This is a genomic window from Paenarthrobacter nitroguajacolicus (genome assembly GCF_029952445.1).
Lineage (GTDB): Bacteria > Actinomycetota > Actinomycetes > Actinomycetales > Micrococcaceae > Arthrobacter > Arthrobacter nitroguajacolicus_B.
In genome coordinates this window covers 1-115,343 of sequence record NZ_JAQPPK010000017.1, presented here as the reverse complement: position 1 = coordinate 115,343, position 115,343 = coordinate 1, and the positions used below count along the sequence as shown (strand labels likewise).

The window sequence follows — 115,343 nt, the reverse complement described above, 5'->3', positions numbered from 1 at the left end:
CCGGGTGGACAGAACCATCCGCCGAATCCGCCGGCACCGCTGCGTTCGCGGAACTCGGGGACGCAGCCGAATCCGCGGGTCGCGGGGCGGAATCGGGTTCTGTTGCTGCCGCCCAAGCCCCCGCCAAGGCTTCCAGTGCGGTGGGTAGTGTGTTGGATGATGGGTACCGGAATGCCGCGGAGTTCCTGCGGGCCCGGTTACGGATCGGGATCGGTGAAGCCCGCCGACGCCTCGCCCTGACCCCCGACGTCCTGCCCCAGACAGGAATCGCCGGGCAGGACATCCCCGCTCGCCGCGAACACCTCGCCGGCGCCCTGGCCGACGGCACCATCTCCTCCCGGTCCGCGACCATCATCAGCACCGCCCTGGACAAAGTCCACCACCTCGCACCGGCAGAGCTGCTCGCCCGGATGGAACACGCCCTCACCACTACCGCCACCGAAACCGACCCCGACTTCGTCACCAAAATGGCCAACCGCTGGATCGACCGGATCGACCAAGACGGCCCCGAACCAACCGAAGAAACCCTCCGCCAACTCCAAGGCGCGTTCCTGCGCCGCCGACGCCGCCACGGACTCCACCACCTCGAAATCTTCGCCACCACCGAACAATACGAAACCCTCACCACCGCAATGAACATCGCCACCAACCCCCGCCTCACCACCACCAGCAGCACCACCAGTGGGGATACTCACGGCAGCGCGGAGACCCAGGGCAGCGCGGGCACTCAAACCAGTACAGACACCAGCGCGGATACTCAGGCACGCCCCGGCCCGGAACTGGACCGCCGCACCCGCGCCCAGAAACTCCTCGACGGACTCGTCGGGGCCTGCGCCGTGGCCATGACCACCGGGAAACTACCCTCCAACGGCGGACTCCGACCCCAACTCACCGTCCACATCGACTACCGCGACCTCTGCGACACCATCCGCCACCACCCCACCACCAGCACTACCGCGGGACCGCGCATCAGTACCGGGACCGCGACGTTCACCGGCCCCATCCACCCCAACACCATCCGCAAAATAGCCTGCGACGCCGACATCATCCCCGTCGTGCTCGGCACCGACTCCCAAATCCTCAACATCGGCCGCACCAGCCGGATCTTCCCACCCCACATCCGCAAAGCCATCACCGCCCGCGACGGCGGCTGCGCCTTCCCCGACTGCACCATCCCCGCACCCTGGTGCGAAGCCCACCACATCACCTACTGGTCACACCAAGGCACCACAGGAACCAACAACGGCACCCTCCTCTGCTCCCACCACCACCACCTCATCCACAAAGAACAATGGCGCATCACCATGGAAACCGGCACCCCCTGGTTCATCCCCCCACCACACATCGACCCCCACCAAACACCCAGACGCAACCACCACCACACACCCCCCAGAACATAAGCACGGGTGGGATCCACGCCAGCAGCGAAGGGGACGATCTACGCCGGAGTTGCCGAGCGACAGCAGGCCAACGTCGTGACCCCGGATTACCAGGCACCATGTTCAATTGAGCTCTTATTCGACTCAGTCCAGTGCAAAACCCTGCCTGGAGCTACTCACTGCGCTTCGCGGAGTTGCCCTTCGCCGAGCTGCGCGATCTTCCGTTCCAGCGCAATCCTTTCGGCTGCGTTCGAGCAGAGGTCGAGCGCAGCCGTCAGGGCCGCGGCAGCTTCTTCGTGGCGGCCAAGCCTGGCGAGCAATTCGCCCCTCACTGTCGGCAGGAGGTGCGATCCTTCCAAGTCACCCTTGCGATCGAGAGTGTCCACAATGTCCAACCCGGCAGCCGGCCCTGCGGCCATGGCCACCGCAACCGCGCCGTTCAGGTCAACTATTGGGGACCCGGTCAAGCGCCCCAACGCCTCATACAGAATGACGATTCGCTGCCAATCCGTTTCGGCTGCCGACCTGGCGACCGCGTGGCATTCTGCGATGGAAGCCTGCAACCCATAGGCGCCCAGCCCCCGGCCTGCGGCAACCGCAGAGGCAAGTGCCGCCCGGCCGCGCCGTATGGCGGACTGATCCCACCGCCGTCGGTCCTGGTCTTCCAGGAGGATGGGATGACCGGCAGGGTCGAGCCTGGCCGGGAACCGGGCGGCCGTCAGCTCCATAAGGGCAAGCATGCCAAACACTTCAGGCTCGGGAGCCAGCCTGAGAAGCACCCGGGCAAGTCGTCGGGCCTCGGCGGCCAGTTCCGTCCGAATCCACGAGTCACCCGCGGAAGCAAAGGAACCCTCCGTGAAGATGAGGTACAGCACTTGAAGTACGGATCCGAGGCGCTCGGGAATTTCCTGGCGTTCCGGCACGGCAAAGGGAATGTGGGCAGCCGCGAGCGTCTTCTTGGCGCGGGTGATGCGCGCCTGGATGGTAGGGACGGGAACCAGGAATGCCTTGGCGATTTCATCGCTGCCCATCCCACCCACAACCCTCAAGGTCAGCGCGATGCGCGCTTCCTTGGACAGTACCGGGTGGCAGGAAATGAACATGAGGGCCAGTACGTCGTCGTCTATCGCGTCGGGGTTGAACAACGTATCCACGCCGGGCTCCTCGTCGGAGAGATCGCGGGCCAACAAGGCGTACTTTTCATCCCGGGCGGAGCGACGCCGAAACGTGTCGATGGCCCTGCGCCGACCTGCAGTCAGCAGCCATCCCGCCGGCTCCGAGGGAATGCCGTTGACGGACCACGACACGATGGCTTCTGCCAGCGCCTCCTGGGCGAGATCCTCCGCGAGGGGAAACTCACCCGTATAACGGGCAAGGGCGCCGACAATGCGGGCGGATTCGCTGCGCCACACTGCTTCGACGGCGGCCCTTGCCTCGTTGCTGCTCACGTTTGCTGCCGCGGTTTAGAGTAGTTCAGACGGGATGTCAGAGCTGTCCGGTTTGTTCGCGCCATGCGCGTTCCTTTTGGATCCATTCGTTGTCCTGGGGGAACTCATCGATGCTGGTGACACGGCGGATTTCGGTCTTGGTACCTGCCGTCATGGGTGCCCTTCTGGCCCATTCGACGGCTTCCTGTTTGGAAGCGACATCAAGAATGTAAAAGCCGCCAAAAAGTTCCTTGGTTTCCCCGTAAGGGCCATCGGTGACTACTGGGGTTTCGCCGGTGAAGTCCACCACCACCGTTTCCTTGGCGTCGTCGAGACCTTCGGCAGCAAGCAATACCCCAGCCCGGATCAGTTCGTCGTTGAATTTGCCCATTGCTTCGAGGATGTCGTTGAAGTCGATGTTCTCGAACTTCGCGTAGGAATCGTCGTCTGCCCGCATGATCAACATGTACTTTGCCATCTGGATCAATCTCCTGTGTCGTGGAAGGTCGCCCTTCGACCTTCTCATCCATAGGTCGAACAGTGCGAGGACAAATCGACAACGTGTGGGAAAAATTTCGAGCAGTAATGAAAGGATCCCCTGGAATGTTTCCAGGGGATCCTTGGAGCCCAAAGGGCAGCTGGCCGGATTGGCTTACCGGCCGCCTCCTCCAATGACTCCTGCTTCGACAGCCTTGGTCACAGCGTCGGCTTCTGCCTGGGTGAGCTTTCCGTCTGTAACTGCTTTGTCGAGCCGGGTCTTCAGAGCTGCCGCCCGCTCTGCCTGAGCTGCGGAACGGATCTCTTCCAAAGCGGTGGTGACTTTGCTTTCGTCAACACCGAGTGCCGAAGCGAGGGACTTGGCCAGGGCGGCATCGCGCGCGGCCGGATCGGGCTTGCTGCCCTGTGTTCCCTCAGCCGGTGGTGTGGTCGGTTTGTTGGCTTCGCGGAAAGCCTTCAGGGCATCGGAGACTTTGGTCTCGTCTACTCCCAGCTTTGTGGCCAGCTCCTGCGCGATCTTGGCCCCGTCGCCGTCGTGTCCGCGCCCACCGGGCTTTCCGCCGTGGTCCGATGGCGTGGTGGTTGCATCGGCGGAGGACGTCGCACTCGGCGTTGGAGTGGTGGCTGCGGTAGCCATGCTGGTCACACCCAATCCGGCGCCCAAGGCCAGCGCTCCGGCCGCCACCCCCAGGGTAATTCTCTTGGTCTTCGACATATACCTCTCCTCGATCCGCTAAACGGTTTTGGCTGAGGGACGGTTCACAGCACCGTCCTCTTAACACGATGATGCGCCAACCACAGACAATCCTGTCGGAAAGCTATGACCAAGCTGTGAATCCTGCGCCGGTAACGTGCGACCGAGGTCAGCTGGCCCGGTCCAGGGCTTCGAGAAGCCTTTTGACGGCACCGCCCAGGTTCCATTCGGTGGCAAGCTTCTCCAGCTCGGAACGGGCGGCGCCGGTAACGGGAGCCAGCTCGGCGCCCGCCTCCTCGAGGGTCGGGACTTTCAGGTCCCTCACGACATTAACGACGGCGGGAGCGACCTTGAGATAGTCCGCCGCCCCTGAGAGTTTGGCGCGGATTCCAGCCGACAATCCGCCGTCGGGATTCTCTGCCGCAGCCAACAACCCCTCCAATGAGCCGTACTCGCCCAGCAGCCCGGCAGCGGTCTTTTCGCCGATCCCGGCCACCCCGGGAAGGCCGTCGGACGCGTCGCCCCGGAGGGTGGCGAAGTCGGCGTACTGCTGGGGCAGGACTTTGTACTTGCCAACAACCACGACGTCGGTGACCAGTTCCAGGTTCTTCATCCCGCGGGCGGTGTAGATCACCCGGATACCGCGCTCGTCGTCGACGAGTTGGAAGAGGTCGCGGTCACCGGTCACAACATCGGTGGGGAAAGGGGCGAGGCTGGCGTAGGTTCCCGCCACATCATCCGCTTCATGCTCGTCGACGCCCACCATTGCTATCCCGGCCAGCTCCAGGACTTTGCGGATCATGGGTATCTGCGCCTCAAGGGGGTCAGGGACAACCTCGACGTCGGGACCATCCGGGACGATTTCAGCGACCCGGTGCGACTTGTAGCTGGGGATCAGATCCACGCGCCACTGTGGACGCCAATCGTTGTCCCAACAGGCGATCAGGTGTGTGGCCTCGTAGTCGGTGACGAGGCGGGCGATCATGTCCATGAGGCCCCGCACGGCGTTGACAGGGGTTCCGTCCGGACGCCGGATCGAATCGGGGACACCGTAGAAGGCGCGGAAGTAAAGGGAGGCTGTATCCAGGAGCATCAGTCGAGGCATACCTGATCCTGACATGCCGCCGCTCAATTCGACAGGAACCCGGAGCGATTCGGGCGGAGACGGGCAAGTGACTTGAACCGGAGTGTGAGCCGCATTACGATGTACTGAGCGATAATAGAACAGGCTGTTCTATTATCGAACACCTTTAGTTTTCAACCAGCCCACAAAGAAGTGAGGAAAGCCCGTGCAGTTCCACCACCACGGTTATGTATCAGGTGACCCGCGGGTCGAGCCGGCCGCCGGCGTCGGAATCGACCGGCCGGCAGAGCTTCCGGACGAGGTCGATGTCCTTATTGTGGGCACGGGTCCTGCGGGGATGTTGACCGCGGCCCAGTTGGCGCAGTTCCCCGATATCACCACCCGTATTATCGAACGCCGCCCTGGCAGGCTCGCGATTGGGCAAGCCGACGGAATCCAGGCCCGCAGCGTCGAGACGTTCCAGGCGTTCGGGTTCGCGGAGCGGATCACTGCCGAGGCGTACCGGATTACCGAGATGGCGTTTTGGAAGCCGGACCCGGCGGACCACTCGAAAATCGTCCGGGCTGCCCGTGCGGTGGATGATCCTGCGGGGATCAGTGAATTCCCGCACCTGATTGTCAATCAGGCACGGGTGCTGGACTATTTTGCCGAGTTCATGGCTAACTCTCCTGCCCGGATGCGGCCGGACTACGGCTACGAATTCGTGGGCCTGCAGGTCACCGGAGAGGGCGGGTACCCGGTGGAAGTAACGCTGCTTCACACGGCCGGGCCGGAGGAGGGCCGGGAGCGCGTCATCCGGGCCAAGTACGTTGTGGGTGCCGATGGTGCCCGGAGCAAGGTCCGCGAATCGATCGGCTGCCACCTGGCCGGTGACCAGGCCAACCACGCCTGGGGCGTCATGGACGTCCTGGCGGTCACCGATTTTCCGGACATCCGTACCAAGTGCGCCATCCAGTCCGGTTCTGGTGGGAGCATCCTGCTGATTCCGCGCGAGGGCGGGCACCTGTTCCGGATGTATGTGGACCTGGGCGAAGTTGCCGCCGATGACCACGGCGCGGTCCGCAAGACCACCATCGAGCAGATCATCGCCAAGGCCAACGACATCCTGCACCCGTACACCCTGGATGTCCGTAACGTGGCCTGGCACAGTGTCTACGAGGTCGGTCACCGGCTCACGGACAGGTTCGACGACGTTCTGCCGGCCGAGCGCGGGACGCGCACGCCACGGGTGTTCATCACTGGCGACGCGTGCCACACCCACTCGGCGAAGGCCGGTCAGGGCATGAACGTCTCCATGCAGGACGGCTTCAACATCGGCTGGAAACTCGGGCACGTCCTCGAAGGCCGGAGCCCCGAGTCCCTGCTGGACACCTACTCCGCAGAGCGGCAGGTAGTGGCCAAGAACCTCATCGACTTCGACAAGCAATGGTCCACCCTCATGGCCAAGAAACCAGAAGAATTCGAGGACCCGGCAGAGCTGGAGACCTTCTACACCAGCACCGCGGAGTTCCCGGCCGGGTTCATGACCCAATACGCGCCGTCCATGCTCGTCGCCGAGCCTCGGCACCAGGACCTGGCTACCGGCTTCCCGGTGGGCAAACGCTTCAAGTCCGCCCCCGTCCAACGGGTTTGTGATACGAACCCGATGCACTTGGGCCACCATGCCAAGGCCGACGGCCGGTGGCGGATCTACGTCTTCGCCGACGCCGCCCCGGCAGGGGCTGCGGGCCCGGTCGCGGACTTCGCCGAGTGGCTCGAGACCGCAAGCGACTCGCCGCTGGCCGCGACGCCGTCGAACCTTGACCGCGACGCCTGGTTCGACGTGAAGGTGATCTATCAGCAGGACCACACCGGGGTAGACATCAACGCCGTCCCGGCAGTCTTCAAACCCACCGTCGGACCGTTCCAGCTCACCTACCTCGAGAAGGTCTTCGGCACCGACCCGGCCAACGACATCTTCGAACTACGCGGCCTCAACCGCGACGGCTTCATCGTCGTGGTCCGCCCGGACCAATACGTCGCCAACATCCTCCCCCTGACCGCAACAGCAGAACTCGCGGCCTTCTTTGCCCCTCTCGTTTCGACGCAAGCGAGCACGAACGGGTCAACAGCCGGCCTGGTGACCCACCAGGCCTAGTGCCGTAAATGAACTGCCGGGGAGTCTTTCGCGGGCTCCCCGGCAGCGGTGTTTTGTGCAGTTTCAAGGCCAGTCGGCGCCTCTGGTATTTCCCTGCGCTGGAGCGTAGAACAAGCGTATGGGCAAGGGGCGCTTGGGGTTCCTGCTGGTCCTGATGCTCAGCGCTTGGTTCCTCAACGGATGCACGGCCGGCCATCCCGAGCCGTCGCCCTCCCCTGCCGAAGGTCCTGGCCCCATGGAGTCAATGGTCCGCACCATCGACCACTTCATGGCTGATGGCGTCGTGTCCGTGGTGGTGCAGGTGCGGTGGCCCGGTGGCGAATGGACCAATGCCTACGGCGGGAGAAGCCTCGACAACGACGATCCAGCCCGCACGCAGGATAGGTTCTCCGCGGGAAGCGTAACCAAATCGATGGTGGCGGCGGAGGTCCTGAAACTCGTGGATGAAGGACGCCTGTCCCTTGATGATCCAGTGGAGGGCACACTGCGGGAGCTGGCTCCCATGCTGCACCCTCCAGGGCACGTCAGCGTCCGGCAGCTTCTTAACCACACTTCGGGTATGCCCGATTTCGTGGCCCCGTTGTACACCGGCAGGTCGCTGCTGAGTGTGGAGGGCACCCGGCTCAGCATGCTGGAAGGTCTAAAACTGGCCGCAACACAGGCATGGGAATCCAGGAACGTAGGCTATTTCAACTACTCCAATGCCAACTATCTTGCCCTTGGACTGCTGATCGAGAATCTGCGGCACAAGCCACTGGCCCAAGCGTTGGGTGCTGACATCTTCCGCCCACTCAGCCTGGACAGGACTTCACTTGGCGAGCCGGACAGAACTGCCGGGGACAACCTTCACGGCTACATAGCGGACGACGCGGTGGAAGTCGATGTGACCCAAGCCGAGGGGCTGGTTGGCTCGCCTGCTTCCGGAATCGTTTCCACAACGGAGGACATCAACGATTTCTACCGGGCGCTGCTGGGTGGAAGGCTGGTCTCCGCGAAGTCGTTGTCGGACATGAAGATGACCGGCTTGGGTAATTACGGGTTGGGGCTGATCCGTTCCGGCGACGGGTGTTCAGCCGGCTACCGCTACGGCCACAGTGGCGACGTCTTCGGCTACCTCACCGCATCGATCACCAGTGACGACGGCGGTAGCCAGGTCACCATGGCCGTGGCCCTGCCGCCGTTACCGGCTGAAGGAAACACAGCAGTGGAGCGCCGCGTGAAGTTGTATGCCGCGCAAATGCAATCGGCCGCCCAAGAGACGCTGGACCGCTTATGCCAGTAGGCCGGTCCAAAACTGAACCGCCCCGTCCTAAACTGAACGACGCTGTCCTAAAGTGTCGTAGCCATCAGGCAGAATGGTTTTCATGGGGCGTTGGAGCGAAGAAAGAGTCATCAACGCCGCACCCGACGCATCTTCCCTCGCCGCAGCGCGAAAACTTGCGCGCCCCGGCCCATGGTCGGACTCGGGCAGCAACGACACCCTCGTTTGGGGCAAGTGCCAAGGCAGTGGAAAGACTCCCTATCAGGTGAGTGTGGATGTTGTTGCCCCTGCGTACCGGTGCTCCTGTCCAAGCCGCAAATTTCCCTGTAAGCACGCCCTGGCCTTGCTGCTTCTCTGGGCCCGCGGCGAGGCCGCCGAAGCCGGAACGGAGACCGCCGATTTTGCTCAGGAATGGGCGGCCCAAAGGGCTGATCGGGCCACTGCCAAGGAGCGGCGGGATTCGGGTAAACCGGCAGATCCCGAGGCCCAAGCAAAGCGGCTTGCGGCCCGGCTGGACCTCATGGATGCCGGAATTGCCGATTTCGCCCTGTGGCTGACCGATGTGATCCGGACCGGACTTGCGGCGGCACGGAAGCAGCCATATCCATGGTGGGACGCCGTGGCGGCCCGATTGGTGGATGCCCAGCTTCCCGGATTGGCCGAGCAGGTGCGGCAAATGGCTTCCGATATCCATGGCAGAACGGACTGGGCCGACCATTTGCTGATGAATATCGGCCGATGGTGGGCCCTGACCAAGGCCTGGTCGCAGAAGGACGGCCTTGCCCCCGGGGAATTCGCCGACCTCAAAGCGGCCGTTGGCTGGGCCACGCCCTCTGCCGAGGTCCAGGACACTGAGTCGATGCCGGGGCCGTGGCTCGTATTGGGCGCCCACCGAAGCGACGACGGCCGCATCCAGCAACAGCGGACCTGGCTCCGTTCACCTGAGGGAACTGTCGTCGTCGTTCTTGACTTCGCAGCGCAGGGCCAAGGCCTCGCCACACCGCAACTCTCCGGTGCCCTGCTGGATGCAACGGTAGCGCGGTATCCGGGTTCGGCTCCGCAGCGGGCCATGTTCACCAGTGCGATTGCCTCGCGGGGTGTGGTGACAACGCTCGGCAGTGGAGACAGCATCACCGAGGCCCTCCTGCATGAGTCCGCTGCGGTGGCAGCCTCACCGTGGCGGGTCCGCCACCCGGTACTCCTGGGCAACGTGACGGTCAGCCCCGATGGCAGCGGCTGGATTCTCGATTCCGATGGCCGGGCCCTTCCGTTGGTCGATGCCCCGCTGGATTCGCTTCTTGCGCTCACTGGCGGACATGCAGTGGACATTTTTGGCGAACTTGAAGATGGCCATGTGCGTCCGCTGGCCGTCGTCGTGAATGAAATGGTGGTGACGCCGTGAAGTGGACGGACGAGCTCCGAACCGCCGCCCTGGTGGGCACCGGACGGCACGATGCTCCCGCCCCGCCCGTTGAACTCGGTGCTCGCCCCGCGGCCGCTTCCTCGCGCGAGGAGTCCCTCCTGGATCAGGCCGCACTGGTGGATGTCGTGCGCCGGGCGTCCCGGACAGCCGCTTCAGTGGGAGCTGGACTTCGGGTGCCACCGGCACCAACCGATACCGAGCCGCAAGCTACGGGTGAGGCGGCGCGGCTCCTTGAGTTGCTGCTCAGGCAGCCACCGGTGGGACTCGACCTGAGGAACCAGCTGCTGGTTGACTGGCTGCGGTCCGCCGCACAAGCACGACGCCGGGTCCCTCACCGGCTGCTTCCGGCCCTGTTCGCGGTGGCCGAGAACACGTCGTCGGTATTCCGCGTGCTTGACCCTGCCATCGGAACACGGGGCCGTTGGCTCCAGGATGTCAGCACAGCCGGCCTGGCCCACTCAGAACCGCGACGGTCTGTCCACGAGGCTGATGAGGCCGCACCGGCATCACCGGCTTTGGACACTTTTACGATCGCGCGCCAGCAACTGTCCACCGAATGGAACTCACTGAGCGCAAGGGCACGCGCCAGCCACCTGAAGCGCTTGGGCTACGAACTTCACGACGAGGACGAAGGGTTGCTGGAGAAAGGCCTGGACGACAAAGCCAAGAGCGTCAGGGAAGTGGCCATAGCGCTCTTGGACCGGCTCCCACGAAGTGCGCGCGCCGGGCGGATGGCGGCCCGGCTCCTGCCCTTGCTTCAAGTCAAAGGCTTGCTGAACAAGCGCTTCGACATTGATCTTCCAGAGGACCCGGACGCTGCGGCGTTGCGGGACGGAATACCATCTGCCCCTCGCAGCGGCGAACCCGACAGGTTGGCACGCTTGGACACCATCATTCTTGGAGCCCCGCTGGACGTGTGGACCTCCGTCTCCGGCCGCAGCCCGGAAGCGACGGCCGCCCTCCTCAAAGAGGAGCCGCGGGTCCTGGCCCTCCTGACCACCGCCGCCACAAGCAGGAACCACCTTGAATGGGTTCGAGCACTGCTCACAGTCCGGACCGACGCCAGGCTCCTTCACTGCCTGCCCGCGGATGAGCGAGAGCTCTGGTTGGAGCGGCACATCAGGGCAGGGACCGAAGAACCCGACGACCTTGCCTCCTTGCTTCGCGATCTGCCGCAGCCCTGGGGCCCTGCGTTGGCCGGGGCGGTCCTCGGGGTGATCTCCGGCAAGGAGGGGACTCGTTTGGCCTCCATGCTTTTCGATGTCCTTCCCACTGCCCTCCCACCGGAAGCCGCCGAAGAATGCAGGCGCTTGCTGGAGCGGACCGACGACCCCGCCCGGCGCCGTGTGCTTCGCGACGCTGTCCAATACCAATCATTCAGACAATCCCTGACGGAGGCCTTCCGATGACCGATGCACAGAACGGAACCGATGTTCTTCGAGCCCACGCTGAAAACGCGTACGCCGATGAACTCAGCGCATTGGCCGCTGTGGACGATCGTCCCCGCCCACCCAGCTGGCAGCTCTCACCATGGGCTGTCACTACCTATATCCTTGGCGGAACGCTCTCCAACGGAGCACACATCACCCCGAAATATCTCGGTTCCGAGCGGCTGGTGGAAATTGCCGTAGCTTCACTGGCCACCGACAGGGCCCTGCTTTTGCTCGGAGTGCCCGGAACGGCCAAGACGTGGCTCGGGGAACACTTGGCGGCAGCCATCTCGGGTTCGTCAACGCTGGTAATACAGGGCACCGCCGGGACTCCGGAAGAGGCACTGCGCTACGGATGGAACTACGCCCGGTTGCTTGCCGAAGGCCCATCGAGGGCGGCCATGGTCGCAGGACCTGTGATGCGGGCCATGGAAACAGGAAGCCTGGTGCGGGTGGAAGAACTGACGCGGATTCCTTCCGACGTGCAGGACTCCCTCATCACCATCCTCAGTGAGAAGACACTGCCCATCCCCGAACTCAACGAAGAGGTCCAGGCACGCAAGGGATTCAACGTGATCGCCACCGCCAACAACCGGGACAAAGGCGTCAACGATCTCTCTTCTGCACTTCGGCGGCGCTTCAATACCGTGATCCTCCCTCTTCCGGACAGCATCGACCAGGAAGTAGAGATCGTCACCACCCGCGTCCGCAGCCTGGGTGAAGCGCTGGAGCTCCCTGCCGACCTGGCTGCCCAGTCCGAGATCCGCCGGGTGGTCACCGTAATGCGGGAACTCCGCTCCGGCGTCACCCAGGACCAGCGGACCACCATCAAGTCGCCTTCGGCCACGCTGTCCACAGCCGAAGCAATTTCCGTGATGACCAACGGGCTTTCGCTCGCAGCCCATTTCGGCGACGGAACCGTGAGGGCTGATGACGTCGCCGCCAGCCTCGTGGGCGCCGTCATCAAGGACCCCGTGCAGGACCGGGTGATTTGGCAGGAATACCTGGAAACCGTCGTCCGGAACAGGCCCGAATGGAAGGATCTGTACCGGGCCTGCCGCGATCTCGAATCCACCAACCAGACATGACAGACGTCCATGTCCTGGGGATCCGGCACCACGGCCCCGGTTCAGCCCACTCAGTAGCTGAAGCACTGGCCACGCTTCGACCCAATCTGGTGCTGGTGGAGGGTCCGCCCGAACTTGACCACGTGATTCCCTTGGTCAACGACCCCGACATGCTGCCGCCGGTTGCGGGCTTGATCTACGCAGTGGACGAGCCCCGGCTGGCATCCTTTTACCCCATGGCTGCCTTCTCGCCGGAGTGGGTGGCGCTTCGCTGGGCGTTGTCCACCGGGACCCCGGTGCGCGCCATGGATCTTCCAGCGACCCATTCCCTGGCTCTTCGGGCCGCTTCGGAAGCCGCCGCTTCCCAAGAACCGGACATGGAAACCCACGACGACGAGCCGTCCCAGGACGGCGCTGCGGCGGCCTCTGCGCGCCCTGCATATCGCCCCGACGCTATCGGGATACTGGCCGAAGCGGCCGGTTACAGCGATGCGGAACGTTGGTGGGAAGATGCCGTGGAGCACCGCGCTTCAGATCCTGCTGGGCGATTCGAGGCACTCCTTGAGGCGATTACGGAGATCCGTTCGTTGGATGAGCGCCCAGGTGACCATCCCGACGTCGTCGAGAACAACCGCCGTGAAGCGGCCATGAGGCGCATCCTGCGGGCTGCCATGCGCGAGGGTCATGAACGGATTGCCGTAGTTTGCGGCGCCTACCACGCACCGGCCCTGGTGCCGGCGGATTTCCCGCCCGCCTCGGCGGACAACAAGGTGTTGTCATCACTTCCCAAGGTCAAGGTCTCCGTGACTTGGGTTCCTTGGACCTCCGACCGGCTAAGCCTGGACAGCGGTTACGGTGCAGGGGTTGCGGCGCCTGGCTGGTATCAACACCTCTTTTCCCATTGGGCATCCCAGGATCCTGCCGGCGACGTCGCCACCACATGGTTGGTCCGGGTGGCCCACGCCCTGCGCAGGCAGAACCTGGACGCATCCACTGCCTCAGTAGTGGAGGCCAGCCGCATGGCCACAACGCTTGCGGCCGTCCGTGGCAGGCCAAGTCCAGGACTCCCCGAACTGGATGACGCCGCGCAGGCCGTCCTCTGTGACGGTTCGGACCTTCCTTTGGCGCTGGTGCATCGCGAGCTCACTGTTGGCCGCGAACTCGGAAACGTTCCGGACTCAGTGCCCACGCTCCCACTGTTCGCCGACCTCGCCACCAGCCAACGGAAGCTCCGCATGAAGCCAGGCGCGATGGAAGAACTCATGGTCCTGGACCTGCGCAAACCGAACCAGTTGGCGCGCTCGGTGCTGCTCCATCGTCTGGCCCTGTTAGGGGTGCACTGGGGCGTTCCAGCGGAAACCGGCCGTACCACCGGGACGTTCAAGGAGGCGTGGAAGCTCCAGTGGAGGCCCGAACTGGCCATCGCCGTGGTGGAAGCCAGCAGATACGGCACCACAGTAGCCTCCGCAGCAGCAACCTTCGTTTCCGAGCAAGCCCACGCTGCGGAAGGACTCCCCACCTTGGGTGCACTGCTGGAAGGTTGCCTTCTGGCCGATCTTCCCGACGGCATTGCCGGCGTCGTCACTGCTCTGGCCGCCCGCACAGCGCTGCAGCAGGACGTTCCACCCCTCCTGGAGACCATCGCTCCGTTGGCCCGAACGTGCAGGTATGGGAATGTTCGTGGAGTGGACATCAGGGAGGTCCGCAAAATCCTTCAGGCCACCGTGATCCGGGCCTGCGTGGGCCTGCCCACGGCCTGTGCCGGCCTTGACGATGAGGCCGCAGCCGCTATGCGGACGGCCATCGACTCGGCCCAGGACGGCATGACACTGGTCCCTGAATTGCCGATGGACGATTGGCATGCCGCCTTGGGTGGCATCGCCCATTCGGACAAGGTCCACGGTTCCGTCGCCGGTCGTGCCACCCGCCTCCTGTTGGACGCGGGACTGGTGAACGCAGACGACGTCGCGGCCCGCCTTAGCCAGCGGCTGTCCGTTGCCACCCCCGCCCCCGAAGCCGCCGCATGGCTGGACGGCCTTCTTTCAGGGGACGCTGCCTTGCTGATCCATGATCAGCGGCTTTTGAAGCTCGTGGATGAATGGGTGGACGGCGTCCGCGATGACGTGTTTGAGGACGTGCTGCCCCTGCTTCGCCGGACGTTCTCAGCATTCAGCCGCCCTGAACGTCGGGAGATCGGTGAGCAACTGAGCCAGGGTGATTCTGCCCACCACGCGGTGGAGGCCATGGACGTGGATATGGCTGCGGCCGGACCGGCGATACGCACCATGGCAAGAATTCTAGGCTGGGAGGCCGTGGCGTGACCGACGTTCCCGAGGAATTGAGCGTCCGCGACCGGCTGAGCCGGTGGCGTTTGGTGTTGGGCGGAGATGATGCGGACGGCATCTCAACGGCCGATGGCGCAACGGTCCAGTTATCCGATGACGACATCCGTCGCGACCGAGCCCTCGAAGCCCTGTACGGGGATGGTTCCACGCGCCGTGGCGGCCTTGGTTCATCCAGCCCGCGGGTGGCTCGCTGGCTCGGAGATATCCGGGGCTACTTCCCGTCCTCCGTAGTCCAGGTGATGCAGGCCGACGCCATGGACCGGCTTGGGCTGCGGCAACTGCTGCTGGAACCCGAGATGCTCCGTACGGTACAGCCGGACATCAGCCTGGTCAGTACGCTGGTGGGTCTTGGCAGGGTCATTCCCGAAGCCTCACGGGAGACTGCCCGCTCAGTGGTGCGCCAAGTAACCAAGGAACTTGAGGATCGGCTCCGGGCCAAGACCATACAAGCCGTATCCGGTGCCCTGAACCGCTCGGCCCGGACCCGTCGCCCCCGGCACCGGGATATCGACTGGAACAGGACCATCGCGGCCAACCTCCGGCATTATCAACCGGAATACCGGACGGTTGTACCCGAGCGCCTCCTCGGCCATGCCAGGCGCAGCAGCGAGATCCAGCGTGAGATCATCCTTTGCATCGACCAGTCAGGGTCCATGGCCGAATCGGTGGTGTATTCGAGCGTTTTTGGCGCGGTGCTCAGCTCCCTTCCCTCAGTCAACACACGCTTGGTGGTCTTTGACACCGAAGTCGTGGACCTGACGGAGGACCTCGATGATCCCGTGGATGTCCTGTTCGGGGTGCAGTTGGGCGGTGGCACGGATATCAACAGGGCCCTCGCCTACTGCCAGGGGCAGATCACCAAGCCGGCCGAAACCATCCTCGTCTTGATCAGCGATCTTTATGAGGGCGGGATTGCCGAGGAAATGTTGCGGCGGGCAGCCTCGATCGTCGACGGAGGAACCACCATGATCGCCCTGCTGGCATTGAGTGACAGCGGCCATCCATCGTTCGACTCAGGGCACGCCGCGGCTTTGGCGGGTATCGGCGTACCGGCCTTCGCCTGCACCCCGGACCTCTTCCCGGACATGATGGCGGCAGCCATCGAACGCAGGGATGTCGGCGAATGGGCAGCTTCCCAGGACATCCCGACAACCCACGAATCGTAGAACACCTGTGGCATCTGGTGAAGGAGGGCGAACGGGACGAGAATGGGCACGTGGTCACTCCACGTACCCACGGGACCGGTGACACCATGAATCCGGCAGCCCGCAAGATACAACGCGTCTACCTCACGCTGACGCTGGGCAATACGGTTGCGGCCTCTTTCATTTGGGGCATCAACACCCTGTTCCTTCTGGACGCAGGCCTCAGCAACCTCGAGGCCTTTGCTGCCAACGCCTTCTTCACCGCAGGCATGGTCCTTTTCGAAATCCCCACTGGCGTGGTCGCTGATGGCTGGGGACGGCGCACCTCCTTCCTCCTGGGCACAGTGACCCTGGCGGCGTCGACCTACCTGTACTACCTGCTGTGGCAGATCTCGGCGCCGTTCTGGATGTGGGCCGTAGTCTCGGTCCTCCTCGGTCTGGGATTCACGTTCTTCTCCGGAGCCGTGGAGGCGTGGCTCGTTGATGCACTTCGCTTCTCGGGCTACGAGGGCGGGCTTGAATCCGTGCTCGGCCGCGGCCAGATGGTCCAAGGCGTAGCCATGCTCCTGGGTTCAGTGGCAGGTGGCGTCATCGCCCAGGCCACCAACCTTGGCGTACCTTTCCTCCTGCGTGTCCTGGTGCTGCTTGCCATGTTTGCCGTCGCTTTTGGGCTCATGCACGACGTCGGATTCTCCCCTGAGCGCTCGACGCACCCATTGCGGGCGACCCGGGCGGTTCTCACAGCTTCAATCGACAGCGGCTTAAAAAACCCGCCCGTACGGTTCGTGATGCTGGCCGCTCCCTTCAGTGCCGGCGTCGGAATCTATGTCTTCTACGCCCTGCAGCCCTACCTTCTGGACCTCTTTGGCGATCCCCAGGCGTACTCGATCGCCGGGCTGGCGGCGGCCATTGTTGCCGGCTCACAAGTCCTCGGCGGTTGGCTGGCACCCCACGCCCGGAAGCTTTTCCACAGACGCACCTCCGTCTTGATCATGGGCGGACTTGCCGGCTTCGTCATCCTCGTGGTCCTTGGATTCACCCAAAGTTTTTGGATCGCCTTGCTACTGTTGGCGGTATGGGGCGTGGTGGGATCGGCTGTCACGCCGGTTCGGCAGGCCTACGTCAATGACATGATCCCTTCCAAGCAGCGGGCCACCGTCCTCAGCTTCGATTCCTTGATGGGTTCAAGCGGAGGGGTGGTGATCCAACCGCTCCTGGGCCGTGGCGCCGATCTGTACGGCTACCCGGCGTCGCTGGCCATGGCGGGAGTCATCGAGCTCCTTTCGTTGCCGTTCCTGCTGGCGAGCCGAAAGCACGGTGCGGCAGCCGACCGTTCCAGCACGGCCGAAACCAACCAGAACTACTGAAAGCGTCGCCCACACGTGATTTCACTGCAGCAGGACCCTCAAGGCTTCATTCGGATGAACCGGCATTTTCCGGCCAGCATCTCCATTGCAATCGAATTTACGGATGGAACGCGGGAGGTCTTCGATGGAAGCCGGCTCAACGGAATCTACGACGAAGCGCTTGCTGCCTACCGTGCGGGGAACCACCTGGATGCCAAGGGATTTAACCGCGGCCCCAGGAAGAAGGTCCAACAGGGTATCGGTTTTGTCCAGGTCTCCAAGGGAATGGGCCAGCCGCTACCTTCGCCCTGAGGCGTGGTTGACGCAGAACGGCGTCCACGGCCTGGCTTCAAGCCGGCCTTCCGGTATTTCGACACCGCAGACTTCACAACGGCCATAATTGCCGGCCGCAATCCTGGCCAGGGCCGCGTCGATCTGTTCGAGCCCCTCCCTGCTTTGCGCGAGGAGTGCGGACGCCTGGGACAGTTCGAAGGCTATGGTGCTTCCCTCAGGATCATGTTCGTCGTCAACGTTGGAATCCTGCCGGGCCAGGCTGACTGAGGTGATGTCATTTCGGAGCGCGGTGAGCAGCAGAAGCCTCCGGTCGCGCTCCTGTTCGAGGAGGACCCGGAACCGTCCTGCGTCAACCATGCCAGCTCACAGGTCCACGGTACCGCTTTCGCCAACACTGAAGCGTGAGTTGGTGACTTTGGACTTGACCCATTGCAGTACCGTGGCCGCTGTACCGCCCGGGCTGGTCCAGTATTCGGCGGAATCCGAATCTACGTGCAGCAGGCAAACTTCAGGGGTGTCAGGGCCCTCGGGGAACCAGGCCTCAACTACCTGATTCCACATTTCACGAATTTTTTCGCGATCCGTGACGACTTCGGCGGTGCCTGCAACGGACACCCACTCGGTGTTCTTGCCAAAGGAGACGTTGACGCGGGGGTCCTGCCTCACGTGGGCGACCTGGGAGGTGCCCAGTCCCGTAAAGAACCACATGTCGCCGTCGTCCTTCACTTCCTGGACTGCCAGCGGCCGGCTGACCAGCGCCCCTTCTGCGTTGATGGTGGTCAACATCCCGATTTTGGAATCGTTGATGATGTCGGTGACCTTGCTGATGCCCTGCTCTTCAGTCATGTTCGGCTTCACTTCCTTTTCCGCCGGGGAATTTCCCCACCGGAACAGCCTATTAGTAAGTCTACTTATTTACTAGGCAGCCGTATAAAGGTGAGCAACGGGGAGGAAAACGTTCTTTTGGGAATCATGTCTGCGTCCCATCCGTTCTCTTGGTGAGTGGTCTGCCAATGGCAGCCCTGCCCGATTCCGGGCAAACATCGTACGAGGAAGTTTGGGGACTGCCATGATGTTGAATGAAACCATTGCCCACCTCCGGGCCGCACACCTGATGGTCCGGGACGCCAATGAGTGGGATGCCTTATCCGCAGCCCTCGCTGACGCTTACACCGCCAACGATGAGGACCTCGTGGAGCAGTTGCTGCCGCAGTTCCTCCAGTCGTGGCGAACCGTCACGCGCTACGTCCTTCGTGACACCTTCGACAACGCCGGTATCTCCGTAGCCGATCCCAGTGACCCGTGGGGAATTGCCGTCCTGACCTCCAATGGAATCACCGCGGAACCACTCCTCTGCCTTCCGGCTGCCAACGGTTTCGACGTCCCGGGGATATCCTCCCTCGAAGGCCGGCGACTGCTGACCTTTCCGGAAACCATGGACCACTATGCCGAATCATTGGCGCCGCTCTTCAGCAAGCAGGACGGGCTCAGCAAGCAGGACGCTTGGCATCAGGACCCAGTGGCTATCCCCTCCCCAACGGAGCATCGATAATCCGCGGAACGTATTCAAGCAACTGAAGGCGGCCATCGAAGGTACGGCTTTCCACCATGTCCAGGGCGACGTCGGGGTACCCGTCATAGATCCGCTCCCTGCCGGTCTTTCCGGTGATTACCGGGAAGACCACCAGCCGGTACCGGTCCACGAGGCCGGCCGAGAGGAGGGAACGGCAAAGGCTCAAGCTGCCCAAGGTACTCAGCGTCCCTGTCCGCGTCTGCTTCATTTCCCTGACGGCTTCCACCGCGTCTCCGGAGACCAACTCGGAGTTGGGCCACGCCAGGGGCTCCTTCAGCGTCGAGGAGAAGATGACCTTGGGAACCGCAGCCAGGCCTTCCAAGGTGTCGCCCTCTTCCTTGGAAAACTCCGAGCCCGCCTCGGCTGCTTGCCCCGACATGCCGGACATGACCCTGTAGGTGTTCGCTCCCATGAGCGTGGTGACATCCTTCTTGGATTCTTCGCCCAGCCACGCCAGGTACTCCGGACCTTCCAGTCCCCACCAACCTGGCCAGCCGTCGGCCGAAGCATAGCCATCCAGTGAAATAATCAGGTCCACCATCAGGGTTGCGGTGGTCTCACTCATAGCAGTCCTCCCGTCTGGCCGTGCCCGTTGGCCGGCGCGCAAATGGTAGCCCCGAAGTGATAGGGCGTTCAAGAGGGTGCTATAAGGCGGTGAGCACCAGTCCCCCGATGGTGCTGAGAATCCCCACGCCGGTGAGGATCCACCCCAGGATCAACACCGTGTGATCGTAGCGGGGAGGCTCAAGGGAGCACCGCGATGGATGGCAGGTATCGTAGTGGACCACCACCGCTGTGGATCCGATGCTGCCTTCCTTCGCCCCGATGTCCAGCAGGACTTTACGCTCCTCCTGATCCTGGTCCACCCAGCGAAGCCCAAGGAAGCCGCCGGCCGCGAACTGCTCACCAACAGCTGTGACCCATACGCACCTGCGCCTGGCAATGAACCAGGCCCAGACCAATAACGGCACGCCCGGGACGAACCCCACCCAGGTCATCATTTCCAGGATGGGGCCAAGAATTTCCAGGGGTCCGGCCATGACTTGATCCTAATTGTGTCGGGCGGATGTTGGGCACCCGGCGTCGCGTACAGACATGCATCCGTGGAAGCCCCGGCGGACCAGTCCGTGCGAGGCTTGTTCCATGGACTTGGAAATCCCGCCCTCGCTGAAAATTCCGGCGGCGGAACTCAGCTGGAGATTCTCCCGTTCGTCGGGACCGGGGGGACAGCATGTGAACACCACCGACAGCAGGGCCGAACTGACGTGGAACGTCGCGGCCTCCACCTCGTTGACCGAGGAGCAGCGGAAACTCTTGCTCGAGCGCCTGGGAAGGCGGCTTGTTGGGGGTGCGCTGAGCGTCACGGCCTCGGAGGAGCGGTCGCAGCTGCGGAACCGGGAGCTTGCCCTTGCCAAACTCGCCAGCCTCATCGCGGCGGCTCTGGTGCCCGAAACCATACGCCGCGCCTCCAAGCCCACCCGCGGTTCGGCGCGTCGCCACCGCGTCGCCAAGGAACAGCGCTCAGCAACCAAGCAACAACGACGTCGACCTGCCGCCGAGTAACGCCTGCCCCCACTGTTGGCGAACTGCTTGCGGTGGGACCATACCTTCATGTCACCTATACAACGCATCCGTCCTGAAGGTCTCGTCAGAAGCCCGGCGTTCAGTCATGTCGCCGTAGTTCCACCGGGCGCAACAACCATTTACGTCGGTGGCCAGAACGCCGTGGACGCAAGCGGGAAGCTGGTCGGAATGGGCGACGCCGCCGTCCAGTCCGCGCGTGCGTTGGACAACGCGGAAACAGCCTTAAAGGCCGCAGGTGCAGGCCTGGGAGACGTGATCCAGTGGAACGTCCTGTTTGTCGACGGCGCAGACCTCGCGGCCGGCTACGGGGCAATCGCGTCCAAGCTCGCCGCGGATGAGCCGCCTTTGGTTACGGCAGCTTTCGTTGCGGGGCTGGGCGTACCTGGCGCCTTGGTCGAGATCAGCGCGATAGCCGCTGTCGAACGCGGCTAGGCGCAGACGCCATGGCCTGCCCGCAGTTGCCTCGGAGTGGGCACGTGCAGAAGGCCGATGGAGAGGCACGTGCCGAAGGCCGATAGAGTCGTAGTAATGGACAGTAAGCTGACGATTCCCGAACCGACCATCCCCAACCCACCCGAATTCAACCAGCCTGCCGACCTCGATGACGGCCTTGTCAAAGTCCGTGGGGCCCGGGAGAACAACCTCCGCAATGTCGACGTCGACGTCCCACGCGATGCCATCGTCGCCTTCACGGGAGTCTCCGGCTCCGGAAAATCCTCCCTCGCATTCGGCACCATCTTCGCGGAGGCGCAACGCCGCTACTTCGAATCCGTCGCACCATATGCCCGGCGCCTCATCCAACAGGGCCACAACCCGAAGGTGGAGTCCATCACCGGGTTGCCTCCCGCCGTCGCCCTTCAACAACGCCGGGGAACCGCCACTGCCCGCTCCAGCGTGGGAACCCTCACCACATTGTCCAACTCCCTGCGGATGCTCTTTTCGCGGGCAGGTAAGTACCCGGAAGGAGCCAGCCAACTCGACTCCGACGCCTTCTCGCCGAACACCGCCGCCGGCGCGTGCCCGGTGTGCCACGGTCTGGGAGTGGCTCATACGGTGACCGAAAGCTCCCTGGTCCCCGACCCGTCCTTGACCATTCGGGAGGGTGCTGTTGCGGCGTGGCCCGGAGCGTGGCAAGGCAAGAATCTCCGCGATATCCTCACCCACCTGGGATACGACGTAGATACACCGTGGAAGAAGCTTCCCAAAAAGGAACGCGACTGGATCCTTTTCACCGACGAACAACCAGTGGTGGAAGTGACGCCCCAACGGGACCGCGTGGCCAAACCGTACAAAGGCCGGTTCTGGAGCGCCAGAAGCTACGTCCTCCACACCCTGGCGGATTCCAAGAGCAGCACCATGCGCGATCGTGTGCTTCGCTTCATGGAAACCGGGCCGTGCATTGTGTGTGGGGGCAGCGGCCTTCGACCTGAGGCCCTGGCGGTGACCTTCGCGGGGAAGACAATAGCCGAATTCAATGAATTGCCCATGACGGAACTCGCCGCTCTTATCCGCCCCACGGCGGAGCTGGCGGCGGCAAGCACGGCCTCACGCACACAGACCTCGGGCGAAGCCAATGAGGTGGCAATCGCCATCACGAGGGATCTGCTGGGCCGCATCACCGTACTGCTGGACCTTGGGCTGGGCTACCTGGCCCTCGGCCGACCAACGCCCACCCTTTCGCCCGGTGAAATGCAGCGCCTCCGCATCGCTACCCAGCTGCGCTCCGGCCTGTTTGGCGTCATCTACGTACTGGATGAGCCTTCTGCGGGCCTTCATCCTGCCGACGCAGAGCCTCTCCTGGACGTATTGGACACCCTGAAGCGCTCCGGCAACTCAGTGTTCGTGGTGGAGCACAACATGGATTTCGTTCGCGCCGCCGACTGGCTGGTGGACGTAGGTCCCCATGCCGGCGAGGGTGGCGGTGGGATTCTCTACAGTGGCCCCGTTCAGGGACTGGCGTCTGTGGAGGATTCCGTCACGCGGCCTTTCCTTTTCCCGGGCGGCCATGGCAACACCGGCGGTACTGATGAAACGCCCGACGCCGATTCACGCGCCACCGGGACTGGAGCAACCCCTGCCGGCCCGAGGAAAGCCAAGAGCTGGTTGAAGCTTCGGAACATCAACCGCCACAATCTGCGCGATCTTGACGTGGATTTCCCTTTGGGAGTGTTGACGGCGGTGACGGGGGTGTCAGGTTCGGGCAAGTCCACCTTGGTCAGCCGGGTCCTCGCAGATGTGGCGGGAGCCGGGCGCCACGAGCTCGACCGGCTGGTGCAGGTTGATCAAAAACCCATCGGCCGGACACCGCGGTCGAACCTTGCCACCTACACCGGGCTCTTTGACGGAGTCCGCAAGGAATTCGCGGCCACGGACGGCGCCCGGTCCCGGGGCTTCGGAGCAGGGCGGTTTTCCTTCAACGTTGCTGGAGGACGTTGCGAAACCTGCCAGGGAGAAGGGTTCGTGGCGGTGGAACTGCTGTTCCTGCCCGGAAGTTACGGACCGTGCCCGGAGTGCAACGGCTCCCGCTTCAACCCCGAAACACTGGAGGTCACCTACCGTGGGCAGAACATCGCCGATGTCCTGGGCATGACCGTGAATGCCGCGTCCGATTTCCTGGCGGATCTGCCCTCTGTTTCCCGGAGCCTCCAAACCCTGCGGGAGGTCGGCTTGGGTTACCTCCGGCTGGGCCAGCCCGCAACCGAGCTGTCCGGCGGCGAAGCACAACGCATCAAGCTCGCCACCGAACTGCAACGCCTCCAGCGTGGCCACACCCTGTACCTCTTGGACGAACCCACCACCGGCTTGCACCCCGCCGATGTCCAGCTCCTGATGGCTCAGCTGCAAAGGCTGGTCGATGCCGGAAACACCGTGGTGGTGGTTGAACATGACATGGGAGTGGTAGCGGGAGCGGACTGGGTGATCGACCTCGGCCCCGGAGGCGGCGACGCCGGCGGTGCGGTCATGGCCGAGGGGCCGCCGGCCGTCGTCGCGCGTTCCACGGAAAGCCGAACGTCCCCGTACCTCGCGGAGGCCCTGGAGCGGTAACCTACCGACGCGGGATGTTCCGCAGGTTGCTGCGTGCCATGCTGACAGCTTCTCCGGCACCACGGTTCAGGACCACCTTGGACATGGCAGTGGCGAAACCGATGACCTGCGATCCCGAAATCTTCGGCGGGATGGACAGCGCGTTGGGGTCCGTGATGAGCTCCACCAGCGCCGGGCCGGGATGGGCGAAGGCCGTCCGGTAGGCTGCCTCGATATCAGCTGGGTCCGTAACCCGCACGGCATGGAAGCCCAAGGCCTGGGCAACGGCCGCGTAATTGGCGTCGGGCACGTCCACGCCGAAGTCAGGCAGTCCGTCCACCAGCATTTCAAGCTTCACCATGCCCAAGGTGGAGTTGTTGAACACCACTACCTTCACAGGCAACTGGTGCGCGGCCACGGTAATGAGTTCGCCGAGCAGCATGGAGAGTCCGCCGTCTCCCGAGACCGACACCACCTGCCGTCCCGGATAGGCCACTTGGGCGCCTATCGCGTGCGGGAGTGCATTGGCCATGGACCCGTGGAGGTACGAACCGATCAGGCGCCGGGTGCCCAAAGGGTTGATGTAACGGGCAGTCCACACGTTGCACATGCCGGTATCTGCGGTGAAGATGGCGTCTTCGGCCGCCACCTGGTCCAGCAGTGATGCGGCATATTCCGGGTGGATGGGCTGCTTCTTCTCCACTTTGCGGGTATAGGCACCCACAGCCTTGTTCATCAGGCGATCATGCTTCTTCAGCATCTGGTCCAGGAAGCGGCGGCTCTTCTTTGGCTGCACCAGCGGCAACAGGGCGGTCAAGGTGGGCAGCACGTCCCCATGGACGGCAATGTCGACGTCGGTGCGGCGCCCCAGCCGCTGCGCGGCCCGGTCTACTTGGGCGGTTCGGGTATCGGGGAGGAACTGGTCATAAGGGAAATCGGTGCCGAGGAGGATCAGCAAATCCGCGTCCTCGATGCCCTCCGCCGCGGCCCCGTAACCGAGCAGGCCCGTCATGCCGATATCGAAGGGATTCTCATATTGGACAAAGTCCTTGCCCCGCAGCGAGTGGCCAATGGGGGCATTGACCAGCTCGGCCAGCGAGATCAGTTCATCGTGGGCACCCGCAACGCCAGCGCCGGCAAAAATGGCGACCTTGCCGGCGTCGTTAATGGCATCCGCCAGTTCGCGGACGCTCGCGTGGTCCGGCACCAAACTGGCGGGCCGGAACGTTGCCGGAAGCGGTGTGGGTGCCGCTGCCTCAAGATCGGCAATGTCGCCGGGAAGCGTGACGACGGCGACTCCCCCAAGGCCCACGGCATTCTGGATGGCGCTGTGCATGACCCGGGGTGCCTGCTCAGCGGTACTGATGAGTTCGGAGTAGACCGAGCATTCGTTGAAAAGCCGGTCGGGGTGGGTCTCCTGGAAAAAGCCACTGCCGATCTGCCTGCTGGGGATATGCGAAGCGATGGCCAATACCGGAGCGCCGGTCCGGTTGGCATCGTACAAGCCATTGATGAGGTGCAGGTTGCCCGGGCCGCACGACCCTGCGCAAACGGCCAGCTTTCCCGTCAACTGTGCTTCAGCGGCTGCGGCAAACGCAGCGGCCTCCTCGTGGCGGACATGTATCCAGTCGATGCCGCCGTTTTTCGACCCTCCGGTCTGACGGACAGCGTCAACGATGGGGTTGAGGCTGTCGCCCACGATTCCATAGATCCGCTGCACGCCGGCAGCCTGGAGTTGTTCGATCAGTTGGGTGGCAAGTTCCTTGGCCATTCTGTGCAGGCTCCCTCAAGTGTGGTGGTGGGCTGACATGGCCAATATAGTCGTCCCGCCTCCTCAACGCCTGGGAGCACGAAGCGCTTGCGCCGTATTTGTGCCTGGCTTGGTCGTTGAGAAGGACATGCCGTCCTGGCCGAAGACCGCTTCTACATTTCCTTCCACCAATAATGACGAATCGACGGCGATTGCCCACATTCCTCCATTCGGAAGATTTCACTGAGCCAAAGGCGAGCACAATTAAGGAGGTAATTGTTTTCGGCATCGACTGATTCCCATTTCTGCAACCGTGAATTCCGCACCGGGCACTCGTGGGTCCGCTAACAGGACGCAGCGGGGCATCTCCCCTTCCGGCGAGCGGCCCTGGCCCCCACAACGCCGTGGGGGCCACCACGGGTTATCTTTGGTTTTTCCTGGGCTTTGAAAAGAGGTTGTCGCTTGTTTCAGCCTTTGCCCGCTTTTCGGCGCGTTTTTCCAGGATGGTCTTGCCCGATTTTTTTGATTTCGCACCATTGGGTGATTTACCCGACATTGTCATCTCCCTATTTATGCCTATGCCAACACCATACCTACTTATGTTTTTTAAGCCAGTCGGGAATTTGTTCGAACACGGCAGGCACCCGGGGTTTCAATTTTCCTTCGCGTGCTCTGGTTGGATCCGGTGTTCATTGCTAGCGTGACCGCATGAGCCCCTCCAAGACACCGGCGGAGATCCTGGACATAGGCGGCACCGAAGTCCGCATCTCCAATCCGGACAAGGTGATCTTTCCAGAGCCCGGGATATCCAAGCTCGATTTGGTCAAGTACTATCTGGCCGTCTCCGAGGGCGCACTTCGCGGCGCCGGCGGCAGGCCCATGGTGCTCAAGCGCTTCCCGAAGGGCATCGACGCTGAGCCGTTCTTCCAGAAGCGTGTGCCGGAGAACCATCCGGACTTCATCCACACAGCTACGCTGCATTATTCGTCAGGGACCTCCGCAGAAGAGACCGTGATCCGCGATGCCGCAGGTTTGGCTTGGGTGGTCAATCTTGGCTGCCTGGACCTCAACCCGCACCCGGTAAGGGCCGAGGACCTGGACCACCCGGACGAACTGCGCGTGGACCTTGACCCCATGCCGGGCGTCGATTGGTCACAGATTGTGGACACTGCCTATGTGGCTCGCGAGGTGCTGGGCGACGTCGGCCTTGTGGGCTGGCCGAAGACCAGCGGCTCCCGGGGTCTGCACATCCTGGTGCGGATCGATCCTCGATGGTCCTTCCGCGATGTGCGCTTGGCAGCCGAGACTCTTGCCCGGGAAGTGGAGAACAGGGCGCCAGGCCTCGCAACTGCCAGGTGGTGGAAGGAAGAACGCGGCGAGAGCGTTTTCGTCGACTTCAACCAAAATGCCAAGGACCGGACCGTAGCTTCCGCCTACTCCGTTCGTTCGCGGCCCGACGCCCGCGTCTCAATGCCTCTTGGCTGGGATGACGTCCGCTCCGTCCGACCGGAGCAGTTCACTGTTCTTACTGTGCCCGAGCGGTTCGCGGCCTACGGTGACCCGCATGCCGGTATCGATAACGAGGTTGGTTCGCTCGACCAACTGCTCGCTTTGGCCGCGGAACTCGGTCCGGCTGAAAAGGCGCCACGTTCCGGTGACGGCTCTGGTCGGCGGACCTCAACGATGCCCCTTATCGAGATAGCGCGGACCAAGACCAAGCCCGAGGCAATGGCTGCGTTGGAGGAATGGAAAGGCAACCACCCGGACGTCGTTTCGAACCTGCATCCGGCTGACATCCTGGTGGATGGGATGCGGGGATCCAGCTCCCTCTGGTACCGGGTCAGGGTCAACCTGCAGCATGTTCCGGAGCGTGGACGGCCAGTACAGGAGGAGCTCATCGCGGACTATGATCCCTGGGCGGGCAGGGAATGGCCCGGGCGACCCTGACGGGCCAGCCGGCCCTGAATGGCCAGCCGTCGCTGGCAGGGCATCCTCCCTGGAAGCGACCCGAAGACAGAAGGAACCCGTGATGCAAAGCTTGTCCGTGTCGCTGGTCCTCATCGCGGCCATGGCCGTTGCCGCACCCCTTGCCGCCCGCTTTGTGGAGCGGAGAGTCAAGATCCCCATCGTCGTGTTCGAGATCCTCCTGGGAATGCTTCTGGGACCAAGCGTCCTGGGATGGGTCCAGTCCACACAGTTCACCGATACCTTGGCGGATTTTGGGCTCGCCATGCTGTTTTTTGTGGCGGGCAACGAGATCGATTTCACGTCCATCCGTGGCCGGCCCATCATGCGGGCATCTGCCGGCTGGATCGTGTCGCTGGCCGCCGGCATAGCTGCGGGGTTCGCGCTGGTGTCCGCGGCCGAAGCAGCGGTGATCATCGGCGTCGCGCTTTCCTCCACCGCCCTGGGGACCCTGCTGCCTATCCTCCGCGATGCAGGAGAAGCGAAGACCCCTATCGGAATAGGAGTCACTGCGCTGGGGGCGGTGGGCGAGTTCGGCCCGCTCGTTGCCATCTCGCTGTTTTTCAGTGGGCGGCAGCTTGGAACGGCATCAGGTGTGCTACTTGGCTTCGTCCTCCTGACCGTTGTGGCGATCTTGCTCGCCTCGCGCTCACGGCATACGCTCTTCCACTCCCAAGTCACCCGGACCCTTCACACCAGTGGACAATTCGCCGTCCGGTCCATCATGTTGATCCTCAGCTCGCTCGTGGTGCTGAGCATGCTGCTGGGACTGGATATGCTGTTGGGCGCCTTCGCGGCCGGCGTTCTCTGGAAGGTAGCCATCGCCAGGGCCCCTGAAGCAGACCGGACAGTCATCGAGCGGAAGATCGATGCCGTGGCCTTCGGCTTCCTGGTACCGGTCTTCTTTATCGACACTGGCATCGACTTCAAGCTCGATGCGTTGACCTCCAGCCCTTTGGCCTTGGCGATGGTTCCCTTGTTCCTGGTCCTGCTCCTGGTGGTGCGCGGCCTACCGTCCCTCCTGGCAGCGCCGAGGGGCTCCTCACGCGCCGGCAAGCGGGCCATCATCCTTTTTGGTGCCACAGGCCTGCCCGTGGTTGTGGCCGTGACGGCTATTGGCACGGATCATGGTTTGATCTCCAGCGGAATCGCGTCGGCCCTCGTCGGGGCGGGCATGCTCTCTGTCCTGCTGTTCCCGCTGTTGGCCCTTCGCCAACTCCACGCACGCCTCGATCAGCCCTTAGGGTAGGGGGTCCTTGCGTAGTGGTCCGACAACCTGGCCAGTCCCTCATCAAGGGAGACGACCGGTGCCCAATCGAGGAGCCGGCGCGTCTCGCGTTGGTCAAACCAATGTGCCGTTGAAAGCTGCTCGGCCAGGAACCTCGTCATAGGGGGTTCCTCGCTGCGCTTTGCCCAGGTCCATAGTTTTTCAACCACGACCCCTGCTGTTCTCGCCACAGCTCCAGGCACCTTCCACGACGGCGCCTGGACTCCCCCTGCAGTACAGATATCGGCCAGAAGCTCTCCAATGGGGCGCGGCTCCCCGTTGGTTACTACCAACGACCTAGCGTGGACGTGATCCATCCGGTGCAGGGCGGCAACAATCGCGGACGCGGCATTGTCCACATACGTGGTGTCGATGAGGGCCGCCCCGGCATCAAGGAGAGGCAGACGGTTGTGGCCGGCCCGCGCCAATACGCGCTCCACCAGTTGGGTATCGCCGGGACCCCACACAATGTGCGGGCGGATCGCAGCGACGCGGAACCCGGGCGCATCGAACCCCAGGGCCAGGAGTTCCGCTTCGGCCTTCGTGCGCGAGTAGTTGCCATGCGCGCGTTGCGGATCGGCCGGTTCGGCACCTAGCCCGGCGATGGCGCTCCCCGAGTTCGCCACTGATGGAGAAGAGACAAACACTGTGTCCTGCACGCCCGCAGCCCTGGCCCGTTCAAGCAGCCGGCGGGTTCCTTCAACGTTGACGTTCTGGAAGTCAACGGCTTTGCCGGCAAAGGAAACCTTCGCAGCCAAATGGATGATTCCCTCCGCCCCATCGACCGCGCGCCGGACGTCGTCGTCATCCGTCACCGATCCGAGGATGTCCAAGGCGCCGTCGACGCCTGAGGGCCGCCGCTGGAAAGTGGTGACCTCGTGTCCTTGGCGCACGAGGGTCCGGGCCACTTCGCTCCCGAGCAGCCCGCTGGCGCCCGTGACAAGGACCCTCATGGCTTTCCCGGACGGCCACCGGCCAGGACCCGTGTTGCCCAGCGGGCAAGGCGGGTCCTGTCGATCTTCGCGTTATGCCGGATGTCAGTTGGCTGCGCGGGTACCGCCAGCACTGCCGACACATCGACGCTCACCGCTCGCGCAGCGCGCCGGACACTCCCGGCGAGTTGCTGTGTCGCAGGACCCGCTTTGCGTACGGGCGGTACTGTCTCGACGACGGCGGCAACGGCTTGGGTGCCAACCGGACCCACTCCGACAACGGCAGCCAGGCGAACGCTATCGAGGCGTTCAATAGCCTGTTCGACGCCGACCGGCGTCACCACGGTCGCCGGCGCGGTCACCACGTGGGGCAGGCGGCCTTCCACCCAAAGCCGGCCCGCGGCGTCGAAATGCCCAACGTCCCCGGTTCGGTGCCAGCCTGCCGGATTGACGCTCTGCTGCTGTGTCAGCCAAAGCCTGTCGTAGGACTCCTTGACGTGCGGCGCGCTGACCAGGATTTCACCTGTGACGCCAGGCGTGGTCACCGGACTGGAACCGGGAGCCCTGCCCTCTGCGTCCAAGGGTATGACGGCCAGGCGGGCACCGTGGACGGGAGTCCCCACGCACACACCATTGCCGGCACCGGGGACGCTGCCGGCGGCCGCTTCAGCTGCGGCTTCCTGGATTTGCTCGAAGCTGATATCGGTGACGGGAAGCGCTTCGGTCATCCCGTAGGGGGTGTGCAACGATGCTTGGGGCAGCACTTCCTGGACGCGCGCCAGCAGTGGCTCCGGTACCGGTGCACCGGCGGACAACAGCATGCTGACGTTGTTCAAGGCCTCCCGCCCCGATCCGTCCAGGGCGTCCGCTGTGGCCACGACATTGCGCAACGCAGCCGGAGCGGCAAACACCACAGTCGCCGCGATGGCCGCAACCGCGTCAGCCAGCGCCCGGGCCGTCAGCGTGCCCGGCGCGGTAACGTCCATGTCCGGCGTCACTGATACCGCTCCAAGGGCCGGACCCAGCAAAGCGAACGGTGCGAATCCCGCAACAAGCCTTGAGCCTGCTCGGATGCCGAAGGTTCCGGCGACTGTGTCCCGCATCGCCGTCAGCTGGCGGTGTGTGTACAGGACCCCTTTTGCAGGTCCGGTGGAACCTGAGGTGAACAGCACTGCAGCTGGCGCGTCGGGGTCGGAATGGTCCGCGGGTTTTCCCGTCGAGTCTCCGCCCTTCCTCGCCAAAGCGTCCAGCGAAGTCTCAACCCGGAGCATTCGACGGCGTCCGGCCGGGAGGTCACGGACGCTGATCCGCCGTCCTGGCCAAGCAAACAGCGATGCGGCGGCAAGTGCCTTGTCGATCCCAATGATGAAATCGGGGGTGGCACCTTTCACTGCCCGGCTCAGGCCCTTTGTTCCCAGCCCGGCGTCAGCCACCACCACAACGGCTCCCAACCGCAGGCAGGCGTAGAGCGTCACGGTCAGATCCACGCCGGGCGGGACCATCAGGCTCACCCGCGTGCCGCGTGCCACCCCGGCTTCCCTAAGCCCGTTTTCAAGGTCAAGGATGTTCCGGTGCAGTTGCTGCCAGCTCATTGACCGGCTGACTTTTCCGTCGGGCCCCATTTCGGCAACGGCGGTCTCCCCGCTGCCCGTCCCACCAGCCAATACCTCGACGGAATCCCAGAAGGGCCGGAAGTCCGGATCGTCCTCTCCTGCCGAGCCCGTGCCGGCGACTCCGCCACGGCTGCTGAGCCAATGGAAGAGGGGCGATGCTATGTCGCGGTCTTCGGCCACCAGGTGTCCTGCACCTTCGAAGCGGTGCACGTCGGCGTGCGGCATGCGTTCCACAAGGTCCTTGAGGTACCTGTCTGAAAAAATCGGGTCCCTGGGGCCCCAGAGCATCAAGGCCGGGACGCTAAGGCTGCGGAGGCCCTGGGCAATCTCCTGCAGCGCCGAAAAACTTGGGTGGGCTTCATCCACGGGTATGTCCGCCACGAAATTTCCCACGCCGGAGCGACGAAGTGCGCCACGATACGGAGCCATATAAGCCCTCCGGACATCGGTGGGCAACGGCGGATGGGCCAGGGAGTGGGTCACCCTGAGAAACGCGTCAGAGGTAGTGGTCCCCCATTGGTGTACAGCCGGGTGCAAGGCGAGCTGCAGGGCCGGCGGAAGGCTGGAGCCCGAGGGTTGGTTGACTGCGGTGTTTGTCAGGACCACCCCGGCCAGCTGTTTCGGGTGTGCCAAGGCCCAGCCCAGGCTGATGACGCCACCCCAATCGTGGCCAACAGTGGTTACCGGTCCGTCCAGGCCCAGGGCATCGCTCAGGTCACCCAGGTCATTCACCCGGTCCTGCAAGCGGCGGAAGGTGCCGGTTCGCTCCGAATAACCCATGTCCAATTGGTCGACGGCGATAACGCGCCACGGGTGGACCGGATCCGATCCGGCGGCCACCAAGGTCCGCCAAAGATAGGACCAGGTTGGGTTTCCATGGACGCACAGCAAAGTGCCGGCCGGTGTCAGGCCGCGGCGGGCAAGTTGGGCCCCGTTATCCAGGATGTGCCAGCGGTGCGTCGTGCCAGGTGAATCTACCGCCGACGTCGACTTGACTCGAATTGTCCGTGACCATTCAGGGTCGACGCCGGGCCAGCTGGAGGCTACCAAACGATCTCCACCATCCCTGCGTTCAAGCCCGAACCGACGCCCATACACAGGACGCGGTCTCCGGAGTTCAGTGACTGGGACTCGGCCGCGAGCGTCATGGGCAGCGACGCAGGACCCACGTTTCCCCAATGCGGGAACGTAATGGGAACCCTGTCAGGGTCCAGGTCGATGGCGTTGATGATCGCCTGGGTGTAGGCATTGCTGACCTGATGCGTGACGTACCGGTCCATGGCAGACCAGTCCCACTCCGGCTGGGCCTCGTGCCAGGCATCAACCACCAGCTGAAGGCCCCCATCCAGCAGGCCCTTGGTGTCGGTGGTCATTCCGTCGATACCGCCTACGCACAATTCGTGGTGTTCGGTGCCTGCGCGCATGACGCCACCGATGAGCCGATGCCCTCCCGGGTGTTCGTTCGCCGGACCAAGAACGGCCGCGGCAGCGCCTGACCCCAGCGTGAGGGTGGCGAATTCGCGATTGAAATCTTCACGCGTAGTCTCTGGCCGCTGCAGGCGTTCCAGGGTGGCTTCCTGGGTGCTCTGGGCGTCCTCGCCATTGACAATCACGGCATACTTGATCTGGCCGGAGTCGATCATGTTGGCGGCCAAAATCAGGCCGTTGACGAAACCGAGGCACGCGTTGGCCAAATCGAAATTCATGGCGGAGGACGGCAAACCAAGTTCGTGGTGGATTTTGACGGCCACTGACGGTTCAAGGTTTCGCCTGGTGACCGAGGTATTGATCAGGAGCCCGATTTCCGAAGCTTCGACGCCGGCCTCCGCCAGGGCCTTGGCACCGGCGTCCACAGCAGCGTCGTCGAACGAGGTCCCGGCCGCCCACCACCGGCGATGGGTGATGCCGGCTACGCGCTCCAGCAAGCGCGGCGGAAACTTGAGCCGTTTCAGGGTGGCAGCCAGCCTGTGGTCAAAGTCCGTCGAGCTCACAATTCTCGGAGCTTCGACGCTGCTCACTGAGAGCAATGCGGTGTTGCTGTGCCGGAAGGTTGCATTCCCTGCCAAAGTCGAGCCCCTGTTCATTTCCGTGCTGCATTCTTGCGGTGACTGTACCCATCAATGCGAGCCCAAGACATTAACTATGCAGGTGAAAACCCTCACATGCATATTTGGGCCCCATGACGGCCTGGGTGGACAACGTGATTTCACTTCCAGGGAGGCAGCCAATTGCCATATTCTGGGCAGATGCCTGGGAGGGGACAAGAATGCTGATCTGTGCGGCTTGCGGCGTCGAGCGCGATGAACCGGTTCCGGTACTCTGCCCGATCTGTGCCGATGAACGGCAGTACGTACCCGAGGACGGACAGCGGTGGCTCACGCTGGAGGAGCTGTCACAGGCGGGTCAGCAGGGCACATTCATCGCGAACGAGCCGGGTCTCATCGGAATCGGAACCAAGCCCAAGGTTGGTATTGGCCAGACCGCACAGCTCGTGGTGACCGAGGAAGGCTCGCTGCTCTGGGATCCGATTGGCTACGTGGATGACAACCTGGTGGAAGCCGTGCTGCAGCATGGCCCGGTTCTGGCCATCGCGTCGAGTCATCCACATATGTTTGGCGTTCAGGTGGAATGGTCACAGCGGCTCGGAGGAGTACCCATCCTGGTGGCGGATGCTGACCGCGGCTGGTTGGGACGCGAGGATCCCAGGATCACGTGTTGGTCCGGTAGCACGAGGGTTGCTGAAGGGCTGGTTTTGCACCAAACCGGCGGCCATTTCCCCGGCAGTGCCGTGGCGCACTGGGCAGCTGGTGCGGATGGTCGGGGCGTCCTGCTCACCGGCGACAGCGTATTTCCGAATCCGGATCGTCGCTCCATTGCTTTCATGCGGAGCTATCCGAACCACCTGCCCCTTTCCGGCGCGGTAGCGTTGCGGATCGCGGACCAGCTGGCGGAACTCACTTTTGACCGGATTTATGGGAACTTCAACAACATCATCAATTCTGGCGCTCGCACTGTGCTGCGCCAATCAGCAGAACGCCACGCCGCCTGGGCCCGCGGCGACTTCGACCATTTGAGCTGACAGTCGCGGCAATAACGGTCCGGCGCGGGGAACGTCCCATCGGCCGCGATTCGTCAGATGTACTCGCCAGCCCGCTCCCGGGCGATTTCCAGGAGGGTGGTGTGGAAGGCCACTTCCGCCGGGGCGTAAACCTTGTCCTGGCGTTGGGCAAGCAGCACGCGCCGGAGCGGGGCGCTCGAGCCAAGACTGAGCACCCTGACGTCGGGGTGCTGCAAGGCCACAGCCGTTTTTGGCACCATGGCCACCCCCATGCCGACACTCACCATTGCCTGCGCCTCCTGGTAATCATTGGCCAGGAATCCGATGGTTGGTTCAAAGCCGGCGTCGTGTGCCGAGCGCTGGAGGACCTCCACCACAGGGTGGGCCTCGGCGCGGACGATCCATGATTCCTTCCTGAGCTCGCCCATGGATACTTCGTCGCGGTCCGCCAATGGATGTCCTTTTGCCACGAGGATGACGGTGCTCTCCTGGAAGACTTCCGTAGTCCTGATCGATTCGTCGTGGAAGGGATTCCATGGATAGTCCCAGAGCAGGCACAGGCCAGTGACCCCGGACTCAAGGTCGGAGACCAACTCATCGAACCGCGCACTGCGAACCGACAGGCCGATGGCCGGGTAACGCTTCTTGAAGGCTCGGATCACCACAGGGAGGAACGAGCCCGCCAGTGTGGGGAAGGTGCCGATGGTCAGTGACCCCCGACGCAGGCCTGCGATCTGGTCCAGATCGGACTGGGCTGCCCTTATCTGTCCAACGATTTTGCGTGCATGGCCTGCCAGTACTTGCCCCGCTTCCGTGGGCACCACTCCGCGGGAGCGCCGGTTGAGGAGGGGTTGGCCCACCTCTTGTTCAAGTTTGCGCAATTGCTGCGATACCGCGGACGGGGTGTACATCATGATGTCTGCCGCTGCAGTGATGGACCCCTGTTCCACCACCTCCACCAGCAGGGCCAGCCTGCGGATGTCGTATAAATTTTGGGCTTCATCGTTAAGCAATTTCACACCCTTCTGCGTATTCGGTTAATTCTATACAGGTAGGCCCAGTTTGACCGCCTCAACCCGTCCCAAAACACTTCCACGCTGAGAAGAGGTGTTCGAATTTTGCTACTGACCACAGTGAATTAAGTAGTGCTACATCCCTCCTCAGATATTGCACATTGTCTTCATGTGTGATGCGGCTCATGCTGATTGAAGAGCCCGCCGGGCAACGGCAGAAGGAGTGCAGGACACATGAAGATAGAAGCTGAATGGATGCGCGGAGGCACCAGCAAGTGCTGGGTCTTCGAAACGGAAAACCTGAACGAAACCCGCATGGACCTGGACCAGTTGCTGCCCCGCCTCTTCGGGAGTCCCGACTCCCGGCAAATCGACGGTGTAGGCGGGGCAACCTCCACCACCAGCAAGGCGATGATCGTTCGGCGCCCCTCGGACCCATCTGTTGACGTGGAATTCACCTTCGCCCAGGTAGGCATAGAGGAAGCCACGGTTGACTGGGGCAGCAACTGCGGGAACTGTTCAGCCGTGGTGGGTCTTTACGCCATTGAGAAGGGCTGGGTCACCCCACAAGGCGACGTCACACGGATTGTCACCCGCAATACCAACACCGGCCAGGTCATCATCCAACAGGTCGCCACTCCCACTGGAGCCTTGCCCATCGTCCCCGACGCGCAGATGCCAGGCGTTGCTTTTCCTGGCTTCAAGGTGGGACTCGGCTTCCAGGACCCGGCCGGCAAGACCACCGGAGAGCTGCTGCCCACCGGAGCGGCAAGCGACACCGTAGTTGCCGACGGAAAGCCCTGGACCGTATCGATGGTGGATGCAGGAGCACCCGTGGTCATTGTCCGGGCCGAAGATCTGGGCCTGAACGCGGTCCGCTACGACGCATGGAAAGACGTCGTCGAGCAGCACCTGGACACTTTGGACTCCATTCGGCGGCAGGCAGCCGTGCGGATGGGGATGGCAACAACGCCCGGGCAAGCTGCCCGCGCCGTTCCAAAGCTGGCCATTGCCGGGCCACCAAGCGAGTCCGACCCACATACCGATGTCAACGTCATGATGCTCTCAATGGGCAAGCCGCATCCGGCCCTGGCAATCACCGGCAGCATCGCCCTGACGCTTGCCGCCCGCACTCCGGGCACGGTGCTCAGCGTCATCACAGGCTATACAGCCCGTCCGACGCTGAAACTCCGGACACCCGCCGGGGTCATCGAAACATGGAGCGAAGAGCAGCAGGGGTCCGTCCTGGTGGGCGTTGATCGGACAGCCCGCACCATCGCCACCAGCATCATTCACCTCCCCGAGACCCTCGGCAACGTCGTCGAAGCCTCTCTGGAAACAGCCACTCGATGAGGAGTTAACACCATGGCCAAAACTATCTACCAACCGGCTCCCGAAGCAGGGAGCGACATCCGGGAACAGCCTTCCAATCGTCCCGGCATCCACCGCCGTATCCTGCTGATAACGGTTGCCGCTTCCGTCATCCTTGGCCTGGTCGCCATCCTGTTCGGGGGTGCCATCTTCAACCCTGCGGCCACCCCTGAATCGGAGCCGACCATGACCGCCACGCAGATTATCCCGCTGGTCATACTTGTGGTGATGTTCGTCGTCGCGACCAAGTGGCCGCTGAACATCGGCGTGATGGGGCTGGTGGCCTCCTTCGGCGTCGGCTACTTCGTGCTGGGAATGACGGACAAGCAGATTCTCGAGGAGTTCCCTGCCAGCATCGTCCTGACCATCATTGGCGTCACCTACTTCTTCAGCATGGCGCAGCGGAACGGCTCGATCGACATCATCGTCCAAAGTTGCGTCAGGATGGTCAGGGGCAAGACCCTGCTCCTGCCGTGGGTCTTTTTCCTCATGGCCGCGGCCCTCACGGCGCTCGGGACCTTCAGCCCGGCGGCTGTTGCGCTGCTGGCACCGGCCGCACTGGGCTTGGCCTACGAATCCCGCATCCACCCGGTCCTCATGGGCGCTTTCGTCATCAACGGAGCACATGCCGGAGGCTTCTCGCCCTTGTCCGTTGCCGGCGTCCTCGTCCACGACATTGCACACAAGAATGACTTCCCCATCGACCAAGGTGCCCTGTTCCTTGCCAGCTTCGCCTTGAACCTCATTCTGTCGGCGCTGACAATCGTGATCTTCGCCCTGATGGGCAAGCTTCGCGACAAGCACTCCAACGAATATGCAGGCCTGGACACCGCCCGCGTTGGACGTCCCGGTGGACAGCAGCTACTCACGCTGGCGCTCATCCTCGCGATCCTCGTCTGCACCCTCGGCTTCCACATGCCGATTGGCTTCGTAGCCTTGTCGGCCGGTTTGCTGTTGGCGTTCGTCAACATCAAGGAGCACAAGACCTTTATCAGCGGCGTCTCCTGGTCCACCGTCCTGCTGGTGGCGGGCATGATCACGTACGTTTCCTTGCTCCAGCACGTCGGCGTGATCGACACCCTCGCCGAGATGGCCCTGGCTTTGGGCGCACCGCTGCTCATCGCTCTGGTCCTCTGCTACGTCATTGGCGTTGGATCTGCCTTCGCTTCCTCCACCGCACTCCTTACTGCCTTCATTCCCCTGGCCGGGCCCCTGCTGGCAACGAGCTCCCTCAGTGCCTCAGGAACTGTGGCAGCCTTGGCCATCGCCGCAACCGTGGTGGATGTATCGCCCTTCTCCACCGATGGAGCCTTGGTTGTCGCCAACGCCCGCGACGAAGACCGCCAGCGCGTGTACAAGCAGCTCATGGCCTACGCGGGCGGCGTGGTTCTCGTAGCCCCGGCCCTGGCATGGGCACTGCTGGTTCCCACCGGAATCATGTAGGGCAGAATTCGCGGCAGAACGCCGTCGAGAGTCGCCGGGCGCAGTCTTCCCGGTGAGCGCCGGGGACCACATCCTGCACACCGCCGCAACAGGTAGCCCGATGGACGGGCGCAGGAAGGGATACCGGCGCATCTTGGGCAGGGCCACCACATCGGTGGCCCTGCCCAAGGCATTTTCGGCTTCAGCCCTCGCGCGCCTTCCGGGTGGCCGCGTCATTGGCCTTTTGCAGCGCTTGCACCAGCTCATCTTTGGTCATCTTCGAACGGCCTTTGATACCAAGCTGTTGCGCCCTCTGGTAAAGGTGCGCCTTCGATGCATTGGCATCCACTCCCCCAGCTGTTGGCTTGGTCGAGTCGATGCCTTCTTCGGCGTGCGCATCGGAAGGACCGCGCTCTTCCTTGGGCTCCCAGTGGTCTCCGACCTTCTCGTAGCTGTGTTTCAGGGAAGCGAAAGCGGTGCGGGCAGCCCGGCTCGAGTCGTCGTCGTAGGACTCCATCGCAGAGTCGTAGGTCTTGGCGAAGGTGTCCTGGGCCTTCTGCTCCGAACGCTGCAAGGTCGAAGGCAATTCATCCTTGCGGGCGTGATGGTTCTTCCCGGTCTTTGGCATGCCGCCTCCACTGCCGGGCCCGCCTTACCGGGCCATTTCAATAAGCCAAGCATGCTTATTACTTTGCGACAAGTAGTCCCCGATGGCACCCGGCGTCAATTGATGATTTCACCACGTTCGTCCTCAAGGATCGCGGCCAAACGATCCTTCCACGCCTTCAGGGCCTCCGGCGCCAGTCGTGTCCAGTCGGTGACTTCCCCCACCACTTTCAGCGGTGCCGAACTGCGATAAGACCTTGTGGGGTTGCCGGGAAACTTCTTGTCGGTGACATTCGGATCGTCCTCGAAAGTACCGGTCGGCTCCACCTCATACACGCGCGGTTCACCCCCCGCCGGCAGCGAGCTCGGCGGCGAGGCCCGCACCGTCGCGCAGGGCCGTGAAATAGATATGGTTCATCACCACTTCCGGACGGTAGTTCGACCTGAAGCCCGCACGGAGGAGATCTCCTGCCCGAAGATCGGCTTTCGTACCGTGGAAAAAGGGGCCAACATCTGGTTGCTCGTTCACAGCTACAGCGTAGTGGCCGATCGAAAGGGCCGAAAAGTGATTGCATTTGGGCGTTTCGTCATCCCTGGCGGCCGTTTCGCCCATAGGGAACTGACACTCCCGGGACAGAAGCTTGAAGGACAACAACCAGCCCCACCAAGGAGCCCACATGACGACATACAACCTGGCCCTGATCGGCTTCGGCGGAGTGAACCGCGCCCTCGCCGAACTTATCCGCGACGAACCCCGGCGCTTCGCTGACCTCGGCTTCGAACTCCGTGTCGTGGCCATCACGGACCTCGCCTTTGGCTCACTCGTCCAGGGAGAGGGAATCGACCTTGCAGCTGTGCTTGCCATGCCCCGTGGCTCCTCTTTCGAGGGATTGCCGGGCGGAAGCACCGAGGCCCGCAACGAAGATGTCATCAAGAACAGCCCGGCTGACATCGTCGTCGAAGCCACCTTCACCAGCCCCATCGACGGAGAACCTGCAGTCTCGCACGTTCGGTGGGCCCTGGAGTCAGGAAAGCATGTGGTGACCACCAACAAGGGCCCGGTGGCTTTGAAGGGCCAGGAGTTGAGTACCATCGCCGCAAGCAACGGCGTTCGATTCGAGTACGAGGGCGCCGTTATGAGCGGTACACCCGTGATCCGCCTGGCCCACAAGGTGCTCGGCGGCCTGGAGCTGAGAGCAGTGCAAGGAATCCTCAACGGAACCAGCAACTACGTTCTTGGCAGGATGGAAGCGGGCCTCGGTCTTGAGCAGGCCATCGCAGAAGCCCAGGAGCTCGGGTATGCGGAGGCCGATCCGACCGCGGACATCGGTGGCTCGGACGTGCGCTTGAAGGTCGCGATCCTGGCCAACGAACTGCTGGGCGCAGGCATCCATCCCAACGATGTCGAAACCACCGGGATCCAGGACATCACCAGCCAGGACGTCGCCGACGCCCTGGCCCGTGGTTGCCGGTGGAAGCTGATCGGCGAGGCCCGCCGCGACGCCGACGGAACCGTCACCGCCGTCGTACAGCCCGTTGCCCTGCCGGCCGGGCACCCGCTCGCCGGAATCTCCGGCGCCACCAACGCCGTCTCTTTCACCACCGACCTCCTCGGCGCCGTCACCGTGTCCGGCCCCGGTGCTGGCCGCGTGGAGACCGCCTACGCCCTCATCTCGGACATTATCGCCGTCGACGAATTCGCCAAGGGAGCCGTTCGTGCCTGAAACAGCAATCGCAGCGCCCCCTGTGGCGACAGCCACCGGCTCCCTGGTGGTCCACAACAAGTACGACGGCGGCATCCTGGCAACGTTGTCGCAGTGCACTGAGGCGGAGGTTGGGCTTGAAATCATCCGTGCCGCCGCTGCGGCACCGGCTGCCGCGGCCATGCCCCGCCACGAACGTGGCCGGATCCTGGACGCAGCCGCCGACCTGCTTCAGCAGCGTACCCAACAAGTTGCCGAACTGATAGTTTTAGAGGCCGGCAAGACCATCAGGCAGGCGCGCAAGGAAGTCTCGCGCGCCGTCAACACCCTCAAACTCTCGGCCGCGGAGACACGCCGGAACGTCGGCGAAGTGGTCCCGTTCGACTCTTTCGCCGGTTCGGAAAACCGCCAGGGCTGGTTCACCCGAGAACCCCTTGGCCTGATCGCAGCCATCACCCCCTACAACGATGCTTTGAACCTGGTGGCGCACAAACTCGGGCCCGCGATAGCCGGCGGCAACACCGTCATCCTCAAGCCCTCCCAACTGACACCGTTGACGGCCATCCTCCTGGTGGATCTGCTGCGCGAAGCAGGACTGCCCGCGGACTTCGCCACAGTGGTCCTCGGAGACCGGTCCGTTGCGCAGGCGATCATCTCCTCCAAGCTGGTCCGGATGGTCTCGTTCACGGGTGGGTTCGCCACTGGACGGGCCATTGCCGCGAACGCCGGTCTCAAGCGGTTGTCGATGGAACTTGGCGGCAATGCCCCGGTCATCGTGTTCGAGGACGCCGACATCCCGGCCGCCGTCGAGGCCTGTGTGTCCGGTTCCTTCTGGGCGGCAGGGCAGAACTGCATCGGCGCCCAGCGGATCCTGGTCCACCGGGCAGTCTTCGATACCTTCGTCGGAGACTTCGTCACCCAAACGGCCGCTCTGAAAACAGGCGACCCGCGCCTGGAACAGACCGACGTCGGGCCGATGATCAGTGCTGCCTCGGCCGCTGAGGCGAAGCGCAAGATTGATGACGCCGTTGCCGCGGGGGCGCGGCTGCTCACCGGCGGCACCGTCCACGGGTCGGTCCTGGCCCCGGCCGTGCTGACCAACGTGCCCCGTAACTGCGAGGCGTGGAGCGAAGAGCTGTTCGCCCCGGTTGTCCTGATCGAGCCTTTCGACTCCGACGTCGAAGCCATCGGGCTGGCCAACGACAGCGAGTACGCACTTCAGGCCGGAGTCTTCACCAAGGACCTAAACCGCGCCTTGAAAACGGCGAAGGCGATCGACGCCGGTGGGGTGATGATCAACGATTCCTCCGATTATCGCCATGATGCCATGCCGTTCGGCGGCTCCAAATACGGCAGCATGGGGCGCGAGGGAGTCCACTTCGCCTATGAGGAAATGACCCAGCCCAAAGTCATCGCGATCACCTCATGAGCAATGGGGTGAGAATCGAAAAGGACAGCCTCGGGACATTGGCGGTTCCCAACTCCGCCCTGTGGGGTATCCACACTGAACGGGCCCTCCTGAACTTCCCGATCAGTGGTATCCAATTGGGAACCCACCGGCACTTGGTCCGTGCTCTCGCCTGCGTCAAGAAGGCTGCGGCGCTGACCAACTCCCGACTCGGACTGATCCCGGCAGATATCGGCCAGGCCATAGCCTCAGCCTGCGACACAGTGGCTTCCGGAGGCGTAGACCATGCCTTCCCCATCGACGTCGTGCAGGGAGGGGCCGGGACCTCTACGAACATGAACGCCAATGAAGTGATCGCCAACCTGGCGCTGGAATTGCTCGGCCATGCCCGGGGAAGCTACGAAGTGGTCGACCCGATCGGACACGTCAACAAATGCCAGTCCACCAACGATGTCTACCCGACGGCAGTGCGATTGGCCTTGGTGTTCGCCGTCGAGGAACTCCTGGACCGTCTGGGACTCTTGTCGGCTTCCTTCGCCGAACGCGGACAGGCTTTCGCGGACATCCCGAAGGTCGGGCGGACCCAATTGCAGGATGCCGTGCCCATGACTCTGGGGCAGGAGTTCACCGCCTTCTCCGTCACTTTGGACGAGGACCACCGCCGCCTTGGCGAAGCAGCCGGCCTCCTGAAGGAATGCAGCCTGGGCGCCACAGCCATCGGAACCGGCATTACCGCGGATCCTCTGTATGTAAAGCGTGTCATCGACACACTCTCGGATGTCACCGGGGTCCGGTTGGTTCGTGCCCGGGACTTCATCGAAGCGACGTGGGATACCGGGGCGTTCATGACGTTTTCCGGCACGCTCAAGAGGACCGCCATAAAACTGTCCAAGATCTGCAGCGACCTGCGCCTGCTCTCCAGCGGACCCCAGACGGGACTCGCGGAGATCCGCCTGCCCCCGCGTCAGGCAGGTTCTTCCATCATGCCCGGCAAGGTCAACCCGGTGATCCCCGAAGTCATTAACCAGATCGCGTTCTTCGTCGCCGGCGCCGATCTGACGGTCACCATGGCCGCCGACAACGGACAGCTTCAGCTGAACGCGTTCGAGCCGGCCATCGCCCATGCCTTGCTCCAGTCAGTCTCCTGGTTGACCAACGGTTGCGATGTCCTCAGGGAGCTGTGCGTCACGGGTGTCGAGGCCAACGAGGCATTGCTGCGTTCGCGCGCACGGGCCTCCACCGGTCAAGCGACGGCGCTGCTGCCCTTCGTTGGATACACGGTGGCGGCCGGGCTGGCGCATCGGGCCCTGGTCTCCGGACGGAGCGTCCTGGAGATCGCTGTCAACGAAGGACTGCTCCTTCCTGCGGAGGCCGAGGCACTGATGGGGCCAACTTCCCGCATGTTCAGCGGGGAGCCTGCCTGTCAATGACGGTCGAGAGGGACAAGGCAGTGGTGATGTCGCGGACACCCGGAAACTCGGAAACCTCACGCCAAATCTCCTGGATCCTGGCGGCGTCCGGAGCTTCGACCCTCACCACCAAGTCGAGCTCGCCACTGACGACATCGCACGTGGTGATTTCCGGGATGGAACGCAGCCCTGCAATGACATCGCTGCCCCGCATTCTGTCCTGCCGCTGGACCAGGAGAACCGCGTTGACTGTCGGAGCGCCCTCTCCAGCGGACTCCTTGATGGTGTAGCCGTTGATGTAGCCATCACGTTCCATCCGCTCGATCCGCTGCCGCACCGCATTACGGGACAGGAGCACCTTCTCGCCCAACTGCGCCAGGCTGATGCGGGCGTTGCGCCGGAGTTCGGCAAGAATCTGCGCATCGATCCCATCACGTGGACTTTTGGGCACGGGTGCTCCTGACTCAAGGTTCTGCATGTAGCTGGGGGTACTGCGACGGGCATCAGCACCGACGGCGGATAACAACATATCCCATCCGGACAGTCACGGCCTCGAACGCCGGATTCGGGATGCCGCGCCCCAGCATCCCGCGGTCAGTGATGCAGTTGCATGCGTTGGAGCACGGTAGCGGATATCTCTTCCACGGACATGGAGGCGGAGTTCACGTAGGGGATGTTGTTGGCCCGGTACATGTCCTCGGCGTTCCGCAGTTCAAAGCTGCATTGGTTCAGTGAGGCGTAGTTGCTGCCGGGCCGGCGTTCCTGGCGGATCTGGCTCAGCCGGACGGGCTGCGAGGTAAGCCCGAAGCACTTGCTGGCGAAGGGCAGCAGTGGTTTCGGCAGTGCCATGTTGTCGAAGTCTTCTTCGACCAGGGGGAAGTTGGCAGCGAGGATGCCGTGCTGCAGGGCCAGGTACATGGTGGTGGGAGTCTTACCGCAACGTGACGGCGCGATCAGGATCAGTTCCGCCCGTTCGAGCGCACGGAGGGATTGGCCGTCGTCGTGTTCAATGGCATATTCGACGGCGGCCATCCGGGATTGGTAGCGGACAGCGTCGCCCACACCGTGGGCCTGGCCCGGTTTGCCGTTGGCCGGCGCGCCGAGCGTCTGTTCGAGTTGCCCGATGTGGGTGCCGAACAGATCGAAGAACTGCCCCCGGCTTTCGGACAGGATGGCACGGATGTCCTGTCCCACAGCAGTCGAGAAGATGAGTGGAACGGGCCCTGTGGCCGCCACAGCATCGATGAGGGCAACCACTTCGCGTGCTTGTTCGATGGTGGTGATGAAGGGGATGGTCCGCCGTTCCAGCCGCTGGCCCGGAAACTGGGTCAGCAGGGTATTGCCGAGGGTTTCGGCGGTGATCCCGGTGCTGTCGGAAAGAAAGAACACCGTGGGGGCAGGCGCGGAACCCGCCCCCACGGCTTGGTTATCTGCCATTTAGACCGGGGTGCTGGTGGTGCGCGCCAACCGCAACCAGGTCTCGGTCACTGCGTCCGGGTTCAGCGAGATCGAGCTGATACCTTGGCCCAGCAGCCACTCGGCAAAGTCAGGGTGGTCGCTGGGGCCTTGGCCGCAGATTCCCACGTAGCGTCCCTTGGCCCGGCACGCAGAGATCGCCATCTCCAACAGCTTGGTGACGGCGGGGTTCCGTTCGTCGAAGCCCTCGGCCACCAAGGCGGAGTCGCGGTCAAGGCCCAGGGTGAGCTGGGTGAGGTCGTTGGATCCGATGGAGAACCCATCGAAGTACTCCAGGAACTCATCTGCCAGAAGCGCGTTGGCCGGCAGTTCGCACATCATCACGATCTCCAGCCCGTTCTCTCCCCGTCGCAGGCCATTCTCGGCGAGCAGGTCGATCACGCCGCTGGCCTCGTCCAGGGTCCGCACGAACGGAACCATGAGCTTGATGTTGGTCAGGCCCATGTCGTTACGCACGTACTTCAAGGCTTCGCATTCGAGTTCAAACGCCTGTCGGAAGGATGCAGAGAGATAACGGGACGCGCCCCGGTACCCGATCATCGGGTTCTCTTCCTCCGGTTCGAACGCCGGACCACCGAGCAGGTTGGCGTACTCGTTGGACTTGAAGTCCGAGAGCCGGATGATCACCGGCTCGGGAGCAAATGCCGCGGCGATGGTCGAGATGCCCTCGGCCAAGCGCCTGACGTAGTAGTCGCGTGGACCATCGTAGGCAGCGGTTTTCTCCTGGATTTGCCGGACGGTGTAGTCATCCAGGGTTGCAGGCCGCTCGATCTCACCGGCCACTGCCAACAAGGCGTTGGGGTGGACACCGATCTGCCGGTTGATGATGAACTCGAGGCGGGCCAGGCCCACGCCGTGATGAGGGAGCTTGGCAAAGCTGAACGCTTGCTCGGGGGTCCCGACGTTCATCATGATCTTGACCGGAGCTTCGGGCATGGTCTCCAGGCTGGTCTCCTGCAGCGTGTACTCCAGCAGCCCTTCGTAGACGAGCCCGGCTTCGCCCTCGGCGCAGGATACCGTCACGGGGACGCCGTCCTTGAGGATCTGGGAGGCGTATCCGGTTCCGACGACGGCGGGAATGCCCAGTTCGCGGGCGATGATCGCGGCGTGGCAGGTGCGTCCACCACGGTCGGTGACAATCGCGGCGGCCTTCTTCATGATCGGTTCCCAGTCAGGGTCCGTCATGTTGGCCACCAGCACATCGCCCTCCTGGAAGGAGGCCATCTGGTCAATCGAGGACAGCACCCGGACTTGACCGGCGCCGATACGCTGGCCGATGGCCCGCCCCTCTACCAGCACTGCGGAACGCTCGGTGAGGGTGTAGCGGGAGGTGACTCCGGCTGCCTTACGGGACTCCACGGTTTCGGGCCGGGCCTGCAGGATGTAAAGCCCGCCATCCACGCCGTCCTTGCCCCACTCGATGTCCATCGGCCGTCCGTAGTGTGCCTCGATCGCCACCGCGTGGCGGGCAAGCTGCTCCACCTCTGCATCAGTAATGCTGAAGCGGCTCCGCGAATCCTGCGGCACCGGCACGAAGTCAACAGTCCGGCCAACCTCCTCCGAATCCGTGTACACCATCTGCACGGCTTTCTCCCCCAAGCCACGCTTGAGGACCGCCGGACGGCCCGCCGCCAAAGCGGGCTTGTAGACGTAGAACTCGTCAGGGTTCACAGCCCCCTGAACCACAGCTTCGCCGAGCCCATACGATGACGTGATGAACACGGCATCGGTGAAGCCGGTCTCGGTGTCCATGGTGAACATCACCCCGGATGCGCCGACGTCGGAACGCACCATCCGCTGCACACCTGCCGAAAGCGCGACTTCCGAATGAGTGAATCCGTGGTGCACGCGGTAGGCGATCGCGCGGTCGTTATACAGCGACGCGAAGACATCCTTGATCGCGTGCAGTATGTTCTCAATGCCGCTGATGTTCAGGAACGTCTCCTGCTGTCCGGCAAAGGAGGCATCCGGCAGGTCCTCAGCCGTGGCGCTGGAACGAACCGCCCACGAGACATCCCCGCCATGCTCCTGGGTCAGGCGCTCATACGCCACCCGGATGTCCTCTTCGAAACCGGCAGGAAACGGTGTGGCACGGATCAGGTCCCGGATCTGGCCGCCGACGCTGGCCAACGCGGCCACGTCGCCGCTGTCCAGGCCTTCCAGGATGCTTTCAATCCGGGCATCAAGGCCCGACTCCGCCAAGAAGCGCCGGTAAGCGTCCGCCGTCGTCGCAAATCCGCCCGGAACCTTAACCCCGGCTGAGGCGAGATTCCGAACCATTTCCCCGAGCGATGCGTTTTTGCCGCCAACCTGGTCAAGGTCCGACAATCCAAGCTCAGAAAACCAAAGAACGTTAGTCATAAAATGTGTCCTCCATTGGGCACGCTCTGACAAGCGCTGAAAATACTAGGTCTTGCAAGGATCAGGGGCACAAGTGCTGGATGCAAACAAATGTGACCCGTTCAACAAAATGCCGGGGTAACTGGAGGTCACCTTGAATTGACTTGACGGGACCCTGCTCCGGGTGTCACCGGACCTTTTCAACGAGGCTGCGGATCCTGGCCTCCGTTGCGGCGTCCAGGGCTGTAATTGTCCAGGCAACCGGATGCATGGTGGCGCCGTCCTCGTACGCGGGGTTGACTACCTCGCCAAAGCCGAAAGCGATGAAGTCCTTGTCCGGCTTGATGTAGCAAACGTCTTTGCCGTCCTTGACATAGAACGGGAGTCCCCAGCGGACGATCGGCTCCAGGGAGGGTGCGCTCTCCCTGATAATCCGATGCAGTCCCTCAGCGATATCGCGGTATTTCGCCGGGGCTTCGGCGAGTTTTGCCAGAACAGCTGCGTCACCTTTCTTAGTGAACATCTCTCTCAGGACTCCTTCACTTGGTGGTTGGGCGGCGGCCGCTGAACCGGAGACACCGCAGGTGCAGACTTGTACTGAAAGGATAACCTTGGGGCGGAATACACCGTTCGATACTGTTGGCAGATGCTCATCGAAATTCCTGCCGCCGAAGGCACAGCCGAGGCCCTGGTTGCCCGCCCATCCACCGGGAAGGGTGACTTTCCCGGAGTTATCTTCTACATGGACGCCTTTGGGGTGCGTCCCCGCATCGAAGACATGGCCCAACGCATCGCCGACTGGGGCTACGTGGTGCTGGTCCCGAACGTCTTCTACCGCGAGGGGTCGGTGGCCGAACTCGCCCCGACCGGGGACATGACCACCCCCGAAGGCAGGGAAGCTGCGGGCAAGGTTGCTTTTCCGCGGGTTGGTCGCCTGACGTCAGCCAAGGCGTCGCCTGACATCCAAGCGTGGGTCTCCGCGATCGCCGGGTTGGATGGTGTGGCACCTGGCCCCATCGGGACCACGGGCTACTGCATGGGCGCCCGGTTGGCGGTCCGTACCGCCACTGCGCATCAGGAAGTGGTAGTCGCGTGCGGTGGCTTCCACGGCGGCGGCCTGGCAACTGATGCCCCGGACAGTCCGCACCTTGGCCTGGGCCACGCACGTGCACGGTTCGTCTTTGGACACGCAGACCATGATCCCAGCATGGCCCCGGAGGCCGTCGCGCGGCTCGGGCTCGCCCTGGATGAAGCCGGGCTTGAAGCATCCAACACCATTTACGCCGGCGCACCGCATGGCTACTCCATGGCAGACACGTCCGCTTACCATCACGAGGCCACCGAGCGGCACTTCCAGGAACTGCGGGCATTGTTCGACCAAACGCTCAAGAGCTGAATGCCTTGCAGCCTGTCTATTCTGACGACATAGCTGAACTGGCGGTGCGCCTGCACAGTTCCGCCTCCGGCGAGCGCCGGATAATCGGACTTGTTGGCCCTCCAGGGGCCGGAAAGTCCACACTCGCCCAACGACTTGGCCGGCAGCTTGGCCAAGGGAGCGCCGTTGTTCCCATGGACGGTTTCCACCTCGCCAACTCCATCATCGACGGAACCCCGCTCAGGGATCGGAAAGGCGCCATCGATACCTTCGATATCGGCGGGTACCTTGCCCTCCTCAAGCGACTCCGCGACAACAACGAAGACGTCGTGTATGCACCCGCTTATCGACGGGGCCTGGAGGAGCCGATCGCGGCGTCCATAGCCATCCCAAGGTCGGCCGGATTCATCATCACCGAAGGCAACTACTTGCTGGCAGACGTGGGGCCATGGGGCCGGGTCCGCCGTTACTTGGACGAGGTCTGGTTTGTTGAGCTGCCACCGAAGACCCGGATGTCGCGCCTGATCCAGCGGCACATCGACGCCGGTATGGAGCCAGGTGCAGCGGAGGCGTGGGCAAAGGGACCCGACGAAGTTAATGCCCGCTATATCGAATCAACCAGGAATTCCGCAGACGCCATTATCAGGTGCCGGTAGGCTTGGTCAGGCCAACCAACGCCACCAGCGCGGTGGCGCCTGCGTCGGCGCAGGATTCGGCTCCGGTTCCGGCTCCTCACCCAACGCCAGCGCGGCCTCAACGATGTCTTCGCCGGTGAGCGTCATGACGGCCTCACGATCAAGCGCGTCAAGGCTTTGTTCCCCATCCAGGGAGAGCCGAAGCGCCTGACGGTTGAGTGACTGCTCGAACAATGTACGCGCGAATCGTGCATTGCCGGAGTCTTCCCCTGCATGAAGCCCAGTGAAAATCCGCCGCAGCATCTGGTCCGCGCCCGGCTCGAGCATGTACTCATGCTGGGCCAACATCTGGTGGAAGATCGTATCGAGCTCCTCCACGGAGTAGTCCGGAAACGTAATCTCACGTGCAAAACGGGATCGCAATCCAGGGTTCGAGAGCAGGAAGGCTTCCATCAGCCTTGGGTAGCCGGCCACGATCACCACCAAACGGTGCCGGTGGTCCTCCATCCGTTTGAGCAGAACCTCGATAGCCTCGGGACCAAAGTCCACCCGGCCCTCTTCAGGAGCCAGTGCGTAGGCCTCATCAATGAAAAGGACACCGTCCAAGGCCCGCCGGATGACCCGGTCCGTCTTGATGGCTGTCGCCCCCACATACTGGCCTACCAGGCCCGAACGATCCACTTCCACCAGATGGCCCTTCTGCAGGAGGCCAACCGCCCTGTACATCTCGGCCAGCAGCCGCGCCACCGTGGTTTTGCCCGTGCCCGGGTTTCCGAGGAACACCAGATGTTGGGATGTGGCTACTTCCGGAAGGCCGTGCGCCTTCCGGCGGGCCTGGACCTGCAGGAGCGCGACGAGTGCACGGACCTGCTCCTTCACGGTCTCCAGTCCCACCAGCGCGTCGAGTTCGGCCTGGACCTCGGACAAGGGCCGCGCCGGACCGGGCCTGGCACCGATGAGATCGCCTACGAGGTCGTCCACCCGCTCCGAACCGGGCAACTTGAGCTGATTGGCCAGATGACCGATGGTTTCACGCAGGTCATCAAGCGGATTGCGGCTGGCAGCCATGCATTAACTGTAAACCTCGGCCCCTCCGTGGGGGATGGCTGTCTGAAGTCAGCTTGGGAGTTCCAACTGAAAACCGCACTGGCACCGCAGAACCTTGGTTCCGACGTTGACCGCCATCGCATCATCGCCAGGCTCTTCAGTGGACAGGGGCGCGTAGATGCTCTTGACGTTGGAGCCCGAGAGGGACATCGGCTCCCCGCAATGGAAGTACTCCCCAGCGAAACGAAGCAATCCCTCCAACGAACGCACGCTGTTCAGCACAGCCGCTACATCGCGGAATCGGGCAGCGTGGAGATAGTTCCCCTGGCACTTTCTGCAGACGTATCCAACCTGCACCTGAAGTTCGCCGGGATGCGGTGGAAGCGATTCGATGGATTCGATGGCAATGTTTTCGCTGGATCCGCAATGCAGGCAGCCAAGTGGCCGCATGTCCTGCGTCAGTCGTGGAAGGCGTGGGCCACCAATTCCTTGCATGTCGTCTCCTTTTCGTCCCTACTTACAAGGACACCACTACTAAGGCTACTTAGCAATACCGCTGACATTCCCGTCATCGATGAACGGGACCCTCCGGCTAAGCCGGCGCACACCCAGTTAAACCGCGGGGTCACCTGGAAGCTTTTGCCCACGAAGGCCAGGTAGCCCAGCAGCGAGGGCCATGAGCATCCGGGTTAGGGTGGGCTGCAGCGCCGGGCGGGTGGCGGCAAGTTCCGGCTCCTGGGAGTAAACCTGAGCGAGGACAGCTGGCGGGTTGGCAGCCCGATAGAGCAGGCCCGCCATGCCGGCTGCGACTCCCACGAGCTCCGCGCCTTCGCTCGGAGTGAGTTCGGTGGCGTCCGCTATCGCGGCACCGATCGTCGCAAAGTGGTGGTGCATAGCATGCTTGAATGTGCTGGCGGCCGCAGCGGAAATGTTGAGTTCGAGGCTGGTGGGCAGGTGGCTCAGGAGGTCGCAGAACAACGGACGCTCTGTGATTGTGGAGGCAAAGGCACTTAAAGCCGCTTCGGCGCCTGAGGCCTTCTGCAGTCGCGCTGTCAGTGTCCGGCCGCACTGCTCCCACTCTTCGGCCAGTAACTCAAGATAGATCTCTTCGCGGGTGGCGTAGTAGCGGGAGATGTTCGATTTCGCCAGGCCTACGGCTTCCGCGACGGCGCCCAGGCTGACGTTCCGTACGCCGGAGGCACGCGCGAGATCACTTGCGGCTTTGAGGATCGCCTCGCGTCGCTGCTGTTTTTGCTCCGGGCGTCTGGCGCGGAGGAAGGCCGGCGATGTCATATCCACATCAGGGTACGACAAGGGCGATAAAAGAACACCATTCCCTTGTTAGGAGAATGGCGTCCTGTTAGCTTGTCTTGTGGGAGGCATCACATGACAGAAATCCAGATCAAGCTCAACGGCTCTGTCGAGCGGATCGATGTGGACCCGTGGGTCAGCCTGTTGGACCTGTTGCGGGAAACACTGAAAATTACTGGCCCAAAGAAGGGCTGCGACCAAGGGGCGTGCGGTGCCTGCACGGTGCTCGCTGACGGGCGCCGGATCAATGCCTGCCTGGCCTTGGCCGTCGCATACGACGGTAGTGAGATCACCACCATCGAAGGCGTCAGCCATCCAATCCAGGAGGCCTTCATCCACCGCGACGGTTTTCAATGCGGCTACTGCACGCCCGGGCAGATCTGCTCCGCCCTTGGAATGCTTGGCGAATACCAGGCCGGGATGCCCAGTGCGGTGACAGAGGCAGGGGAAGTCCCAGCCGGCAAACCGAGCCCGGAAGAGATCAGGGAGCGGATGAGCGGGAACCTCTGCCGGTGTGGGGCGTACAACGGAATCATTATGGCGATTCAGGATGTCGCAGGGACGGAGAACCGGTGAAACCGTTCACCTATCTCAAGCCGCACGATATCGAGGCTGCGATCCCCGCGGGCACTCCGCCTGGAACCAAGTACCTCGGGGGCGGAACGAACTTGGTCGACCTCATGCGCGAGGGTATCGAGCAGCCCGACCACCTGGTTGACATTACCGGCCTCCACTTGGACGGCATCGAAGAGCTGCCGGATGGCTCGCTGCGGATCGGGGCAGCGGTGCGGAACAGCACACTCGCGGCCCACCCCAAGGTTCGCAAGGGCTACCGTGTGTTGTCGGAGGCATTGTTGTCCGGAGCCTCCGGGCAGCTGCGCAACATGGCAACCGTGGGCGGCAACCTGCTCCAGAGGACCCGGTGTCCCTACTTCTATAGCGACGCCGCCGCATGCAACAAACGACAACCCGGAAGTGGCTGTGACGCCCTCGACGGGTTCAACCGCAGTTGCGCGGTCCTCGGCGTCAGTGATAGCTGCATCGCCGCGCACCCTTCGGATATGTGCGTCGCCCTGTCCGCCCTTGACGCTGTAGTCCATGTGCAAGGTCCTGGCGGGACCCGTGAGATCCCCCTTACCGAATTGCATCGGCTTCCGGGAGATACCCCCAACATCGAAAACACGCTGGAAGCGGGCGAACTTGTCACTGCCGTCGTGCTCCCCCCACCGCTGTCTGCCCGTTCGACTTATCGCAAGGTCCGCGACCGTGCATCTTATGCCTTCGCACTGGCCTCAGTTGCCGCGGCGTTGGAGATTGAAGATGACAAGGTGACCCGGATCAGGCTTGCACTGGGCGGCGTGGGCACCAAGCCATGGCGGGCCTACGAGGCTGAACGGCTACTGCTTGGCGGACCGGCTGACGAACAGGCCTACCGTCGCGCTGCGGAGGCGGAACTCGCGGCAGCAACGGTGCGAGCCGGAAACGCCTTCAAAGTCACGCTCGCAGAAGCCACCATCGTTGCCGTGCTGCGGGATTTGAGTAAGGCAGGAGCGGGCTCATGACACAGGACTCCCCTGCCGGCGGAACCAATGGAAAGTATGTTGGACGCCCGATTGCCCGCATCGATGGTCCGGCGAAGACCTCCGGACAAGCCCGGTTTGCTGCCGAGTACTCCTACCCGGATCTGGCCTACGCGGCCTTGGTCTACTCCACGATCGCGCGCGGCAGGATCCTGTCCATGGAGACAGCTGCCGCAAAGGCGGTGGATGGCGTGGTGGCTGTGCTGACGCACGAAAACGCGCCACCCATGAAGCCGGCCGGCAAGCTGAGCCCCTTCGATGTCAGCTCCATCGCGATCAGCACCTCCGTGAACTACCTCGCCACCGACGAGGTGCACTGGAACGGGCAGCCAATCGCCGTCGTGGTCGCCGAGACGCACGAAGCGGCACAGTACGCTGCGTCGCTCGTCACAGCCACGTACCAACATTGGCACGCGAAGGTGGATTTCGCCTCCGAGGTGCCCAACGCCATCCCGGATAAAGGGATCCCGTTCATGACGGGTAAGGCCGACAAAGGCGACGCAATGGCCGCACTTGCCACGTCACCGTTCACAGTGGACCTCGAATTCAGCACCCCGCAGTACAACCACAACGCCCTGGAGCCGCACGCGACCACGGCGGTCTGGGACGGCGACAAGTTGACAGTGCACGAGGGTACCCAGAGCCTCACCGGAGTGCAGGGGCAATTGGCGAAACGGTTCGGGATTCCCAAGGACAACGTTCGGGTTTTGTCCCCGTTCGTTGGAGGGGGGTTCGGCGGCAAGGCGAGGCCATGGGCAGGGACCCTGTTGGCGGTGTTGGCTGCACGCGCTACAGGACGTCCCGTCCGGCTTACGCTCACGCGGGAAGGTGTTTACCACACCGTTGGTGGACGGACGGCCAGCACCCAGCGGGTTGCGCTGGGGGCTGGAACAGACGGACAGTTGGCGTCGATCGTGCACACAAGCGTGTCAAGAACCGGGTACGTCGGAGGTATGCCCGAACGGATCACCGAAGTTTCGCACGAGACGTATGCGGCGCCCAACATCTACTTGCAGCAGAGCAGCATGAAGCTGGACCTGGTGAGCAATACGTTCATGCGGGCTCCAGGGGAAGCAATCGGCAGCTTTGGTCTTGAGTCGGCGATCGATGAGCTCGCGTGGGACATGGGAATGGACCCAATACAGCTGCGGATGGCCAACGAACCCGACCGCGGGCCTGTCAGCGGGAAAGTGTTCGCCCACCGTCACCTCCGTGAGGCGTACGCCGTGGGTGCCGAGCGCTTCGGCTGGGATCAGCGGGAACTCCGCGCCGGCGCGATGCGCGACGGCCGTTGGCTCGTGGGTATGGGGGTGGCCACGGCACACCACACGGCCATGCAACTGACCTCGAGCGTCACCGTTCGCCTCAATGCGGACGGGACGGTAGTGGTTCGGTGCGCCATGCAGGAGATGGGCATGGGCGCGCCAACTGTCCAAACCCAGATCGTGGCCGACGAACTCGGCGTTCCCCTGGAAGCGGTCCGGGTGGAGTATGGCGACACCGACCTGCCCTGGGGAGCTCCGGCATTTGGCTCCGTTCAAACCGCCAGTGTCACTGCTGCTGTGCTGGCCGCCTGCACCAAGCTCAAGCAGTCCGTGCTCACCCTGGCGCGCAAACAGCCAGCCTCACCCTTCAAAGGAAGGAAGCTTCCCGAGCTGGATACTCGTGACGCCGGACTGTTCTTCGGCACCCGCGGTCAAAGCTACGTCGAGATTCTGAACGCCGCCGGCCGTAATCATGTCGAAGTCGCCTACAAGCCAAACATGCCGGCCTTCCTCGCCCGGACCGTGCGCGACGTAGGCTGGCGGCCGAAAGCGGCCACCGGCGCCCAGTTCTGCGAGGTCCGGGTCGATGCCGACACCGGCGAGGTACGGGTGTCGCGCTGGTTGGGCGTGTTCGACGTCGGCACTGTCATCAATGCCCGCACGGCCGAAAGTCAGCTCCGCGGCGGAATCATCATGGGCATCGGCATGGCCCTGACGGAGCGCACCCTCATCGACCACCGTTCGGGCAGGATCATCAACCCCAGCCTGTCCGAGTACCACATACCCGTCCACGCCGACGTGCCACACATCGACGTGCAGTACCTGAACAAACCAGAACCAAACTCACCACTCGGGCTTCTTGGACTAGGTGAAATCGGAATCACCGGAGTACCCGCGGCCATTGCCAATGCGGTTCGCCACGCAACAGGAAAACGGGTCCTCGATCTACCGATCACCCTGGACAAAGTTCTATGAACGCCGAGCACCGTAGGTAGGTACACATGCTGGAGCTGGCCGAACGACTCCTACCCATCCTTCGCAGCGGAGCGAAGGTCGCGGCGGTTTCGGTTTCCCGCGTCCTTCACAGCGCTCCGCACGGGGTAGGTGCCACTATGGCAGTCACGGAGAACGGGGTCATCGTCGGATCGATCTCGGGTGGCTGCGTTGAGGGCGACTCTGTGATACTGGGCATGTCCGTGCTCGGGGACGGAGTAGCCCAGGGTGCCCGGTTCGGCTTCGACGACGCCGCCGCCCATTCGGCCGGACTTGCCTGCGGCGGATCCATCGAGGTCATCGCGTACCGGGTGGGCGCTGAACACGTGGCACTGCTGGAGCGTGCCGCACGTGGGGAGCCGATCACTATCGGCGTAGTTGCCTCCGGTCCTGAACGCGGGACGATCATTGCGGAGCCAGCGGTATACGCACCCGCTGCGGCGGCCCGCCGGGCAAACTTGCTGGCGCTCGCGGCCTATACGGCGTCAACAGAACCCCGTGATCTCCTTCTCTTGTCACGGGCTCCGCGGCCGAGACTCATCATCCTCGGCGCAGGCGAACATGGCGCGGCGCTGTGCAGGCTCGCAACCGCGGCTGGTTACGCCGTCACGGTCTGCGACCCGTGGGCGCCTTTGGCGACTGCCTCAAGATTTCCCGACGCCGATCGGCTCGTCACTGCCTTCCCGGATCAGTACCTGTCCTCGCTGGGAGAGGAAGACATCGATGCGAGGACCGCGATCTGCGTCCTGACCCACGACGAGCGACTGGACATACCCGCGCTACGGGTCGCGCTGGGAATGCCAGTTGGCTTCGTCGGCGCGATGGGAGCACGCTCCACGGTCGCCCGCCGGGCAAGTCTCTTGATGGCCGAGGCAGTCTCCGAGGCTGATCTGGGCCGGCTCCACTCCCCTCTCGGGCTCGATCTGGGAGGATCCACACCTGAGGAGACAGCGATTTCCATCCTCGCGGAAATCACGGCCGCCCGGCACGGCGGTACCGGACTGCCACTGACTGGAAGTTCAAAACCAATGCACCGGTCTTTGGATGGCGGCACTGCCGCCGGCCCATCCATCCAGTCATGCTCAGTGCCGCGGGAAGGTGACGATCCCCGGCTGGGGATCGCCACTTCCCCGGGCTCTCCCCGTTAGTTTGACGGGAAGTTGTACGAGGCTCCCGAGGCGTGGTTGGTTTCGGGCCAGCGGGACGTCACCACCTTGCCGCGGGTGTAGAAGGAGACACCTTCCGGGCCATAGATGTGCTTGTCGCCGAACAGCGAAGCCTTCCAGCCGCCAAAGGAGTAGTAGGCCACCGGCACAGGCAAGGGAACGTTGATGCCGATCATTCCCACGTCCACGGATCGCTGGAACTTCCGCGCCGCTGCGCCCGAGGAAGTGAAGATGGCGGTTCCGTTGCCGTAGGGGTTGGCGTTGATGAGCTTGATGCCCGCGTCCAGGTCTTCCACTCGGACCACCACCAGAACGGGTCCGAAGATCTCCTCCTGGTAGGCGCTCATTTCGGTCTTGACGTGGTCAATGACGGTGGGCCCCACCCAGAAACCTTTCTCATGGCCAGGGACCACGAGGTCACGGCCGTCCACGACCATGGCTGCGCCGGCTTGTTCGGCTTCGGTGACTGTCCTGACAATGAAATCGCGGGATTCCGGGCTGATCACCGGACCCATGTCAGCGTCAGCTTCTGTTCCGTTCTTGACCTTGACGTCCAAGGCACGTTCTTCGACCTTCTTGACCAACAGGTCAGCGGCTTCGCCGACGGCAACGGCAACGGAGATTGCCATGCAACGCTGTCCCGCGGAACCGAACGCGGCGGCGGCCAAGTGGTCAGCCGCGTTGTCGAGATCGGCGTCGGGCATGATGATGGCGTGGTTCTTGGCGCCGCCCAAAGCCTGGACGCGCTTGCCATGGGCGGTAGCAACTTCAGTGATGTGCTTGGCCACCGGGGTGGAGCCAACGAAGGAGATTGCGTCGACGTCCGGGTGGGTCAGCAGCCCGGACACTACTTCGCGGTCACCGTGCACAACCTGGAAAACGCCGTCGGGAAGGCCTGCGTCCTTCCACAGTTTGGCCAGCAGCATGGCCGCCGAGGGCACGCGGTGCGAGGGCTTGAGGATGAACGCGTTGCCGGTGGCGATCGCCATGGGGGCCATCCACAGCGGGACCATCACCGGGAAGTTGAACGGGGTGATGCCGGCGACAACGCCCACGGGCTCCCGGAAGGAGAAGACATCGATGCCGGTGGAGACCTGGTCCGAGTACTCTCCCTTGAGCAGCTGTGGGATGCCGCAAGCGAACTCGATCACTTCAAGGCCGCGGCCGATCTCGCCCTTGGCGTCGTTGAGGACCTTGCCGTGTTCAGAGGTGATCAGCTGGGCGAGTTCTTCGACGTGGGTGGCCACGAGCTCACGGAACTTGAAGAGCACGGCAGTGCGCTTGGCCAGCGAAATGTCGCCCCAGGACTCTGCTGCCTTCTTGGCTGCAGCCACCGTGGCGTTGAGATCGGCGGCGTTGGCCAGTCGCAGCTCGGCGGTGACCGCTCCGGTGGCGGGATTGTAGATGGGCTTGGTGTCGGTTCCGCTGCCGGCTGCCTCGGTGCCGCTGATGAAGTGGTTGATGATGGTCATTACTGCTCCTGAAGTAGGTGGTGCTCCGCGGTGTGAACGGGGTTGACTGCGCGGGGCAGGCCGGTGGCAAGTGATTCCTGGAGGGCCAGGCGGACGGCAAGGTTCTGTTCGGTCAGATCCCGGTGAATAAGCTCAGGGCCTGAGTTACGAACCCATGCACTGAACCGTTCAATTTCGGTCTTGAACTGGTCTTCGCCGATGTCGAATGACTCGGTTCGCCCGTCACGCAATGAAACCGTGACGCGTGCTATCTCCCCCGGGTCGGGGTCGAAGGCCTTGTCCAGGGTGATTTGGCCTTCGGTTCCGATCACCTGGAAGGTGTGGGTGCGCTGGCCCTCGAAGCCGCAGTCCAATGTCCCCACCACGTCGCCGTAGTCCAGGATGGCTGCGACTGTGGTTTCCACCGGGTCGGTTCGGCTTGTGCCTTTCCCGTAGACGGACTCCGGGGCGCGGCCCATGACCATGTTCATGATGTCGACGGCGTAACAGCCGACGTCGTTCAGGGCACCGCCGTCCATACCCGGCTGAAGTCGTACCTCACCGTTGGATCGGTCCATGGGGAAGTGGAAACGGGCGTGCAGGGAGACAAGTTCGCCGATCCTGCCGGAATCGATGAACTCCCTGACCTTCTGGTGCTGCGGATGGAAGCGGTACATGAACGCCTCCATCAGGTTCACCCCGTTGCGTTCGCACGCTTCGACCACCCTTCGGTAGTCGTGCGTGGTGGCGACCAAGGGCTTCTCGCAGAGGATGTCTTTCCCGGCTTCTGCGGCGGCAACAATCCAGTCGGCATGCAGTGAGTTCGGGAACGGAAGGTACACCGCTTCGATGTTTGGATCTGCCAGGAGTTCCTCGTGGGAACCGTAGGCAGCAGGGATGCCGAAGTGCTCGGCAACTTCAGCGGCCTTGCCGTTGGGGCTGCTGATGGCTGACGCCACAGCGTTCCGGGCCCTCTCCATTGATGGCAGAAAGCGTCCCTGGGCGATCCTTGCTGTGGTCAGCACGCCCCAGCGGACCGCGCTCATCTACCGATCTCCGCATCGAGTTGGCGCAGGAAGGCAACAGACTGCCGGACGTCCCGGACCGGGCCTTCGTCGCTCGGTTCCGTTTCGAGGATGGTGTCCTGTTCCATGGTGAACCAGCCTGGGTAGCCCGCGTCCAGCAGCTCCCGCACGATCCCGGCAATGCCCACATCTCCTTGACCGAGAGGAACGTACATTCCAGCTTTGACGGCGTCGGTGTAGGAGATGTCGCCGGCCTGGACGCGCAGGGCGACTGCTTTTCGCACGTCCTTGAGATGGGTGTGTCCGATGCGGGCGGCGTAGTCGCGGACCAGCACCGCAGGGTCGGTGCCACCGATCAGCAAGTGACCGGTGTCCAGGCAAAGGTTGGCGGCGGTGTCGTTCAGGACGCGGTCAACATCGGAGGTGGTCTCGATCATGGTGCCCACGTGGGGGTGGACAACTGCCTGGATGCCTTTGTCCGCTGCTGCCTTGACCACAGCGTCGAGGTTCCGACCGAACAGGTCCCAGCCTTCGGCGTCGAGCTCGTGACGCTGGTCATAACCGGCAACGCCGGTTTCAGCGGCAAGGACCATGATGCTGGCTCCGGCCGCTTCGTAGGCGTCCAGCTCGGGGGCCACAGCATCGAAGGGGTTCTTGGACGGGTCGTGGAGGACGACGGGGAAGAACCCGCCGATGGCCTGCAGATGGTGTTGCTTCAGGACTTCAGCGCGCTGGGCTGCTTGTTCGGGCAGGAATCCGGCCGGGCCGAATTCGGTGGCGCTGATGCCAAGGGCGGTCATTTCGGACAAGACTTTGCCTGCGTCCAGTTGGTGGCCCCATCCGGGGACTTCACAGACTCCCCAGGAAATGGGTGCTGCGGCGAGGCGGCTGGTAATGATGCTCAATCTGATCCTCCAAGTACGTTTTGGTCCCAGTCGATGACCGAGCCGGTGACGACTCCGCTCCTGTCGGAGAGGAGAAAGACAATGAATTCTGCGATCTCGTCCACTTGGCCGAGCTTTCCCATAGGGACGGAGGCGTTGGCCTTCTCGAGCCAGTCATCCCCTGCGCCGTGGAACTTCTTTTGCGTCTCGGCTTCGCCGTCGGTGGCGGTCCAGCCGATGTCCAGGCCGTTGATGCGGATCCTGTCCCAACGGTGGGCGTGGGCCGCGTTCCGGGTCACGCCCGCCAGTCCCGCCTTCGCTGCCACATAAGGCGCCAGGTATGGTTGGCCGCCGAGCTCAGCAATGGAAATGACGTTGAGGATGCTGCCGGGCACTCCCCTACTGCGCAGATGCTTGATGGTCTCGGACATGATGAAGAACGGCGACTTCAGGTTCACCGCAATGTGGGCGTCAAACAGCTCCGGGGTGGTGTCCAGCATGGTGCCGCGGGTGGTCAGGCCGGCCGCGTTGACCGCGCAGTCCAGTTGGCCAAACTCCGCGATGGTTTCCAGGACAGAGTTGCGGGCCTGTTCCACGTCGGCGAGGTCCGTTTTGATGAAGCGGGTTTCCACTCCGGCAGCTGAGATCGCGGCGGCAAGCTCTTCACCGGCACCGGCGTTCCGTCCGGTGATGGCGATGCCGGCGGCTCCTTCAGCAGCTGCGCGCCTGGCTACACCGGCGCCCAGCCCCTGGGTGCCTCCACTGATGAGGACCACTTTGTCTTTGAGGAGAGCCACCACTATGCCTGCCCGATCTTGACAACACGACCCGACCGCGCTGATTCTTCGGCGGCGTTCGCCAGCAGGAGAGCCTGGAGGCCGTCGTCGAATCCCGGGCTGCAGGCAGTGCCGGCCCGGACGGCCTTGGCGAAGCTGTCCAGCTCGCTGCGGTAGGCGTCGGCGTAGCGCTCCAGGAAGAAGTTCAGGTACGGGTCGGCTTCCTCGGCACCGGCAGCGGTGAACTTCCGCACGCTGGTGGGAGTCAGGTTTCCTGCTGTGAGCATGCCTTCGCTGCCGAACGCTTCAAGGCGCTGGTCATGGCCGAAAGCGCTGTGCCGGGAGTTGATGATGGTGATCTGCTCTCCGTTGCGGCCCCGCAACGTGATCACAACGGAGTCGAAGTCACCGGCTTCCTCGATGTAGTCGCAGAACAGGTTGGAACCGGTCGCAGACACTTCGATGATTTCGGGGACGAAGAACCGGGCCATGTCCAGGTCATGGATGCTTTGATCGCGGAAGATGCCACCCGAGCTTGCAATGTAGGCCGCCGGCGCGGGAGCAGGGTCGCGGCTGATGATGGTCAGCTGTTCCAGTTTGCCGATCTCCCCTGCCGCCACCCGCGCCTGAACGGCAGAGAAGTTCGGGTCGAAACGGCGGTTGAAGCCGAGCATGAGCGGCGTTTCGTTGCCGCGCAGGCTGTCCCGGCAAGCCAGGACACGCTCGACGTCAAGATCGATGGGTTTCTCGCAGAGCGCAGCCACGCCCTGCGCGGCTGCACGGGAGATCAGCTCCACGTGGGTGCTGGTGGGTGAACCGATGATCACGGCATCCAGGCCCTCGATGCCGAATACTTCGTCTGCGGTGGAGACAGCCACCGCGCCCGTTCCCGCGGCGAGGGCACGTGCACCGTCGATGAACGGATCCGCGATGGCGACCAGTTCCAGCTCTGGATTGGCCAGGATGTTGCGTGCATGGACATGGCCAATGCGGCCGGAACCGAACAGCGCTACTTTAAGGGGCTTACCGGGACGGTCAGCGGACATGGGAGGGGGTCCTTTCCAGAATGTTGCCCGGTGAAGCCGGGGCGAGGGTTGTTGTTTCGATGTGCTGCTGGTTAGCGTCGAACGTCATGGTGCTGCCACGGCCGCTGGTTGCCGGCCGGCGAGGACGTCCACCGCGCCCTTCGCGGCGTCCCTGACGGTGTGGGCCATCCCTTGCCTGGTAAAGCCCATCAGGTGCGGGGTCAGGACCACGTTCTCGTGGTCGAAGAGCCGGTGGTGGGCAGGCGGTTCGGGATCGTACACGTCCAGGCCGAGCCCGGACAGCTGCCCGGATTCCAAGGCCGCGTGGGCCGCATCGAGGTCGATCAGTCCGCCCCGGCTGCAGTTGATAAGGACCGCGCCGGGCTTCATGGCCTCGATCCGCACAGCGTCCATCAGGTGGTGGTTTTCAGCTGTCAGGGGTACGTGCAGGGTGGTGAAGTCGCTGCCCGCAAGGAGTTCCTCCACCGTGTTGCAACGGATTGGGTCCGGGATCTCGGCGTAGGGATCGTAGGCCAGGACCTTCAGGTCAAACGCTTCGGCGATGCGGGCAACGCGGCGGCCGATACGGCCATACCCGATGATGCCCAGCGTGAATCCTTCCAGGTCGCCAACCACGACGCCGGCACGCTGGTCCCAGCGTCCCTCCCGAACCAGCGAAGTCAGTGGGGACAGCTTCTTGACCAGGGCCAGCAGGTGTGCGAAAACGCCTTCAGCGACCGAAGCCGTATTGCTCCCGGGTGTGATGACGACAGGGATGCCGCGCCGGTTCGCTTCGGCCACGTCGACGAGGTCCGTCCCTACGCCGGTTCGGGCGATCACTTTCAGGGCCGGCATGCGGTCCAGCAATTCCCGGTCCACCCGGTAAGCGGCCCTGACGATCGCAGCGTCAGCGGCGGCCAGCTCGTCAGCATTGGGGTCCTGGATGAGCCGCTGGTGCTCAGCGAGCAATGGTTCGACCAGGTCCGGTTCGACGCTGCCAAGAGCGACAAAGATTTGGGGTGTGATTAAAGAAGCCATCGTCATCCTTGAAGATGTTGGGTCTGGGGCTCCGCCGGGGACGGAGCAAGCAGAGGTGTAGTTAGAGGCCGAGCAGGCTGGAGGTGCGCACCACAAGGTGGGGCGTCACCGGGTGGTGCACGAAGCCGTTGCCCTCGCCATGGATACGTTCCAGGAGGGTCTTGGCCCCGGTCACCCCAATGGTGGAACTATCCGGGTCCACCGTGGTCAGTCCGAGGCGGGGCATGGCACCGAGGGCGATGTTGTCGTAGCCGGTGATGGCTACCTCAAACCCACGTTCGTCCGCAGCTGTCATGGCGCCGAAGGCAGCGAGATCGTTGATGCAGGCCAGGGCGGTGGGGCGCTGCGTCTTTGACCGTGGTGAGCCGAGGGCCCTTTGGGCTGCGACGTAACCGGATTCCTGGAAGAAGTCGGCGTCCACAACGGAGATGTGGCGGGACAGTCCGTGCTCTTCCATGGCTGCCGAATACCCATCCACGCGTGCCCTGCCCACCGAGCCGCCAAGCCCGCCCAAGTGCACGATGTTTTCGTGGCCTTGGGCGATCAGGTGCTCAACAACCATCGCCATGCCTTGGGTGTCATCACTGCGCACCACGTCAGCTGTATCGATGTAATCGGGTCCCCCACCGGCGAATACCACGGCTCCGCCGGACACTGCCCGGTTGAACGGGGCCTTGTCCGGCACGGTACCGACCACGAGCAATCCAGCAACCCGAAGGTCCCTGAATGCCTGGAGGATGGACTGGTCCACTCCCCTGTCCGCCGCCGTCACAGCACTGAAGAGGACGGTATGACCTGCCTCTTCGAGCACGGTCCGGGCAGCATCGGCAACATCGAAGGCCCAGGGGTTGTGCATGTCACTGACCAGCACGCCGATGGTTCCACTGTCCCGGGTTGCCAGGGAGCGGGCTGCGAGGTTCAGTTCGTAGCCCAGCTCCTCGACGACCCTAAGCACCCGCTGGCGGCGCTCATCGCTGACGCGCGGTGAGTCGCGCAGGACGAGCGAGACCAACGACTTGGACACGCCGGCACGTTCTGCCACGTCCATGATCGTCGGCCGCCGGGCGGGTGTAAGTGCCATGGTTATGCCCGTGCTGCCGTGGTGCCGTGGATTTCCTCGATCTTCTGCCACTGACCGGACAGCGAGGACGTTTCGGCGGCACTGACAATGGCGGCCGCCGATGCGGCGTCGTTGATGTTCGAGTTTTCCTGCGCCCCACCGGCCACCGCAACCAGGAACTTCTTTGCTTCGATGACCTTGAGGTCGTCAAAGCCCATGCTGTTGCCGGGGCCTGGCTGGAAGTAGGAGTAGTCCCCGTGGCGCGGGCTCGCGTTGACTGTGGTGTAGCCCTGTTCGTCGTTGTTGCGGCCCAGGCAGACTTTGAGTTCGTTCATGCGTTCGAAGTCCCACTTGAGTGAACCTTCGGTTCCATAGACTTCGATCTGGTAGCCGCACTCCGGTCCGACGGCCACGCGGGAGGACTCGATGGTGCCCACGGCTCCTGCGCCCACTGCAGAGGGGCCGAAGCGGACCAGCGCGGCGGCGTAGTCCTCATTTTCGACCTCTCCCATTTCACCGTTCTCGATTACTGCGAAGTGCGTTCCGGACCCCATTGCCAGCTTGGGGCGCTGGGTGTAGACGGTGCTGGTCAGCGCGGTCACCTCGGCGATGGGTCCCACTACATATTGGCACAAGTCCGTTGCGTGGCTGAACAGATCCGCCAGGACACCGGTTCCGGCGAGTTTCCGGTCGAAACGCCAGGACAACGCACCGTTGGGTTCGGACGCGTAGCCCGAGAAGAACACCGCACGGACATTGGTGATCCGGCCCAGGCGGCCTTCGGCCACCAGCTTCCGTGCGTGCTCCACTGCCGGGGCGTGGCGGTAGTTGTAACCGATGGAGGTCACGACGCCGGCCTCCAGGGCGGCTTCCTGCACAGCTGCGGTTTCGTCATAGCCGCGTCCAACCGGCTTTTCGATCCAGAAGTGCTTTCCCGCTTTTGCGGCTGCGATGCCGATTTCAGCGTGCAGGAAGTTCGGAGCGCAGATGGAGACGACGTCCACGTCCGGGTGGTTCAGGACGTCGTGGTAGTCCGTGGTTCCTTCGGCGAAGCCAAGGACGTCGCGGGCGTAGTCCACCCGGCCAGGAGCGGTGTCCGCGGCGATCACCAGCTTGGTGGTGATCCCGAGCTCGGGGTAGGCGTACGGTACGGTCTGGTAGGCGCGCGAGTGGAGCTTTCCCATCCATCCGACGCTGATGAGGCCGACACCGATAGTGCGGGATTCTTGGCTCACGTTCGTGCCTTTCTTGTTGAAAATTCGTGGGTTAGTTGCGGGCGGTGTCAAAGGCGTCACGGAACGCCGCCGCCATGATGGTGGAGTCCGAACCTATGGCCACGAAACGGAAGCCCTGCCGGACGTACTTGGCTGCACCGTGCCCGTCCACTGCGAGGATGCCGGCGGCTTTGCCGTGTGCTTCGGCAGCCGCCACCACTTTTTGTAGCGCCTCCTGGAAGGTATTGCTGTCCAGCTGCAGGGGAACCCCCAAGGCGTAGGACAAGTCCAAGGGTCCGACGAAAAGAACATCGACACCGTCCTCGGCTGCGATCTGCTCCACGCTGTTCAAAGCATCGAGGGTCTCGATCTGGATGATCCCGACCGTACTCTGCTGCTCAGCGCTCAGTGGTGCGCGGTCCATGCCCCAGCGGCAGGAACGGTTGTAGGTTGCCACGCCGCGATCGCCGTACGGCGGGTAGAGCATGTGCTGCACGGAAGCGGAGGCTTCGCCGACACTATTCAGCCGCGGCACCATGATGCCTGCCGCTCCTTGGTCCAGAACCCGGCCGATCCGGATCCGTTCGCCGCTCTCCACCCGGACAATGGTGGGAACTCCGTAGCTTCCTGCTGCCAGGACCCCATCTCGGACGGCGTCCTCTCCGCCGGAGCCGTGTTCAAGGTCGATCAGGACCCAGTCCGCACCGGATGCCGCACAGACTTCGGCGGCAACAGCGGAAGACATTCCAACGAACGTCCCCACGGTAACCTCACCGGAGGCCAAGCGGCGCCGGAGCCTGCCGCCGTCGAGAGGGCCGGCGTCGAACGTTGCCGCACTCATCCGAACCACCGCTGGCGTCCGCGTGCGTTCTCGTAGTCAGACCGGAGGTCTTGGACCCATTCCTGCTCCGAAACCTCGGCGGGCGCCACATCCCACCAGACGTCGCCGCCGGGCAGGTCCACGTGGGGAACCGTGGGGACCACGATCACCACCGGTCCGGCGGTGTCGCGGGTGGAGGACAGGGCTTCGCGGACCTCGGCTGCTGTGGTGGCGCGGATGGCCAGTGCGCCAAGGCCTTCGGCGATCTGGCGAAGGTCCACCTTGAGGTAGTCGCCTTCCAGCCGCGCCTTGGGGGCGTCCTCGACGGCGACGCTCCCGCCGGTGGTCCGGTAGCGGAATTCGTTGCCGAACTCGCGCCCCATGCGGTTCATCTGCAGGCGGTGGATGACCTGGTAGCCGTGGTTCTCGGACACCACGATGGTGACGTTGAGTCCTTCCTGGGCTGCGGTGACGATCTCCGTGGGTGCCATGAGGAAGGTGCCATCGCCGATGAAGGTGACCACGCGGTTGTCGTTGTTGCCTTCGGCCAGGCGTACGCCCATGCCGGCCGCGATTTCGTAGCCCATGCAGGAGAACCCGAATTCCAGGTGGCAGTTGCGGTTGCCAGTGGCGTCCCAGACTTTCTGCAGGTCCCCGGGAGGGCCACCGGCGGCGGCAATGATGGTGTCGCCTGAGCGGGCGTGTTCCTGCATCAGGCCGATGAGCTGCGGCTGGGTCAATGCGGCGCCGGTGACCGGGGCGTTCGGGTGGTCATCTGGACGGTAGGCGGTGTCGGCGTCAAGCCACTGAGACCGGATGGGCGCCCACTTGGCTTTCTCGGCGTGGACCCTTTCCTGCCAGACTTCGCTGGTGGAATGGCCTTCCAGTGCGGAGGCGAGGGCTTCCAGTCCGAGACGGGCATCGGCCAGGATGCCGGTAGCGCCTTGTTTGCGGGTGTCCGCGTCCACGATGTTCAACGAAGCGAACCGGACGTCCGGGTTCTCGAAGATTGACTGTGAACCGGTAGCGAAGTCCGTCAGGCGCGTGCCAACCGACAGCACAAGGTCGGCCTGCTTGACCAGCGTGTTGGAAGCGAAGTTGCCTTCCAGCCCGACGCCACCCACCTGCCACCATTCGTCCTTGGTGACGGCTCCCTTGCCACCGAAGGTCTCCACCACGGGGATGCCGGTCTGACCGGCCAGGGCCTCGAGGGCCGCGTGGGCATCGGAGTAGTGGATGCCGCCACCTGCGATGAGCACCGGGCGCTCGGCCTTGCGGATCAGCTCCGCGACCTCTGTGACTTCCTGAGGGTCAGGCAAGGGCCGGCGGACTTTCCAGTCGCGGGGTGCGAAGAACTCAGCCGGGAAGTCGTAGGCGTGCGACTGGACGTCCTGCGGCAGCGAGATCACCACAGCACCGGTATCGGTGGGGCTGGTCAAGACGCGCATGGCCTGTGGCAGGGCGGTCAGCAACTGCTCGGGACGGTTGATCCTGTCGAAGAACCGGGAGACCGGACGGAACGCGTCGTTCACGGTGGCGTCTGCCTCGGTGGGGTGTTCAAGCTGCTGCAGCACCGGACCCTGGTGGCGGGTTGCGTAGGTGTCACCGGGCAGCAGAAGCAGTGGGAGGCGGTTGACCGTGGCCAGGCCTGCAGCGGTGACCAGGTTCAGCGCACCCGGGCCAATCGAGGCTGTCACAGCCAGGACTGCCTGACGGCGCGTGGCCTTGGCGTAGGCGGTGGAGATGTGGGCCATGTACTGCTCGTGGCGGCCCTGGATGAATGGCATCTCGTCGGCGAGCTGATCGAGTGCCTGCGCCAGGCCTGCGACGTTGCCGTGGCCGAAGATGCCAAGCACGGCGGGGACCAGACGGCGGCGCACGCCGTCAGCCACCGAGTACTGTGCGGAGAGGTATTTGATGACCGCTTGGGCCGTGGTGAGCCTGATGGTCTGCGATGGTGTGGTCATTGCCTTGTTTTCCGGTTGTCGTGGGGTTACCAGGTGCGTCCGTGCAGGACGATCGTCTTTTCTTCGGTCATCTCCTGGACGGCGGAGCGGACGCCTTCCTTGCCGATGCCGCTGCCCTTCAGCCCGCCGTAGGGCATGAGGTCCGCCCGCCAGAGCGGGGTCCAGTTGATGTGGATGTTGCCGGCGTCGATTTGCCGCATTGCCTGGACAGTGTTGGCCACATCGCTGGTGAAGATGCCTGCGCCAAGGCCGTGCTCGTTGTCGTTCGCGAGGGCGATGGCGGATTCCATGTCAGGTGCCGAGGAAACGGCGACGGCGGGGCCGAACAGTTCGTTTCGGCTCAGGTTCGATCGCGGATCCACGCCGGACACGACTGCCGGTGTCACCACGGCGCCGTCCCGGTCACCTCCGGTGAGGACCCGGGCGCCGGAGTGCCGGGCTTCGGTGATCGAGGCATGAACGCGGGCGGCTTCTTCCTCGGAAATCAACGAACCAAGCCGCGTGTCCTCCTCCTTGGGGTTGCCCACGGAAATTGCTTCAACCTTGGGAACCAGGGCATCCAGGAAGTCAGCTTCGATGCGACGGTCCACGATGACCCGCTGGACGGAAATGCAGACCTGCCCGGCGTTGATGAATCCACCAGCTGCCACTGCGGTGGAAGCCAGTTCCAGGTCCGCGTCCGGCAGGATAATCACCGGGCACGAAGCGCCAAGTTCGAGCGAGAGCTTCTTCACCCCGGCAATGTTGCTGATCCGGGTGCCGGTACCGGTGGACCCCGTGAAGGAGACCTTGCGTACGCGCGGGTCCGTGACCAGGACGTCGCCCAGTGAGCTGCCGGGTCCGGTGAGCACGGACAGGGCTTCTGCCGGCAGGCCGGCGTCGACGAAGCATTGCGCCAACTTCAGCGCCGTCAGCGGCGTCGCACGTGCGGGTTTGAGGACGACGGCGTTACCGGCTGCCAGCGCGGGTGCAATTTTGTGCAACACCAGCAAGGCCGGGTAATTGAACGGCGTAATGGCGACCACGATGCCCACAGGCTGCCGCAGAGTAAAGCCGACCTTGTCCAACCCTGTTCCGGCGTTGGCGTCCAGGGGAAGCGTGGAACCATAGAGCTGGCTTCCTTCATAGGCTGCCAGGCGGATGATGTTTCCGGAACGAGAGGCCTCGCCGCGGGCTTCCGTGATGGGCTTTCCCGTTTCAGCGCTAATAGTCTGGGCGATGTCCTCGGCCCGTTCATCGGCCAAGGCCGCCGCCCGGAGCAGGATGTCCACCCGCGCGTGGGCGGGCGTGGTCCGCTGCAGGTGGGCGCCGATTTCCGCCCGGTCAAGGGCATCCTGGGCGTCTTTCACTGTCGCCACGGGGACCGTATCAATCGTCCGGCCATCAAATGGCGAGCGTACTTCCTCGAGCCTGCCGTCTGAGGCTCCTCGCCAGTTTCCGGCTACTAGCATTTCCATGGTTGCTCCATCCAGGGGTTGTGAAACGTCTGCTGTTACTTCTGCGCTCAGTGGCGCTTGGTGCTGCTTTCGGGTGCCGCTACTGCCACGCCCTCGACTTCGGCTTTGACCTCGTTAAGGGCTTCGGTGTGGCCGCCGAGCTGTTCGAGTTCGTGGGCGAGTTCGGCCAGTTCGGCGCCGCCTGCCATCTGCGCGGTCAGTTCTTCGAGGGTGATGTCCTTCTTGTCGTAGTAGCCGATCGATTTGCCGCGCTTGAGCAGCAGGAACCGGTCTCCGACGGGGAAGGCGTGGTGCGGGTTGTGGGTGATGAAGATGACGCCGAGGCCGCGGTCGCGGGCCTGGAGGATGTAGCGGAGTACGACGCCGGACTGCTTGACTCCCAGCGCGGCCGTCGGTTCGTCCAAGATGAGGACCTTTGCGCCAAAGTACACGGCCCGGGCGATTGCTACACATTGGCGCTCACCGCCGGAGAGCTGGCCGATGGGCTGCTCCACATCGCGGAGGTCGATCCCCATCTCGGCGAGTTCTTTGAGCGTGATGTCCTTCATGCGTTGGACATCCAGGCGGCGGAAGGGACCTGCTCCGGTGGTGAGTTCGGAGCCGAGGAAGAAGTTCCGCCAGATCGGCATGAGGGAGACCACGGCGAGGTCCTGGTACACGGCGGCAATACCGGCGTCGAGGGCTTCGCGGGGTGAGCCGAGCTTGCGATCCTCACCCATGATCTTGAAGGAGCCTTCGTCGTGCTGGTGCAGACCGGCGATGATTTTGATCAGCGTGGACTTTCCGGCGCCGTTGTCGCCCAGGACACACGTGACGCGGCCATTGTCCACGGCCATGGTGACATCGCGGAGGGCAATAACGTTGCCGTAGTGCTTGCCAACCTTGTCAAGTGAAAGCAGGTGCACCGGGGTGTGCGTCAGCGGATCCTTCTCTTCTTTCAGCAGGGTCTGCTGGTCGATTTGCTGTGCGTTCATGATGGCTACTTGCTTTCGGCTCGGCGTTTGACGATGAGGTTCACGATGGTGGCCAGAAGAAGCATCAAGCCAAGGAAGAACTTGAACCAGTCCGGATTCCACTGGGCGTAGACGATGCCTTTGTTGGCCATGCCGAAGATGAAGGCGCCGATCGCACCGCCAACTGCCGAGCCGTAGCCACCGGTCAGGAGGCAGCCACCGATGACCGCAGCGATGATGTAGAGGAACTCGTTGCCGACGCCTTCGCCGGATTGCACGGTGTTGAAGGCGAAAAGGTTGTGCATGCCCAGGATCCAGCCGCAGAAGCCCACGGCCATGAACAGGCCGATCTTGGTCTTGGTCACGGGCACACCCACGGCGCGGGCTGCGTTGGCATCGCCACCGACGGCGAAGATCCAGTTGCCAACCCTGGTGCGGAGCAGGACCCAGGAGGCGATCAGGACCAGGGCGATCCAAATAAAGACAGTGACGTTGACGTCAACGGTGCCGATCTTGACGCTGGAGGCGAAGATCGCCCGGGCGGTGTCGAAACCGTCAATGTCCGAGATGGAAGGGGTAGCAACAGCGCCGCCGATCAGGCGGGTCAGGCCCAGATTCAAGCCTGCGAGCATGAGGAAGGTGGCCAGGGTGACGATGAAGCTGGGGAGCTTGGTCTTGACCAGGATCCAGCCGTTGATGAAACCGATGCCCAAGGAAACCACCAGGGCGAAGAGGACTCCCACCCAGATGTTCATGCTGAAGTACCAGCTGAACATGGAGGCGGACAAAGCGGACGTAATGACCGCGACGCCAGTGGAGAGGTCGAACTCGCCACCGATCATCAGCAGGGCAACGCCGACGGCCATGATGCCGATGGTGGAACTACCGTAAAGGACGGTGGCCAGCGAATTGGGTTGCAGGAAAACGGGGGCAATCGCGGAGAAGAAGACGAAGAGGACGACGGCACCCACCAGGGCGCCGATCTCGGGGCGCACCAGCAGTTTCTGGAGGGGGTTCCGAGTACTGACGCGCTCGTCGGATGGTGCTGTAAGGACGGCATTGGCCATGATGACTAAACTCCTTTGGCGTGGGACGCCGGGCCGTGGTGCCCGGCGTCCCAACGGTTTGTGGTGTGGGTCAGCGGATACCGGCCTGCGCGAATGCGGATACGTCTCCTGCGTTGCTCTTGTCCACCACGGCGGGACCGGTGTAGACCTGCTGGCCGCCACCTACCTTGAACCCGCCAACCTTGCTGAGCCAGATAGCATCAACGCTGCCGTATCCCTGAAGGTAGGGCTGCTGGTCCACAGTGAATTCGACGCTTCCGTCCGAGATGGCCTTTGCCAGGTCGGCGTTCAGGTCGAAGGAAGCCACTTTGATGGTCTTTCCGGTTTCCTTGACGGACTTCACGATGGTGAGCGTGAAGGGCGCTCCGAGTCCGACGATCGCGTCTGCGTCCGGAGTCGATTGCAGCTTCGCGGAAACTGTGGACGAGACCGACGTCATGTCGGCCCCGTTGACGTTGAGGATCTCGGTCCCGGGTACGTTTTCCTTGATTCCGGCGCAGCGGTTCTCAAGGCCCACATGGCCCTGTTCCTGGATGACACAGATCGGGTGCTTGACGCCTTCTTCTGCAAGGCGCTTGCCCACCGTCACACCGGCCAGTTTGTCGCTCTGGCCAAAGTGGGTGAAGGCGCCCAGGGCCTTGGACTGGTCCTCGCCGGCGTTCATGCTGACTACCGGAATGCCGGCGTCGACCGCTTTCTTCACGACGTCCTTGAGCGCGTCCGGCTTTGCCAGGGTGACCACAATGCCGTCCACCTTTTGGTCGATGGCCTGCTGCACGAGCTGCGCCTGGCGGCCTCCTTCTGCGTCGCCGCTGTAGAGGAGTTCCACATTGTCCTTCTTCGCCGCGCTTTCGGCACCCTTGCGGACGATATCCCAGAAGGTATCTCCGGCCGCAGCGTGGGTGATCATCGCAACTTTGATGCGGGCCGTATCGGCTACCTGGCCGCCGGCACCACTGTCCGTGCCGGTGTCGGTCTTGCCGCCGCCTGCAGAGCATGCCCCCAAGGCCAGAAGCGGCACTACGGCCAGGGCCAGTGCGCCCCTCCGCAAATTGAACTTCGCCACGTGAAATCTCCTTTGATTCGCGTTATTTAGACCCGTCGCCCGTGCTGCTTGCCTTGCGAAGGCATCGTGGGGAGAAGGGAACAACCTCGATGTGAACGGATGTGATCCACCTCGCTTTGTGGAACGCTCCAACGCTAAATCACAGCTTGACCAATTGTCAATGGAGCGTTCCAATGGATATATCCAGCGGGCCGGCATGGCCTCTGGCACCCCACTGCCGCACCTGCCGCACCTGCCTCGAGGAGAACGATGACGTACCCGAGCACTCCTGAATTCACTGCCACCTGCTGGACCAGCGCAGGCGACGCCGCGCCGTTACGGGAACCCGAAACGAGTCCGGTCCCGATCGTCGAGCGCCTGGATGCCATTGCCGCCACAGGCTGGAGTGGATTGGGGTTGGTGTACGACGACCTTCTTGCGGCCCGGGACACGATCGGGTTCGGCGGACTACGCAAGCTCATCGATGACGCCGGCTTCCGCCACGTCGAAGTGGAGCTGCTCAACAACTGGTGGGATGAATCCCGGGCCCACCAATGGCGTCCCCGATGGGAGGTCCTGCTGGACGCGGCCGAAGAGCTGGGTGCCGGCTTCGTAAAAATTGGCACGTCATTTGGCGAAGAAGCCGAGGACTATGACGCCTTCGCAGGCCCCCTGCGGGAACTCACCAAGGAGGCCGTGAGCCGAGGCACCAAAATCGCACTTGAGCCAGTGGCCTTCACCCTCATTCGGTCCATTCCGGCCGCAGCTGACCTCATGCGCCTCGTTGACATGCCCGATTGCGGCCTCATCATCGACTACTGGCACATCTTCCGCAATGGAACCTCGCTTGATGACGTGGCTCGAAAGCTCACAGCAGAGCAAATCTTCGGCGTGGAACTCAATGATGCAGATGCCACAGTCAGGGGCACACTCTTCGAAGACACTCGTGACAACCGGCGGTATTGCGGCGAAGGCGACCAAGACGTTACGGGGTTCATCCGCACGCTCCAAGGCCTTGGCTTCCAGGGCCCATGGGGCGTGGAAATGCTCTCCAACGAGCACCGTGCCCTGCCGCTGCGGGAGGCACTCGAAAAGGCGCGCTCGACGGCACTTTCATGTTTCCCGGCCTGAGGATGTTTCCCGGCCTGAGGCAATTCACGGGTTCACGGCGGCAGCCCATTGTGGAAACCGGCACGCGAATGCACCTCCAGTACGACTGGACGGCCCTCCTTGGCGAAGTCATCGAAGTTCGGCTTCACGGCATGGATCGACTACAAATGGGACGTTCCGCCACGCCCTGCCCGGCAGTCGGGCACGGCGGCAGTGGTGTCAGGAGATCCCCGCACTTATGCTGGCGGAATGGCGCGCACGGCAAGAGAACGTATCCAGGGTGATCCAAATGCAGCAACCGTTTACGGCTCACTCATGGATCATGTCTTCGGGGGCTTGGAAGGCTGCGAGTTGCAGGAGAACGCTTCATCATTCCATGTCTTGCACGGACGGGCCTTCCTGGGAATCCATCCCCGACGCGGCGGGATCCTTCTCAACATAGTCCTGGACAGGGAACTCACATCCGATCGCGTCCACAAGGCCGAGCAGGTATCGGCCAACAGGTGGCACAACGAAGTGATCGTGAAGGAGCCTTCGGGGGTCGATGCCGAACTGCTGGACTGGATCCGCGAAGGCTACGGCCTCACGGCCTGAAGGTGCTCTACCCCTGGGGCATTTACCCGTGATGTGCCAGGCAGCCGCTGCTGGCGGCAGTAGTGACTGGAGGGGCCGACGCGTTTCAACGTTCGACGGGCAGCTTCCGTTCGGCCCGCTCACAGGCTATCCACAGTTTCGCGAAAGTCCGGGAACAGTCAGCATCCGTACTTTGGTGGACATGACCACTCCTGACTCACCCTCATTGTCCCGCCGGACCCTGCTTGGCAGCCTTCCCGTTTTTGGCCTCTTCGCCTTGGCAGCTTGTTCGTCGCCGTCCACCTCAACGCCGACCGCAACGGCCAGCACGACGCCGGCACCCAGTTCCGCCGCCGCTTCTGCTTCGGCCACGGCCTCAGCAACGGGAAGTACGACGGCGGCCGGTACCGTCGCCCAGTTGGCCCAGTCATTCCAAGCCACCCTCGGCACTGACCTGCAATCGCAGTTGCTGCAGGACTACTCACTGGCCAACGCCAAGCTGTGGTCCAACCTGCCGCAGGCCCTCCTGTCCGGAGGCATGGGCGGCGGACCCGGAGGAGGCGGCGGGTCCGGTCCGCGCATCGGACTCAACCTCGCAGACCTGAACGAATCCCAACTGTCCGCCTTCAACACACTCCTCGCAGCCGCCACCGGCAGCGCCAAAGGCCTGGGGTACGACGAGGTCCAACAACACCTCAACGCCGACGAATATCTCGGCGCCAACGGCGGCGGCAACGACTACGGCCGCAGCGGCTATTACATCGCGTTCCTCGGCTCCCCCGCCGATACCGGGACGTGGGAGTTCCAGTTCGGCGGGCACCACCTCGCGGTCGCCAACACCTACAAGAACGGCGTTCTGGCGGGAGCAACTCCGTCTTTCCGCGGCATCGAACCGAACAGCGCCTTCGACTACAACGGCACCACCAACCAGCCTATGGCGGCCAAGGAAGCAGCCTTCGCAGCACTCCTCGCCGGGCTCACCACGGACCAACAAGCCACGGCCAAGCTCAGTAAGACCTACAGCGACCTGCTTCTGGGCCCCGGCCAGGACTGGGCATTTCCCACCACGAAGGAAGGCCTCCAGGTATCGAAGCTCTCTTCGGAGCAAAAGAAGCTGGTCCTCGCAGCGATCGCAGGATACGCCAACGACATCGCCGATGACGACGCAGCGACCATCCTCAGGCGCTACGAAAACGAACTCGACGGGACCTACGTGGCATACTCCGGCACCACGGCACTGACCCAGCAGAACGATTACATCCGCATTGACGGTCCCTCCGTGTGGATCGAGTTCTCCATGCAACGCGGAATCGTTCTCTCCGGCAACCACCCGCACTCCCTCTGGCGCGACCGCAACACCGACTACGGCGGAACCAAAGACTGATGCAGGCCACCGTCCCCAAGGCGAGGGCCGCACGGAAGCCGCGTGCCGCCGTCGTACGCTGCTTGCTGACCGTGCTGCTGGTCCTGGCGGGGTCCTTCGCGACTGGCGCCGCACCGGCGTCGGCGCATGTCCTGCCAACGTCCATCGTGCAACTGGATGTGCGCGAAGACGTCATAGAGGCCAGGGTGAATCTGCCATTGGATGACCTCGAATCAGCGACAGGGATCGACCTTGGGGACCAAACGTCCGAGACGGTTAAGGCGCACGCCGTGGAGATTACTTCGTACCTGCTGGCGCACTTCGCCCCCACCTCGGACACCGGGCAGGCGTGGGCCGTCACGGTAGGTGAACTCTCCGTGACTGAGGCGGGAAGCGCCGCAACCACAGGGATCTACAAAGAACTCCAAACGACGTTCACCCTCACCCCGCCCGCCGGAAGCAACGCACGCTCATTCAACCTCGGATACGACATCATCGTGAACCAGGTAGTGACCCACGTGGTGCTGGTCAGCGTCGGTTCCGATTGGTCCGGCGGCGTGGTCACCGGCGCCTACCAGCTCGGCACCATCCGGCTCGACACCGCGTCGGGGGTTGTTTCGTCCCTGCACGTGGACCTCGGCCAAGGCTCCAATACCAGCGGATTCCTCAGCATGGTGGCCCTGGGCATCCACCACATCCAGGACGGCACCGACCACCAATTGTTCCTGCTCACCCTGCTGGTACCTGCGCCGCTGCTGGCCGTTCGACGGCGGTGGTCGGGTCCCGCGCCCGTGAAACGCGCCGTCCGCCGCATCACAGGCATCACCTTGGCCTTCACCGTAGGCCACTCTTTGACCCTGGCCTTGGCCACCCTGGGCTTTCCCGTCACGGCAGCACCCATTGAAGCGCTGATCGCGGTGAGTATCCTGATCGCCGCCGTCCACGCCATCCGGCCACTCTTCGCAGGCAAAGAGGTCCTTGTGGCCGGATTCTTCGGGCTCATCCACGGACTCGCCTTCTCCGAAACCCTCCGCGAACTCAACCTCACCGGCACCCAGCTGGGCCTCTCACTTCTTGGCTTCAATCTCGGCATAGAGGCCATGCAACTCTTCGTCGTCGCCGTGGTGTTGCCGCCGTTGGTCCTGTTGGCCCGGGCCGGGATTTACCGTCGGCTCCGTGAAGGAGCTGCCCTTCTCGCGGCAGTCGCAGCTGCCGGGTGGCTCGCCGCACGACTCGGTTTTCCGAATGTCGTTGCATCCGCAGCCGACAATCTCGGTGGCGCGTCCATGCTTATCGTTGGGGTGCTGTGGGTGGCCGCAATTGTTTTGTTCCTCGGGCAACGGCGGCGCGTGGGTGAAAGCACGACGTCGGAACGCGCCTTGATGGCACTTCGCCAGTAACGCCGCCATCGAGCGGGTGACTACGCTGGGTGGATGGCCACAGTAATTCTTGTGCGGCACGGCCGCACCACAGCCAATGCATCCGGACTCCTGGCTGGCCGGGCTGAAGGGGTGATCCTGGACCAGACGGGGCGTGACCAAGCGGCCCTGACCGGGGATCGGCTTGCAGCCGTGCCCGTCGTCGGGGTGGTTTCGAGCCCGCTTGAGCGCTGCCGGGAAACCGCCGGCTTGATCCTCGACCGCCAGGCCGGCGCCCCCTACGCGCCGGTGGAGCCCGATCTCACAGAGTGTGATTACGGCCAGTGGCAGGGACGCAAGCTCAGCGATCTGGCCACCGAGGATTTGTGGCCGCTGGTGCAGACGCAACCGTCCGCCGTCGTTTTTCCCGGTGGTGAAGCCATGGCTGCGATGCAGGCCCGCGCAGTGGCGGCGATTCGGCGCTACGATGCGGCCTTCGAAGCCGAACATGGGCCCGGGGCCGTCTGGGTGGCCGTGAGTCACGGGGACATCATCAAGTCAATCCTCGCCGACGCGCTCGGCATGCACCTGGACCTCTTCCAGCGCATTAACGTCAGTCCGGCTTCCGTATCAATCGTCCACTACAGCACCAGCCGGCCGAGTGTGTACGCCACCAACACCGAAGCCGGTGATCTGTCGTGGTTGTCCAAAGGCATACGTTCGTCCGACGCGCCCGTCGGCGGAGGCGCAGGGCAGAAGACGCCTTGAACCCCGTGTGCCTAGAATACTGACATGCCTACACGCGTTCACGAGTTTGCCTGGCCTGATCGGGTTGTCATCGGCACCATTGGCCATCCAGGAGAGCGCACGTTCTACCTGCAGGTCCGTGCGGGGGCTCAAATCGTGAGCATTGCCATGGAAAAGCAGCAGTCGGCCCTGCTGGCAGAAAAGATCGACGAAATTCTCGACCAGCTCATCACCATTGACGGCAACCCCTTCAGCGTTCCGACCGGTACCCCCGTCGAACTCGTCGACAATGACCCGCTGGAGCCACCTCAGGAGCAGTTCCGCACCGGAGCCATGACGTTGGATTGGGATCCGACCACGGCCCAGATCGTGGTGGAGGCTTACCCGCTCGCCGACGATGATGACGAAGCCACGGATGCCCCCGGCTACGACGACAGCGAAATGATGCTGGTGCGCATGCCCGTTGGAACCGCGCGCGCCTTCGCCAAGCGCACCCGTGAAATCGTGGGGGCAGGCCGTCCGATTTGCCCGCGCTGCGGCCTCCCCATGGACGCGGACGGGCACGACTGCGCCCTGCCCGAGGTCTGATGCCGGCGCAGGACCTGGCAACCGCCGAGCTGAGCCTTACCGGGCGCATCAGAACAGCCTCAAACGCCACGTTTCTTGGCAGCATCGCAGGCGTGCCCGTCGTCTACAAGCCGATAGCAGGCGAGGCTCCCTTGTGGGATTTTCCGGACGGCACCTTGGCGCATCGGGAGGTGGCGGCCTATCTGGTCTCGCAAGCACTGGGTTGGGACATCGTGCCGCGTACCTGGCTGCGGGATGGTCCGCTGGGCGAAGGCATGGTGCAGATCTGGCAGGAACCAGAGCCCACCCAAAATGCCGTTGACCTGCTCGAGGTGGACAATGTTCCCGGGACCGGCTGGAAACACGTTCTTGAGGGACAGGATGAGGACGGCCTGCAGGTTGCCCTCGTTCACGAAGACTCGCCTGCCCTGCGGCGCATGGCCGTGTTCGACGTGATGGTCAATAACGCTGATCGCAAGGGAAACCACATTCTTGCTATGGCGGACGGCCACCGGCACGGCGTTGACCACGGACTTACCTTTCACCGGGAACATAAACTGCGAACAGTGCTTTGGGGGTGGCTCGGTGAGCCCCTCGTAGCCGAGGAACTCGACGGTATTGACCGTGTCATTGACGGGCTGAAAGGTGGGCTCGGCCAGCAGCTGGCGGAGTTGCTCACCACCGACGAAATCGAATCGCTCGACCAGCGGTGTGCCCTGTTGCGCGCTGCCGGGCTGTTTCCAGCGCCACGCGGCGGGATGCCGGCCGTGCCCTGGCCGCTGTTCTGAGGCAATTACGACGGCGGGCCTTGCCGCCGCAGCCGCCGGCCTCTTCCACGGACCTTTCGGCGCCCATTGGTGAGTGGTTTCCTCAAACGCGCTGCGGGAAGGACTCCACTTTGGCGGGATCCCGTTCCACCACGTCACCGAGGATGTCGTCGATCCGTTGCCGGGTCGCCTGATCGAGTATTACCTCCGAAGCCCGGACTGTGTCTTCCAGCTGCTCAGGCCTGCTGGCACCCACTATCGCTGCTGAGACGTTGGGGTTGGCAAGCACCCAAGCCACGGCCATCGTAGCCAACGGCAGGCCAAGGTCTCCTGCGACGACTTTAAGCTTCTCGACGCGCTCCAGGACCGAGGCCCGCATGAACTTGTGCTCGGTCTTAAGGTTCCCGTCCTCATCGGTGAACCGGCCACCGACAGGACCGGCTGCTGTTCCATACTTTCCAGTCAGCACGCCTTGCGCGAGCGGCGACCAACACACTTGGGTGATTCCCAAATCTTCACAGGCAGGAACGACCCCGGGTTCGATGACCCGCCACAGCATGTTGTATTGCGGCTGGTTGGAGACAAGTTGAATACCCAGCTCTGCAGCCAGCGCGGCGCCCGCCCGGATCTCTTCGACTGTCCACTCCGAGACGCCGACATAGTGGGCTTTGCCCGAATGGACGATGTCGGCGAAGGCCCCCATGGTTTCTTCCAGGGGCGTTTCGTAGTCATAACGGTGGGCTTGGTAGACATCGACGTAGTCCATTTGCAGGCGCCGCAAGGAGCCGTTGATGGCCTCCATCATGTGTTTACGGGACAGGCCACGGTCATTCTTGCCCGGACCTGTGGGAAAGAATGCCTTGGTCATGACTTCCACGCCTTCCCGGCGGATGCCTTTCAAGGCTTCACCGAGCATCGTTTCGGCCTTTGTGTCAGCGTAGGCATCGGCCGTATCGAAGGTGGTGATGCCCAGGTCCAACGCTTTGTGGACACAAGCGGTAGCAACATCCTGGTCAACAGTCTCTCCGTGGGTAGCCCAGTTACCCAGCGCAATCGCGCTGACGTACATTCCACTGCTACCGAGTTTGCGATATTTCATTGAGTTCCTTCACGGCCTGCCGGAGTATCCGGCGTAATTTCAGTTTCCATGGTTTCCGGGGGTCTGTGGCGCAGGTAATGTGGTGGCGCAGTGGTTTCCCGGATGACCAGGCGTGTTGGGATAGTGCGAATCGCCGGAACTGATCCGCCCATGGCCTCCAGGAGAATGGCGGCGCCTTCGCGGCCTTGTTGGGCTACGTCGTGATCCATGGTGGTCAGGCCCACCACTTCGGCGAGCTCGTGGTTGTCGAATCCGAGGACCGAGAAGTCGCCTGGAATATCCAGCCCGGCCTGGCGGAGGACCATGAGCGCCCCGAAAGCCATTTCGTCGGAGACAACAAAAGCCGCCGTGGGTGCCCGCCCGGCAGCAAGGAGGCGGGTCATGGCGGAGGCGCCCCCTGCGACGCTGTTTTCTTCGAATACCTTCAAAGTGGGCCTGTCTGGCATACCCGCTTCGGCCAGGGCTTCCCTGTAGCCGGCCAACCGGCGCTTGGGCGGTATGCCACCAAGATTGGTGGACTCCTTCTCCAGAATGCCAATAAACGCGATCCGTTCGTGACCCAGATTCAGCAAGTACCTCACGGCGTCCCGGCCAGCAGAGACGTCATCTACGGAGACGGAACCCAAACCCGGGGCGAAAGCTCCAATCAAAGCCACCGCCTGTCCTTGGCCTGCCAGTGCTTCCAACTCGGTGGCGCTGGGTTGAAGAGCGATCATGAGGATACCGTCGGTCCGGCCGGAGAGGTGCTTCGAGGCAAAGAACCTCGACCTCTGCCCGGGCGTGGACAGTTCGAAAAGGAGGACGTCGAAGCCTGCTTGCCTGAGGGCTTGAGCCGCTTCGCCGATGACTTTCCCGAAGAACCATTTGGCCAGGACAGGCACAACGATGCCAACGGTCTTGGTCTTGCCGGTCGCAAGGCGCGATGCCGCTGGCGAGACAAAGTAGCCCAATTCCACGGCCGCTGCTTGCACCCGCTTGCGAGTTGCTGCCGAAACGCCAGGGACGGACCTCAATGCCCGGGAAACCGTGGAAATTGATACTCCTGCGCGCTCAGCGACGGATTCAACACTTACAACCATGGCAACCAGCTAAGCGTGTCATGAGAATTAACGCAAGCGCTTGCAACTCGATGGCTCAGGTTCCCGGGCTTGCTGACGCCCGTCGCCCCAGGCAATGGCCCCGCCTCCCACAGATAACAAATTGGCGGTTATCCCTGACCATGCCTCGCGCAGCGGGACTCGATGAAAGGGCTGCGAAATCAGGGTGTTGACATTCTGGAAGTAACGCGCGTAACCTGAATCACACCACCCAGTAACGCGCGTTACTCACAAGGAAGACGCGGAACTGGAAGCCATAACACCCCGCAAAATCCTGGCTAGCCCAGCGTCGAAGAAGACCCGGAGCATTCAATGGCGAAAAGCAACCCTCCCCTGCCGTCGGTTCCCGTGCGGCAGCGCGGAGTCACCATGAATGACGTCGCCAAACATGCCGGCGTCTCCCGCACAGCGGTCTCTTTCGTGTTGAGCAACCGTGAAAACACCAGCATCTCCGAAGAGACCAGGGCACGCATCAACACTGCCGTGCAGGAATTGGGCTACCGACCCAACGCCGGCGCCCGCGCCCTGGCATCCCGTCGAAGTGATTGGTACGGGATCGTCACCGAGATCGTCACGGCACCGTTCGCCGTCGACATCATCAAAGGTGCCCAGGACCAAGCCTGGCTTGACCGCCGTTTCCTGCTCATCGCGCCCTCCGACCAGGCCGATGCCGTAGGACCCAACCAGGGCCTGGAAGATGCCGCAACCGAAAAGCTGTTGGAACAACGAGTGGAAGGACTTCTCTACGCGGCAACCTTTCACCGGGGGGTCCACGTCCCGGCGAGCGCCAATGAAGTACCAACCGTCTTGATCAACTGCTTCGACGCAGACGGAAAGCTGCCCTCGATTGTCCCTGACGAGCGCGGCGGAGGCCGGGTCGCCGTCGAACGTTTGCTCCAAGCCGGCCACACCCGAATCGGAGTCATTAACCTTGACCCGGTCATTCCCGCTGCGGTGGGGCGTTTGGAGGGTGCCCGCGAAGCACTCAGCGCAGCCGGACTGGAGCTTGACCCCGAGCTGGTGGTGTCCGGATATGCGACCGCTGACGGCGGCTACGAAGCCGCATGCCGCATTTTGGACCACCCGAACAGGCCAACTGCGCTGTTCTGCCTTAACGACCGCATGGCGATGGGCGCCTATGACGCCATCAAGGAGCGGGGACTGACCATCCCTGCCGACATCGCCGTGATCGGCTTCGACAACCAGGAACTCATTGCGGCCTACCTACGGCCAAAATTGACCACGGTTGCGTTGCCGTTCGAAAAAATGGGTGCTCTGGGAGTCCAGACACTCGCCGCTCTAACAGCAGGACAGCCGATCCTTGCCGACCAGCAATTGGTCGACTGCCCGCTGCTAGAACGCTCTTCGGTCTGACCGCTAAATCACTACCCGAAGAGAAACCCTTACCCACCCCTTCACCGTGCAGATGAAGATAGGAAAGAGATACCCATCATGACACAACCCCGATTCCTGAGGGCTGCCCGCGTTACGGCGGCCGGTCTGGCAGTAGGTGCAATGCTGCTGACCGGCTGCGCTGCCACCGTGAATAAGACCAGCGGCACAGACGCCGCTGCCAACGCCAGCGCGTTCCTCACCATCCCGCGCGAAGACATGGGAACGTTTGTCCAGAACTTCAACCCCTTCGCACCGACCGTCAACCCGATGGTCCAACAGTCCATCTACGAATCCCTCCTGATCTTCAACCCTGCCAAGGGAGACACCGTCCCGTGGCTCGCCACGGAATGGAAGGCTGCAGAGGACGGCAAATCGATCACCTTCACCCTGCGTGATGGAGTGAAGTGGTCCGATGGGCAACCGTTCGTGGCCGATGATGTGGCGTACACGTTCGAGCTGCAAAAGAAGCTTAAGGGCGGCTACGAGTACCTTGACGGGGTGACCGCCGACGGAAACAAGGTCACGTTCAATTTCAACAAGCCCTGGTCCCCTGCCCTTTACGATCTTGGCCAGCTGAGCATCCTGCCCAAGCACATCTGGTCTGCCCTCGCGGATCCGGAGAAGGACGCCAACGCCAAGCCCGTCGGCACCGGCCCTTACACCGAGGTGGACAGCTTCCAGGCGCAGTCCTTCGTGCTGAAGAAGAATCCAAACTATTGGCAGCCGGAAAAGCAGAAAATCGCGGGCATCAAGATGCTCGCCTTCGCAGGAAACGACGGCGCCAACCTGGCGGCCGCCAACGGTGACGTTGACTGGGCCCCGCAGTACATCCCCAACATCGAAAAGACCTTCGTCGCCAAAGACAAGGACCACCGCCAGTACTGGTTCCCTGCCACCGGCGCCATGATCAACTGGCAGCTGAACACCGCCAAGGCACCCTTCAACGACGTCAACGTCCGCAAGGCACTGAGCATGGCAGTGGACCGGGACCAGGTCACCAAGATCGGCATGAGCGGCTACGCCCAGCCGGCCGATTGCACGGGCCTGTCCGGCAACTACGACAAGTGGAAGAACTCCTCGGTCAAGGACAACTGCACCTGGACCAACCACGACGTCCAGAAGGCCAACGAACTCCTCGACAAGGCCGGCTATGCCAAGGGCGCTGACGGCAAGCGCACACTCAAGGACGGTAAACCTTTCGAGTTCAAGATTTCCGTCGGCGCGTCCTCCTCGGACTGGCTGTCGGTAGCCAATGTGATCTCCCAGAACCTGGCCGAAGTGGGCATCACCGCGAAAGTGGACTCCCCCGACTGGGCCGCAGTGGTGGCCGGCTACGAGACAGGCGATTTTGACTCAGGCATCGTCTGGTCGGCAAACGACCCCAGCCCCTACAAGTACTTCAACACCTCCATGGGCACGGCAACGGTCAAGCCGGTAGGAACCAAGACGTTCGACAACTACCACCGCTTCGGCGACACCAAGGCAGATGCCCTGCTGGCCGAGTTCGCGGCCGCAGCCGACGAGTCCAAGCAAAAGGACATCGCGAACAAGCTCCAGGAAGAGTACAACGACGTCGCGCCCCTGGTGCCGCTGTTCTCCGGACCGGAATGGGGCGCCTTCAACGACACCCGCTTCACCGGTTGGCCCACCCAGGAGAACCCCTACGCGACACTCTCGGTCCGCGCTCCCACCACAGTCCTGGTGCTGACGACGCTCGAACCGCGCAAATAACGCGCACCACGACGATACGCCCGGCGGGCACCCACCCGCCGGGCGTAACACCCACACCTTTCCGTAATTCCCGAATGGAGGGAAACCGTGCGCTTCATCCTGCGCCGCCTGGGTTTCTACCTGATCGCCTTCTGGGCATCCATCACCCTGAACTTCCTGCTCCCTCGCTTCATGCCCGGCGACCCCGTCTCCCGCATGTTTGCCCGTACACAGGACAGAATGCAGCCCGAACAAATCGAGGCGCTCCGCAAGCTCCTGGGCGTGGACGATCGCCCCATTTGGGAGCAGTACATCGACTACCTGCATAACATCGTCACCGGCCAGATGGGCGTTTCCATCTCCAGGTTCCCCACTCCGGTCACCGAAGTAATCTCCTCCCAGCTCGGCTGGACCCTCCTGCTGGGCGGAACGGCCCTGGTGATTGCCGCCGTCGTGGGTAACCTGCTGGGCATCCTGGCCGCCTGGCGGCGGGGCGGAGCGATCGATTCCGCACTCCCGCCGGTCCTCGTTTTCATTGGTTCCTTCCCGTACTTCTGGCTCGCCATGGGCGCGCTCTACCTGTTCGGCGTAGTCCTGGGCTGGTTCCCCATCCGCCACGCGTTTACCGACGGTTTGGAGCCGGCCTTCACTTGGGAGTTCATCGGCGACGTCGGCGCGCACCTGGTGCTGCCCGCGTTGACGATCGTCCTGGTCTCCATCGGCGGTTGGATGCTGGGTATGCGCAACACCATGATCGCCACCAACTCCGAGGACTACATCACCATGGCCGAAGCCAAGGGGCTTCGACCCAGCCGCATCATGCTCCGCTACGCCGCACGCAACGCCATGCTCCCGTCCGTAACCAGCTTCGGTATGGGCCTGGGCTTCGTGGTTGGCGGCGCCCTTCTCACCGAAGTGGTCTTCGCCTACCCCGGCGTTGGCTACCAACTCCTCAACGCCGTCCAAGGCCTGGACTACCCGCTCATGCAGGGATTGTTCCTGACCATCACCGCCGCCGTTCTCCTGGCCAACTTCCTGGTGGATATCCTCTACGTCCGCCTCGACCCGCGCGTGCGCAGCAACTGAAGGTCCGACCATGACAACTTTCATCGAAAAAACCGCCGATGCGACAACGGGCGGCATCCTCGCCACCGGCCGCCCGCGCGCTCCCCGGCGCAAACCCAATCGCAGCTTTGTCCACGGCCTGGTCACCAACAAGAAGGCCCTGGCAGGCATGGCCTTGATGGTCTTCTTCATCGCCATGGCCCTGCTGGCACCACTGTTGTTCCCGGGCGACCCGTCGAGGATCACGGCGATGTCCTCCTTGGAACCATCGCCTGAGCACTGGCTGGGCACCACCGCCAAGGGCCAGGACGTCCTTGCACTGACCGTTCACGGTTCCCGGAGTTCCTTGTTCGTTGGCCTCACGGTGGGTCTCGCGTCCACCTTCATCGGAATCCTCGTGGGTCTCGCCTCTGCCTACTTCGGCAAGTTCATCGACGAAGGGCTTTCCCTGCTGACCAACATCTTCCTGCTCCTGCCAGGGCTGCCCCTCCTGGTCATCCTGGCGGCGTTCCTGCCCCCGGGACTCGGCACGGTAATCCTGGTCCTGGTGGTTACCGGCTGGGCCGGTTCGGCCCGCGTCCTGCGATCCCAAGCCCTGTCCATCCGGTCCAAGGACTTCGTTGCCGCGGCAGTAGTGTCGGGAGAACGGGCCGGCCGGATCATGTTCCGCGAAATCCTGCCCAACATGGCCTCCATCGTCATGGGAACTCTCTTGGCTTGTGTCATCTATGGCATCGGCGCCCAGGCAGGCCTGGAATTCCTGGGCCTGGGTGATGTCAGCACCGTCTCGTGGGGCAACAACCTCTTCTGGGCCGGCAACGAAGGTGCCCTGCTCACGGGCAGCTGGTGGGTTTTCGTGCCCTCCGGCGTCTGCATCGCCTTGGTCGCCTTCGCCTTGGCTCTGATCAACTACGCCGTGGACGAGGTCACCAATCCCCGTTTGCGGAAGATCAAGACGCCCAAGACCCCTGCAATCACCGAACGGAGCGCCGCCAAATGACTGTTTCCCAAGTCTCCTTCGGCTCCCATGAGCCAGTCCTGGACATCAAAGACCTCACGGTCAAGTACATTGGCGACACCCGCTCCACCACCGCAGTGGACCGTGTTTCCTTCAGCATCGGCACCGGAGAGGTATTCGGCCTGGCCGGGGAGTCCGGCTGCGGCAAGTCCACTATCGCCAACTCGATCATGCGGCTGCTCAAAGACCCGGCCAAGATAGCCGGTGGCAGCATCTCCTTCGGCGGCAAGGACGTCCTGGCCATGAGCCCGGAGGAACTGCGCAGGTTCCGCTGGCAGGACGTGGCCATGGTTTTCCAGTCCGCCATGAACTCATTGAACCCCGTCCTGACCATCGGTGAACAAATCGTGGACATTTACACGACGCACGCAGGCTACTCCCGAAAGGAATCACTTCGCCGGGCAGGGGAACTGCTGGAGCTGGTCAGGATCGACCCGGCGCGGCTGAAGTCCTACCCCCACCAGCTCTCCGGCGGCATGCGGCAACGTGCCGTGATCGCCATGGCCGTGGCGCTGAAGCCGTCGCTGTTGATCCTGGACGAACCCACCACAGCACTCGACGTCGTGGTGCAGCAGGAAATCATGGCACAAATCAAAGAACTGCAACGCGAGCTGGGATTCTCGGTCCTGTTCATCACGCACGACATGTCGCTCATGGTGGAGCTTTCACACCGTATGGCCGTCATGTACGGCGGACGGATCGTGGAAACGGCCAAAGCACAGGACGTCTACACCCACCCCCGCCACCCCTACACGCAGGCCCTCATGGGTGCCTTTCCACCCCTGACCGGCCCGCGCCTTCCGCTGACCGGGCTGCCCGAAGGAGTGAAATTCCGGGACATCCCGGATCTTACCGAAGCGGCGCCGGGCCACTTGGTGGCCCCGTTTGCCGCCGATCCTGCCGCACTGTCCGGCACTTCCGCAGTCCAGCCCGCGCCCTTGGAAGGAGCCACACAATGAGCAATGCCATCCTGTCTCCATCGGTCCCACCTGCAGGCCTGCAGGATCCAGCGCTGGAAATCCGTGGGCTGGGAAAGACTTTCCCCATCGGCGGGCTGTTCTCCCGGCAATCGGTCAGGGCGCTGCACGACGTGGACCTCAGCATCGGCCGCGGCGAAATAGTCGCCCTGGTGGGGGAATCCGGTTCGGGCAAGAGCACCCTTGCCCGTTGCGTCGCCCGGCTTGAAAAGCCAAGCAAAGGCTCCATCCTGCTCGACGGGGTCGACGTCCTCAAACGGGACCGCTTCCAGGTTTCCCGCTCGTATCGCTCCCAGTTGCAGATGGTCTTCCAGGACCCCTTCGGCTCGCTGAACCCGGCACACAGGATCGAACACTTCCTTCGGCGGTCCCTGGCGATCCATCACAAGGGCGGCCGCTCCGAGGACGCAACCCAGCGACGCCTTGAAGAGCTGATGACCACCGTTGGCCTGCAAGCGGACATGCTCAACTCCTATCCGCACGAACTTTCCGGAGGTCAACGCCAACGAGTCGCCATCGCCCGGGCATTGGCTGTGGAACCCCAGGTCATCCTCGCGGACGAACCCACCTCCATGCTGGACGTGTCGGTCCGCATCGGCGTCTTGAACCTGATGCGCAAGCTCCGGGATGAACAGGGCATCTCCATGCTCTACATCACCCACGACCTTGCCTCTGCCCGTTACCTGGCTGACCGGACCGCTGTGATGTTCGCCGGTGAACTCGTCGAAGAGGGCGAGTCCCTGGATCTGCTGGCCAATCCTGCGCACCCCTACACGCAGCTTCTGGTCTCTGCCGTTCCGGACCCTGCCCGGGCAGGGTCCTACGATCCGATCCGTCGGGCCGAACTGCGCCAAGCGGTCCTGGCCTCGACGCATTGTCCCTTCGACGGCGACCCGGCCCAGCCTTGTTCTGCAGCCGAACCCGTCCGCCATCACGTCGGCGGCCCCGCAAACCGTCACTGGGTGCGCTGCCACCTCTACCGCCCGCAGGCCGGAAGCGGCGGACACGCCCTGGCCACGGAACCCGTCACCGCGCCGCCCGCCAAAACCGGCCAGCCGGCGTCGAACCCTACCGAACAGAAGACTTCCGCATGACTGAGCTCATCCACCCACTCGCCATCGTTCCGCGGGACGAGCTGGTCTCCCGGGCCGAGGCCGACCCCCTCCGGCCGCGATTCCACTTCGTGTCCCCGGCCGGCTGGCTCAACGACCCCAACGGCGTCAGCCAATGGAACGGCACCTACCACCTGTTCTACCAATACAACCCCGAAGGCGCGTTCCACCACAGCATTCAGTGGGGCCACGCCACCAGCACCGACCTGGTGACGTGGACGGACCAGCCCGTCGCGCTGAGCCCGTCAGCGGGTCCGGACTCCGAGGGCTGCTGGTCGGGGGTACTGGTAAACGACGGCGGTACGCCCACCTTGGTGTATTCGGGACGGGCCAACGAACGGGAACTGCCCTGCGTAGCGGTTGGCTCCCCCGACCTCCTGAGCTGGACCAAAGTGCCCGAGAACCCTGTCATCACAGCCCCACCAGCCGGTGTCGGGATTACCGCTTACCGTGACCACTGCGTCTGGCGGGAAGGGACAACATGGCGGCAGCTCGTGGGTTCGGGCATCCGCGGGCGCGGCGGCACCGCCTTCCTGTACGAATCGACAAACCTGAGGTCATGGACCTACGTCGGTCCACTCTTCATCGGCGACGCCTCCCAAGGGGAGCCCACCGACACTGACTGGACCGGGACCATGTGGGAATGCGTGGACCTGTTCAGGACCGGCGAAGGCTCACTGGGTTCCGCCCATGAAGACGGAGCGCCGGATGTGCTCGTCTTCTCCGCCTGGGATGACGGGGACACCCGCCACCCCCTGTACTGGACCGGACGCTACGACGGGGACACCTACGCGCCCGAAGAACTGCATCGACTGGACTACGGGGGACGTTACTTCTACGCACCGCAGTCCTTCCTCGACGACGCCGGACGGCGCATCATGTTCGGATGGCTGCAGGAAGGCCGCACCGACGCCGCCATGGTGGAAGCCGGCTGGTCAGGAGTCATGAGCCTGCCGCGCGTCACGGCCTTGGCAGAGGATGGAACCCTGAGGTTCTCCCCCGTGCCGGAACTGGAGAAACTGCGCACCAACCACCTGCACTTTGGCGGGCGGGTCCTTGTCGGAGGCGGAGCCCCCGCAGTTACTGGCGTGTCCGGGAACCAACTCGACCTTGAACTGGAGGTCCAACTCGCCCCAGGGTCGGCGCTGCGGCTCGGGGTGCTGGGAACCAGCGAAGGCACCGAAACCACCGTCATCGAACTCAGCCGCGCCAGCGAGGATAGTGCCGGGGGCACCCTGCGACTGGACCGCACCCACAGCAGCCTCGATCCCACCGTCGATGCCGAGGATAAGTCCGGTCCGATCCCCATACCTGAAGGTCGCGTGCACCTGCGGGTTCTCGTTGACCGGTCGGCCGTCGAGATTTTCGCCAACGGCAAGCCCCTTACGGCCCGCGTCTATCCCACCCTCGGCGGCCAGCACGTAACCCTGGCAGCCTCCGCAGGGACGGTCCGTCTACTGTCGCTGGACACATGGACCATGCGGGACATCTTCACGGGCGCCAGGCCGCTTTTTCCGTAACACCGCCCCACATAACACCGGCCGTTCGGCTACTTCACCATCACCACCCACCAACGGCAGCACAGTGCTGCCCGGAAACACAAGGGAACCAATGAAGGATTCACCCTCTGTCTCTCGTCGCTCACTCCTGACCAGCGCGGGTGCGGCCGCCCTCGCGGCACCCCTCGCTGTTGCGGGTCCGGAGGCCGCCTTGGCCGCGCCGGCCGCGGCTGAAACCAACTCCGGGGGCACACTCTCGAAAGGACGGACCCGGATGCGCCCGGACTACCACCTCAGCGTTCCAGACAACTGGAAGAACGACCCCCAACGTCCCATCTACCTCGGCGGCGAGTACCACTACTACTACCTCTACAACGCCGACTACGTCAGCGGCGGCAGGGGCACATCCTGGCGCCGGGCCACCACGACCGATCACATCACCTTCAAAGACCGCGGCGTCGCGATCCCCAAATTCAGCAACATCAACGAGGACTGCTGGTCCGGCTCCCTGGTCGTAGATGGCCGGAATACCGCAGGATACGGGGCCGGAGCCGTCATCGCGATCCTGACCCAAGCACCCAACGGCCACCAGGCCCAGTACCTCTGGTATTCAACCGACCAAGGAAAGACCTTCAAGCCCGGAGGTACAGCCCCGGTACTGCCAAACCCCGGAGTAGCCGACTTCCGTGATCCCAAAGTGGTCCGGGACGAGGATCGGGACCGCTGGGTCATGGTGAACGCCGAGGGCCAAAAGCTGGGCTTCTACGCTTCAGCGGACCTGCGTTCCTGGCAGCGGGTGGGTGAGTTCGTCCGGACCGATCTGGGTGTCCTCGAATGCCCGGACCTCTTCCGGATGACTGCGGACGACCAAACGTCCCATTGGGTGCTGGGCACAAGCGCGAACGGCAAAGGCCGCGGCTTGCCTGCCACGTACGCGTACTGGACCGGGACCTTCGACGGCAGTTCCTTCACTGCAGACCACCAGGAGCCTGAATGGCTCGACTACGGTTTCGACTTTTACGGGGCCGTAACCTATCCCCATCACGATGCGACGGGAGCCGAGGATCCAACCTTGCGCCGGGCCATCGGCTGGGCGAACTTCTGGGACTACCCCCACAACACACCCACCTTGGCAACCGACGGCTACAACGGCGACGACATGATTGTGCGTGATCTGGGTTTGAAGCGTGGAACCGGCAATTACTATCTCGCCTCCGCTCCCACCGCCGCCCTGGGCAACTACGTCAAGCGCTCCAACAAGCTGGGCGACATAACGGTCTCGGGCACGCATGACCTTGACCTCCGTTCCCAGTCCTACGAGCTGTCCTGCGAACTTGTGTGGGATCCCAAGACGCCGCCGGCCAACATCGGTTTCGAAGTCTGCCGCGCGCCAGAAGGGGGCAGGCATGTTGCCGCCGGTGTCTTCCTGCCGGGCCCCTTCGCGTATGTGAACCGGCGTCCAACGATCAACCCGACCGCTGGAGAAACCCAAACACCAGTGGATCCAGGCTCCGGACGACTCGCCCTCAGGATTCTGGTGGACCGCACGAGCGTGGAGATGTTCGTCGGCGACGGTCGCGTTGTGCACTCGCATCGCGTGTTTCCCCTGGAAGGGGACAACGGCATCCGCCTCTACGCCGATGAAGGCACCGCCACCTTCGGCAACCTGCAGATCAACGAAATCAGCGTTACCCAATAGCCACCGTCACCTCCCCGAAAGCCTTCCCCCGAAAGTCAGAGAATGGAACCCTTCACAGCAGGCCGGCCAGACTCCCACACGCCCCTTGATGTCATTGTTATAGGTGAAGCCCTGACGGATGTGGTCACCACCCCGTCCGGTGTGGTGGAACATCCCGGTGGTTCTCCAGCCAATGTCGCCTACGGGCTCGGCCGCCTCGGCGTCCCCACCGGGCTGCTGACGGCCATCGGTGAGGATGCCAGGGGCGCGGCCATTGAAACCCATTTGCACCGTGCCGGCGTGAGGCTCCTGCCCGGGTCGCGATCACTGGCCCGGACATCCTCGGCAACGGCCACGCTCACCGCCGACGGCTCCGCGAGTTACGATTTCGACGTCGCCTGGGACCTGCCCGGAAATATTTCGGCCCTCGTTCCCAGGGTCTTGCACACAGGCTCCATCGCGACGTTCCTGGCCCCCGGCGCCCGGACTGTCAAAACCCTCGTCCAACAAGCCCACCAGCGCTGCACCGTCACTTACGATCCGAACATCAGGCCAGCGTTGCTCGGGAGCCACACCGAAGCGAGAACCATCTTTAAAGACTTCGTTCCTGCGACCGACCTCGTCAAGCTCAGCGACGAGGACGCCCAATGGCTCTATCCCCGCAAGACCGTGGCTGAGACGGCCGCCCACGTCCTCGGGCTGGGTGCAAAGCTGGCTGTGGTGACCATGGGTGCCAAGGGCTCCCTGCTCGCTTCCGCCGAAACCTCAGTGAACATACCTGCAGTAAAAACAGGGGTGGCCGACACCATCGGGGCGGGCGATTCCTACATGTCCGCCCTGATCCTGGCCTTCCTTAGGAGGGCCACTGACGGCTTTGCCCCGGCGGTGATGGCAAGAATGGGCCGCATGGCCGCAGCTGCGGCCGCCATTACCGTGAGCCGCGCAGGCGCCAATCCCCCCAGTCTTGAGGAGTTGGACGGGGCGCTCAGGCCCGGCCACTAGCCCTGTGCTTGGGTTGATAACGCCAGAGAACCGGTGGCCGCTTCTGTTCTACACAGGTGGCCGTCGTAGGGTGTAGAGGACCGAGAGTGAGGACTACCCATGGATACCGCGGCCAGCAATCCCTCCGTGGATAGGCACTACGACTTGGTCATCATCGGCACCGGAAGCGGAAACTCCATTCCCGGCCCTGAGTTCGAGGACCAGTCGATCGCGATCATAGAAGAGGGGTCGTTCGGCGGCACCTGCCTGAATGCCGGCTGCATCCCGTCGAAGATGTACGTTCACGCTGCCGATACCGCACTGGATATTTTAGAGTCCGGGCGCCTGGGCCTCGACGCGGGTATCAACTCCGTGGACTGGCCGGGCATGGTCACCCGTATCTTCGAGAACCGCATCGACCCCATCGCCGCAGCTGGTGAGGAGTACCGCCGCGGACCACGGACTCCGAATATCGATGTCTATGACCAGCATGCCGTCTTCGTCGGCGAGCGCACGTTGCGCACGGGACAGGGCGCCCACCAGCGAGTCATCTCCGGTGACCAGGTAGTGATCGCCGCGGGCTCCCGGCCTTTCATCCCCGAAGCCATTGCCGCCTCAGGGGTTCGGTACCACACCAGTGACGACATCATGCGGCTGCCCCAGCTGCCTAAGTCCTTGGTGGTGATCGGCGGCGGATATATAGCCATGGAGCTCGCCCACGTTTTCGCCGCCCTCGGCACCGAGGTTACGATCATCGCCCGCTCCACCCTTCTGAGGAATCTGGACAAGGACCTGCATGACCGGTTCAACGCCTTGGCCGCCGAACGATTCAACATCAGGTCGGGGCGGACCACCATAGGCGCCGAAGAGACAACGGAGGGCGTGACCGTCCGGCTCGATGACGGCTCCTCCGCGACCGGCGAGGTACTGCTGGTAGCCACCGGGCGTATTCCGAACGGGGACCTGCTGGACCTGCACCGTGCCGGGATCGAAATGCACGACGACGGTCGCGTCAAGGTCGATGCCTACGGCCGCTCCACTTCTGCCACAGGCGTCTGGGCCCTTGGCGACGTCTCATCGCCCTACATGCTCAAACACGTCGCCAACGCGGAGATGCGCGCTGTACGCCACAATTTGCTGAACCCGGAAGAGCTGCAGGCAATGCCGCACGACCACGTTCCCGCGGCTACGTTCACCAGCCCACAGATCGCCACCGTCGGAATGACCGAAGCCGAGGCCCGTGAACGTGGGCACAACGTGACCAGCAAGATCCAGGACTACGGAGATGTGGCATACGGCTGGGCGCTGGAAGACACCACGGGGATCTGCAAACTCATTGCCGACCACGACACCGGTAAACTCCTCGGCGCCCACTACATGGGACCCCAGGCATCAACCCTGATCCAGCAGATGATCACGGTCCTGGCCTTCGACCTCGACGTGCGCGAAGTTGCTGCCAAGCAATACTGGATCCACCCCGCACTGCCTGAAGTCACCGAGAACGCCTTGCTCGGACTCAATTTCAGCCAAACGGACCCTGCGAACGCTTCCTCCCACGCGGGCGCTGCGGCCCAGAGCTGACCAGCAGGGACGTCACGCCGGGGCAAGCGCAGGGGCTTGCCGGGGCAAGCGAACGCGTCAGCCTGCCTCCTCCGCGGACGAGAGTATGGCTGCCATCAATCCCGGAAATCTGGCGTTCAGATCGTCCCGCCTCAGCGTCAGCCGCCTGTTCCGTCCGTGAAGTTCACTGATGATCACGCCGGCTTCCCGTAGCACTTTGACTTGATGCGATCGCGTCGATTTGGGCGTGTCGGGCCCCAGTGCGGAGCAGTCGACCATGTCCAGAGGGCCCGCCTCCAGCTCCCGCACAAGCGCGAGCCGCGTGGGGTCACTGAGGGCCTGGAGGACTTCAGTCAGTTCCAAGTCCTCGCGTTCGGGGTGCGGGAGTTTCTCAGCAGAGTTCATGGTTCGATAATAGTTGAACTATTGGGAAGTCCTCATGTAGCCTTCACGAATGGTTCCAAAAACTTCGAACACTTTATCCCCAGCCCGGGTTACTGGGCCTGCCGCGACAACCCTCGTTGAAAGCTGGGGGCGTCCCCAGCGTTGGAGCTTTCGCCTTGTGCTTGCCGCCACCACGGCGATGATGGCCGGGGCAAGTGCGCCTTCGCCGTTCTATCCAGCAATCCAAGCCAGGTTCGGTTTTGCGCCGGTCGTCGTCACGGCAGTGTTCGCCGTCTATGCAGTGACCCTGCTGGCCGCGCTGCTGGTTGCGGGATCAATATCGGACCACGTTGGGCGGCGGCCCGTAATTTCGGCGTCCTTCGGGCTTCTGGCCCTCAGCATGGTCCTCTTCTGGCTGGCAGACGGCGCCACTTCACTGCTCATTTCCCGAGCCCTGCAGGGACTGGCCAGCGGCCTGTTGCTCTCCACCCTCTCCGCGACAATCGTCGATTTTGAACACCCAGGAAGGCCAGGCTCATCATCGACCTGGAATTCCATGTCTGCCATGGCCGGCCTTGCCATCGGACCGCTATTGGGCGGACTTGCCCTTCTCTCCCTCGGTGGGAACACCGGATCGGCGGCTACTTTTCTGAGTCTGGCCGCCATCTACTTGGCCCTCGCGGTCGCGGCATGGTCACTTCCCGAGACGTCTGCCCGCCGCAGCGGGATTTGGGCCTCCCTGGTTCCCCGGGTGTCGATGCCATCCGAGGCGAGAAAGGCCTTCTTCCAGTCCACCCCGGCCTTCATCGCAGGATGGGCAACCGGCGGCCTTTACCTCTCGCTCGGAACGAGTATCGTCGCGCTGCAATTCCATCAAGACTCCCCTCTGGCGCGCAGTCTGGTGGTCACTTCCTTGGCCGGATGCGGAGCGTTGGCCGGCTTCCTGATGCGCAAACGCACGTCGCGATCCATTACTTTGTACGGAACGTTCTCCCTGGCAGTCGGGAGCGCAACGACACTTCTTGCGCTGGCTCTCGGCTCCCTGGAGCTTTACTACATTGCCGTCATGATCACCGGCACGGGATTTGGCACCGCCTTCCCGGGATCACTCCAAGGCGTCATGGCTCTCGTTAGCCCGGGCAGGCGCGCCCAAGCAATGGCCGCCATCTTCGTTGTCTGCTACATCGCCTTTAGCGTGCCCGCCGTTGTGGCCGGCCTGATGATTCCTGCGGCAGGGCTGCTTGCAACCGCAAGCTGGTACGGCGGCGTCATCATGCTCCTGGCTGCCGCATCAGCCGTTTTCAAGCTTTTCGGCCGCCACTGACCTGTCTGAATGGTGCCGCCACTAAAGCGGTGATACGGGCCTTGGGGAGCCCGCGCCTTGACGACGTCGAAATGATGCTGGCTCGCGCATCCCTGTTGGCACTGCCGCGGGCCGGTGGTCAATCGAAGCGATTGGTCGCCAGCCGGAATAGTGCCAGCGCAAGCGTTAGGCGAACCCGCCCTCCTGGTGATCGGATGTCGAAGGCCAAGGCAGTCGAGAGCTCCCCTGCGCGGCTCTGAACGGTCGAATGGTGCAAATTCAGATGCGTGGCGACGGAGCGCAAACTGGTGGACTCCGAAATGGCTTCGAGTAGCGGTATGGCTTTCGGTTGCAATTCCGCCACTCGCTTCAAGGCGGTCACATCCGATGGTTCCGGGCTCATATCATCTGCCAGTCCAGCCAGTACGATGAGGCTTCCGAGTTCGTCGGCTGTCCGAATTGGATGACGTGCAGTGGTAAGTCGAAGAGCCAGAAGCGCTGTTTCCCAGGAAAGATGGAGCTCACGCGGGGTTCGGGCGAGACCTACTCCTATCGGGGTCTCTTGCCCTACCGCTTCAGTGACCGGTCGGATCGCTGCCTTGACGGCTCCGAAGGGTCTTGACATCAAGGCCGTGGGACCTGGCATTGATGCATATGCCGGGGCCGCGTGAATTCGATACAGCCTGTCCCGATCCAGGTGCAGGACTCTCGCCGCTTCCGAGCGTTTTTCCTCCGGTGCATCGCCGTCGATGGCAGTTTCCACTGCCCGTCGGGTAATCGCGACGGGGCTGGTCCTGTCCCAGGCAATGCCCAGGGCAAGTGCCAGACGCTCCAAAATCAGTTCGTCATTGACGAATCCGGGGGCGGCCCGTTGGATCCAGGCTTTGCCGTCGATTCCGAACGGTCGCGAGGGCCAGTTCCCATGTTGCGCAGCAGTTGTTTGGCCGGAGGCATCCACACATAAGCTGCGGCCGTCCATGGCAAAACCGACGGCGCAACCGCATAGCGCTGCTGCCCCGCGAATGAGCATTTCTGCGCTGGCCCGGCTATTGATGAGGGTGTCGAAGTAGGTAATAACCTTGAGGCTTTCCGAGGCGACCGGGTCGAGTGCTTTGAGCCGCCACACCAATCCCTGCATTAATACCACCCACTCCGTCTTCGGGTCTCTGGAACTCCATGCTGGTCCAGTCCGGCCACGCAACGAATCACTTGGCCGGACCGCTGCCAGTCAGGCGCCCAAGATCCGGCGGAGCCACCGGGTTCTTGTCTCCCGCGCCAGAAGTGAGAGCGCTGCCTGCGGAAAGAATATGTCGAAACCGTGGAATCCACCGGGCCACACGTGCAACTCGGCATCACCGCCACACTTCCAGATGGTCGAAGCGTAGGCAATGTCCTCGTCCCGAAAAACCTCCGCGGAGGCCACATCGATGAACGCTGGAGGTAAGTTCGAAAGATCAGCAGCCCGCGCAGGGGCGGCGTAGATGGAAACGTGGTCAGTCTTGCGGCGTTCCCCCAACAAGGCGCTCCAGCCAGTGTCGTTGCTGGTCCGGTCCCAGACACCAATACCATCGAACTGATGGCTTGAAACGGTGTCGTTGCGGTCATCCAGCATAGGGTAAATCAAGAGCTGGCCTGCCAGTATCGGACCGCCGCGGTCACGTGATAACAAGGCAACCCCTGCAGCCAGCCCGCCTCCTGCGCTTGCCCCCGCAACCACTATCTTTCGAGGATCAATGCCCAATTCGTCGACATTGGCCGCCACCCATTCCAAGCCCGCGTAGCAATCCTCGACAGGCGCGGGATCGGGATGTTCAGGAGCAAGTCGATACTCCACCGAAACGGCCACTACGTCGAGGAGCTCGACCCAGTCAATGAGGGCGTCAGCTCCTAAGAACCGGTCTCCCATCACCATTCCCCCGCCATGGATGTGATAAATGCCCGGTCCGCCCGGCACGTGATCGACCCGACGAAAAATAGACAACGTCAGGTCTGGAGCGCCAACAGGACCAGGGATCGTCCGCTCAAAATGCGTAACGGGACGCCCTGCCAAAAGGTCTTCAACTGGGGGTCCTACCAGCGTGTCACGCATGCCGGCGATCATGTCGGGCATCAGCGTTGGGCCTATCAAGTCGCCCAGCGCTCCAAGCGTCGCACCTAGCTCCGCATCGAAAGGTGGAACTCGATATTTCGAAGTCATCTTAACCTCCATCCAGCTGGCCACCGCGTTGTGACCTCAAGCAAGCCTAGGCGCGCTGCTGCATAAGGCACCCCGCCAAAAGCCCTCAAAACCAGGCCGCATGGCGCCATCTGGCGGTGGGGCGGGCAAGGGATTGGACTTCCCTTGATATCTTTCCTGCTCCGTTTCGCGGCGGTAGAGCTTCGATGATCAGGGCCCCCGTCCGCACTGGTTTGCAGGAAGCGCGGCTCGGAGTACCCGAAGCACAGGCGGCACGAGGACTCTCGTGCCGCCAGTGGCCAGGTTCCAGATTCAGCCGCGGCTGGGCACCGTGCGGGGCACATCGTCGCTGCCGTGGAGTTCATCGATCTGTTTTAGGCTCTTGTCATATGTTTCGCGTGCGGTCAGGGCTGCGCCTGCGGCGATGAGGCAGGAAACGAGAGTATAAATGGCGACTGGGGGCCAGCCATCCTTGCCTGGGCCGGCGATCGCCGCCGTGATGGTGGGCGCGAAACCTGCGACGGCGAAGCCGATCTGAGTGCCGATGGCCATTCCTGAGAGGCGAACCTGGGTGGGAAACATCTCAGAGTAGAAAGCCGGGAAGATGCCATTCTGAGCCGAGTAGACAATGCCCGACATCAGTATCGCAACGGTGAAGATCAGCAGGTAGTTGCCGCCACTGACGACGCTGAGGTAGAGGAACATGAGTAATCCGCTGCCTATCGTGCCGAAAAGATAGACACGCTTCCGGCCAATCCGGTCAGCGAGGGTGGCGAACAGGGGGATTGCGACGAGTGCCGTGAGGTTAGTGGCGACACCGACCCAGAGCATGATGTTTCGTTCCAAATGGACACTGTTAACGGCGAAGCTGAGGGCGTAGACGCCGAAGACGGTGCTGACGGTCGAGACGAGGGCGGCCAGGGCGACCCGGATAACGCCAGCCTTGTGATTCCGGAAGAGGACGACAAGGGGAAGCTTGTGCGTGGAGGATGCTGCTGCTTCCTCCTGGAAGGCGGGAGTTTCTTGAAGCTTGCGCCGGATGATGACGCCGGCGACGACTACGGCGACGCTGGACCAAAATGGTAAGCGCCAGCCCCAGCTCAGCAACTGGTCCTCCGGCAGGGCAGCGACGGGAATGAAAGCGGCAGTGGCCAGGACTGAACCGAACTGCGTACCGGATAGAGTGAAGCTCGTAAAAAAGGCTCGACGCCGTTCGGGTGCGTGTTCCAGTGACATGGATGTCGCGCCGGATTGTTCCCCGGAGGCCGAGAAGCCCTGGAGCAGGCGTAGCACTACGAGCAAGATAGGGGCCCATACGCCGATCTGGTTGTAGGTAGGAAGGCAGCCTACAAGGAAGGTGGAGACGCCCATAAGCAACAAGGTTCCAATGAGGACTTTTTTCCGTCCGTATCTGTCACCGATGTGGCCAACGATGAACGCACCAAGGGGTCGGGCAACGTAGCCGACGCCGAACGTGGCCAGCGCCAGAAGTGTGCCTGTGGCCGGGTCCGATCCCGTGAAGAAGACTTTATTGAAGACGAGGGCTGCGGCGGTGCCATAGATGAAAAAGTCGAAGTATTCCAGCGCGCTGCCGATCCAGCTGGCAAAGGCTGCCCGGACGGGTGTTTTCGGCGCAGTTGTTTCCGGCACGAACTCGTTGATATGCATGTGGGTTCCTTTTATGTGACGTCGTTGTCGGGACTCTTGGATGTTTCGAACGGCCTATGGCCGGTTTAGGCCGCGGGGATATCGACGGCGTTACCGGTACGGGCCGCCTCGGCAATCGCTTCTGTGACGCGGAGGGTTTGCAGTCCATCCCTGGCTGTGACGATTGGCTGGCATTCGCCGCGAGCGACCGCAATGAAGTGTTTCAGTTGTCTTTCGAGGGGGTCTTCCCTGACAACGTCCGCAGTGCTGGTTTCGAAGGGTTCCCACCACGAGGCTTTGTCAGCGTAGGTTTTCAGGCGCATAGTCGGTACCGAAAGGGAGCCTCGGGTGCCCGAGATCAGGTAGCAGTCCTCCTCCTCATACGTGGGGTAGCTCTTGTCTTCCTGGGATGTCTGCTCCCAGGATCGTGCGGACGCTGCAGCGTCGGACAAGAGGAAGGTCCCAAGGGCGCCGTTAGCGAATGAGAGAGTGATCGCCACGGTGTCTTCCACTTCGAATCCGCGTGCGCTGTTCGAAGCCACGGCCTGGACCCGTGTGACCTCCCCGCACAGGGCGCGAAGGTTGTCCACCTCATGGATCATGTTGATCAGGACCGGACCGCCTCCGGCCTCACGGCGCCAGGGTGCTGCCTCAAAGTAGTCATCCGGCTTGTAGAAGAGCGCAGTGCCACTGATGGCCACCAACCGGCCCAGAACCCCGTCGAAAACAATCTTCCGGGCCGCTTCAAGGAGCGGGCTGTGGCGTCGGTGGTGTCCGATCAGCACCGGCACTCCGGCCGAGTCCTCCGCATCCACCAATCGCTGGGCTTCTTCGACAGTCTGGGCAATGGGCTTTTCCACTAACACGGGCACGCGTACTTCAAGGCAGTGGAGTGCACCGTTCACGTGAAGGGCGTTAGGTGTGGCAAGGACAACCGCGTCGGGCTTTTCCGAGAGGAACAGCTCGTCCAGGGTGCGGTAGTAGGCAACACCGGCTTCGGCGGCGATACCAGCGGCGGCCGGAAAGGGGTCAACGACCGCGGAGAGCTTCGCGTCCTGGCTCTGCTTGATGATCTCGATGTGACGGCGGCCGATCAGGCCGGCGCCAACAACGGCAATTCTCAGGGCGGACATGGAATTACTCCTACACGTCGGGGCTTCTGGAAATGACAACTATCCACATCGTGGATAGGCTATCTGTCATGTAGATAGTATGAATGTGGCGATAGTAACGGTCAAGACCCTTATCTATATTGCGGTGCATCTATCCACGATGTGGGAGAATGCAGGTATGACTGCAGAAAAGACCGACATGATCGGCAAGGCGCTGGGGCTGCTCGTGTTACTCGGAGATGAGCCCAAGGGCCTTGGGGCGTCGGACTTGGCGCGCAAAGCTGGCCTGCCCTTCAGTACCACGCACCGCCTGTTGGCGTCCCTGACCAGGGACGGCTTCGCGCATTTTGAGGCGGATGAACGTCGCTACCACCTTGGCCTGCGCATTTACCTCCTGGGACAGCGCGTCTCGCACGCCCATGGATACACCGGCGTTGCACAGCCCATCCTGCAACGCATCACCTCAGCCACCCGGGAGTCGACGATCATGGCCATCCTGGACGGCACTTACCAACTCACCGTCGGCAAAGTCGACGGACCACAGGCTTTCCGCATTACAACCGACCCTGGACACCGAGGCCCCCTGCACTCAACTGCGGTTGGCAAGGTACTCGTCGCCTTCGCTGAACCGGAAGAGTCCGAGCAACTGGTGGAGGAACTGGAATTAGTACCCCGGACGGAACACACAATTACGGACCGTCAAGCCTTCCGGGAGGAAATCGCCCTCGTGCGGGAACGCGGCTACGCCGTCATGAATGAAGAAAACGAAGTTGGCATGCACGCCGTCGCGGTACCAGTCCTCTCGCCCGAAGGAAAGGCCACAGCCGCCATAGCCACGGCTGCCCCCGTATTCCGCATCCGCCTCAAAGACCTCTTAACCCATGTGCCCGTCCTTCAAGAGGCAGCCATCGAACTCTCAGCGAGGCTCCCTCAACGGTAGGCATGAGGCCAGCAAGGCAAAGCCCCTCTCTCCGGGATTTTGAGACCCCCGGGCCCCGCCCAGCCGTTGGTTGTGGCGAGCTTCGGAGACCTTCTTCAGCGTTAGGGTCGCGTACTTCATTCGGACTCATTGGGCTGGATGTACAAGAAGCAACCGACATTCTTGCAGGCATGTTCTTGCACGCAGGGGCCCAGGCAATGGCGATGGGGTATCGAGGGCAATCCGGCAGATGATGGAGTGCCGTTCGAACTCCGGCCACTCTGTTTTGAAGCTGAACCTGGTCCGCGATCGGGACGGCTCTACCGGCGACGTTTCGATAATCCCATGGTGGGGTGGGAGCCCTGAGCCCACAGGCGTCGTATTAGCCGAACCTTTCTGAAGTAGTGGTCATAAGACACCTTTGCTTAAGGTCCGACGAGCCTGGCGAGCCGGTGCGGCAGCCCATCGCTCAGGGTTAGATTAGCCCTTCGACCTAGACGAATGCGGATTTGCCCGTGACGGCACGCCCGACAATCAGTGAGTTGATCTCATACGTTCCTTCGTAGGTATAGAGGATTTCGGCGTCCCCCAACAGCTTGCCCATTTCGTAATCGCTGCTTATCCCGTTTCCGCCAAGCAGGGATCTGCCCATGGCTACTGAGGCCCTCGCCATTCGAGTGGTGGTTGCCTTGCTCATGGCAGCCTGGACCATCTCCAGCTTTCCATCACCCTGTATCCTCGCAAGATGCGCCATTAACCCGAGGGACGCGGTGGCGTTTCCGAGGATCTCGGCCAACTGTTGCTGTACCAGCTGAAACTTCGCCAATTCCCTACCGAACTGTTTTCGCTTCAGGGAGTAGGCGCGGGCGATATCAAATGCCGCGAGTTGAATGCCGGCGGCCTGCCATCCCACCCACGCCCGGGAATCCCGCAAGAGGTCGTTTGCCTTCGAGAAGCTGGTGGCTCCCGGCAGGAGATTTGTTTCGGGAACCCGGACAGAGCGCAGTTCGATGTGGGCATTTTGCATGATGCGCAGACCGATCTTGTTGCAGATCTTCGTTGCCGAGTATCCAGGACGATTCGTCTCAACGATGAATCCCTTGATCTGTCCATCTGCGACGTCCCGTGCCCAGACCAAGGCGAAGTCGGCAATGGTACCCGAGCCTATCCAGCGTTTTGCGCCGTCGATGACCCATTCCCCCTGTTCAAGGCGTGCCGTAGTCTCAACACCGCCAGCGATATCCGAACCGTGGTCCGGCTCCGTGAGCGCGAAGGCGCCAAGTTGCCTGAATGAGGTCAAGCCAGGCAGCCACCGTTCTTTTTGGGCCTGTGATCCCAACGCATCGATCATTCCTACGATGAGTTCATTGTGAATCCCTACCAGGGCCGACAGAGAGACGTCCGCTCGCGCGACCTCAACATACACAAGTCCCTTGAATAAGGTTGACGTTCCGTCTGTTTGCAAGCCTCCCAGGCCGTAGGCTCCCAGCTTGCCCAGCAGCTCGAACGGGAACTCCTCTTTGTTCCAGTAGTCAATGCTTGCTTCCCTGACGTCATTCTGAAGAAATGTGCGGATGTCCAACAGCCGGGAACGCTCGTCGGGTGGCAACAGATCCAACACATGCATCATGTCCGCGTCAGGAAAAGGCGGCACCAGGGTTGGCGCAGCTTCGTGGGACAAATTGCGAACTCGCTCTTCCAGTTTCATAGCGTGGATCCCTTCATCCTTGACAGGAGTGGCTTGACTGGGCTTACTGGCAGCAGAAAGACCCCAGGCACATATAGTAGGACTTCCTAGTAGATACTAGGAAGTCCTACCAAAATCCTTTTTGGGCAGGCATAGTGTGCATTGATGCACAGGAGGCGAACGTTGGACTTTAAAGGACTTCCCAGCGCAGACGATCTTCTCGTCCTGCTCACCGTTGCCCGCCTGGGTAGATTCAATGCGGTCGCTGAGGCGTTGGAAACCACACACACCACCATTTCGCGGCGCATCATTGCACTGGACAAGCGCTTGGGTGGCCGAACACTGGAACGTACGCCCTATGGCTGGGAGCTGACCGAGTTGGGACGGAAGGCGGTAGATGCGGCGGAGGGCGTTGAACGAAGCCTGGGGAGCCTTGCGGCCAGTTTGGAGCGCACCTCCGATTCCCTTTCCGGGCTGGTCAGGATCAGCACCCCCGACGTTTTCGGCCCCATGTTTGTCACACCAGCGCTCGTGCGTCTTCAGCGCCGAAACCCTCTGCTCCGGATAGAAATGCTCAATGCCACCCGCAAACTCAGCCGGAACAGGTCAGGTGTGGACCTTGAGATTGTCGCCGGAATAGTGGAGGCCGGGAGAACCGAGACGATCTTCCTCGCCGACTACGTCCTACGACTTTACGCCAGCCCAAATTACCTGAAAGAGCGAGGGACACCCCAAGCGCTTCCCGAGCTCCAAAACCACAGCTTCGTGTCCTACGTGGAGTCACTTCTTCAAGTTGTCGAAATCGGGCACCGTTCGCAGACCCTGACCGAGAGTCCGGCCAACTTTCAGGCGACAAGTCTTTTTGCCCAGCTGGAAGCGGTTCGTCATAACAGCGGCATCGGCCTCCTGCCCGCATTTATGGTCTACGGCCTGCCCGGCTTTGTCCCGGTACTACCGCACGAATTTGAACGCAAGCTGAGCTTTTGGGCGGCCGCCAGGCCAGAATCACTTCGCTCCCCTGCGGTCCAGGCCGTCATCAAAGCGGTTCTATCGGAAGTCCGCGGCCGACAGGACGAACTCATGTCATAACGGGTCGCGAGTCGGGCCAACCCAGCCAAGCCGCCATGTGCACGCATGCACATGGCATCTGCTTTAACTGTCCTTGTTTGCACCCTTGCGGCGATGGCACGCTGAATCAACGATTCAGCCGATAGCTGGAACCCAATCGACCTTCGACCAGATGATGGATCACTCCCCCGGCAAAGCCTGGGCGTCCTGATCCAGAAGCAAAGGAGCATTACATGGTCACCGTACTTACGCACTACATTGATGGCACGCGCACGGAAGGCGCGTCCAGGCGTTTTGGCGACGTCTTTGATCCCTGCACCGGCCAGGTGACGTCACGTGTCCCCCTTGCAACCCCCGCAGAGGTTGGGGAATCTGTCGCCAACGCCGAAAAGGGCCATGCGGAATGGTCGGCCATGAACCCCCAACGTCGCGGCAGGATCTTGCTGAAGTTCGTAGGACTCGTCAACGAACATTTGGACGAACTCGCGGAACTGCTCTCCTCCGAGCACGGCAAGACCTTTGCCGACGCAAAGGGGGACATCCAGCGCGGCCTGGAGGTCGTGGAATTCTCGGCTGGAGCCGCGCCCCATTTGTTGAAGGGCGAGTTCTCCGACAACGTCGGGACGGGAATCGACGTCCATTCGCTGCGGAAGTCGCTGGGCGTCGTTGCAGGCATAAGCCCCTTCAATTTCCCGGCCATGATCCCGCTGTGGCAGGCCGGACCCGCGCTGGCTGCCGGCAACGCTTTCATCCTTAAACCTTCAGAACGAAATCCTTCCGTTCCTTTGCGTTTGGCGGAACTGCTGACCGAAGCCGGGTTGCCGAACGGAGTGTTCAATGTAATAAACGGCGACAAGGAAGCCGTGGATGCCCTCCTTGAGGACGCACGCGTCAAGGCCGTTGGTTTCGTCGGCTCCACACCAATCGCTCAGTCCATCTACGCAACTGCCGCCGCCCAGGGCAAGCGCGCACAGTGCTTCGGCGGCGCCAAGAACCATATGGTGATCCTTCCTGACGCCGATCTGGATATGGCCGCTGATGCATTGATCGGCGCGGCCTACGGCTCCGCGGGTGAACGGTGCATGGCGATCTCAGTCGCAGTGCCAGTGGGCGAAAAAACGGCCGATGCCCTTGTAGCCAAGCTGACAGAACGCATCAACAAGCTCACCGTCGGCCACAGCCTGGACAAGAACAGCGACTTCGGACCTGTCATTGCTGCATCGGCGAAGGAGCGCATCGAGTCGTACATCTCTGCGGGCAAGGACTCAGGAGCGACACTGGTGGTTGACGGCCGCGGACCCAACGTAGAAGGCTACGAAGGCGGATTTTGGGTGGGACCCACCCTGTTCGACCACGTGGCGCCCGACATGAGCATCTACACGGAGGAGATCTTTGGTCCCGTACTGAGCGTAGTTCGCGCCGGGGACTACGACGAAGCACTGCGCTTGTGCAACGAGCACGAGTTCGGCAACGGCGTCGCGATCTTTACACGCGACGGCGACGCGGCGCGCGACTTTTCCAGCCGGGTCGAGGTGGGGATGGTGGGCATCAACGTTCCGCTGCCGGTCCCGATCGCTTACTACACCTTCGGCGGCTGGAAGGCGTCGGCCTTCGGCGATCTCAACCAGCATGGACCGGATGCATTCCGGTTCTACACCAAGACCAAGACCGTCACCAGCCGCTGGCCATCTGGGATCCGCGGGGGCGCAAGCTTCGTCATGCCGGCCGGAAGCTGACCATGGCCCCCGACCAAGTCCTCTTCGAACGTAGAGGCCATCTGGGGACCATCGTGCTCAACCGACCCCGGAACATTAACGCACTAACCCCACACATGGTCGAAGCGATACTCGCCAAGCTTGAGGAGTGGGCCGAAGACGATGCCGTCAAGACGGTCCTGGTGAGGGGCAGCGGGGACCGGGGCCTCTGCGCCGGTGGCGACATCGTGGCCATCTACCGTGACATGCTCGACGACGGCGGCAGCGCCTCCGCGCGCTTCTGGGCCAGGGAGTACCGCCTCAACTCCCTCATCAGCCGCTACCCCAAGCCGTACGTGGCCTTCATGGACGGGCTGGTGCTCGGCGGCGGTGTAGGCATTTCGGCCCACGGCTCCCACCGCATCGTTACAGAGCGCACGCGGATGGGAATGCCGGAAACGACGATAGGTTTCGTACCCGACGTCGGGGCTACCTGCTTGCTCGCGGCGGCCCCCGGAGAGTCAGGGACGCATGCGGCCCTGACGGGCGCCCACCTGGACGGCGCCGACGTCCTGCACCTTGGCTTGGCTGACCACTTCGTTCAAAGTGAGGCACTGGACGCGCTTGCGTTTGCACTCGGAGAGGAAGCCGCCGACGACGCCGTCGCGCGCTTCGCCCAAGGACCGCCGCCTTCCAGCCTCGCAGCAGAGATGACCTGGATAGACCAAGCATACGCATCCGAGGACGTGGACGACATCATGCTTCGCCTACGGATGGCAGGCGTACCGAAGGCTACCCACGCCGCGGACATTATCGGGGCCAAGTCACCGACGGCGCTCAAAGTCACGCTTCAGGCACTCAGGCGGGTCCGGACGCTCGATCTGTCCCTTGAAGACGCGCTGGACATGGAGTACCGCATCGCTCTGCGTTTCCTGGAAGGCAATGACTTCCGTGAGGGCATCCGAGCACAAGTCATCGACAAGGACCGGACTCCGCGCTGGCACCCGGCAACCACGGCAGACGTTACGCAAGCCATGGTGGCGGCATGCTTCGCATCCCTCGGCCCACGTGAACTCGGGCTTGGCAATCAGGTGATGACTGAGAAGCCAGTATCCAAGCAATTTTCAACTTCTTCAGGAGTGTGAAACATTCCATGTCTGCATACGCTGACGCCTACTCACGCAGTATGGCCGACCCCCAATCGTTCTGGCTCGAAGCCGCTGAGGCGATTGACTGGTATGAAAAGCCAGGGCGTGCCCTCGATGATTCCGAGGCGCCTTTCTTCAATTGGTTCCCGGATGGGGTACTCAACACCTGTTACAACGCGCTGGACCGGCACGTGGCCCAAGGCAATGGTGACCGTCTGGCCCTCGTCTGGGAATCGGCCATGGCCAATCGAGCCGAACGCTACACGTACGCCGACCTCCTTGACCTGGTCAGCCGGTTCGCAGGCGCCCTTCGCAACCTGGGCGTAGGCCGCGGAGACCGCGTGCTGATCTACATGCCTATGGTTCCCGAGGCCGCCATTGCGATGCTTGCATGTGCTCGCCTCGGCGCGATTCATTCGGTAGTTTTTGGAGGTTTTGCCGCTCCTGAACTTGCCTCGCGAATCGACGACGCCGAGCCAACAGTCATCGTGGCTGCATCCTGCGGCCTGGAGCCTGGCCGCGTTGTGGAATACACCCCAATCATCCGGGCTGCGTTGGAAAAGACACGCCACCGTCCCGATTCCACCATCATCCTTCAACGCAAACAGTCCATGTCTGAACTGGGCGAAGGCGAGTTCGACTGGGATGCCGTCATTTCCGCTGCCGAACCGGTCGAATGTGAACCGGTGATGTCGACTGATCCCCTCTACATCCTTTACACCTCCGGAACCACAGGAAAACCGAAAGGTGTGGTCCGAGACAATGGCGGCCACGCCGTGGCACTCGCGTGGTCATTGACCAACGTCTACAACGTTCAACCAGGTGAAACCATGTGGGCGGCGTCGGATGTCGGATGGCAGGTCGGTCACACTTACACGGTTTACGGTCCACTCATTTGCGGTGCCACTACTGTCATGTTCGAGGGAAAACCGGTTGGCACTCCCGACGCCGGTGCGTTCTGGCGGATCATCGAGAAGCACAAAGTCAAAGTACTGCTGACCGCGCCCACAGCCATCCGGGCAATCAAACGGGTAGACCCCGACGGGAAGTGTTTGGCCGGGCACGACATCAGCAGCTTGGAGACCCTGTTCCTGGCGGGAGAAAGGCTTGATCCGGACACCTATTCCTGGGCCGGGAACATGCTGGGCGTTCCGGTGGTCGATCACTGGTGGCAGACGGAAACCGGATGGCCCGCATGTGCCAATCTCCGAGGCCTGGAACCCATGGCACTCAAGCCGGGTTCGCCCTCCGTTCCTGTCCCCGGCTTCGACATTCGTGTGCTTTCCTCAGATGGCAATCCGGTACAGACCGGCACGGAAGGGATGCTCTGTATTAAGCTGCCGCAACCCCCGGGAATGCTGAGCACACTTTGGAAAGACAAGGAACGTTATCGTGAGGCGTATCTAAGCAGGTTTGACGGTTACTACCTCACCGGCGACAGCGGCCTGATCGATGAGGACGGATACGTGTTCGTTCTGGGCCGTACTGATGATGTCATCAACGTTGCCGGTCACAGGTTGTCCACTGGGGTTTTGGAAGCCGTGTTGGCAGCCCATCCGGCCGTCGCTGAATGCGCCGTCATCGGGGTGCCGGACGCGTTAAAGGGACAGGTGGCCCGGGGCTTCGTGGTCTTGAAGTCCGGGGCCGGCATCGCCGAAGACACCCTGCGGCAGGAGATCATCGCCTCTGTCCGCGCCGAGGTCGGACCGGTCGCGGCGTTTCGCGAACTTTACGTCGTGGACGGCCTCCCCAAAACGCGCTCGGGCAAGATCCTGCGCCGCAGCATGCGGGCCATCGCCGAGGGGCGCGATGAAGCGCTGCCTGCGACCATCGAGAATCCCGAAATCTTCACTTCGCTTAGTCCAATACTGCAGGGCAGCCACACCAATCACTAGTCAGTCGAACCGGGGACCATCCGAGGGGGCGAATGACTTCGCCCCCTCACCCCGGCTTAAAGCACCCATCGAGACTTGAGGAAATTTTCATGACAACACGAATCGCCTTTATCGGACTGGGCCACATGGGTGGTCCAATGGCGGCCAATCTCGTAAAGGCCGGATACGAGGTATCCGGTTTTGACCTCGCGCCGTCTTCGCTCGACCAGGCCCGGACCAGCGGAATCAAAATCGCAGAGTCCGCGATAGCGGCCGTTGAGGCTGCCGACGTCGTCATCACGATGCTTCCAGCAGGTCGACATGTGCTGGAACTATATTCAGGAACTGCTGAATCCCGCGGCCTGTTGTCGGCAGCTTCGCCGGACACCCTGTTTATTGACTGCTCCACCATTGCGGTGGCGGATTCCCTGTCCGCACACAGTTTGGCGGCATCGGCGGGCCAAAGATGCCTGGAGGCTCCTGTTTCTGGCGGAGTTGCCGGTGCCACTGCCGGCACGCTGACGTTCATGGTTGGAGGACTCGACTCCGACTTTACCCAAGCGGGGCCCCTGCTCGAGACCATGGGCAAACGACAGGTGTACTGCGGCGGTCCCGGAACCGGCCAGGCAGCCAAAATCTGTAACAACATGGTCCTGGGCATCACCATGATCGCAGTCAGTGAAGCCTTTGTCCTGGGTGAGCGGCTTGGGGTAGGCAATGACGCGCTGTTCGACGTCATGGCGAATGCCTCGGGCCAATGCTGGGCCCTAACCTCCAACTGCCCCGTGCCAGGTCCTGTGCCCGCCAGCCCGGCGAACCACGATTTCCGTCCGGGTTTCGCCAGTACCCTCATGGCCAAAGACATGAACCTGGCAGCGGAGGCGCAGGCATATGCCGGCCTGCAGGACGTTGGACTGGGGGGAAGGGCTGCGGCCATGTATCGCGAGTTTTCCGACGGCGAGGGCGCGACCCAGGATTTTTCCGCCATCATCAATGCCATTCGGTCAAAGGCGGACGAATCAGACTCCGCAGATCGGCACACGCTCTCCGCGACGGACGCCGCATGATGGACTACAAGAACATCCTGCTTCAGCGGAGCGGCCGCGTCGGCGTGATCACCCTCCACAGGCCCGAAGCACTCAATGCCCTCAATCTGGGCATGATGCACGACGTCGTCGCAGCAGTGGGGCACTTGGATGCGGACACGGATATCGGCGCCATTGTCATCACTGGCTCCGAACGCGCTTTCGCCGCTGGCGCCGACATTAAAGAGATGGCCTCGAGGTCCTATATGGATATGTATGCGGCGGACTGGTTCGGGGGCTGGGACGCGCTCACGCAAGTCCGAACACCCCTGATCGCGGCGGTTGCCGGCTACGCCCTCGGCGGCGGCTGTGAGCTGGCCATGATGTGCGACTTCATTCTTGCGGCCGATACTGCCAAATTTGGCCAGCCGGAAATCAACTTGGGTGTCATCCCAGGCATCGGCGGATCCCAGCGGCTCACCCGGGCTGTTGGCAAGTCCAAGGCCATGGACATGATACTTACTGGTCGAACAATTGGGGCAGAAGAAGCCGAGCGATCAGGTTTGGTGAGCCGGGTCCTCCCGGCGGCCGAACTCATGTCACAGACCCTGGAGACAGCAGCCGCAATCTCCAAGCTCCCGGCCCCCGCAGCTGCTTTGGCAAAGGAATCGGTCAATGTGGCCTTTGAAACACATCTGGCGGCTGGCATCCGCTTTGAGAGACGGGTCTTTCACTCGTTGTTTGCCACGAAGGACCAAAAAGAAGGCATGGGCGCCTTTATCGAGAAGCGTCCGCCGAGCTTCCTTCACCAGTAAAGGGTCCGATCGTGCAGCCCAATGAGTACTGCCGCCCCGATGATCGGGGATTGCTCCGCGCTGCGATACGCGAACTCGCCCAACAGTTCCGCCCCGCAGTGTTGTTCGGTGGAATGGTGAGCGGAAAGAACCTCCAGCTTTCGGATTTCCTGGGCACCAAGACGGCCGCCCTGCGCAACGTCAGTGTCCCTTCCGGCACCGGGCTGGGCGGCCGGGTTGTTGGCCGACGCCAGCCCTGCCTGGTGAGTGACTACATTGGTTCTGACCGGATAACCCATGAATACGATGGTGCGGTTACGAACGAGGGCATCAGGTCGTTGACGGCGGTCCCCGTTCTGGTGCAGGGTGAGCCACGCTCCGTACTGTATGTCGGAAGCCGGGAGGGCATCCCTCTGGGTGAGCGGGCCATGAATGGCGCCATGGCTGTGGCCGCGGCAATCGCTTCGGAACTGCGCATCAGGGATGAGGTGGACCGGCGGGTCTCAGTCATGAACCACGTCCATGCAGAACCAGCCTTGGCGTACGACCTCAATTGGCTGGACGAAGTCCGGCAGGCACACGCTGAGTTGCGGTCTCTTGCCAGCATTGTCAAGGATGTACAACTCGCCCAGCAGCTCGATGGCATCGGCGCACGCTTGGCCCCGTCCCCCGCCGGCAACATGGAGTCCCCTGTGCGGTTGGCACCACGGGAACTCGATGTGCTTGCCCAGATTGCCCTGGGCTGCTCCTATGCCGAGACGGCAGACAGGCTCAGCCTTAAACCGGTCACGGTGAAGAGTTACCTCCAAAACGCAATGGCCAAGCTTTCGGTGCATAACCGGCTGGAAGCGGTGTCTGCGGCACGGAGGCTCGGCCTCTTGCCGTAGCTCAACTACCCCAACGAAAGCGGGGCTGCCGAAGTGTCGACAGCCCCGCGCCGTTCCGGGGCTTATACCGCCGTCGTGCCCTCTTCCGTCAGGGGTTCGCTGGGACGTTCTTCGAGTCCCGACTTTTCCGTATTGGGCAGGGCCACTGTGCAAGCAATACTGAACACGCCAATCGCGGCGAGGAGAACGCCAATCCCCCAGCCTCCTGTGCTGGTGATCAGCTGTGCGGCGAGGAGCGGAACAATTCCTCCGCCCAGGACGCCGGCGAGGTTGTAGCCCATTCCCGCACCGGTGTAGCGGTACCTTGTCTCAAACAGTTCCGGAAGGAGAGCCCCCGCCGGTCCGTAGGCGATCGCGAAAATCACGAGAGTGACAGTGAGGCCAATGCCGAAAGCCAGAACGGTGCCCGTGCTCAGCAGCGGGAACAGCACAAGTGACCACGGCACAGCAAAAATGCAGGACGCTGCTATGACCTTCTTGCGACCAAATCGATCGGAAAGGATGCCGGAGGCCATCGTGGCAGCTGCGACGAAAACAGATGCGATGATTCCAGTCGTAAGCACAACCGGACGGCTCAACTGCATTCCGGTAGGACTTGTTGCGTAGCTGGTCAGGAACGCGGTTCCGATGTAGAAGAGGGCAAACAACAGTGTCAGTAACCGCCGGCCAAGAGGATTTCCTTTGGTTGGCCCTTGATGGATTCCACGATGGGCAGCTTGGCATTGGTATTACGGTTGGCATCCCTGAACACGGGAGTTTCCTCGATGCTGGTCCGCACCCAGAAGCCCACCAGAACGAGGACCGCGCTGAGAATGAAGGGTACCCGCCAGCCGATAGTGATAAACGCCTCGGACTTATCGCCCAGGGTGAGGCTGGTAACCAGAAATGTGCCGCTGGCCAGTGCGAAAGCCACCGATGGACCGAGCTGCGGGAAGGAACCGAACAGTCCCCGTTTGCCTTGGGGCGCGTATTCGGCCGTCAACAAGGTAGCCCCCGCCCATTCCCCGCCGACGGCCAAGCCCTGTATGAATCGAAGTACTACCAGCAGGATTGGTGCAGCAATGCCGATAGTGCCGGCATCCGGGATCAGACCGATCATCACTGTGGCGGTCCCCATCATGAGCAAGGTTGTGATCAGCGTTTTCTTGCGTCCGATCCTGTCGCCGTAGTGTCCGAAGATGATTGCCCCCACCGGCCGCGCGATAAACGCAACGGCGAAGGTGCCGAAAGATGCAACACTTCCGGCTGCGGCACCTAGCGCGGGAAAGAAAACTACCGGAAAAACCAAAGCCGCTGCCGTTCCGTAGATAAAAAAGTCGTAGAACTCGATGGTGGTGCCGGCCGCACTGGCGAACGCTACTTTCCTGAGGGTTTTCCGGCTGTGGGGTGGTGAATATGCAAGGGAGGAAGTTGAGCTCATGGGAATCTCCTTTGATGTCCGGCTCGTATTTCACAAACTGTGATGCAGAGCACGGTATCTGGAAGCGAGGACGTCCAACTACCTCCCTAAGGAGGTAGTCATCAAAATTGGACTTATGTATACACAGGCACCACAGGAGCCCTTGGTATTGCCAAATCGACATCGCTGTGTATACATTGAAGCCATGCGAGCTGGTGATCGGGCTTACGCGGCCCTTCGTGAGGACATTCTTGAGTGGCGTCTGCGGCCGGGTGCTGTTTTGGCGGAGGTGGAGCAGTCCGAACGCCTCGGGGTCTCGCGCACGCCGGTCCGGGAGGCGCTTGGACGGCTGACAGCAGAGGGCCTGACGGCGGCGGCTGGTGGCCGCGGCGTCGTCGTCACCGATATTTCGCTGGACAGTATCGATGAACTGTTCGAGCTGCGGGAAACCCTGGAGGTGAAGGCTGCCGCCTTGGCCGCTGAGCGCGGCGAGCCGGGCGTCTTCGAAGAGTTGCACACGGAGCTGCTAGGGGCCTCGGGGCTGCTCGGTGAGGACGATCCGGCGCGGCATGAGTATTACGCGCTGGTGGGCCGTGTGGATGAGGCCATTGATGCCTCGATCTCGAATTCCTACTTGGCTAATGCGATGCGCGGCCTCCGGGTCCACTTGGTCCGGGTCCGCCGCCTGGCCGCGGACGATTCAGCACGGCTCCACGCTGCCGCCGCTGAGCACGCGGCGATCGCTGAGGCCATCGCCGCGGGCAACCCACGGCTGGCAGAAGCGGCGACCACACTTCACCTGCACCGCAGCCTCACCCATCTCAAGGCCACGCATCCGGCCGCCACAGCATCCCACCAGTAATAGGTCCCATCAGAAGGAGCATCATGGTCAAGAACCACCACGTCCGTGTCTACAAGTCCGAAGAGAACCTCCCCCGCGAGGAGCAGTTGGCACACAAGATCGCCGTGGTCGCCGCCGACCCCGTCGAGGTCACCGCCGAGGTCACTGACATGGTGATCAACCGGATCATCGACAACGCCTCCGTAGCCATTGCCTCGCTCAACAGGGCACCGATCATCGCGGCCCGGGCGCAGGCACTGACCCACGCCCCGTCCGCGAACGGCAAAGGCGCCCACGTGTTCGGCATCAACGAGCAGGTCTCCCCGGAGTGGGCTGCGTGGGCCAACGGTGTGGCCGTGCGTGAACTGGACTACCACGACACGTTCCTCGCCGCCGACTACTCCCACCCCGGGGATAACATCCCGCCGATCCTGGCTGTGGCCCAGCACGTGGGTTCCAACGGCAAGGATCTGGTCCGTGCCATCGCCACCGGCTACGAAATCCAGGTGAACCTGGTCAAAGCCATCTGCCTGCACAAGCACAAAATCGACCACGTCGCCCACCTCGGGCCCTCGGCCGCGGCCGGCATCGGCACCCTGCTGGGGTTGGACGTTGAGACGATTTTCCAGTCCGTGGGCCAGGGACTGCACACCACCACCGCCACGCGCCAGTCCCGCAAGGGTGAGATTTCCACCTGGAAAGCCCACGCCCCGGCCTTCGCGGGCAAGATGGCCGTCGAAGCGGTGGATCGGGCCATGCGCGGACAAACCTCACCGGTGCCGATCTATGAAGGCGAAGACGGTGTCATCGCCTGGATGCTCGACGGACCCGACGCCTCCTACGAAGTACCCCTGCCGCTTCCCGGTGAAGCCAAGCGCGCCATCCTGGACACCTACACCAAGGAACACTCCGCCGAATACCAGGCCCAGGCCTGGATCGACCTCGCCCGGAAACTCCACAACGAACACCCCGAAACCACCGACCCCGCCAACGTGGCCTCTGTGCTCATCAAGACCAGCCACCACACCCACTACGTCATCGGCTCGGGCGCGAACGACCCCCAGAAGTACTCCCCCACCGCGTCCCGGGAAACCCTGGACCACTCCATCCCCTACATCTTCACCGTCGCCCTGCAGGACGGGACCTGGCACCACGTTCACTCCTACGCCCCCGAACGCGCCGCCCGCCCGGACACCGTGGACCTCTGGCACAAAGTCACCACCGTCGAAGACCCCGAATGGACCCGCCGCTACCACTCCCTGGACATCGCAGAAAAAGCCTTCGGCGGATCCGTGGAAATCACCCTCACGGATGGCACAGTGATCACGGACGAGATCGCCGTCGCCGACGCGCACCCCCTCGGCGCCCGGCCGTTCGCCCGCGAACAATACATCACCAAGTTCCGCACCCTCGCCGCCGGGCTCGTCGAGGAGACCGAAATCGAACGGTTCCTCACCGCCGTCGAACGCCTCCCCGAACTCGGCGCAGGCGAACTGGACCAGCTCAACATC

The 115,343-nt window shown here is 62.8% G+C and carries 100 protein-coding genes and 2 pseudogenes (1 of these 102 running past the window's edge); 56 read left to right on the top strand and 46 right to left on the bottom strand.

Annotated features, from left to right (window positions below; genetic code table 11):
- Positions 1-1,400 (top strand): annotated as a pseudogene (locus PJL15_RS14075) (DUF222 domain-containing protein) (its annotated part extends 25 nt beyond the left edge of the window); the annotation flags it as partial.
- 155 nt (positions 1,401-1,555) lie between these two features.
- Here PJL15_RS14075 and PJL15_RS14070 read toward each other — a convergent pair.
- From PJL15_RS14070 to PJL15_RS14055, 4 genes are all read right to left on the bottom strand, one after another.
- Complete coding sequence (locus PJL15_RS14070; protein WP_281451764.1) at positions 1,556-2,827, bottom strand: RNA polymerase sigma factor; 1,272 nt, start codon at positions 2,825-2,827, stop codon at positions 1,556-1,558.
- 37 nt (positions 2,828-2,864) lie between these two features.
- A complete protein-coding gene (locus PJL15_RS14065; RefSeq protein WP_281451763.1) occupies positions 2,865-3,284 on the bottom strand; it encodes a YciI family protein in 420 nt (139 codons plus the stop codon).
- A 174-nt stretch (positions 3,285-3,458) separates the two neighbouring features.
- Complete coding sequence (locus PJL15_RS14060) at positions 3,459-4,019, bottom strand: hypothetical protein (RefSeq protein ID WP_281451762.1); 561 nt, start codon at positions 4,017-4,019, stop codon at positions 3,459-3,461.
- 148 nt (positions 4,020-4,167) lie between these two features.
- Positions 4,168-5,103: a 5'-3' exonuclease gene (locus tag PJL15_RS14055; protein ID WP_281451761.1), complete on the bottom strand. Its 936-nt coding sequence runs from the start codon at positions 5,101-5,103 to the stop codon at positions 4,168-4,170.
- Between the two features lie 184 nt (positions 5,104-5,287).
- On the opposite strand from PJL15_RS14055, the gene PJL15_RS14050 reads away from it, so the two are divergent.
- The 9 genes from PJL15_RS14050 to PJL15_RS14010 all read left to right on the top strand — a co-directional run bounded on the left by PJL15_RS14050 (position 5,288) and on the right by PJL15_RS14010 (position 17,548).
- Complete coding sequence (locus PJL15_RS14050) at positions 5,288-7,219, top strand: FAD-binding monooxygenase (RefSeq protein ID WP_281451760.1); 1,932 nt, start codon at positions 5,288-5,290, stop codon at positions 7,217-7,219.
- Between the two features lie 118 nt (positions 7,220-7,337).
- Positions 7,338-8,501 carry a serine hydrolase domain-containing protein gene (locus tag PJL15_RS14045; RefSeq protein WP_281451759.1) on the top strand — a complete coding sequence of 388 codons (1,164 nt, stop codon included), beginning with the start codon at positions 7,338-7,340 and terminating at the stop codon, positions 8,499-8,501.
- Positions 8,502-8,583: 82 nt separating this feature from the next.
- The gene (locus tag PJL15_RS14040) at positions 8,584-9,882 is read left to right on the top strand and encodes an SWIM zinc finger family protein (protein WP_281451758.1); all 1,299 of its coding nucleotides are present in this window, start codon (positions 8,584-8,586) and stop codon (positions 9,880-9,882) included.
- On the top strand, positions 9,879-11,312 hold the full coding sequence (locus PJL15_RS14035) for a DUF5691 domain-containing protein (protein ID WP_281451757.1): 1,434 nt from the start codon (positions 9,879-9,881) through the stop codon (positions 11,310-11,312). Before PJL15_RS14040 ends, PJL15_RS14035 begins: the two co-directional genes overlap by 4 nt.
- Complete coding sequence (locus PJL15_RS14030; protein WP_281451756.1) at positions 11,309-12,421, top strand: AAA family ATPase; 1,113 nt, start codon at positions 11,309-11,311, stop codon at positions 12,419-12,421. Before PJL15_RS14035 ends, PJL15_RS14030 begins: the two co-directional genes overlap by 4 nt.
- Positions 12,418-14,721, top strand: a complete 2,304-nt coding sequence (locus PJL15_RS14025) for a DUF5682 family protein (protein WP_281451755.1) — start codon at positions 12,418-12,420, stop codon at positions 14,719-14,721. The genes PJL15_RS14030 and PJL15_RS14025 overlap by 4 nt, the downstream gene beginning before the upstream one ends.
- Positions 14,718-15,911, top strand: coding sequence for a VWA domain-containing protein (locus PJL15_RS14020; protein WP_281451754.1), 1,194 nt, complete (start codon positions 14,718-14,720; stop codon positions 15,909-15,911). The genes PJL15_RS14025 and PJL15_RS14020 overlap by 4 nt, the downstream gene beginning before the upstream one ends.
- Positions 15,912-15,997: 86 nt before the next feature.
- Positions 15,998-17,257 carry an MFS transporter gene (locus PJL15_RS14015; RefSeq protein WP_281451768.1) on the top strand — a complete coding sequence of 420 codons (1,260 nt, stop codon included), beginning with the start codon at positions 15,998-16,000 and terminating at the stop codon, positions 17,255-17,257.
- A 15-nt stretch (positions 17,258-17,272) separates the two neighbouring features.
- Positions 17,273-17,548 (top strand): hypothetical protein, encoded by a 276-nt coding sequence (locus PJL15_RS14010; protein ID WP_281451753.1) that lies wholly within the window; start codon positions 17,273-17,275, stop codon positions 17,546-17,548.
- Here the strand turns inward: PJL15_RS14010 and PJL15_RS14005 are convergent.
- Both PJL15_RS14005 and PJL15_RS14000 read right to left on the bottom strand, forming a co-directional pair.
- Positions 17,534-17,887: a TraR/DksA family transcriptional regulator gene (locus tag PJL15_RS14005; RefSeq protein ID WP_281451752.1), complete on the bottom strand. Its 354-nt coding sequence runs from the start codon at positions 17,885-17,887 to the stop codon at positions 17,534-17,536. The genes PJL15_RS14010 and PJL15_RS14005 overlap by 15 nt on opposite strands.
- Positions 17,888-17,893: 6 nt before the next feature.
- Positions 17,894-18,376, bottom strand: coding sequence for a pyridoxamine 5'-phosphate oxidase family protein (locus PJL15_RS14000; protein WP_281451751.1), 483 nt, complete (start codon positions 18,374-18,376; stop codon positions 17,894-17,896).
- Positions 18,377-18,599: 223 nt separating this feature from the next.
- On the opposite strand from PJL15_RS14000, the gene PJL15_RS13995 reads away from it, so the two are divergent.
- Positions 18,600-19,082: a hypothetical protein gene (locus PJL15_RS13995; RefSeq protein WP_281451750.1), complete on the top strand. Its 483-nt coding sequence runs from the start codon at positions 18,600-18,602 to the stop codon at positions 19,080-19,082.
- Here the strand turns inward: PJL15_RS13995 and PJL15_RS13990 are convergent.
- Together PJL15_RS13990 and PJL15_RS13985 are read right to left on the bottom strand one after the other, a co-directional pair.
- Positions 19,054-19,668 carry a dihydrofolate reductase family protein gene (locus tag PJL15_RS13990; protein ID WP_281451749.1) on the bottom strand — a complete coding sequence of 205 codons (615 nt, stop codon included), beginning with the start codon at positions 19,666-19,668 and terminating at the stop codon, positions 19,054-19,056. The genes PJL15_RS13995 and PJL15_RS13990 overlap by 29 nt on opposite strands.
- Positions 19,669-19,747: 79 nt before the next feature.
- Positions 19,748-20,143: a hypothetical protein gene (locus PJL15_RS13985; protein WP_281451748.1), complete on the bottom strand. Its 396-nt coding sequence runs from the start codon at positions 20,141-20,143 to the stop codon at positions 19,748-19,750.
- Positions 20,144-20,246: 103 nt separating this feature from the next.
- Here PJL15_RS13985 and arfB point away from each other — a divergent pair, with 103 nt between their 5' ends.
- From arfB to PJL15_RS13970, 3 genes are all read left to right on the top strand, one after another.
- A complete protein-coding gene (arfB, locus tag PJL15_RS13980; RefSeq protein ID WP_281451747.1) occupies positions 20,247-20,666 on the top strand; it encodes an alternative ribosome rescue aminoacyl-tRNA hydrolase ArfB in 420 nt (139 codons plus the stop codon).
- A 48-nt stretch (positions 20,667-20,714) separates the two neighbouring features.
- Entirely contained in the window at positions 20,715-21,119 is a 405-nt protein-coding gene (locus PJL15_RS13975) for a RidA family protein (protein WP_281451746.1), read from the top strand.
- A gap of 96 nt (positions 21,120-21,215) precedes the next feature.
- Entirely contained in the window at positions 21,216-23,732 is a 2,517-nt protein-coding gene (locus PJL15_RS13970; protein ID WP_281451745.1) for an excinuclease ABC subunit UvrA, read from the top strand.
- Between the two features lies 1 nt (position 23,733).
- Here the strand turns inward: PJL15_RS13970 and PJL15_RS13965 are convergent, their stop codons facing one another.
- On the bottom strand, positions 23,734-25,482 hold the full coding sequence (locus tag PJL15_RS13965) for a pyruvate dehydrogenase (protein WP_281451744.1): 1,749 nt from the start codon (positions 25,480-25,482) through the stop codon (positions 23,734-23,736).
- Positions 25,483-26,169: 687 nt separating this feature from the next.
- Here PJL15_RS13965 and ligD point away from each other — a divergent pair.
- Both ligD and PJL15_RS13955 read left to right on the top strand, forming a co-directional pair.
- Positions 26,170-27,408, top strand: coding sequence for a non-homologous end-joining DNA ligase (ligD, locus tag PJL15_RS13960; protein ID WP_281451743.1), 1,239 nt, complete (start codon positions 26,170-26,172; stop codon positions 27,406-27,408).
- Positions 27,409-27,490: 82 nt separating this feature from the next.
- Complete coding sequence (locus PJL15_RS13955) at positions 27,491-28,675, top strand: cation:proton antiporter (protein WP_281451742.1); 1,185 nt, start codon at positions 27,491-27,493, stop codon at positions 28,673-28,675.
- Here the strand turns inward: PJL15_RS13955 and PJL15_RS13950 are convergent.
- From PJL15_RS13950 to PJL15_RS13940, 3 genes are read right to left on the bottom strand one after another with little or no spacing between them, the layout of a single operon-like run.
- Complete coding sequence (locus PJL15_RS13950; protein ID WP_281451741.1) at positions 28,660-29,646, bottom strand: NAD-dependent epimerase/dehydratase family protein; 987 nt, start codon at positions 29,644-29,646, stop codon at positions 28,660-28,662. The two genes, PJL15_RS13955 and PJL15_RS13950, sit on opposite strands and share 16 nt — an antisense overlap.
- On the bottom strand, positions 29,643-32,288 hold the full coding sequence (locus PJL15_RS13945; protein WP_281451740.1) for an alpha/beta fold hydrolase: 2,646 nt from the start codon (positions 32,286-32,288) through the stop codon (positions 29,643-29,645). Before PJL15_RS13945 ends, PJL15_RS13950 begins: the two co-directional genes overlap by 4 nt.
- On the bottom strand, positions 32,282-33,304 hold the full coding sequence (locus tag PJL15_RS13940) for a 3-oxoacyl-ACP synthase III (RefSeq protein WP_281451739.1): 1,023 nt from the start codon (positions 33,302-33,304) through the stop codon (positions 32,282-32,284). Before PJL15_RS13940 ends, PJL15_RS13945 begins: the two co-directional genes overlap by 7 nt.
- A gap of 200 nt (positions 33,305-33,504) precedes the next feature.
- Between PJL15_RS13940 and PJL15_RS13935 the strand changes: the two genes are divergently transcribed.
- Entirely contained in the window at positions 33,505-34,317 is an 813-nt protein-coding gene (locus PJL15_RS13935) for a hydrolase (protein ID WP_281451738.1), read from the top strand.
- Positions 34,318-34,370: 53 nt separating this feature from the next.
- On the opposite strand, the gene PJL15_RS13930 is transcribed toward PJL15_RS13935, so the two are convergent.
- The gene (locus PJL15_RS13930) at positions 34,371-35,309 is read right to left on the bottom strand and encodes a LysR family transcriptional regulator (RefSeq protein ID WP_281451767.1); all 939 of its coding nucleotides are present in this window, start codon (positions 35,307-35,309) and stop codon (positions 34,371-34,373) included.
- 234 nt (positions 35,310-35,543) lie between these two features.
- Here PJL15_RS13930 and PJL15_RS13925 point away from each other — a divergent pair, with 234 nt between their 5' ends.
- Both PJL15_RS13925 and PJL15_RS13920 read left to right on the top strand, forming a co-directional pair.
- Positions 35,544-36,662: a PrpF domain-containing protein gene (locus PJL15_RS13925; RefSeq protein ID WP_281451737.1), complete on the top strand. Its 1,119-nt coding sequence runs from the start codon at positions 35,544-35,546 to the stop codon at positions 36,660-36,662.
- 12 nt (positions 36,663-36,674) lie between these two features.
- Positions 36,675-38,123, top strand: coding sequence for an SLC13 family permease (locus PJL15_RS13920; RefSeq protein WP_281451736.1), 1,449 nt, complete (start codon positions 36,675-36,677; stop codon positions 38,121-38,123).
- 181 nt (positions 38,124-38,304) lie between these two features.
- On the opposite strand, the gene PJL15_RS13915 is transcribed toward PJL15_RS13920, so the two are convergent.
- Positions 38,305-38,730, bottom strand: a complete 426-nt coding sequence (locus tag PJL15_RS13915; protein ID WP_281451735.1) for a ChaB family protein — start codon at positions 38,728-38,730, stop codon at positions 38,305-38,307.
- 95 nt (positions 38,731-38,825) lie between these two features.
- Positions 38,826-39,258 (bottom strand): annotated as a pseudogene (gene arr, locus PJL15_RS13910) (NAD(+)--rifampin ADP-ribosyltransferase).
- A 127-nt stretch (positions 39,259-39,385) separates the two neighbouring features.
- Between arr and PJL15_RS13905 the strand changes: the two are divergent.
- The 3 genes from PJL15_RS13905 to PJL15_RS13895 are packed head-to-tail and all read left to right on the top strand — an operon-like array spanning position 39,386 to position 43,249.
- A complete protein-coding gene (locus PJL15_RS13905) occupies positions 39,386-40,432 on the top strand; it encodes a homoserine dehydrogenase (protein WP_281451734.1) in 1,047 nt (348 codons plus the stop codon).
- A complete protein-coding gene (locus tag PJL15_RS13900) occupies positions 40,425-41,840 on the top strand; it encodes an aldehyde dehydrogenase family protein (protein WP_281451733.1) in 1,416 nt (471 codons plus the stop codon). Before PJL15_RS13905 ends, PJL15_RS13900 begins: the two co-directional genes overlap by 8 nt.
- 8 nt (positions 41,841-41,848) lie before the next feature.
- Positions 41,849-43,249, top strand: a complete 1,401-nt coding sequence (locus PJL15_RS13895; RefSeq protein ID WP_281451732.1) for an aspartate ammonia-lyase — start codon at positions 41,849-41,851, stop codon at positions 43,247-43,249.
- Here PJL15_RS13895 and PJL15_RS13890 read toward each other — a convergent pair.
- The 4 genes from PJL15_RS13890 to PJL15_RS13875 all read right to left on the bottom strand — a co-directional run bounded on the left by PJL15_RS13890 (position 43,224) and on the right by PJL15_RS13875 (position 47,567).
- Positions 43,224-43,679 (bottom strand): Lrp/AsnC family transcriptional regulator, encoded by a 456-nt coding sequence (locus tag PJL15_RS13890; RefSeq protein ID WP_281451731.1) that lies wholly within the window; start codon positions 43,677-43,679, stop codon positions 43,224-43,226. The two genes, PJL15_RS13895 and PJL15_RS13890, sit on opposite strands and share 26 nt — an antisense overlap.
- Positions 43,680-43,822: 143 nt before the next feature.
- The gene (locus tag PJL15_RS13885; protein ID WP_281451730.1) at positions 43,823-44,665 is read right to left on the bottom strand and encodes a pyruvate, water dikinase regulatory protein; all 843 of its coding nucleotides are present in this window, start codon (positions 44,663-44,665) and stop codon (positions 43,823-43,825) included.
- Positions 44,666-47,065, bottom strand: a complete 2,400-nt coding sequence (gene ppsA, locus PJL15_RS13880) for a phosphoenolpyruvate synthase (protein ID WP_281451729.1) — start codon at positions 47,063-47,065, stop codon at positions 44,666-44,668.
- Between the two features lie 166 nt (positions 47,066-47,231).
- Positions 47,232-47,567, bottom strand: a complete 336-nt coding sequence (locus tag PJL15_RS13875; RefSeq protein ID WP_281451728.1) for a DUF1801 domain-containing protein — start codon at positions 47,565-47,567, stop codon at positions 47,232-47,234.
- 123 nt (positions 47,568-47,690) lie between these two features.
- Between PJL15_RS13875 and PJL15_RS13870 the strand changes: the two genes are divergently transcribed.
- The gene (locus tag PJL15_RS13870) at positions 47,691-48,440 is read left to right on the top strand and encodes a dienelactone hydrolase family protein (protein WP_281451727.1); all 750 of its coding nucleotides are present in this window, start codon (positions 47,691-47,693) and stop codon (positions 48,438-48,440) included.
- A 5-nt stretch (positions 48,441-48,445) separates the two neighbouring features.
- On the top strand, positions 48,446-49,075 hold the full coding sequence (locus PJL15_RS13865; protein ID WP_281451726.1) for a nucleoside/nucleotide kinase family protein: 630 nt from the start codon (positions 48,446-48,448) through the stop codon (positions 49,073-49,075).
- A 6-nt stretch (positions 49,076-49,081) separates the two neighbouring features.
- Here PJL15_RS13865 and PJL15_RS13860 read toward each other — a convergent pair whose 3' ends face one another.
- The 3 genes from PJL15_RS13860 to PJL15_RS13850 all read right to left on the bottom strand — a co-directional run bounded on the left by PJL15_RS13860 (position 49,082) and on the right by PJL15_RS13850 (position 51,394).
- Positions 49,082-50,122 carry an AAA family ATPase gene (locus PJL15_RS13860; RefSeq protein ID WP_281451725.1) on the bottom strand — a complete coding sequence of 347 codons (1,041 nt, stop codon included), beginning with the start codon at positions 50,120-50,122 and terminating at the stop codon, positions 49,082-49,084.
- A gap of 48 nt (positions 50,123-50,170) precedes the next feature.
- Positions 50,171-50,596: a hypothetical protein gene (locus tag PJL15_RS13855; protein WP_281451724.1), complete on the bottom strand. Its 426-nt coding sequence runs from the start codon at positions 50,594-50,596 to the stop codon at positions 50,171-50,173.
- 117 nt (positions 50,597-50,713) lie between these two features.
- Entirely contained in the window at positions 50,714-51,394 is a 681-nt protein-coding gene (locus PJL15_RS13850; RefSeq protein ID WP_281451766.1) for a TetR/AcrR family transcriptional regulator, read from the bottom strand.
- 93 nt (positions 51,395-51,487) lie between these two features.
- Here PJL15_RS13850 and PJL15_RS13845 point away from each other — a divergent pair, with 93 nt between their 5' ends.
- The 4 genes from PJL15_RS13845 to PJL15_RS13830 are packed head-to-tail and all read left to right on the top strand — an operon-like array spanning position 51,488 to position 56,398.
- A complete protein-coding gene (locus tag PJL15_RS13845) occupies positions 51,488-51,988 on the top strand; it encodes a 2Fe-2S iron-sulfur cluster-binding protein (protein ID WP_281451723.1) in 501 nt (166 codons plus the stop codon).
- The gene (locus PJL15_RS13840) at positions 51,985-52,974 is read left to right on the top strand and encodes an FAD binding domain-containing protein (RefSeq protein ID WP_281451722.1); all 990 of its coding nucleotides are present in this window, start codon (positions 51,985-51,987) and stop codon (positions 52,972-52,974) included. The genes PJL15_RS13845 and PJL15_RS13840 overlap by 4 nt, the downstream gene beginning before the upstream one ends.
- Positions 52,971-55,232: a xanthine dehydrogenase family protein molybdopterin-binding subunit gene (locus tag PJL15_RS13835; protein ID WP_281451721.1), complete on the top strand. Its 2,262-nt coding sequence runs from the start codon at positions 52,971-52,973 to the stop codon at positions 55,230-55,232. Before PJL15_RS13840 ends, PJL15_RS13835 begins: the two co-directional genes overlap by 4 nt.
- 26 nt (positions 55,233-55,258) lie before the next feature.
- Positions 55,259-56,398, top strand: a complete 1,140-nt coding sequence (locus PJL15_RS13830; RefSeq protein WP_281451720.1) for an XdhC family protein — start codon at positions 55,259-55,261, stop codon at positions 56,396-56,398.
- On the opposite strand, the gene PJL15_RS13825 is transcribed toward PJL15_RS13830, so the two are convergent.
- From PJL15_RS13825 to PJL15_RS13760, 14 genes are all read right to left on the bottom strand, one after another.
- On the bottom strand, positions 56,395-57,888 hold the full coding sequence (locus PJL15_RS13825; RefSeq protein WP_281451719.1) for a CoA-acylating methylmalonate-semialdehyde dehydrogenase: 1,494 nt from the start codon (positions 57,886-57,888) through the stop codon (positions 56,395-56,397). The genes PJL15_RS13830 and PJL15_RS13825 overlap by 4 nt on opposite strands.
- Positions 57,888-58,913, bottom strand: coding sequence for a Gfo/Idh/MocA family protein (locus PJL15_RS13820; protein ID WP_281451718.1), 1,026 nt, complete (start codon positions 58,911-58,913; stop codon positions 57,888-57,890). Before PJL15_RS13820 ends, PJL15_RS13825 begins: the two co-directional genes overlap by 1 nt.
- Positions 58,910-59,797: a sugar phosphate isomerase/epimerase family protein gene (locus PJL15_RS13815; RefSeq protein ID WP_281451717.1), complete on the bottom strand. Its 888-nt coding sequence runs from the start codon at positions 59,795-59,797 to the stop codon at positions 58,910-58,912. The genes PJL15_RS13820 and PJL15_RS13815 overlap by 4 nt, the downstream gene beginning before the upstream one ends.
- Positions 59,794-60,579, bottom strand: a complete 786-nt coding sequence (locus PJL15_RS13810; RefSeq protein ID WP_281451765.1) for an SDR family oxidoreductase — start codon at positions 60,577-60,579, stop codon at positions 59,794-59,796. Before PJL15_RS13810 ends, PJL15_RS13815 begins: the two co-directional genes overlap by 4 nt.
- Complete coding sequence (iolG, locus tag PJL15_RS13805) at positions 60,576-61,598, bottom strand: inositol 2-dehydrogenase (protein WP_281451716.1); 1,023 nt, start codon at positions 61,596-61,598, stop codon at positions 60,576-60,578. Before iolG ends, PJL15_RS13810 begins: the two co-directional genes overlap by 4 nt.
- Before the next feature lie 84 nt (positions 61,599-61,682).
- Positions 61,683-62,615, bottom strand: a complete 933-nt coding sequence (locus PJL15_RS13800) for an NAD(P)-dependent oxidoreductase (protein WP_281451715.1) — start codon at positions 62,613-62,615, stop codon at positions 61,683-61,685.
- Between the two features lie 61 nt (positions 62,616-62,676).
- Positions 62,677-63,696: a LacI family DNA-binding transcriptional regulator gene (locus tag PJL15_RS13795; protein WP_281451714.1), complete on the bottom strand. Its 1,020-nt coding sequence runs from the start codon at positions 63,694-63,696 to the stop codon at positions 62,677-62,679.
- Positions 63,697-63,698: 2 nt separating this feature from the next.
- On the bottom strand, positions 63,699-64,910 hold the full coding sequence (locus PJL15_RS13790) for a Gfo/Idh/MocA family protein (protein WP_281451713.1): 1,212 nt from the start codon (positions 64,908-64,910) through the stop codon (positions 63,699-63,701).
- A gap of 31 nt (positions 64,911-64,941) precedes the next feature.
- On the bottom strand, positions 64,942-65,730 hold the full coding sequence (locus PJL15_RS13785; protein ID WP_281451712.1) for an HpcH/HpaI aldolase family protein: 789 nt from the start codon (positions 65,728-65,730) through the stop codon (positions 64,942-64,944).
- Positions 65,727-67,676 (bottom strand): 3D-(3,5/4)-trihydroxycyclohexane-1,2-dione acylhydrolase (decyclizing), encoded by a 1,950-nt coding sequence (gene iolD, locus PJL15_RS13780; protein WP_281451711.1) that lies wholly within the window; start codon positions 67,674-67,676, stop codon positions 65,727-65,729. The genes PJL15_RS13785 and iolD overlap by 4 nt, the downstream gene beginning before the upstream one ends.
- Before the next feature lie 26 nt (positions 67,677-67,702).
- A complete protein-coding gene (locus PJL15_RS13775; RefSeq protein WP_281451710.1) occupies positions 67,703-69,133 on the bottom strand; it encodes an aldehyde dehydrogenase family protein in 1,431 nt (476 codons plus the stop codon).
- A 47-nt stretch (positions 69,134-69,180) separates the two neighbouring features.
- The gene (locus PJL15_RS13770) at positions 69,181-70,107 is read right to left on the bottom strand and encodes an ATP-binding cassette domain-containing protein (protein WP_281451709.1); all 927 of its coding nucleotides are present in this window, start codon (positions 70,105-70,107) and stop codon (positions 69,181-69,183) included.
- Between the two features lie 5 nt (positions 70,108-70,112).
- Complete coding sequence (locus tag PJL15_RS13765) at positions 70,113-71,153, bottom strand: ABC transporter permease (protein WP_281451708.1); 1,041 nt, start codon at positions 71,151-71,153, stop codon at positions 70,113-70,115.
- A 70-nt stretch (positions 71,154-71,223) separates the two neighbouring features.
- The gene (locus tag PJL15_RS13760) at positions 71,224-72,219 is read right to left on the bottom strand and encodes a substrate-binding domain-containing protein (protein WP_281451707.1); all 996 of its coding nucleotides are present in this window, start codon (positions 72,217-72,219) and stop codon (positions 71,224-71,226) included.
- A 249-nt stretch (positions 72,220-72,468) separates the two neighbouring features.
- Between PJL15_RS13760 and PJL15_RS13755 the strand changes: the two genes are divergently transcribed.
- The 7 genes from PJL15_RS13755 (at position 72,469) to PJL15_RS13725 (ending at position 78,704) form a co-directional block, all read left to right on the top strand.
- The gene (locus tag PJL15_RS13755; RefSeq protein WP_281451706.1) at positions 72,469-73,329 is read left to right on the top strand and encodes a sugar phosphate isomerase/epimerase family protein; all 861 of its coding nucleotides are present in this window, start codon (positions 72,469-72,471) and stop codon (positions 73,327-73,329) included.
- Between the two features lie 99 nt (positions 73,330-73,428).
- Positions 73,429-73,902, top strand: coding sequence for a DUF5655 domain-containing protein (locus PJL15_RS13750; protein WP_281451705.1), 474 nt, complete (start codon positions 73,429-73,431; stop codon positions 73,900-73,902).
- 181 nt (positions 73,903-74,083) lie between these two features.
- Positions 74,084-75,265 carry a DUF3500 domain-containing protein gene (locus tag PJL15_RS13745; protein WP_281451704.1) on the top strand — a complete coding sequence of 394 codons (1,182 nt, stop codon included), beginning with the start codon at positions 74,084-74,086 and terminating at the stop codon, positions 75,263-75,265.
- Positions 75,265-76,644 (top strand): HupE/UreJ family protein, encoded by a 1,380-nt coding sequence (locus PJL15_RS13740; protein WP_281451703.1) that lies wholly within the window; start codon positions 75,265-75,267, stop codon positions 76,642-76,644. Before PJL15_RS13745 ends, PJL15_RS13740 begins: the two co-directional genes overlap by 1 nt.
- A gap of 33 nt (positions 76,645-76,677) precedes the next feature.
- Positions 76,678-77,370 (top strand): MSMEG_4193 family putative phosphomutase, encoded by a 693-nt coding sequence (locus tag PJL15_RS13735; RefSeq protein ID WP_281451702.1) that lies wholly within the window; start codon positions 76,678-76,680, stop codon positions 77,368-77,370.
- A gap of 24 nt (positions 77,371-77,394) precedes the next feature.
- Positions 77,395-77,937, top strand: a complete 543-nt coding sequence (locus tag PJL15_RS13730) for a DUF3090 domain-containing protein (protein ID WP_281451701.1) — start codon at positions 77,395-77,397, stop codon at positions 77,935-77,937.
- Positions 77,937-78,704 (top strand): SCO1664 family protein, encoded by a 768-nt coding sequence (locus tag PJL15_RS13725; protein ID WP_281451700.1) that lies wholly within the window; start codon positions 77,937-77,939, stop codon positions 78,702-78,704. The genes PJL15_RS13730 and PJL15_RS13725 overlap by 1 nt, the downstream gene beginning before the upstream one ends.
- Before the next feature lie 82 nt (positions 78,705-78,786).
- Here the strand turns inward: PJL15_RS13725 and PJL15_RS13720 are convergent, their stop codons facing one another.
- On the bottom strand, positions 78,787-79,782 hold the full coding sequence (locus tag PJL15_RS13720; RefSeq protein WP_281451699.1) for an aldo/keto reductase family protein: 996 nt from the start codon (positions 79,780-79,782) through the stop codon (positions 78,787-78,789).
- Positions 79,779-80,861: a LacI family DNA-binding transcriptional regulator gene (locus tag PJL15_RS13715; RefSeq protein ID WP_281451698.1), complete on the bottom strand. Its 1,083-nt coding sequence runs from the start codon at positions 80,859-80,861 to the stop codon at positions 79,779-79,781. Before PJL15_RS13715 ends, PJL15_RS13720 begins: the two co-directional genes overlap by 4 nt.
- A 330-nt stretch (positions 80,862-81,191) precedes the next feature.
- On the opposite strand from PJL15_RS13715, the gene PJL15_RS13710 reads away from it, so the two are divergent.
- From PJL15_RS13710 to mtr, 10 genes are all read left to right on the top strand, one after another.
- Complete coding sequence (locus PJL15_RS13710) at positions 81,192-82,253, top strand: LacI family DNA-binding transcriptional regulator (RefSeq protein ID WP_281451697.1); 1,062 nt, start codon at positions 81,192-81,194, stop codon at positions 82,251-82,253.
- Positions 82,254-82,331: 78 nt separating this feature from the next.
- On the top strand, positions 82,332-84,005 hold the full coding sequence (locus tag PJL15_RS13705) for an ABC transporter substrate-binding protein (protein ID WP_281451696.1): 1,674 nt from the start codon (positions 82,332-82,334) through the stop codon (positions 84,003-84,005).
- Positions 84,006-84,092: 87 nt separating this feature from the next.
- Positions 84,093-85,070: an ABC transporter permease gene (locus tag PJL15_RS13700; RefSeq protein ID WP_281451695.1), complete on the top strand. Its 978-nt coding sequence runs from the start codon at positions 84,093-84,095 to the stop codon at positions 85,068-85,070.
- Between the two features lie 10 nt (positions 85,071-85,080).
- Positions 85,081-86,049, top strand: a complete 969-nt coding sequence (locus PJL15_RS13695) for an ABC transporter permease (protein WP_281451694.1) — start codon at positions 85,081-85,083, stop codon at positions 86,047-86,049.
- Positions 86,046-87,026 carry an ABC transporter ATP-binding protein gene (locus PJL15_RS13690; protein WP_281451693.1) on the top strand — a complete coding sequence of 327 codons (981 nt, stop codon included), beginning with the start codon at positions 86,046-86,048 and terminating at the stop codon, positions 87,024-87,026. The genes PJL15_RS13695 and PJL15_RS13690 overlap by 4 nt, the downstream gene beginning before the upstream one ends.
- Positions 87,023-88,138, top strand: a complete 1,116-nt coding sequence (locus PJL15_RS13685; RefSeq protein WP_281451692.1) for an ATP-binding cassette domain-containing protein — start codon at positions 87,023-87,025, stop codon at positions 88,136-88,138. The genes PJL15_RS13690 and PJL15_RS13685 overlap by 4 nt, the downstream gene beginning before the upstream one ends.
- The gene (locus PJL15_RS13680) at positions 88,135-89,676 is read left to right on the top strand and encodes a glycoside hydrolase family 32 protein (RefSeq protein WP_281451691.1); all 1,542 of its coding nucleotides are present in this window, start codon (positions 88,135-88,137) and stop codon (positions 89,674-89,676) included. The genes PJL15_RS13685 and PJL15_RS13680 overlap by 4 nt, the downstream gene beginning before the upstream one ends.
- A 91-nt stretch (positions 89,677-89,767) precedes the next feature.
- Positions 89,768-91,354, top strand: a complete 1,587-nt coding sequence (locus PJL15_RS13675; protein WP_281451690.1) for a glycoside hydrolase family 32 protein — start codon at positions 89,768-89,770, stop codon at positions 91,352-91,354.
- A 42-nt stretch (positions 91,355-91,396) separates the two neighbouring features.
- The gene (locus tag PJL15_RS13670) at positions 91,397-92,335 is read left to right on the top strand and encodes a carbohydrate kinase family protein (RefSeq protein ID WP_281451689.1); all 939 of its coding nucleotides are present in this window, start codon (positions 91,397-91,399) and stop codon (positions 92,333-92,335) included.
- Positions 92,336-92,434: 99 nt separating this feature from the next.
- The gene (gene mtr, locus PJL15_RS13665; protein WP_281451688.1) at positions 92,435-93,895 is read left to right on the top strand and encodes a mycothione reductase; all 1,461 of its coding nucleotides are present in this window, start codon (positions 92,435-92,437) and stop codon (positions 93,893-93,895) included.
- 57 nt (positions 93,896-93,952) lie between these two features.
- On the opposite strand, the gene PJL15_RS13660 is transcribed toward mtr, so the two are convergent.
- On the bottom strand, positions 93,953-94,279 hold the full coding sequence (locus tag PJL15_RS13660; protein WP_281451687.1) for an ArsR/SmtB family transcription factor: 327 nt from the start codon (positions 94,277-94,279) through the stop codon (positions 93,953-93,955).
- A gap of 157 nt (positions 94,280-94,436) precedes the next feature.
- Here PJL15_RS13660 and PJL15_RS13655 point away from each other — a divergent pair, with 157 nt between their 5' ends.
- Positions 94,437-95,582 (top strand): MFS transporter, encoded by a 1,146-nt coding sequence (locus tag PJL15_RS13655; RefSeq protein WP_281451686.1) that lies wholly within the window; start codon positions 94,437-94,439, stop codon positions 95,580-95,582.
- Between the two features lie 118 nt (positions 95,583-95,700).
- On the opposite strand, the gene PJL15_RS13650 is transcribed toward PJL15_RS13655, so the two are convergent.
- The 4 genes from PJL15_RS13650 to PJL15_RS13635 form a co-directional block, all read right to left on the bottom strand.
- Positions 95,701-96,699 carry a hypothetical protein gene (locus tag PJL15_RS13650; RefSeq protein WP_281451685.1) on the bottom strand — a complete coding sequence of 333 codons (999 nt, stop codon included), beginning with the start codon at positions 96,697-96,699 and terminating at the stop codon, positions 95,701-95,703.
- A 90-nt stretch (positions 96,700-96,789) separates the two neighbouring features.
- Complete coding sequence (locus PJL15_RS13645; protein ID WP_281451684.1) at positions 96,790-97,758, bottom strand: alpha/beta hydrolase; 969 nt, start codon at positions 97,756-97,758, stop codon at positions 96,790-96,792.
- Between the two features lie 291 nt (positions 97,759-98,049).
- Positions 98,050-99,405, bottom strand: a complete 1,356-nt coding sequence (locus PJL15_RS13640; protein ID WP_281451683.1) for an MFS transporter — start codon at positions 99,403-99,405, stop codon at positions 98,050-98,052.
- A gap of 65 nt (positions 99,406-99,470) precedes the next feature.
- Positions 99,471-100,517: a Gfo/Idh/MocA family protein gene (locus tag PJL15_RS13635; RefSeq protein ID WP_281451682.1), complete on the bottom strand. Its 1,047-nt coding sequence runs from the start codon at positions 100,515-100,517 to the stop codon at positions 99,471-99,473.
- A 157-nt stretch (positions 100,518-100,674) separates the two neighbouring features.
- Here PJL15_RS13635 and PJL15_RS13630 point away from each other — a divergent pair, with 157 nt between their 5' ends.
- Positions 100,675-101,436 (top strand): IclR family transcriptional regulator, encoded by a 762-nt coding sequence (locus PJL15_RS13630; RefSeq protein WP_281451681.1) that lies wholly within the window; start codon positions 100,675-100,677, stop codon positions 101,434-101,436.
- Between the two features lie 472 nt (positions 101,437-101,908).
- Here PJL15_RS13630 and PJL15_RS13625 read toward each other — a convergent pair whose 3' ends face one another.
- Complete coding sequence (locus PJL15_RS13625; RefSeq protein WP_281451680.1) at positions 101,909-103,123, bottom strand: acyl-CoA dehydrogenase family protein; 1,215 nt, start codon at positions 103,121-103,123, stop codon at positions 101,909-101,911.
- A gap of 162 nt (positions 103,124-103,285) precedes the next feature.
- On the opposite strand from PJL15_RS13625, the gene PJL15_RS13620 reads away from it, so the two are divergent.
- From PJL15_RS13620 to PJL15_RS13590, 7 genes are all read left to right on the top strand, one after another.
- Complete coding sequence (locus PJL15_RS13620) at positions 103,286-104,191, top strand: LysR family transcriptional regulator (RefSeq protein ID WP_281451679.1); 906 nt, start codon at positions 103,286-103,288, stop codon at positions 104,189-104,191.
- A 212-nt stretch (positions 104,192-104,403) separates the two neighbouring features.
- Positions 104,404-105,906 (top strand): CoA-acylating methylmalonate-semialdehyde dehydrogenase, encoded by a 1,503-nt coding sequence (locus tag PJL15_RS13615; protein WP_281451678.1) that lies wholly within the window; start codon positions 104,404-104,406, stop codon positions 105,904-105,906.
- A 2-nt stretch (positions 105,907-105,908) separates the two neighbouring features.
- Positions 105,909-107,009 (top strand): enoyl-CoA hydratase/isomerase family protein, encoded by a 1,101-nt coding sequence (locus tag PJL15_RS13610; RefSeq protein ID WP_281451677.1) that lies wholly within the window; start codon positions 105,909-105,911, stop codon positions 107,007-107,009.
- Positions 107,010-107,017: 8 nt separating this feature from the next.
- On the top strand, positions 107,018-108,907 hold the full coding sequence (locus tag PJL15_RS13605) for a propionyl-CoA synthetase (protein ID WP_281451676.1): 1,890 nt from the start codon (positions 107,018-107,020) through the stop codon (positions 108,905-108,907).
- A gap of 89 nt (positions 108,908-108,996) precedes the next feature.
- Positions 108,997-109,953: a 3-hydroxyisobutyrate dehydrogenase gene (mmsB, locus tag PJL15_RS13600; RefSeq protein WP_281451675.1), complete on the top strand. Its 957-nt coding sequence runs from the start codon at positions 108,997-108,999 to the stop codon at positions 109,951-109,953.
- The gene (locus PJL15_RS13595; RefSeq protein WP_281451674.1) at positions 109,950-110,726 is read left to right on the top strand and encodes an enoyl-CoA hydratase; all 777 of its coding nucleotides are present in this window, start codon (positions 109,950-109,952) and stop codon (positions 110,724-110,726) included. Before mmsB ends, PJL15_RS13595 begins: the two co-directional genes overlap by 4 nt.
- An 11-nt stretch (positions 110,727-110,737) precedes the next feature.
- Complete coding sequence (locus tag PJL15_RS13590; protein ID WP_281451673.1) at positions 110,738-111,592, top strand: helix-turn-helix transcriptional regulator; 855 nt, start codon at positions 110,738-110,740, stop codon at positions 111,590-111,592.
- A gap of 62 nt (positions 111,593-111,654) precedes the next feature.
- On the opposite strand, the gene PJL15_RS13585 is transcribed toward PJL15_RS13590, so the two are convergent.
- Positions 111,655-112,239, bottom strand: a complete 585-nt coding sequence (locus tag PJL15_RS13585) for an MFS transporter (protein WP_281451672.1) — start codon at positions 112,237-112,239, stop codon at positions 111,655-111,657.
- 5 nt (positions 112,240-112,244) lie between these two features.
- On the bottom strand, positions 112,245-113,012 hold the full coding sequence (locus PJL15_RS13580) for an MFS transporter (protein WP_281451671.1): 768 nt from the start codon (positions 113,010-113,012) through the stop codon (positions 112,245-112,247).
- A gap of 184 nt (positions 113,013-113,196) precedes the next feature.
- Between PJL15_RS13580 and PJL15_RS13575 the strand changes: the two genes are divergently transcribed.
- Together PJL15_RS13575 and PJL15_RS13570 are read left to right on the top strand one after the other, a co-directional pair.
- Positions 113,197-113,853, top strand: coding sequence for a GntR family transcriptional regulator (locus tag PJL15_RS13575; RefSeq protein WP_281451670.1), 657 nt, complete (start codon positions 113,197-113,199; stop codon positions 113,851-113,853).
- A gap of 23 nt (positions 113,854-113,876) precedes the next feature.
- The coding region (locus PJL15_RS13570) for an MmgE/PrpD family protein (protein ID WP_281451669.1) at positions 113,877-115,343 on the top strand (1,467 nt) is incomplete at its 3' end.

Excerpts from the sequence above, each read along its gene's own strand:
- PJL15_RS14065 (WP_281451763.1), bottom strand. The coding sequence starts at position 3,284 with ATGGCAAAGTACATGTTGATCATGCGGGCAGACGACGATTCCTACGCG.
- PJL15_RS14060 (WP_281451762.1), bottom strand. The coding sequence starts at position 4,019 with ATGTCGAAGACCAAGAGAATTACCCTGGGGGTGGCGGCCGGAGCGCTG.
- PJL15_RS14055 (WP_281451761.1), bottom strand. The coding sequence starts at position 5,103 with ATGCCTCGACTGATGCTCCTGGATACAGCCTCCCTTTACTTCCGCGCC.
- PJL15_RS14045 (WP_281451759.1), top strand. The coding sequence starts at position 7,338 with ATGGGCAAGGGGCGCTTGGGGTTCCTGCTGGTCCTGATGCTCAGCGCT.
- PJL15_RS14040 (WP_281451758.1), top strand. The coding sequence starts at position 8,584 with ATGGGGCGTTGGAGCGAAGAAAGAGTCATCAACGCCGCACCCGACGCA.
- PJL15_RS14030 (WP_281451756.1), top strand. The coding sequence starts at position 11,309 with ATGACCGATGCACAGAACGGAACCGATGTTCTTCGAGCCCACGCTGAA.
- PJL15_RS14025 (WP_281451755.1), top strand. The coding sequence starts at position 12,418 with ATGACAGACGTCCATGTCCTGGGGATCCGGCACCACGGCCCCGGTTCA.
- PJL15_RS14015 (WP_281451768.1), top strand. The coding sequence starts at position 15,998 with ATGAATCCGGCAGCCCGCAAGATACAACGCGTCTACCTCACGCTGACG.
- PJL15_RS14005 (WP_281451752.1), bottom strand. The coding sequence starts at position 17,887 with ATGGTTGACGCAGGACGGTTCCGGGTCCTCCTCGAACAGGAGCGCGAC.
- PJL15_RS14000 (WP_281451751.1), bottom strand. The coding sequence starts at position 18,376 with ATGACTGAAGAGCAGGGCATCAGCAAGGTCACCGACATCATCAACGAT.
- PJL15_RS13995 (WP_281451750.1), top strand. The coding sequence starts at position 18,600 with ATGATGTTGAATGAAACCATTGCCCACCTCCGGGCCGCACACCTGATG.
- PJL15_RS13990 (WP_281451749.1), bottom strand. The coding sequence starts at position 19,668 with ATGAGTGAGACCACCGCAACCCTGATGGTGGACCTGATTATTTCACTG.
- PJL15_RS13985 (WP_281451748.1), bottom strand. The coding sequence starts at position 20,143 with ATGGCCGGACCCCTGGAAATTCTTGGCCCCATCCTGGAAATGATGACC.
- arfB (WP_281451747.1), top strand. The coding sequence starts at position 20,247 with ATGGACTTGGAAATCCCGCCCTCGCTGAAAATTCCGGCGGCGGAACTC.
- PJL15_RS13975 (WP_281451746.1), top strand. The coding sequence starts at position 20,715 with ATGTCACCTATACAACGCATCCGTCCTGAAGGTCTCGTCAGAAGCCCG.
- PJL15_RS13970 (WP_281451745.1), top strand. The coding sequence starts at position 21,216 with ATGGACAGTAAGCTGACGATTCCCGAACCGACCATCCCCAACCCACCC.
- PJL15_RS13965 (WP_281451744.1), bottom strand. The coding sequence starts at position 25,482 with ATGGCCAAGGAACTTGCCACCCAACTGATCGAACAACTCCAGGCTGCC.
- ligD (WP_281451743.1), top strand. The coding sequence starts at position 26,170 with ATGAGCCCCTCCAAGACACCGGCGGAGATCCTGGACATAGGCGGCACC.
- PJL15_RS13955 (WP_281451742.1), top strand. The coding sequence starts at position 27,491 with ATGCAAAGCTTGTCCGTGTCGCTGGTCCTCATCGCGGCCATGGCCGTT.
- PJL15_RS13950 (WP_281451741.1), bottom strand. The coding sequence starts at position 29,646 with ATGAGGGTCCTTGTCACGGGCGCCAGCGGGCTGCTCGGGAGCGAAGTG.
- PJL15_RS13935 (WP_281451738.1), top strand. The coding sequence starts at position 33,505 with ATGCTGATCTGTGCGGCTTGCGGCGTCGAGCGCGATGAACCGGTTCCG.
- PJL15_RS13925 (WP_281451737.1), top strand. The coding sequence starts at position 35,544 with ATGAAGATAGAAGCTGAATGGATGCGCGGAGGCACCAGCAAGTGCTGG.
- PJL15_RS13920 (WP_281451736.1), top strand. The coding sequence starts at position 36,675 with ATGGCCAAAACTATCTACCAACCGGCTCCCGAAGCAGGGAGCGACATC.
- PJL15_RS13915 (WP_281451735.1), bottom strand. The coding sequence starts at position 38,730 with ATGCCAAAGACCGGGAAGAACCATCACGCCCGCAAGGATGAATTGCCT.
- PJL15_RS13905 (WP_281451734.1), top strand. The coding sequence starts at position 39,386 with ATGACGACATACAACCTGGCCCTGATCGGCTTCGGCGGAGTGAACCGC.
- PJL15_RS13885 (WP_281451730.1), bottom strand. The coding sequence starts at position 44,665 with ATGGCAGATAACCAAGCCGTGGGGGCGGGTTCCGCGCCTGCCCCCACG.
- ppsA (WP_281451729.1), bottom strand. The coding sequence starts at position 47,065 with ATGACTAACGTTCTTTGGTTTTCTGAGCTTGGATTGTCGGACCTTGAC.
- PJL15_RS13875 (WP_281451728.1), bottom strand. The coding sequence starts at position 47,567 with ATGTTCACTAAGAAAGGTGACGCAGCTGTTCTGGCAAAACTCGCCGAA.
- PJL15_RS13870 (WP_281451727.1), top strand. The coding sequence starts at position 47,691 with ATGCTCATCGAAATTCCTGCCGCCGAAGGCACAGCCGAGGCCCTGGTT.
- PJL15_RS13860 (WP_281451725.1), bottom strand. The coding sequence starts at position 50,122 with ATGGCTGCCAGCCGCAATCCGCTTGATGACCTGCGTGAAACCATCGGT.
- PJL15_RS13855 (WP_281451724.1), bottom strand. The coding sequence starts at position 50,596 with ATGCAAGGAATTGGTGGCCCACGCCTTCCACGACTGACGCAGGACATG.
- PJL15_RS13850 (WP_281451766.1), bottom strand. The coding sequence starts at position 51,394 with ATGACATCGCCGGCCTTCCTCCGCGCCAGACGCCCGGAGCAAAAACAG.
- PJL15_RS13845 (WP_281451723.1), top strand. The coding sequence starts at position 51,488 with ATGACAGAAATCCAGATCAAGCTCAACGGCTCTGTCGAGCGGATCGAT.
- PJL15_RS13835 (WP_281451721.1), top strand. The coding sequence starts at position 52,971 with ATGACACAGGACTCCCCTGCCGGCGGAACCAATGGAAAGTATGTTGGA.
- PJL15_RS13830 (WP_281451720.1), top strand. The coding sequence starts at position 55,259 with ATGCTGGAGCTGGCCGAACGACTCCTACCCATCCTTCGCAGCGGAGCG.
- PJL15_RS13825 (WP_281451719.1), bottom strand. The coding sequence starts at position 57,888 with ATGACCATCATCAACCACTTCATCAGCGGCACCGAGGCAGCCGGCAGC.
- PJL15_RS13820 (WP_281451718.1), bottom strand. The coding sequence starts at position 58,913 with ATGAGCGCGGTCCGCTGGGGCGTGCTGACCACAGCAAGGATCGCCCAG.
- iolG (WP_281451716.1), bottom strand. The coding sequence starts at position 61,598 with ATGTCCGCTGACCGTCCCGGTAAGCCCCTTAAAGTAGCGCTGTTCGGT.
- PJL15_RS13800 (WP_281451715.1), bottom strand. The coding sequence starts at position 62,615 with ATGGCTTCTTTAATCACACCCCAAATCTTTGTCGCTCTTGGCAGCGTC.
- PJL15_RS13795 (WP_281451714.1), bottom strand. The coding sequence starts at position 63,696 with ATGGCACTTACACCCGCCCGGCGGCCGACGATCATGGACGTGGCAGAA.
- PJL15_RS13785 (WP_281451712.1), bottom strand. The coding sequence starts at position 65,730 with ATGAGTGCGGCAACGTTCGACGCCGGCCCTCTCGACGGCGGCAGGCTC.
- iolD (WP_281451711.1), bottom strand. The coding sequence starts at position 67,676 with ATGACCACACCATCGCAGACCATCAGGCTCACCACGGCCCAAGCGGTC.
- PJL15_RS13775 (WP_281451710.1), bottom strand. The coding sequence starts at position 69,133 with ATGGAAATGCTAGTAGCCGGAAACTGGCGAGGAGCCTCAGACGGCAGG.
- PJL15_RS13770 (WP_281451709.1), bottom strand. The coding sequence starts at position 70,107 with ATGAACGCACAGCAAATCGACCAGCAGACCCTGCTGAAAGAAGAGAAG.
- PJL15_RS13765 (WP_281451708.1), bottom strand. The coding sequence starts at position 71,153 with ATGGCCAATGCCGTCCTTACAGCACCATCCGACGAGCGCGTCAGTACT.
- PJL15_RS13755 (WP_281451706.1), top strand. The coding sequence starts at position 72,469 with ATGACGTACCCGAGCACTCCTGAATTCACTGCCACCTGCTGGACCAGC.
- PJL15_RS13745 (WP_281451704.1), top strand. The coding sequence starts at position 74,084 with ATGACCACTCCTGACTCACCCTCATTGTCCCGCCGGACCCTGCTTGGC.
- PJL15_RS13740 (WP_281451703.1), top strand. The coding sequence starts at position 75,265 with ATGCAGGCCACCGTCCCCAAGGCGAGGGCCGCACGGAAGCCGCGTGCC.
- PJL15_RS13735 (WP_281451702.1), top strand. The coding sequence starts at position 76,678 with ATGGCCACAGTAATTCTTGTGCGGCACGGCCGCACCACAGCCAATGCA.
- PJL15_RS13730 (WP_281451701.1), top strand. The coding sequence starts at position 77,395 with ATGCCTACACGCGTTCACGAGTTTGCCTGGCCTGATCGGGTTGTCATC.
- PJL15_RS13725 (WP_281451700.1), top strand. The coding sequence starts at position 77,937 with ATGCCGGCGCAGGACCTGGCAACCGCCGAGCTGAGCCTTACCGGGCGC.
- PJL15_RS13720 (WP_281451699.1), bottom strand. The coding sequence starts at position 79,782 with ATGAAATATCGCAAACTCGGTAGCAGTGGAATGTACGTCAGCGCGATT.
- PJL15_RS13715 (WP_281451698.1), bottom strand. The coding sequence starts at position 80,861 with ATGGTTGTAAGTGTTGAATCCGTCGCTGAGCGCGCAGGAGTATCAATT.
- PJL15_RS13710 (WP_281451697.1), top strand. The coding sequence starts at position 81,192 with ATGGCGAAAAGCAACCCTCCCCTGCCGTCGGTTCCCGTGCGGCAGCGC.
- PJL15_RS13705 (WP_281451696.1), top strand. The coding sequence starts at position 82,332 with ATGACACAACCCCGATTCCTGAGGGCTGCCCGCGTTACGGCGGCCGGT.
- PJL15_RS13695 (WP_281451694.1), top strand. The coding sequence starts at position 85,081 with ATGACAACTTTCATCGAAAAAACCGCCGATGCGACAACGGGCGGCATC.
- PJL15_RS13690 (WP_281451693.1), top strand. The coding sequence starts at position 86,046 with ATGACTGTTTCCCAAGTCTCCTTCGGCTCCCATGAGCCAGTCCTGGAC.
- PJL15_RS13685 (WP_281451692.1), top strand. The coding sequence starts at position 87,023 with ATGAGCAATGCCATCCTGTCTCCATCGGTCCCACCTGCAGGCCTGCAG.
- PJL15_RS13680 (WP_281451691.1), top strand. The coding sequence starts at position 88,135 with ATGACTGAGCTCATCCACCCACTCGCCATCGTTCCGCGGGACGAGCTG.
- PJL15_RS13675 (WP_281451690.1), top strand. The coding sequence starts at position 89,768 with ATGAAGGATTCACCCTCTGTCTCTCGTCGCTCACTCCTGACCAGCGCG.
- PJL15_RS13670 (WP_281451689.1), top strand. The coding sequence starts at position 91,397 with ATGGAACCCTTCACAGCAGGCCGGCCAGACTCCCACACGCCCCTTGAT.
- mtr (WP_281451688.1), top strand. The coding sequence starts at position 92,435 with ATGGATACCGCGGCCAGCAATCCCTCCGTGGATAGGCACTACGACTTG.
- PJL15_RS13660 (WP_281451687.1), bottom strand. The coding sequence starts at position 94,279 with ATGAACTCTGCTGAGAAACTCCCGCACCCCGAACGCGAGGACTTGGAA.
- PJL15_RS13650 (WP_281451685.1), bottom strand. The coding sequence starts at position 96,699 with ATGCAGGGATTGGTGTGGCGGCTCAAAGCACTCGACCCGGTCGCCTCG.
- PJL15_RS13645 (WP_281451684.1), bottom strand. The coding sequence starts at position 97,758 with ATGACTTCGAAATATCGAGTTCCACCTTTCGATGCGGAGCTAGGTGCG.
- PJL15_RS13640 (WP_281451683.1), bottom strand. The coding sequence starts at position 99,405 with ATGCATATCAACGAGTTCGTGCCGGAAACAACTGCGCCGAAAACACCC.
- PJL15_RS13635 (WP_281451682.1), bottom strand. The coding sequence starts at position 100,517 with ATGTCCGCCCTGAGAATTGCCGTTGTTGGCGCCGGCCTGATCGGCCGC.
- PJL15_RS13630 (WP_281451681.1), top strand. The coding sequence starts at position 100,675 with ATGACTGCAGAAAAGACCGACATGATCGGCAAGGCGCTGGGGCTGCTC.
- PJL15_RS13625 (WP_281451680.1), bottom strand. The coding sequence starts at position 103,123 with ATGAAACTGGAAGAGCGAGTTCGCAATTTGTCCCACGAAGCTGCGCCA.
- PJL15_RS13615 (WP_281451678.1), top strand. The coding sequence starts at position 104,404 with ATGGTCACCGTACTTACGCACTACATTGATGGCACGCGCACGGAAGGC.
- PJL15_RS13610 (WP_281451677.1), top strand. The coding sequence starts at position 105,909 with ATGGCCCCCGACCAAGTCCTCTTCGAACGTAGAGGCCATCTGGGGACC.
- PJL15_RS13605 (WP_281451676.1), top strand. The coding sequence starts at position 107,018 with ATGTCTGCATACGCTGACGCCTACTCACGCAGTATGGCCGACCCCCAA.
- mmsB (WP_281451675.1), top strand. The coding sequence starts at position 108,997 with ATGACAACACGAATCGCCTTTATCGGACTGGGCCACATGGGTGGTCCA.
- PJL15_RS13595 (WP_281451674.1), top strand. The coding sequence starts at position 109,950 with ATGATGGACTACAAGAACATCCTGCTTCAGCGGAGCGGCCGCGTCGGC.
- PJL15_RS13580 (WP_281451671.1), bottom strand. The coding sequence starts at position 113,012 with ATGAGCTCAACTTCCTCCCTTGCATATTCACCACCCCACAGCCGGAAA.
- PJL15_RS13575 (WP_281451670.1), top strand. The coding sequence starts at position 113,197 with ATGCGAGCTGGTGATCGGGCTTACGCGGCCCTTCGTGAGGACATTCTT.